Genomic DNA, 115,343 nt, shown 5'->3' with positions numbered 1-115,343 from the left:
TGACTTAAAAAACTTACCAGAAACCTATTTAATTTGCTATCTCAACAATTTTGAAAATGCCATAAACAAGCTTACAGAAGCCAAGTTTTATATAAAAAACTACGACCAAGACACTTACAGACTCTATAAAGAAACCTTGCGAATACTAAGAAAGGTACGCTATAATTAACATTTGTTAATAACTTTGAATTAATTTATTCAAATATGTGGGAAAAAACACTAATTTAGCGTCGCTATTAATCTTTTTAAGATATGACCTTGCTTCTCCCATTTGCTATTTGGACTTGAAGCGAGGTCTTTTTAATTCTAGACACTTCAATTACACCGAGATTCACAGAGGACTACGCCGCGTCGCAATGAGAAGAATATTAGACACCGATTTTACCAATTTTCACGTATAAAATTATTTCCAAAACTCGTCAGCGAGATTATCAACAAAATCATGATCTTGATGAATCGCCTCAATTTTAGCGAATTGCGCCTCCGTTGCTACTTTTTGAATTTCAGGAAATAATACACGCTCCTCAAATCGGATATGATCATTTACCGCCGTTTCTATTTCACGCAAGGTATTGGCCACATCATCTTGTTTAGAGAATAATTCGATGATATTTTTATGATCCTCTAAGGCCTTTATCTTTAAATCATGACCATCTTTAAGCAGTGAAAAAACATGTTTTTCTTCAATGTCAAAATGCGGAATCAAATGGTTCTTAAAAAACCAATCGGCATAGGTTTTTATGCGATCTGGAGCAATACCCTTACTAAAACCCGTTTTAATTTTCCAACACAAAAGCAAACCGTGATGATGTTCGCGACTTAACGGTTGTAAGGCTTGATGACGTTTTTGTGGTTTATGTTCCATTGGAATTTACTTTTAAAATGATTTGATTTCAACATAAAATTATGCCTCATAAATTTATAAATAATTTTATGAGGCATAACTAAATATACTGAATTAAAGAAAATCGAAATTAAATACTCTTGGAAATGAAAAAATTATTTACGTCGCTTCTTCTTAGACTTAAACTTCGCTTTATTCTTCCGCTGATTAAAAGGAATAGCATCATCAAAAGTATGTTTCGCCTCACCTTTAGGTTTGTTTTTACGCCATTTATCATTTTCTGGAAGCAAGACTTTTAACAAATCCTGACGCCCTAATTTATTTAAGGTGTTTTTTATCCAAGCTTTATTTTCATCCTTATACCAGAAGAAAAAACGGTGTTGCTCTTCTTTTTCTTTAGCTGAAATAGGTGTTTTTACTTTTTTAAGCGTGTACGGATGATAACCACTATAATAAATTACGGTAGCCACCGTCATAGGCGTTGGTGTAAACCCTTGAACTTGCTCCAACTGAAAGCCCATATCTTTGGTTTCAGCAGCTAAGTTTGCCATATCTTCAGCTTCACAAGCTGGATGATTCGATATGAAATAAGGAATAAGTTGAAGCTTCAACTTATTCTTAATATTTATCTTATCAAAACGTTCTTTAAACATGTGAAAATACCTGAAAGAAGGTTTACGCATCAATTTTAAAACAGGATCACTGGTATGTTCTGGCGCTACTTTTAATCGTCCGGAAATATGCTTCGTCATCACTTCTTCCGTGTAAGCATCTAACTCTTTCGGATCGGCATTTTTATTAAATTCTGGCACCAACATATCATGTCGGATACCACTACCGATAAAAGATTTTTTAATTTTTGGGTGACTATCAACCGCCTGATACAATTTCGTTAACGGCTTATGCGATGTATCTAGATTACTACAAATTACAGGCGAAATACAAGACGGCGCCACACACTTATCACATATGGATTGTACCTTACCTTGCATTTTGTACATGTTGGCACTTGGCCCGCCAATATCAGATAAATACCCTTTAAAATCAGGCATATTCGCGACTTTATCGACTTCACGAAGTACAGATTCCTGACTTCTAGAAGCAATAAACTTCCCTTGGTGTGCAGAAATCGTACAGAAACTACAGCCTCCAAAACAACCACGGTGGATGTTTATAGAAAACTTAATCATTTCAAAAGCTGGAATTGGTCCGCGCTTATTGTATTTTGGGTGTGGTAATCGTGTATAAGGCAGTTCAAAAGACGCGTCAATTTCATCTTCCGTCATGGTTGGGTACGGCGGATTAATCATCAAGGTCTTATCACCTATCTTCTGAAAAATACGGCGTGCTGCCAACTTATTACTCTCCTGTTCTATAGTTTTAAAATTGGAAGCATAAGATTTTTTATCCTTTAAACAGATTTCATGGGATTGTATTTCAACATCTTCCCAGTTGCTATTCTTCGGAATTTTTTCATCTGAATCTACCAAAACAGCCGTTTGCTTAATAGTATTGATACTACTAAAAGGCACCCCTTTTTGCATTAAACGCACCACTTCACGTAAAGGTTGTTCGCCCATTCCGTAAACCAGCATATCAGCTTTTGATGTTTCTAAAATAGAAGGCATCAACTTATCACTCCAATAATCGTAGTGGGTTACACGACGTAATGACGCTTCAATCCCGCCAATAAGCACAGGAACATCAGGCCATTTTTCCTTTAAAATTTTTGAATATACGGTAGTCGCGTAATCAGGTCTAAAACCAATATCACCATTAGGTGTATACGCATCTTTATCACGACGTTTTTTATTGGCGTTGTAGTTGCTAATCATAGGATCCATACAACCACCTGTAACAGCAAAAAATAATTTTGGCGCACCCATTTTCACAAAATCCTGAAGATTATCGTTCACATTAGGTTGTGGCACCACCGCTACTCGGAGTCCGTAACTTTCTAAAATACGACCAATAACCGCAGGACCAAACGATGGATGGTCCACGTAAGCATCTCCGCTAAACAGTATCACGTCGAGCGCATCCCAGCCGCGTATTTTCACCTCTTTGTTTGTGGTAGGTAACCAATCTGAAAGTTGTAATTCTTGCATAGCGCTGCAAATTTAGTCAAAATTCAACAGCTTACAATAATTATAAGATTTTGATTAACAGCTGTTTATTTAATATTTTCGTCTTTCAATGTAGAAAAAGACCATTAGGAAGCATAAAACTTAAAAATAGGAGGTCTACAAATCGCCCGGCAAATACTTATTTTCTAAGTCGTAATAAGCCAAATACTTCCATTTTTTTAAAACCCCAACGTAGTAATTATAAGGTTTATGTTGAAAAAACTTCGTTTCCTTTTTATACCAGGCCCCGTCTTCATGTTGAACCAGATCACTAAATTCATCTTCAGTAAAACCAGTGCTATCAACTTCTATTTTAGGGTAATCAAATTTTGGCAACTCCTTACGAGCTCCAGTTGGGAAATAATTGATGTCGGCCACAAAATCGGGCATAGCAATACTACCGAATTTAAAATCTAGAATCTTATTAATTAAAGCATTACTATTATTAATGTATTTTGTTAATCCACCTTCAAACAAGCGAATAAAAGCATCTTGGCCTAGCTTTTTAGGTTTAAACTCTCTAGTTCCTAAAAGCCAAGAGACCACCTTTTCTTTAGTCACTAACTGCTCTTCTTCATAATTAAAAGGCATATAAGGCACCGGGTCTTTAGGGTTAATAATAGAATAACTGGTTCCAGTTTTACTGTATCTCGCGTCATACTCTTCGGCAAACTCCTTATTCCCAGACATGGGCTGCGCAAAAGCATAGGTTTTATAATGGTTTTCTTCAGACAAATCACCTTTTGGTAAATTCTCCAAATAAGCACGTGTTAAAGTAGCTAAAGCACCTCCTTGACTATGACCTGTGATGATAATGTGATAAATACCATTTTCGTTAAGGGCATTAATCTGCTCTTCTAATTCTTCAGAAATTATAACTACCGTTAAGGCATAACCTGCATGAACGGCTGCCATCTCATCTTCCGCAAATTTATAGTCATAGGATTGCTCATTCAGCATCATACTTCCGCTTGCAGGAATCATGGCCGAATAACAGTTTTCAATCCAACTAACCAGTTTTGCAGTAGAACCGCGAAAATTTATAACACCAATAGAATCATTCTGATAAACTTCAAATTTGTTATCCATACTCAAGATATCTGAAGTATGACGTAGCTGAAAGCCTTCAGGAATGATGGCTTCATTGCTCTGAAACTGTTCCTGAAAATTAAAACTATTACAAAAGGCAATGGCTGTAACAGCTTCATCTGCATTAAACCCTGCGGTCATTTGCGATGAAACACTGATGCTATTCAGCAAAAAAATAAAAACGATGAAAATTCTCATAGAGCTATAACATGGGATTGTATTTATTATTGTATTGTTATATTGTTACACGGAGATTCACAGAGGTTTCACAGAGTTTCGCCGAGAATTATGATTTAATATTGATTATTACACAGAGAAATATTAACTACTAATACACCATGCTCCTGAATATTTATTTCAGACACAGATTTCACAGATTTTTTCAGATTTTTTCACGTTTTCAGCTTTGCGTCTTCGCGCCTTTGCGAGAGAACACCTTATTATATAGAAGGTTTTCAGAGCTGCACAAAGTTATATTTTTGACACGAATTTCACGAATTATCACGAATTTTTACATCCAGAATCTGTGTTAATCTGTGAAATCTGTGTCTAAAAAACGTTCTATGAGTCTCTGAGAAACCTCTGTGTATCTCGGCGTAATTTTACCAGTTAAGACTGTTTAACAACTACAAATCAATAGCCTTCAAACTCTCAATTCTATTTCTCACTAAGAAATCATCAATGGTTTCGAAATGCTCAATAACACGTTGGTCTTTAAATTCGAATACCTTATTAGATAATCCCTGTAGAAAATCTCTATCGTGCGATACTAAAACCAAAGTACCGTCAAACTCCAATAAAGCTTCCTTTAAAACATCTTTCGATTTTAAATCTAAGTGATTTGTAGGCTCATCGAGAATAAGCAAGTTTACAGGTTCTAGTAATAATTTCACCATGGCTAACCTGGTTTTTTCACCACCTGAAAGCACACCTACTTTTTTATCAATCGCATCACCTTTAAACATAAAGCGACCTAAAATATTTTTTATTTGCTTTCTAACATCGCCTTGCGCGACTTCGTCTACTGTTTGAAAAATCGTCAATTCTTCATCTAATAAAGCAGCTTGGTTTTGTGCAAAATACCCAACTTGCACATTATGCCCTAAAGCACATTCACCTTCAACATCAATTTGCCCTAAAATCGCTTTAATCATGGTTGATTTCCCTTCACCATTTCTTCCAACAAAACACACCTTTTCACCACGTGCAATAGACATACTAGCGTTTTTAAACACGACGTGTTTATCATAAGATTTAGAAACCTCTTTTACAATAACCGGATAATCACCCGAACGTTGGGTTTTAGGAAAACGGAGTTTTAATGCTGAAGTATCAACATCATCCACTTCAATAATCTCTAACTTTTCAAGCATACGCTCGCGCGAATTCACTTGATTGGTTTTCGAGTAAGTACCTTTAAAACGCTCAATAAAGGCCATATTATCGGCAATGAATTTTTGTTGTTCTTCGTAAGCCTTGATTTGGTGCGCTCTACGGTCTTCACGCAATTGTAAATAATGCGAGTAATTCGCTTTGTAATCATAAATACGCCCCATAGTAACTTCTATAGTCCTATTAGTAATATTATCGATAAAGGCTTTATCGTGTGAAATCACAACTACAGCATTCGCTTTATTCAATAAAAAATCTTCTAACCAAATTACCGACTCTATATCTATATGATTGGTAGGCTCATCTAAAAGAATTAAATCTGGCTTTTGTAATAAGATTTTAGCAAGTTCAATACGCATACGCCAGCCGCCACTAAACTCACTTGTTAATCTGGTAAAATCTTCTTGCTTAAAACCTAAACCTTTTAAAGCCTTTTCAACTTCAGCATCATAATTAACATCTTCTAAAGCATAAAAGGTTTCACCTAAATCTGATACACGCTCAATAAGTTTCATGTACGCATCAGACTCATAATCGGTACGCGTTTCTAATTGCTTATTCAGCTCGTCCATTTCATGGCGCATTTCATAAACATGACTAAAGGCTTTTGAGGCCTCATCGAACACCGTAGCGTTATCTTCAGTTAATAAATGTTGAGGCAAATAAGCAATAACAGCGTCCTTTGGAAATCGCACGTGTCCTTTAGTACCACTTTGCACACCAGCTATAATTTTCATCATAGTGGATTTACCGGCACCATTCTTTCCCATTAATGCAATTTTATCGTTAGCATTGATGGTAAATGAGACGTCGCTAAACAAAGTATGTCCACTAAATTCTACTGCTAAATTATCTACTGAAATCATATTCTAAAAATTAAAGCCGCAAAACTAATAAAAGCATCCTATTGACAACCAAATATTTATTGAATTTTGAGGCAGATTTAAGAAACAAGAAAGCGCTAACATTTTTAGTTAATAACTCAGATTAAAAATAAGTGAGCTCACTATTTGGTAATCAAATATATAATCGTAAATTTGCAAACTCTTTTTAAGAGAGGAATGTTTAATAATTAAAAAATAATTAGTGTGGACACATTAAGCTACAAAACGATTTCAGCCAACAAAGCTACTGTAAACAAACAGTGGGTTGTTGTTGACGCTGAAGGTCAGGCGCTTGGACGTTTAGCTTCTAAAGTTGCAAAACTTTTAAGAGGTAAACACAAGCCTAACTTCACACCTCACGTTGATTGCGGAGATAATGTAATCATTATCAATGCTGAGAAAATCACGTTATCTGGTAACAAATGGAACGATAAAAGTTACATTCGTCACACGGGATACCCAGGTGGACAAAGAAGTTTAACTGCTACAGAATTGTATGGAAAAGATCCTGCAAGAGTAGTAGAAAAATCAGTAAAAGGAATGTTACCTAAAAACAAATTAGGTGCCGATTTATTCCGTAACCTAACAGTTGTTGTTGGTGAAAAGCATGCACATGCTGCTCAAAAGCCAAAAACAATTAACTTAAACGAATTCAAATAATGGAAGTAATTCACAAAATTGGCCGTAGAAAGACGGCTGTTGCTCGTGCTTATGTTTCTGCGGGAAGCGGTAACATTACGATTAATAAAAAAGACTTAACTAATTACTTTACTACAGCTACTTTACAGTACAAAGTAAAGCAACCTTTAGTTTTGACTAACAATGACAGCAACTTTGATATTACTGTAAATGTATATGGAGGTGGCATCACTGGTCAAGCAGAGGCTGTTCGTTTAGCAATTTCTCGCGCTATGTGTGAGGTTGATGCTGAGAACAGATTAACTTTAAAACCAGAAGGTTTATTAACTAGAGATCCAAGAATGGTAGAGCGTAAGAAATTCGGTCAGAAGAAAGCGCGTAAGAAATTCCAATTCTCGAAACGTTAATATTATCACCCTCAACTCGATTGGGAATGGCCTCATAGCAGTCTCAATCTGGTTGAATTTTAAAAAAATTAAAAACAAGTTATTGTTGTCCTGATTGAAAAACAGGATTTAGTTTAGCATCTAAATGCAGCCAAAGGCGCAAGCCAAATGGAACATTGCTAATTCAACAGAACGTAAACTATCACAAAAATGGCAGTAGAAGTAAAAGAATTACTTGAAGCAGGTGTACACTTTGGTCACCTGACGCGTAAGTGGGATCCAAATATGGCCCCTTATGTATATATGGAGCGTAATGGTATCCATATTATAAACTTATACAAAACAGCGGCTAAAATTGAAGAAGCTGGAGCAGCACTTGCTAAAATTGCAGCTTCTGGACGTAAAATTTTATTCGTTGCAACAAAAAAGCAAGCAAAAGATATCGTTGCTGAAAAAGCTGGAGATATTAACATGCCTTACATCACAGAAAGATGGCCAGGTGGTATGTTAACTAACTTTGTTACTATTAGAAAAGCTGTTAAGAAAATGGCTTCTATTGATAGAATGAAGAAAGATGGTACTTTCATGACCTTATCTAAAAAAGAACGTTTACAAGTTGATCGTTTAAGAGCTAAGTTAGAGAAAAACTTAGGTTCTATTACTGATATGACACGTTTACCAGGTGCTTTATTTGTTGTAGATATTAAGCGTGAGCATATCGCGATTAAAGAAGCTCAAAAATTAAACATTCCAATTTTTGCAATGGTTGATACCAACTCTGATCCACGTCAAGTTGATTATGTAATTCCTGCAAATGATGACGCTTCTAAATCGATAGATAAAATTTTAACTCACGTAACATCTGCAATCGCAGAAGGTTTAGCAGAACGTAAAGCAGAAAAAGATGCTTCAGCTTCAGCTAAGGACGACGCTCCTAAAGCTAAAGCAGCACCTAAAGCAAAAGCAACTGCTGAAGAAGAAGAATAAATAACATTTACACAACACAAATAAGTCGTTTAGTTCTTTTCTTTACAGAAAATGTATTGAACGACTTTTTTAAATTATAATAACTATGAGTACTACAGTAAAAGTAACAGCGGCTGAAGTTAACAAATTAAGACAAGCAACTGGCGCAGGAATGATGGACTGCAAGAAAGCTTTAGTAGAAGCTGAAGGTGACTTTGATAAAGCGATCGAAGTTTTACGTAAAAAAGGACAAAAAGTAGCAGAAAAAAGAGCTGACAGAGATTCTTCTGAAGGTGCTGCTGTTTCTAAAATCAATGCAGACCAAACTGCTGGTGTTGCTATTGTATTAGGTTGTGAAACTGATTTCGTTGGTAAAAACGAAAACTTTTTAGCTTTAGCTAATCAATTAGCAGATATCGCTTTAACAACTTCTACAAAAGAAGCGTTTTTAGCTGCTGATTTTGGTGGAATGACTGTTGCTGAAAAATTAGTTGAGCAAACAGGTGTTGTTGGTGAGAAGTTAGAAATCAACGCTTTTGAAAAATTAGAGGCTGCTTTCGTTGGAACTTACGTGCACATTAACAAAATTGCTGCTTTAGTAGGATTAACTGCAAAAGTTGATAATGCTGAAACTTTAACTAAAGACGTTGCTATGCAAGTAGCATCTATGGGAGCAACTTCATTATCTTATAAAGATTTTGACCCTGCCTACGTAGCGTCTGAAACTGAAGCAAGAATCGCTGTTATTGAAAAAGATAATATCGAATTAGGTCGTTTAGGTAAAACACTTAAAAATGTACCTTCTTATATTTCTATGCAACAATTAACTCCTGAAGTTATCGCTAAAGCTGAAGAAGCTGCAAAAGCAGAATTACAAGCTGAAGGTAAACCAGAAAAAATCTGGGATAGAATTTTACCTGGAAAAATGGAGCGTTTCATTTCTGATAACACCACTTTAGATCAAGAACAATGTTTATTAGATCAAAAGTTTATCAAAGATGAAAAGCAAACTGTTGCTGCTTACGTATCTACTTTCGGTGATGTTGAAATCTCTGGATTCAAACGTGCTTCTGTAGGATAGTATTATTCCTGTGAATCCCGACAACTATCGGGAAGGAATCTCAAATAAATAAAAACCACCATTCTAAGTTTTAGAATGGTGGTTTTTTTATTCCTAAATTCTGAATTCATATAAATTAAAAAAAATAAAAATTTTATGTAGTTTTGCTAAACTTTAATTCCCGTGCAAACGGGCACATTCAAATTGATTAATCCATTCCATGAAATACAAAAGAATATTACTAAAACTCTCAGGTGAAGCCTTAATGGGAAATCACCAATATGGCATTGACCCAGAACGTTTAGCAGAATATGCTCAAGACATAAAAACGATTACAGATAAAGGTGTACAAGTAGCCATAGTTATTGGTGGGGGTAACATTTTTAGAGGTCTTTCTGGTGCCAGTAAAGGAATGGATCGTGTACAAGGCGACCATATGGGTATGCTGGCTACTGTAATTAATGGATTAGCCTTACAAGGGGCTTTAGAAGACGCTGATATCCCTACGCGTTTACAATCGGCTATCAAGATTAACGAGGTTGCCGAACCTTTTATTCGCAGAAAAGCCATTCGCCACCTTGAAAAAGGACGCGTTGTAATATTTGGAGGCGGTACCGGAAATCCGTACTTTACTACCGATTCTGCAGCTGTTTTACGTGCTATAGAAATTGAAGCCGATGTTATTTTAAAAGGAACCCGTGTGGATGGTATTTACAATGCCGATCCCGAAAAAGATAAAACCGCTGTTAAATTTACTAGCATTACATTTGACGATGTTTTAAGAAAGGGGCTTAAGGTCATGGACACAACAGCTTTTACTTTAAGTCAAGAAAACGAATTACCAATTATTGTATTCGATATGAACACCATTGGAAACCTTCTTAAAGTAGTTTCTGGAGAAAATATCGGAACCGTAGTTAACATATAAGACTCACCAATTTTTGCTTTAATTACAAGAATTTAAAATCATGGACGAAGACATTAAATTTATATTAGACACCACTAAGGAAGCCATGGATAATGCGATTATCCACCTTGAAAAACAATTTGTAAATATTAGAGCTGGTAAAGCTAGCCCGGCCATGCTTGGTAGCGTAATGGTAGACTATTATGGTTCTCAAACCCCATTAGGTCAAGTAGCCAACGTCAATACACCCGACGGTAGAACGATTACAGTACAACCTTGGGAGAAAAATATGCTACAAGAAATAGAACGCGGAATCGCTTATTCTAACCTTGGCTTTAATCCAATGAACAATGGTGATATTATCATTATTAATGTACCACCTTTAACAGAAGAGCGTCGTAAAGATTTAGCAAAACAAGCAAAAGCTGAAGCTGAAGATGCCAAAGTAAGTATTAGAACGGCTCGTAAAGATGCCAATAATGATATTAAAAAGAACGACGATATTTCGGAAGATTTAAAGAAAAATGCTGAAATTGATGTGCAAACTTTAACCGATAAATACGTTAAAAAAGTTGATGAAGTCTTTGACAATAAGGAAAAAGAAATCATGACTGTATAAATTAAAGAGACTGTCTAGAAAGTAAAGTTTTCGTCAACCTGAACTTAATTCAGGTTATTATAATGATTGATTATCAATATGATGCAATTCTGAAATAAATTCAGAATGACGTACTTTAATACTTTTTATACAGCCTCTTTTTTAATTCGCTGTTATTATGAGGTTGCAATAATGCTAAAACGTTCTATTTTTTTACTGCTTCTACTTTCTTCAAGTTTTGTAAGCTCGCAATCTCTGGCAGAGCATCAATTAGTAACGGCTTCAGACACACTAAAGAAGCACCTTTTCTTAAAAAGTATAGGTACAGGATACTTCCCTACTAAGTATTTCAATTTCGACTTGAGATATCTCATCAAATTTAACCAATATGAAGGTATTAGAACGGGTATTGGCGGAGTAACCAATAACGATTTCTCGGAAAAATACCGTATTAACAGTTATGTGGTTTACGGGTTTAGAGATAATCGTTTTAAATATAGTATTGGCGGCGGTATGCGCTTATCAGAAAACACCAATACTTGGTTAAACTTAGCCTATACCGATGACCTTCAAGAAACAGGGAGCACCAAATATATTACTGACGATCGCGTATTTCAATTCTTTGAACCCCGTTTACTTAACATCGATCTATTTCATAAACATGTCACCACAGCACTAACCCTAGAACACCAAATAAGTGACCACTTATTAAGTAAACTTGATTTTGCCGTAAGCGATATTGACCCCACTTATAATTATGCTTATGTGCTTAATGGTAAAAACTATTCAACCTTTAATTTAACAGCAGGTATTTTAGGTTTTCAATGGAGTCCTTTTAGTAGATTTAAAGAAACCATACTTGGTACACAAGAAGTAAAATCAGGCTTTCCTAAGTTTTCATTTCAATACACAAAAAGTTTCCATGATGTGATAAACGGTGATTTTAATTTTACCAAATTAGATTTTAGAACCATTTTTGAAATTGGTAACGAAAACAGTCATTTTGCACAAATAATTTTAGTTTCAGGAATGGCAATTGGTGATACCCCCCTAACACATCTTTACCACGCCTATCCAAATAACATCAGAAAAGAACAAATTTTACAACGCTTTTCGGTAGCCGGACTAAATAGCTTTGAAACCATGTATTTTAATGAATTCTTTTCAGATAAATTTTTCACTTTTCAGCTAAAGTATTTCATAAAACCCTTTCAAGTCACCGACAGATTTAAGCCTCAATTGGTTTTAATTACGCGTTATGCCTTGGGTGACATGGATAATCAAGACCGCCATCAGGGTATCACATTCGATACTTTAAATTATGGATATACCGAATCTGGTTTTGAACTTAACAAACTACTTTATGGTTTTGGATTAAGTTTCACCTACCGTTATGGTGCCTATTACCTCCCTGATTTTAGTGATAACATTGCATTTAAATTCACATTTAACGTCTCACTTTAGGTATTATGCTCCTTTTTCCTAACTTTGCCACACTTTAAAATAAAGCATGCTTAAACTATTTACTGAAGATTTTTGGGACGCGGTCGCTAGACTTATTTTACGAAATAAAATAATCATACTGGTTTGTATTGTCGTAGCCACCATTCTTTTAAGTTTGAATTGGAAAAACATGCGCTTCACGAATACCGAAGCCAATTTATTACCAGACGACCACGAAGTCAATCTGAATTACAATAAATTCTTAGAAACTTTTGGAGAAGAAGGAAACTTAATCATTATTGGTGTTAAAGACCCTAGCCTTTTTACTGTTGAAAAATTAAACGCTTGGAACAATCTTGCCAATTCGTTTAAATCAAGCCCCGCTGTAGAATCTGTACTTTCCATAAAAGATCTACAAAAACTTGTTAAAGATACCGAACATGAAAAGTTTATACTAGAACCTTTCATTAAAGACTCCATAACATCGGTAGCACAATTAGATAGCCTTCAAAATGATTTGTTTGAAAAATATCCGTTTTACGATGGTTTTTTATTCAACAAAGAAAGCAAAACCTTACGTACGGCTGTTTATTTAAAAAAGGACATTGTAAACACTGCTGCCAGAAAAAATTATGTGCTTGACGACTTTATTCCAAAAATAAAGGCCTTTGAGCAGACATATAATTTGGATGTACGTGCCTCGGGAATGCCATATATAAGGACATTAAATGCACAAAATATTATTGATGAGATTGGCATGTTTCTTTTTGCAGCACTCGTAGTAACATCTCTAATATTCTTTTTCTTTTTCAGGTCATTTAGAGCCACTTTCATTTCTATTGTTGTGGTTTGTATTGGTGTGATGTGGACCTTTGGAATTATTGGGTTCTTACATTATGAAATCACCGTTTTAACGGCATTAATTCCACCGTTAATTATTGTAATCGGGATTCCAAACTGTATATTCCTTATTAATAAGTACCAACATGAAGTTAAATTACATGGTAATAAGGTAAGATCATTACAGCGTGTAATTACTAAAGTGGGAAATGCCACTTTAATGACGAACGTGACAACAGCTTCTGGTTTTGCCACTTTTATACTAACAGAAAGTAAACTCTTAAAAGAATTTGGTATTGTAGCCTCAATAAGCATTCTGGCTATTTTCATGCTGTGCTTACTAATCATCCCTATTGTTTATACTTTTTTACCATACCCTAAGGATCGCCATTTAAAACACCTAAACAGAAAATGGATTGGTGGTTTTGTAAATTGGATGGAAAACATGGTGAAGCATAGACGCATTACCATTTATGTGACGTCCTTAATACTTCTTATCGCAAGTATTATTGGTGTTTATCAAATAAAAATCTCTGGAAGTCTTATCGAAGACATGCCACAAAAATCGGAATTTGTTCAAGACATTCGTTTTTTTGAGGAAGAATTTAATGGTATTATGCCCGTTGAAATAATGGTTAATACCAAACGTAAAAAAGGGGTCATGAAGCGTACCACCCTTAAAAGGATGAACGAACTTGAAGAATTAATTCTTGAAACACCCGAATTATCTAAACCCGTTTCGGTGGTTGGTCTGGTAAAATATTCCAAGCAAGCGTACTATAACGGTAATTCCAAATACTATCAGTTACCTACGGCTCAAGAGAATAGTTTCATTTTATCATACGCCAAAAATTCAACAACCGATTCTGATATCGACATGCTCAAAAATTTTGTGGATAGCACCGGTCAATATGCTCGTATCACTACATTTATGAAAGATATTGGTACCGACAAAATGGAGCGTATTGAAGAAAATCTACTCACCAAAATAGATAAAGTTTTCCCTAAAGACAGATATGATGTTACCTTAACAGGAAAAGCTTTAGTTTTTCAAAAAGGAACAAAATATTTAGTTAAAAACTTAATCGTATCCCTGTCATTAGCCATCGTATTAATTGCTTTATTTATGGCCTATATGTTTAAATCTGGGAAAATGATTATTATTTCATTAATTCCAAATTTACTACCATTAGTTATTACCGCTGGCTTAATGGGTTATTTAGGCGTACCGCTTAAACCCTCTACCATATTAGTATTTAGTATCGCTTTTGGTATTTCTGTGGATGATACCATTCACTTTTTAGCCAAATACCGACAGGAATTACAAGCCAATAAATGGCGAATTAAAGTTTCAGTTTATGGGGCACTACGAGAAACAGGAGTTAGTATGTTCTATACCTCAATTGTACTTTTCTTCGGTTTTTCGGTTTTCACAATTTCTAGCTTTGGAGGCACCGTAGCATTAGGGGCTTTGGTTTCGGCTACACTCTTATTTGCTATGTTGGCCAACTTGTTATTGCTACCTTCTTTATTATTGTCTTTGGAACGTAATATTGCTAACAAGAAAGAGTTCAAAAAACCTGCTATTAACGTTATTCCTAACGATGATAAAATTAAAAACTCAAAAAGCTAGAAATTACAGTTTAACATCATTTTTAGCTTTTAAACCGAAATTTAATATCATTTTTTAGTTTTATTATTTGAATTTAAACAATGTAAACTATTATCTTTACAGTTCAACACTTACACCTATGCAACCAAAAACTATTTCAGATCTATTAACACAAAATATTGTTATACCAGAAGTTGAAATAAAAGGTTGGGTTAGAACATTTAGAGCAAACCGTTTTATTGCTTTAAACGATGGATCTACATTGAATAACATTCAATGTGTTGTGGATTTTGAAAACTTTAACGAAGCCTTGCTTAAGCGTATTACTACGGGAGCAGCTATTCATGTAAAAGGTGAACTCGTGGAAAGTCAAGGTAAAGGTCAAAAAGTTGAAATTCAAGTCTCTAAATTAGAAATTTTAGGCGATTCAGATCCTGAAACCTATCCCATTCAACCTAAAAAACACTCTTTTGAATTTTTAAGAGAAAATGCGCATTTACGTACGAGAACAAATACTTTTAGTGCCGTAATGCGTTTGCGATCTTCGCTATCATTTGCCATTCATAAATATTTTAATGAAAGTGGTTTTTACTACATGCACTCGCCAATTATTACTGGAAGTGATGCTGAAGGTGCCGGTGAAATGTTCAAGGTAAGCACACTTGATGAGAAAAACATACCACGTACCGAAGACGGCAAAGTAGATTATTCTCAAGATTTCTTCGGAAAAGAGACGAATCTAACCGTTTCTGGGCAACTAGAAGCTGAAACTTACGCCATGTCCCTGGGTAAGGTTTATACATTCGGACCTACGTTTAGAGCTGAAAACTCAAACACCTCCCGTCATTTAGCCGAATTTTGGATGATTGAACCAGAAGTGGCGTTTATGGATTTGGCTGGAAATATGGATTTGGCTGAAGACTTTATGAAATCGGTTATTAAATACATTTTAGAACACAACCGTGAAGATTTAGAGTTTTTAGATAAACGTTTACAAGACGAAGAAAAAACAAAACCTCAAGCAGAGCGTAGCGACATGTCTTTAATTGAGAAATTAAATTTTGTGACCGATAACCATTTTAAACGTGTAAGTTATACTGAAGCCATTGATATTTTACGTAACTGCAAACCAAATAAGAAAAAGAAGTTTAAATATCTTATTAACGAATGGGGAACAGATTTACAAAGTGAACATGAGCGTTTCCTTGTTGAAAAACACTTTAAATGTCCTGTAATTTTATTTGATTACCCAGCAAATATAAAAGCCTTTTACATGCGCCTTAACGACGACGGTAAAACGGTTCGAGCCATGGATATTCTTTTCCCGGGCATTGGTGAAATTGTTGGTGGAGCACAACGTGAAGAACGCTTAGATGTTTTAAAGGAAAAAATGGCTGCCATTGATATTCCTGAAGAAGAATTATGGTGGTATTTGGATTTACGTAAATTCGGGACTGCAGTTCATTCTGGGTTTGGTTTAGGTTTCGAACGTTTAGTGATGTTTGCTACTGGAATGAGCAATATTAGAGATGTGATTCCATTCCCTAGAACGCCACAAAACGCAGAATTTTAATTCATTCTCACCAACCAGCATACAACATTACTTAATTTATCAATTACCTTAAGGCCATAAAACCTATTAGGCACGAGTTTGTACTTATAATACCATTTTAGGTCTGTAATCTGGCATATGATTTGTTTCTTTTTCACCCATATTTTAATATAAAATAAAACCGTAGCTATTGCTATGCTTGAATTTTCTATATCATCTGAACAAATAATTATTCAAATTAAAAATACGGCATTATGGGCTTAAATTGGTATAATGCAAGAAAGGCCTGTATCACATCGACTAATTAAGGTAAATTAATTATTTTTGATATATGTAAACATAAATCATGCTTAAACAACATTTACAATTTAAATTATCACAAAAACTGTCACCGCAGCAGATTCAATTAATGAAATTGATTCAGTTGCCTACACAGGCGTTTGAGCAGCGTTTAAAGCAGGAATTGGAAGAAAACCCAGCCTTAGAAGGGGGTAAAGAAGAAAGTTTAAGTGATTTAGATTCCGATTTCGATAATACCTCAGATGACTATGATGACAATGAAACCATCAATACCGATGATATTAATGTTGATGATTATTTAAGTGATGACGAAATACCGGAGTACAGAACACAAGCGAACAATTACAGTAGCGACGATGAAGAAAAAACCATGCCCTATGCCGCGGGAACGTCCTTCACACAGTATTTAATTAGTCAACTAAACACCTATCGATTAACCGATGAAGAACGTGATATCGCGGAATTTTTAGTAGGAAGTGTGGATGAAAGTGGTTATATCAGGCGCGAAATTAGCGATATCATGGATGATCTGGCCTTCACTCAAAATGTTTATACGACTGAAGAAGCCATAACAAAGGTTTTAAAAATTGTACATCAACTGGATCCTTCAGGTGTTGGAGCAAGGAGCTTACAAGAATGTTTAAGTATTCAATTACACCGAAAGGATAAAACAGCAGATACCGAGTTAGCGACAGCTATCATTGATCATGCATTTGATCAGTTCACCAAAAAGCATTACAAAAAATTAATTCAGAAATTTAATATTACTGAAGAGCAGCTTAAAGGAGCGATTTCAGAAATTGAACATTTAAATCCGAAACCAGGTGGAACCTACGCTGGAAACAACCGTATTGTAGAGCATGTGGTTCCCGATTTTGCCATTAAAATTGTTGATGGTGAGCTGGAATTAACACTTAACGGAAGAAACGCTCCAGAGCTTCATGTATCCAGTGCTTATAATAACATGCTTAAAGGGTATAAAGAATCTAAGGAGAAATCTAAATCTCAGAAAGATGCTGTGATGTTCATCAAACAAAAGCTAGATGCTGCAAAATGGTTTATAGAAGCTATTAAACAACGTCAGCAAACACTTTTTGTAACCATGAGTGCCATCATGCATTATCAAGAAGATTACTTTCTAACAGGTGATGAACGCAACTTAAAACCCATGATACTAAAAGATATTGCCGATGAAATTTCTATGGACGTTTCAACGGTATCACGCGTGGCAAACAGTAAATATGTCGATACACCTTACGGTACGAAACTGATTAAAGAATTCTTTTCAGAATCGATGAAAAATGATCAAGGTGAAGACGTTTCTACTAGAGAAATTAAAAAAATATTAGAAACCGTAATCGAAGAAGAAAACAAGAAAAAACCATTAACCGATGAAACTTTAGCATCGATTTTAAAGGAGAAAGGTTACCCAATTGCGCGAAGAACAGTTGCTAAATATAGGGAGCAATTAGATATTCCAGTGGCTCGATTACGTAAAAAAATATAATGGATAAACTGTTAAAGAGTATTTCGTATATTTTTCATCCATTACTCATGCCTGTTTTAGGTGTTGTATTTTATTTCGCAAAATCCCCAAGATTTATTCCTGTTGAAATTATAACCGCAAAATTAATTTCGCTTTTAATTCTTACGGTCGTATTACCAATACTACTATTTTTTCTTCTAAAAATTATCGGTAAAGTCCAAAGTATTCATCTTACAACTGCAAAACAACGCATACTTCCTCTTGCGCTGAATTGTATCATTCTACTCTTAGTCATTAAAAAGATATTACCACCAAACCAATCCATTGAATTGTACTACTTCTTTATTGGCATTCTAATCGCCAATATGGCCTGCATGTGTCTTGCAGTATTCGGTTTCAAAGCTAGCATTCATATGATTGGCGTTAACGGACTAATCATGTTTTTTATTGCATTAAGCATCCATTATAGTATAAATATTAATGGTACTTTGGCACTAATGGCTATTATAACAGGAGCAGTAGCAACTTCAAGACTACACTTGAAAGCTCATAACAACATAGAACTCATTACAGGCGCTTTTATCGGCTTTATTCCGCAATTAATACTTGTACCTTATTGGTTGTGAAAGAAGACCTAGAGAACATAGAATATGAGTCCGATTTTTATAATACTCATATCTATATTGGTCCCATTTAATTGCGCCTTATCTGAAAAAATAGGATTCAGTAAATAATTAACATGAAAATTCCAGGTGTTATAACCCGCACTAAGCATTAAACCATACTGAAACTTATTAAAATCGCTATTATTCGTGTATCTATACTCACCTAATTCCCCTTTATAGCTGGAAGTATCACTAAACACATAACCAAACTTAAAACCGCCGTAAATGCGCCAAAACGCGTAATCAGTTGGGGTTGAAGTACGCCATCTAAATTCTATAGGAATTTCAATAAGGTGGAAAGAAAATTTGTTTTTGGAGTAAGAGCTTCCCTCATCAAGAATTTCATACTGAAAACCACCATTGCTAGCTTCGGTGACTAACAAATTATGGTTATAGGCATCGGTGGCATAGCCTAAACCTATACCAATAGCCTTATTCCTAGCTTTATTAATAGGCATATCTTTGATATAACCAACATTCAAACCCCAAGAAAAACCATTTTGCTCTAAACCATCAGGGCGGTTACTTACAAAATTATAAGTAATTCCAGCATAAAAATGATCTTCTTTATAAAGCGAATCGACTGCTTTAATAGCCACATCTTGCGCCATACAGAAGATCGAATTAAATAGCAAAAAATAAATAATAAAGATATACTTCATTAATAGAAAATCTTTGAATACAATTAAAACAATAAAGGTATTAAAAAAATAAAAGGCGTTTTGATAAAATCAAAACGCCTTTATTATAAAATTAAGAATGTAAATTAATCTCTTCCAAACACAGTACCTTTTTTGGTAGTGTAGTTTATTTTAAGCGCATTAACTTTACGTAGTTCTTGTTTAATATCTCCAATTAGTCCCATATTCGCACCTTTGTCTACTTTTAAAGCCGTAGTTAAAAATGGGATTAATTCTTCTCTTTTCGAAGCTCTTTCCGAAGCGATAAATGCAGCAATTTCTTTTACATCTGCAAACTTATCATTTAATTGAATTTTTGCTTCTGTTCCATATTGCTTGTAATTTTCACTTGGTTTTCCTGCATATATATACATAACCAAGTCCTTTTTATCTAGCTTCTCTACTTGATCTGCAAAAGGTAAATTATTCTCAATCATTAAAGTATTTTGCCTCATTACTGTGGCAACCATAAAGAAGAATAATAACATAAATACAATATCGGGTAAAGCTGCTGTATTAACCGCAGGGATTCCTCCGTCTTTTTTCTTTTTAAATTTAGACATATAGTTTAAATGTTATTTTTAATCTATTGAACTTCTGAAAGTTTTTGAGGGTAATCAAGCTTAATTTGCTCAATCTGCTCCTTCAACTTTTCTTTATTCCCTGGCCAATTTACATCATTATAATTAGCTTCCATTTCTTTAAATGGTTTACCATATAATGATTGTGCCCTTTTATCTCTTAATTCGTTATATGCTGCCACTAATTCATTCTGTACAGCGATATAAGTTTTATAAGTAGTTTCACGTTCGTTCTTTAACGAAATGATCGCTTTATCTGGATTGTCTGATGAAGCCGCATCTTTAGACCCTTCACAGTAATCACAAGATCTATCACCACCGTTGTCTAAAAATTCCTTAGCAGCTTGTCTTAAATCTTTAAGCTCCATAAGTTCATCTTCTACTAGCAATTGATCTTTCCCGTTTAAAAGAACAGTGAAAATATTTTTTTGCTTAATAATAACATCTTGTTCACTGTCTTCCATTGGAGGAAGTTTACGGTTAATACCCGAATCTGTCTCAATTGTTGTAGTTACTAAGAAAAATATTAATAGCAAGAACGCGATGTCGGCCATAGAGCCTGCATTAACTTCTGGTGATGCTCTTTTTGCCATAATTTATTTATTAAATAATTTTTTCGCTCCACCAACAAGCATCGATCCAATGGCAATAACTGCCAAAATGTAAAATGCATTTAATCCAGCGCCAACATTTTTCGATGTTGCTTCATTAACGTCTAATCCCTTATCTGTAAAAGGTGTTAAATTTAAATCTGAACCAGAAGATAAACTATAAGAAATAACAAGTACTAGCGCAAAAGCACCCACAGTCATTATTGTCTTTTTAATATTTCCTGAAAACAGACCTTTAATTACAAATAATAATACAAGGAACAATACTATACCTAACACCGTGTAGGCTATATATAGCATGTTTCCACTCATACTTAAAGCAGTCTCATCGTCTCCTGTCATAATCATTAGTGCAAAAATGGCACCAATAATAGCAAGAGCAAAAGCCACTATTTTTAATACTTTATGTAAACCCATAATTTTAGTCTTTTAAATTTGTTACTCTTACTTTTTGTGTCTGATTAATAGATCCATTAACGTAATAGAAGCATCTTCCATGTTGTTAACGATACTATCAATCTTAGCAATAATGTAATTGTAAAAAATTTGAAGTATAATCGCTACTACTAAACCAAATACAGTTGTTAAAAGTGCTACTTTAATACCACCTGCTACAAGCGAAGGTTGCATATCACCAGCTGCCTCAATTTTATCAAAGGCTTGAATCATACCAATTACCGTACCCATGAAACCAAGCATTGGTGCAAGAGCGATAAATAAAGAAATCCAAGATACATTCTTTTCTAATTGTCCCATTTGAACACCACCATAAGCTACAACAGCTTTTTCAGCAGCATCAAGACCTTCATCTGTTCTATCTAAACCTTGATAGTAGATAGATGCAACAGGACCTTTTGTGTTTCTACAAACTTCTTTAGCAGCTTCAACACCACCTGATGCTAATGCGTCCTCAACTTCTTGAGTTAATTTTTTAGTATTTGTAGTAGAAAGGTTTAAAAAGATAATTCTCTCAATAGCAATTGCTAAACCTAGAATTAAACATAATAATACGATCCCCATAAAACCAGGACCACCTTCAATAAATCTCTTTTTTAATTGTTGGTGAAACCCTAAAGTCTCAGCAGGAGCAGCATCATCTTGTGTAATTGTTGTTGCTACTGTTGTCGTAGTAGTTGTACTTGCAATTGTAGTTGCATTAGCAGTTCCAAATACCATCATTCCTGTTATGGCAAGGATAGAAAATAATCTTTTCATGTTCTAGATCTTAATTTTATTAGTTAAAGGGTTAAAGATAAAAAAAAAATGCAATTAAATAACAAAAAATCACAGCAGAGAGAAAGGGATTCGAACCCTCGATACCCTTTTGAGGTATACACACTTTCCAGGCGTGCGCCTTCGACCACTCGGCCACCTCTCTATTTATGTTACTTTAATTACGGGGATGAAATAACAAAAAAATCTTTGAACGGTAAAATTTTGAAGGTTAATTTTAAGACAATTCTCCGCGTAATGGCGTTTCATACATGGTTTTGAACAGGTTACCCGATATTTTTTGTCCTAACAAAAACATTAATTTTCCAAGAGCCGCTTCAGTTGTGATGTCTTTTCCAGAGATCACGCCAATATTTTTTAGCGCACTACTGGTTTCGTAATGCCCGAGCATAACACTTCCTCCTACACATTGTGTAATATTTATTATATGAATGCCGTTTAAAATATTTTTTGTTAAAATATTCAAAAACCATGATTCTGTAGTGCAATTACCCGCACCATAGGTCTCAATAATTACGGCTTTTAGGTCTGGAGTATTAAAAACACTTTGAATTACGGCCTCCGTAATGCCCGGATAAACCTTTATGAGTGCAATATTATTATCTAAATTCTTATGTATCTTAAGCGTTTTCTTCTCGTCTGGCTTATATAAGTACTCAGTATTTACTTTAAGATGCACACCAGATTCGGCCAAATCATGATAATTAAAGGAGGAAAATGCTAGAAAATCTTCGGCGTTTAACTTCGTTGTTCTATTGGCCCGATACAATTTGTATTCAAAATACAAACACACCTCTTTTATAAGAGGCTTACCCTCACTTTGCAATGAAGCCACCTGAATGGAGGTTATTAAATTCTCTTTGGCATCGGTTCTTAAATCTCCAATAGGCAATTGTGAACCCGTAAAGACAACAGGTTTACCTAAGTTTTCAAGCATAAAACTAAGAGCGGAAGCTGTATAACTCATAGTATCACTTCCATGAAGCACCACAAAACCATCAAAAGCATCATAATTATCTTCTATAAGCTGCGCAATTTGCACCCAACAATCGATATTCATATTACTAGAATCAATTGGTTTTTTAAAAGAAACCGTATCGATATCACAGTCCAAAAGCATTAATTCTGGTATTTGGTCTAGTAGTGTTTTAAAATCGAAAGATTTCAAGGCTCCCGTTTTAAAATCTTTCACCATACCAATCGTTCCCCCTGTATAGATTAATAAAATATTTGCTTTGGAATTATTCATTTACTATACCTTAAAAATATCAATTGAATTCTGCGTTGTAATTTCGGCTATTTCTTCTTCTGGCACATCATATATTAGCGATAGTTTTTCTAAAACCTTCAATATATAAAGACTTTCATTTCGTTTTCCACGATATGGCACTGGTGCCAAATAAGGAGAATCGGTTTCTAATACAATATGCTTTAAGTCGATTTTATTTAAAAACTGATCGATCTTTCCGTTTTTAAAGGTCACCACACCACCAATTCCTAATTTCATATTATAGGAAATGGCCTGATGCGCTTGCTCCAAGTTTCCAGTAAAACAATGAAATATACCGAATAAATCTTCCGCCTTTTCTTGCTCTAAAACTTCAAATATATCATCAAATGCTTCCCTACAATGTATTACGATTGGTAATTTATGTTTTTTTGCTAATCGGATTTGCCGTATAAATGCTTCTTTCTGCATCGCTAATGTAGATTTATCCCAGTACAAATCGATGCCAATCTCCCCTATTGCATAAAAATGACGTTTTCCCAACATATCCTCAACATGCTGCAATTCTTCGTTAAAATTTTCTTTAACATGCGTGGGATGTAAGCCCGTCATTAGAAACATATTTTCTGGAAATCGCTTTTCCAGCTGAAACATCGACTCGGTGTAATTTGAGTCTATCGCTGGAATAAAAAATCTTGAAACCCCTTGATCGATGGCTCGTTGGATCAGTTCATCACGATCTTCATCAAAAGATTCGCTATATAAATGTGTGTGTGTGTCTGTAATAATCAATTGCAAAAGTTTAAATTGAATCTCAATACTATTTCAGCAAAAATAATCGTTTTTATAGGATTATATTTGCTTAAAACAATATGTTATGGAAACGCTTCAACAATTCCTTACCAATCAAGGCTATTCAAAAGTAAAATTACACCTTACCAAAACGAATCATTTTGAAATAAAAGCCTCCATTAATGGAAAAAAGGGGCTATTTATTTTAGACACTGGTGCGTCAAGTTCTTGCGTTGGGTTTGAAGCTATAGAAACTTTCAAATTAGAAGCTGAAGATTCTTTAATTAGAGCCGCTGGAGCAGGAGCTACGAACATGGAAACCAAACTATCGAAAAAAAATAAAGTTAAAATTGGAAAATGGTCAAATAATAAGGTTGTTCTCATATTATTCAACCTTACTCATGTCAATACAGCTTTAATTAACCACAATTCAAAACCTGTCGATGGTATAATTGGGGCAGATATTTTAAAAAAAGGCAAAGCTGTTATAGACTACGAAAAGAAATACCTATATTTAAAGTTGAGTTAATAGCATAACTAAATGAAAGCTTCAATTACAATCGCCGATGACCATCCGCTCATCTTACGTGGTTTATTAGATTTTTTAAACCAGCAAGGTTATAAAATACTTGCGAGTTCAGACGACGGCCAAACCGCGTACAACCAAATATTAAAATTTAAACCAGAAATTGCCATTTTAGACATTAGCATGCCTGTTATGACTGGCTTGGATGTCGCAGAGCTGTGCCATAAAAATAAATTATCGACCAAAATTGTGCTTCTAACTTTAAATATTGATGAATATTTTTACAACAAAGCTCTAGAATACGAAGTACAGGGTTATATACTTAAAGAATTTGCCCTTGAACAAATTGATGCTTGTATTGACGAACTATCACAGGGAAAAACATATTTTAGTAAGGAAATAGACGCACATTTGGATCCCGACCATATAGATAATCAGCCTACTGAAGAAATGCGGAGTTTGACCAAATCGGAATTAAAAATTGTTAAACTTATCTCTAAGCATAAAACGAGCCAGCAAATTGCCGATCATTTATCAATTTCTGTAAGAACTGTAGATAAACACCGTAGCAATATAGTTAATAAGTTAAATTTAAGTAACAGCCCCACTTCACTTGTAATTTGGGCTTTGGGAAATAAAAGAATCCTTTTTAAACTAAAGGAATGAAATAATTATCCCACAAGATTATACACTGCAAAAATATTTTACCCTGCTTTTAACAGTTAAAAACTAACTTTTGACTTAAAATACGTAGAAGTGCGTATTTTTTTTTTCGGCTGTCTACTGTACCTTCGTATTGCTATTAATTCTTTTGAGAGAGAATTTTTTTTATTACACTCTGCATCGGATCAAAACGATGCAGAGTTTTAAAAGACATTTAATCTCAAATACTAAACAACAACTCTCATGGAAAACAGAACATTCGACAGGTATTGTATCATAGCACTTACTGTTATTGTAGTTTTCATATTAACAGTGAATATTTACGTATTTTTTGTTTAATGCTATTATCAACTAAAAATTATGAAAACGAAAAAGGGTGTTGATCTAAATCAACACCCTTTTTTATATTACTTCTTAAATTTTATTCTATAATTCTAACGCTTTTTTAACGTCATTATTCATAAGAATTTCTGTAGGGTTTTCTAAGGCTTCTTTAACAGCAACTAAGAATCCAACACTTTCTTTTCCATCAATAATTCTATGGTCGTAAGATAAGGCTACGTACATAATTGGTCTAATTTCAACCTTACCATCAATAGCAACAGGTCTTTCAACAATATTATGCATGCCTAAAATACCACTTTGAGGCGGGTTGATAATTGGTGTAGATAACATACTTCCAAATACACCACCGTTAGTGATTGTAAATGTACCGCCTGTCATTTCATCTACAGTAATTTGCCCGTCTCTAGCACGTAGTGCTAAACGTTTCACTTCTGCTTCAACACCTCTAAAACTTAAGTTTTCAGCATTTCTAATTACAGGTACCATTAATCCTTTAGGACCAGAAACCGCAATACTAATATCACAGAAATCATAAGAAAGCATTTCTTTACCATCCATCATCGAATTTACAGCAGGATACATTTCTAAAGCTCTAACCACAGCAAGAGTAAAGAAACTCATGAACCCTAATCCAACACCATGTTTTGCTTTGAAAGCCTCTTTATGCTCTGAACGTAATGCAAAAATAGGAGACATATCAACTTCGTTAAAAGTTGTTAGCATAGCCGTTGTGTTTTTAACCTCAACTAAACGCTCTGCTACTTTTCTACGTAACATAGACATCTTGCTACGGCTTGTTCCTCTAGATCCACCTGTTGGTGTTCCCATAGAAGGTACCGCTTTGATAGCGTCCTCTTTAGTAACACGACCAGCTTTACCAGTTCCAGAAACAGCACCCGCTTCTATCCCTTTTTCAGCTAATATTTTCTTAGCTGCAGGACTAGCACTTCCTGTGGCATAAGTTTTTGATTCCGTTGCAGCCTTAGGAGCCTCAGCAGCCGGAGCCGCTTCTTTTTTCTCCTCTTTTGTAGGAGCAGCACCTTCTGGTTTTTCTGCACTTGTATCAATTAAGCAAACAACAGCACCAACCTCTACAGCATCACCTTCTTCAGCCTTTAAAGTTATTATACCGCTAACTTCAGCTGGTAATTCAAGTGTTGCTTTATCACTATCTACTTCAGCAATAGCTTGATCTTTTTCAACGTAATCGCCATCTTCAACAAGCCATGTTGCAATTTCAACTTCTGTAATAGACTCCCCCGGTGAAGGGACTTTCATTTCTAAAATCATTTTTTATAATTTTAATGGTATCTTATTTTCTTTTAATCTAACTTTTTATATCAAATACAGCGTTAATTACTTGTTGCTGTCTTCTTTTATCTCTGGTACTTGAACCTGGAGCAGGTACCGAGCTATATGCTCTAGCGCAAACCTCTAATTTCACAATTTCCAAACGCTGAGCGATGTGCATCCAAGCCCCCATGTTTTTAGGTTCTTCTTGAGCCCAAACATACTTTTCTACGTTTGGATAACGTTTCAATATTGCTTCTATTTTATCAATATGTAACGGGAATAACTGCTCGATTCTTACCAAAGCAACATCTTCTGTACCTAATTCTTCTCGTTTTGCTAACAAATCGTAGTAGAATTTACCAGTACAAAGCACTATTTTCTTAACCTTATCTGGGTTAATGGTATCGTCAATAACTTCTTGGAATCCTCCTGTAGCTAATTCGCTAATTGAAGATACCGCTTTAGGGTGGCGTAGTAAACTTTTAGGTGTAAATACAACTAAAGGTTTTCTAAAATCACGTTTCATTTGACGACGTAATAAGTGGAAAAAGTTTGCAGGTGTTGTACAATCGGCAACAATCATGTTATCATTACCACATAATTGAAGGTAACGCTCTATTCTTGCAGATGAATGCTCCGAGCCTTGCCCTTCGTAACCGTGAGGTAATAAAACAACAATACCGTTTTGCGACTTCCATTTATCTTCGGCGGCCGATAAGTATTGATCGAATATAATTTGTGCACCGTTACTAAAATCTCCAAACTGTGCTTCCCAGATGGTTAATGTATTTGGGTTTGCCATGGCATAACCATAATCGAAACCTAAAACACCATATTCAGACAAGAAAGAATTGTAAATATACATTTCTCCTTTGTTCGCTGGGTTTGTATTTAATAAGTTGATGCGTTCTTCTGAAATCTCATCGCGTAAAATGGCGTGTCTATGACTAAATGTTCCACGCTCTACATCTTGACCAGATATACGTACATTGAAACCTTCTTCTAATAAACTACCGTAGGCCAAAGTTTCGGCCATACCCCAATCTAAATTATCAGTTTCAAAAACCATTTTTGCACGACCATCAAGAATACGCTCTGCTTTACGTAAAAACTTCACACCTTCTGGAACTGTAGATACAATTTTAGAAATATCTTTTAATTTATCTTGAGCATAAGCTGTATCTGCAGGTTCTAACATCGCATCGACACCACGACGCACAAAACCTGTCCAACGCTCCATCATAAACTCACGTACCTTAGAAGAGTCGTCTTCTTTAGATTGTGTATATGCTGTTTCAAGCGTTTCTTTAAATTCGGCAACAATTTGTGCAGAATAATCTTTATCAATTGTATTCTCGGCAACTAACTTATCCGCATAAATTTTAAATGGATTAGCATGCTTTGAAATATGCTTATATAATTTAGGCTGTGTAAACCTTGGCTCATCACCTTCGTTATGCCCATATTTTCTATAGCCTAACAAATCGATATAAACATCTTTTTTGTAACGCATTCTGTATTCTAAAGCCAATTCAACTGCGTGAACTACTGCTTCAGCATCATCAGAGTTAACGTGTAATACTGGAGACAACGTTACTTTAGCCACATCTGTACAGTACGTACTTGAACGTGCATCTAAATAATTGGTTGTAAACCCAACTTGGTTATTTACTACAATATGAATAGTTCCACCTGTTTTATAACCATTAAGCTGACTCATTTGAGCCACCTCGTATACCACACCTTGACCAGCAACTGCAGCATCACCATGTACTATAATTGGTATAATTTTAGAATCATCACCACCATAATCATTATCGATTTTTGCTCTAGTAATCCCTTCCGCCACCGGCGCAACAGTTTCTAGGTGCGATGGGTTAGGCACTAAATTCATCTTGATAGTTTTACCATTTTGGTAGGTTTTATCAAGTGTTAATCCTAAGTGATATTTCACATCACCATCGATATATTCGTCTTCAAAATCTTTACCATCAAACTCACTAAAAAGCTCGTTCATTGGTTTTCTAAAAATATTTACCAAAGTACTTAAACGACCACGGTGAGCCATTCCTAATACACATTCTTTAACATCGTATTTTTTAGAAGCATAGAATAGCACGTTACTAATTGCAGGAATTAGAGACTCGCCACCTTCTAAAGAAAAACGTTTTTGACCAACATACTTTGTTTGTAAAAAATTCTCAAAAGTGACCGCTTGGTTTAACTTCGAAAGAATATACTTTTTAGTACCGGCCGAGAATGTTGGGTGATTATCATTTTTGTTTAATTGATCTTGCCACCACTTAATTACCTCTGGGTTTCTTAAGTACATGTACTCCACACCAATAGATTCGCAATAAATATTATTAAGATGCTTAACGATATCTCTTAATGTTTTTGGACCAACACCTAAAACTTCGCCTGCATTAAAAAGCGTATCTAAATCACTATCTGAAAGATCAAAATTACTTAACTCTAATGTTGGCGTATAGCTTCGTCTGTCGCGAACTGGGTTTGTTTTAGTAAACAAATGCCCGCGCATTCTATAGCCATCAATTAGTCTTAACACATTAAATTCCTTCTGTACGTGTTCAGGTATTTGAGTTGAAACGCCTTCTATAATCTCGCCATCTAAGTCATAGTTTTCAGCGCCAAAATCGTAACCTTGAAAAAAGGCTCTCCAACTAGGCTCTACGCTATCTGGGTTCTCTAAATACTGATTATATAAGTCGGAAAAATACGCTGTGTGTGCAGCGTTTAAAAAAGAATATTTATCCATTGTTAGTATTAATCTCCTGTAGTTTTTTCAAAAAAATATTTCTCAAAAATACAACTTTTAGTAAAATTAGATGATTCTTTGACTATATTTATAGCTGTTCATCATCATTTAACGAATATGATTAGAATCTTGTTAATTTATTAAAGAAATATGATTTTAAATAATACTTTATTCCGTATCTCTAAAAAGACCACTTTTATATTGGTTGTTTTTTCTTGCTGTTTTATAAATATTCATGCACAACAATCGAAAGCTGAATTTTGGAACCATGTGAACTTTGGAGGAAACTTAGGTCTTAGTTTTGGAAGCGAATTTTTTAGCGGAACTATTGCGCCTAGTGCCATTTACCAGTTTAACGAACAGTTTGCACTTGGTTTAGGACTGAATGTCACATTTAATAGTCAAAAAGACTATTACAAATCGACCATCCTTGGAGGCAGCCTAATAGGCTTATACAACGTTATTCCTCAAGTTCAAATTTCGGCAGAATTTGAACAACTCAATGTGGATAGAAATTATGATTCCAGATTTAATTTCGACGACGAAAACTATTGGGTTTCTGCATTATACTTAGGCGCAGGTTACCGCACCAGAAATATCACCTTTGGCATTCGATACGATGTTTTATACAATGATAGAGATAGTATATATTACAGCCCATGGTCGCCGTTTTTTAGAGTTTACTTTTAAGCACAAATTATTCACCTAGTATATTCAACCAAAAAATAATCTACACCATCATCTTGAACGCTTTTTAAAAACGAGCACAAGCATGATTTATATCATAAATATTTGCAAAAAATCAAGTTATTTTTGTTTGCGAAAATTCTATTTATGAAGAAGACTCTAAAAATTTCTACGCTTGCATTAATCGCTCTACTTATAAGTTGCGATGGAGGTGAAGAAAAAAAGAAACCTGGTTTTTCTTATGAAAACACGCAATCAATCGAATTAAACGCTTCCGCGGAAGCAAAAGATGTCCCGCCTTCGAAAACAATTGATTTAAACAACAAAGGCATTGGCCCAATTACCTCCTTAACTTTAGATGACACGATAGATACAAAGCTTGCAAAGCAAGGTGAAAACCTGTTTAAAAACACGTGTACGGCATGCCACAGACCCGACAAGAAATTCATCGGTCCTGCTCCAAAAGACATCTTAACCAGAAGAACACCAGAATGGGTTATGAACCTTATTTTGAATCCAAACAACATGGTTAAAAACGACCCATTAGCAAAAGCTTTGTTAGAAGAACATCACGGCTCACCTATGCCTATTCAAATAACATCGGAAGACGAGGCAAGAGCACTTTTAGAATATTTTAGAACGCTATAATTTATTTTTAAACTTTCAATTTAACTTGTTAAGACTAGCTTATAATCAATTTTGAAATCATAAATATTACAACCTTATAATTTTTACATACTACCTTTTTGCCTACAAAAAAACGCGAAGCATCTGCTTCGCGTTTTTAATATTATATTATGAACTGAAATTTAATCGGCTAAAATAATCGCCTTATTATCTTTCATTTCAAGTGTTCCAGATTTAATTTCAATCAATAACACTTTATTATCTACCATATGAGGTTTTACATCGGGATGTAACTTATCATAATCTAAATGCAGTTCAGAATGTACTCTTATTTTCACTGTTCCAGCAGTTAGTAATGACACTATTGGCGCATGATTTTTCAACATTTGAAACTCACCTTCCACTCCTGGTACGGTTACAGAATCAACTTCTGAACTAAAAAAAGTAGCTTCTGGCGACACAATTTCTAAATACATAATTTATATAGTTGTTTGTTATTGGTTGTTGGTTATGCGCTGTTAGTAAATCTAAGAACCAACAACTACAAACCATTAACTAATTTATGCCTCTGCAAGCATTTTATCTCCAGCTTCAATAGCTTCTTCAATCGTTCCTTTAAGGTTAAATGCTGCTTCTGGTAAGTGATCTAATTCACCATCCATAATCATGTTAAACCCTTTAATAGTTTCTTTAATATCCACTAATACACCTGGAATCCCGGTAAACTGTTCTGCCACGTGGAAAGGTTGAGATAAGAAACGTTGTACACGTCTTGCTCTACCTACGGCTAATTTATCTTCTTCAGATAATTCTTCCATACCAAGAATCGCGATAATATCTTGTAATTCTTTATAACGTTGTAATAACTCTTTTACACGTTGTGCACAAGCATAATGATCTTTACCTAAAATATCAGCTGTTAAAATTCTTGAAGTAGAATCTAATGGATCTACCGCTGGGTAAATACCAAGCTCAGCAATTTTACGAGATAATACGGTTGTGGCATCTAAGTGGGCGAAAGTTGTTGCTGGTGCTGGATCGGTTAAATCATCTGCAGGTACATAAACCGCTTGCACCGAAGTAATAGAACCTCTTTTAGTTGAAGTAATACGCTCTTGCATCGCACCCATCTCTGTTGCTAATGTTGGTTGGTAACCTACTGCAGAAGGCATACGTCCTAATAATGCAGATACCTCAGAACCAGCTTGAGTAAAACGGAAGATATTATCTACGAAGAATAATACATCTTTCCCTTGACCTTCACCAGCACCATCACGGAAATATTCAGCAATAGTTAAACCAGATAATGCTACACGAGCACGAGCTCCAGGAGGCTCATTCATTTGTCCGAATACGAAAGTTGCTTTCGATTCTTTCATTTTAGACTTATCTACTTTAGATAAATCCCATCCACCATCTTCCATAGAATGCATGAAATCGTCTCCATAACGGATAATTCCTGATTCTAACATCTCTCTTAAAAGGTCATTTCCTTCACGAGTTCTTTCTCCAACTCCAGCAAAAACTGAAAGTCCACCGTGACCTTTTGCTATATTGTTAATCAACTCCTGAATTAATACTGTTTTACCTACACCGGCACCACCAAATAATCCAATCTTACCACCTTTTGCATAAGGCTCGATAAGGTCAATCACTTTAATACCTGTAAATAAAACTTCTGTAGAAGTTGATAAATCTTCAAATTTAGGCGCTTGACGGTGAATTGGCAACCCAGCTTCTCCAGCTTTAGGTAAATCTCCAAGACCATCAATAGCATCTCCAATTACATTAAATAAACGTCCGTAAACATCATCACCAATTGGCATTTGAATAGGAGACCCCGTTGCAACAACTTCAGCTCCTCTACTTAAACCATCAGACGAGTCCATTGCTATAGTACGTACTGTATCTTCACCAATGTGAGACTGTACTTCTAATACTAATATAGAACCATCGGTTCTATTAATTTCTAATGAATCGTAAATTTTTGGAAGTTCTGATTCCGACGCGAATTGAACATCGATAACCGGACCTACTATTTGTGCAACTTTACCTGTAACTTTAGACATTACTTATTTGTTTAATATTATGCGACTTAATTGGTTGAAAACTCTTTTGGTTTTCGCGCTGCAAAGATATATTTTTTAATTTAAAAAGAAAGTTGTTTTTCTTGCTTTTTTGGAATGAAAATAACAGCCTTATTTTGAATACCTTATTATAGTACCATTCCATCCTAATATTTGCTAAATTAGACTTGGTTTTTTAGGCAGAAAACAAGAAACCCCGCAAATATTAATTTACAGGGTTTCTTTATATTTTAAAGGATATAACCTACGAAAGGTTAATCACACGATATTATAAACTAGCGTTAATCCAAGTCCAAGCAGAGATATCTAAAGCTACCGCATCTTTACCAGAATTAAGCGTGTACTCCGTTGATGAACCAGCTATCAATGTAGCATCTGCATCTGCTCCATTAATTTGCACGTTAGATAAAGCACCATTATCAGCCATATCTAAATCTGAAGCATACCCAGATAAATGAAGACCAGTTATAGTACCACCAGATAATTTTTTAAACTGTAAAGCTTTACCTCCAACGGTAGAAATTGCAGTAATGTTAGTAAATGTTGGGTTTCCATTATCTTTATCACCTTCAAAAACTGTAGAGAAACCAGCAACTGTATGCTTGATGTAAGCGTTAGTAACCGAGCCACTCCATCCTTCAGTCCAATCGATAGAATCATCATCATTATTTTCTAAGTATAAGTTTGAAGCAGAAACTGTTCCACCGAAAAACTCAACACCATCATCAGATCCATTGATTACAGAAATGTTTTCAATTGTTGTTCCAGAACCAACAGCATAAAGAGATAAACCATTGTATTGAGACTCCGAGTTAATTTGAGCTCCTGTACCTTTTAAAACTAAATATTTAATAGATCCTGAATTATCATCACTAATAGTTCCTCCGTATTCGAAACCACCAACTTCAGCTTCAGCGTTAACACCTGCAGAAGTTATAGATTTACCACAAATTGTTAAACCACCCCAGTCACCACCTTGGCCAGCGGAAGAAGCAATCACAACAGGGTTAAGTGCAGTACCTTGTATATCGATTTCACCACCCATTAATACAGCGATGTAAACTCCAGTACCACCATCACGAGCAGTAATTTTTGTTCCAGCAGGGATTGTTAATTTACCACCATCTTGTACGATGTAAGATGAATTAAGCACATACTTTACAGAAGCATCTAAAGTAACATCTCCTGTTACAGCGCCTTGCAAAACGCTGGTTTCAAAAGACACATCTGAATCTACCCAGTTAAAAGAATTAACATCAACAGTTGGAACAACAGAAGCATCAAGTGCATAGTAATAAGTGTCATCATTAGCTGAATTTGAAATTTCAACAGGCGTTAATCCGTCAGCGAAAATGATGTTTTTACTTGGGTCAACCCCATCGGCCATATCTAAATCTATATCGTAACCACTTAAAGATAATCCTGTAATAGTACCACCTGATTCTTTTTTAAATTGTAAAGCTTTACCTCCTACTGTAGAAATTGCAGTAATATTAGTAAATGTAGGTTTACCGTTATTTTTATCCCCTTCAAAAGCCGTAGAGAAACCTACTTTAGTATGTAAAATGTATGCGTTTGTTACATTACCACTCCACTCTTCAGTCCAGTCGATAGAATCATCGTCATTGTCTTCTAAATAAAGATTAGTTACAGAAACAGATCCTCCAAAAAACTCAACACCATCATCTGCACCATTAATTACAGCAAGGTTTTCAACGATAGTTCCAGAACCTACACCGTAGAAAGACACCCCGTTATATTGAGATTCAGAGTTAATTTGAGCTCCAGTACCAACAATTTGTAAGTAGTTAATCGCACCAGAACTATCAGAATCGTTAGTTCCACCATATTTAAAACCACCAACTTCAGCTTCAGCATCAACACCCGCAGATGTAAGCGCGTTACCACAAATAGTTAAACCACCCCAATCTCCAGGATCACCACTAATTGAAGACATTACAACAGGATTATTAACATTACCATTAATGTATATTTCTCCATCTTTTAAAACGGCGATATAGACATCTGACCCACCGTTATCAGCAAGAATTTTAGTTCCAGCAGGAATATTTAAAACTGCATCTTTATCAATAATAAACTGACCAGTTAAGCTATAAACAACTGAAGGGTCTAAAGAATAAGTTTCTTTAAGCGTTCCATTAAGTATACCACTTTCTAAGTTTACAATCACATTCTCGTCTCCTTTTACAATTGGTTCTGGATCGTCAGAACTACAACTTGTTAAGTTAACAGCAGCTACTAAGGCTACTAAACTAAATAATTTTACAGTTAATTTTTTCATTTTTAATTCTTATTATTTATTGAAATTTTTTGTTTGATTTCCTCTGCAAAGAACTACGTTTTCTGTTGTTCTAGCTTTAATAGAATATTAAACATAAGTTACCAATACCGGTAAAAAACACCGCTTTTGTTATCTAAAGGTTAACTTGTATATTACAAACCACAAGTCACTAGAATCTAATTAACTAATGCCCAATCAATAAAAAAACCCTAAGAAAAAATCTTAGGGTTTAGTACATCATTTATGTTTTTGAATACCTTAGAAAGTAAGTGCTAAACTTAAACTTAATAAACTACCATTTCTATACGAGCTTACTACTTCGTTTGTTTCAATGCCAGTAGCTAAGTTTCTCACTTTTTGAGTTTGCTCTATTTTAGGATTTAATAAGTTTCTACCAACAAACTTTAATTGTAAGTTTTCGGTAAGTTCTTTGGTCATTACTAAATCTAAAGTAAAAAAGCCTTTTTCAATAATTTCATCATTATATAGTACATCACTATTATTAAAATCTTCAGGCGCTCCTAAGGCAAATATTTTATCTGAAGAATAATTTCCCGTAACGGTAGCGATAAATTCTCTTTCAGTTAAACTATTGAAACTTAAAGAACCATTTAAGATTAAATCTGAAGCACCTTGTAAACCAGTTTCAGTAACATCTTTATATTGATAGTTTTCAAATAAATCTTGATTGAACCACATTTTAGTAATGTTCGTATTGAAATTTAGAATCGCTTCATCTTCGTCATTTTCAATTAAATTTAAACGCGTTTCAATTTCAAAACCTAAAACATCAGCTTTTTCTCCTGTGTTCGAAAATTGGAAGATCCCTGCCGAACCACGAGTTAATGCTAAATTGATTGGGTTTTTAATATTCTTATAGAATGCTGTTGCAGAAAGCACCTCTCCAGATTTTGGAAAGAACTCCCATTTTAAATCTGCATTAAAAACTTCAGATTTTTCTAAATTAGGATCACCACGTGTTACACGACCTGTAGGCGACACATACTCGAAAGGAGACAATTCTTTAAACTCTGGTAATGTTTGCGTTAAACTACTCGCAAAACGTAAAAAGTTTTTATCGCTTAACTCATATTTTAAGTTTGCACTTGGGTAAATGCTGTTGTAATCCTTTTTTACAGAACCAACACGACCCACATAGTTTGCTACATCCCATAGCACATTAATTTCATCTCTTTCATAACGTACACCAAGGTTTCCAGAAAACTTTTTATTCAATCCAAAATCCACATTAGCATATCCAGCTAACACCGTTAAATCTGCATCATATCTATCCGGATCACTATCCCTTAGCACAAGTCCGTTTTGAAAATTCGCATCAGTAAACGTTTGAGAAAAATCATCTATTGTTGGCACCTGAAAACCACGCGCTCTTACACCTACAAACTTTGAACTAAAAACACGTTCCTTTCTTCTAAAATTGGCGCCTAAATTTAATTTATACCCACGGCTGTCATCTTCATCTAATTTACCAAAAGCGATTTGATCCTTTAAATACGCATTATACTCAGTATCTTCAATTTTCTGACTTGATTTTCGCTGTTGAAAATCACCAACGTGTGCATATTGCACATAATCTGTACTCACATTATCGGTTTCAGGACTATAAATATTAGCTTCATTTCTAACTCTGTTTGGCTCTTCTGCAAGTACATAGTTATAACCTCCTGCCCATTCTAATTTATTAGTTTCACTAATTTTATGAGTACCGTGAAGTTGATTTACAAGTAAAATGGTTTGTTTAAAGTTTTGATCTCTTACAAAAGCCTGCTTTTCCTTAGGATCTTGATCGAACACATAGCCTTCTCCGTTTCTACCTTGTTCGTAAACATTATCTGAACTTTTATTAACCGCTAAACTGGTTACTTTTATACGGTGATCGTTGTTAAGTTTCAATCCAATATTTAAATATCCTGTTGAATTTGTTCTAGTCGTAAAGTTTTCAACATCATTAAAACTATTATCTAGTACATTAGATCTATATGTTTTAAAAATTCCACTTTGATATTCGTAAGCTTTTGAGTGAGAACCACCAGCAAAGAATGATAATGCTTTTCCGAAGACATTAACTTTAGTACCGCCACCCAATCTAAAACTATAATTATTAGTGTTATCTTGAACTAGAGGATCCCAACCTTGCTTTGTAATTAAATCAACTGTAGCATACTGTTTAGTATGGAAACCAAATTTAACATCGTCTGAAGCTACACTTCTTTTAAAGTTACCATCTAATCCTAATACATTCGTATTATAACTAGAACGAAAACGTGCAGATATTGTTTTTTTAGAATATTCCTTCGAATTTACATCAATATTTCCAGAAGTTTGATCGGCATAACTTGAAGTATCGTAAGTTTTACTAATCCCTACATTTTCGATAACATTTGTAGAAAACAAATCTAAGTTGATATTTTTATTATTAACATCATCAGATGGAATTGGCAGGCCATTCATAGTGGTTGATAAATAACGATCTCCTAAACCTCTAATGTAAATCTCACCAGAACCTTCACTTTGTGTAACTCCAGAGATTTTAGTTGTTGCCGCAGCAGCATCAGACACCCCAATTTTAGATAGTCGTTCTGCTCCAATACTTTCTTTAATAACAACCGCTTTCTTCTGCTCCAGCAATAAAGCCGATTCACTTTCTCGTTTTGTAGTGGTTGTAATAACAACCTCATCTAAAGATGCGGCGCTAGCATTCATTGCCACATTAATTTCTTCAGTTTTACCACTTGTAATAGTTACTTCAATTTGTTGCGTTTCGTATCCAACAAAACTATACAGTAAAGTATAGGTTCCTGGCTCCATGTTATCGAAGTAATAAAGTCCATCAAAATCTGAAGTCGTTCCTATTGTAGTGCCCTTAATTAATACGTTAGCGAATGCAAGCGGTTCGTTGTTGTATTCTTTATCGGTTAATTTGCCTTTAACCGAACCGGTGTTTTGCGCAAATGCAAATGCCGATGTCATGATTGTAAATAATACTATTAATTTTTTCATTGTTTTTGTCATAATTTCACGCTGCAAAGAAACCATAGGACTTTAATTCTAGTGTTACCACATGATTAAAGAACGGTAACAAAAGTGTTATGATACCGTTATCTCAAAATGAAAAACCAAGCATTATTGGTTACATTAATTTAACATTGAAAATAATTTGAAAAAAATAATCACAAAAAAAAAGCTGCTTTCGTTAAACCGAAAGCAGCTTTTAATATATGTCATCTAAAGAAGTTTATACTAAGTTAGATTTTTCCCTCAATCTAATTTACTTGTTGCTAACCACTGCTGTTTCATTATTATCAGCACTTGCATATACCGAAGCTAAATCATCTAATGAAATCGTGCTCGCACCTAAATACAATTCTAAAACTTCATTTTTTGAAGCTTCTACTTGCACTTCAGATGTTTTCGTTTCATAACCAATAAAACTATAAACCAATGTGTACGTTCCTTCCTTTAGGTTATCGAATTTAAAAAAACCTTGCTCATCCGATAACACCTCAGTTCCTGTTTCCTTTACTAGAACCTTAGCATATAACAAGGGAGCGTTCTCGGCTTCTAAATCTAATAAGTTACCACTTATAGAACCTGCGTTTTGAGCAATCCCAAAAGCAGTGAAAAAAAACATAAAAATATAAATATATTGTTTCATTATTTCTGTCTGATAATATTTTGCAAAGTAACGACACAACTTGAAGTTCCATGTTACCAAATGATTAATCGTTTATGATTAAAATGTTACCCTAATGTTAAGGCCTTATTTTAGTTTAAGTTTGAAGAACACATTTACAAGCTCATTTTTTTAATGAAAATAAGTATCTTGCCCTCACTTTTAACAGATATCGATGAACTGGGAACAACTACTATCCTTAAAACGCTTTGGCGACACCAATAAACGTATTAGAAAAGAACAAGACGAGAACAGGATAGGCTTTGAAGTCGATTACGATCGTATTATATTTTCTTCAGAATTTAGAAGTCTTCAAGATAAAACCCAGGTGATTCCTTTATCTAACACCGATTTTGTACACACACGCCTAACCCACAGTTTAGAAGTAAGTGTGGTGGGCCGCTCCTTGGGACGTAGCGTTGGTCACAAACTGTTAGAAAAACACCCGCATTTAAAAAACATTCACGGCTATCATCCTAATGATTTTGGAGCTATTGTCGCCGCTGCAGCCTTAGCACACGATATTGGAAATCCGCCATTTGGCCATTCCGGTGAAAAAGCCATTGGTGAATTCTTTATCAACGGTGAAGGCAAAGGCTATAAAGCCCAGTTAACACCCAAACAATATCAAGATTTATGTGATTTTGAAGGCAATGCTAACGGATTTAAAATTTTAACCGAAAGCAGAGCTGGACGCCCAGGAGGCATTCGTTTAAGTTACGCCACCCTTGGCGCATTCACTAAATACCCTAAAGAATCGCTACCAAAAAAACCAACAAAACACATTGCTGATAAAAAATATGGTGTTTTTCAATCTGAAATAGAAAACTTTGAAGATGTTGCACAAGAACTTGGTTTACTAAAACGTACCGATAAGGGCCTGAGCTACTCAAGGCACCCTCTCACCTTTTTAGTTGAAGCCGCCGATGATATTTGTTATACCATCATCGATTTTGAAGACGGCATCAATTTAGGGTTAATTCAAGAAGAATATGCACTGGAATATTTATCTAAAATTATTAGAAAAAACATCATTCCAGAACATTACTACGCACTCGAAACTCAAAAAGATCGCATTGGTTATTTACGAGCTTTAGCCATTGGCACCTTAATAAACGAGGCTGTTGATATATTCATGGCTAACGAAGAAGCCATATTAAGTGGAGATTTTGATTGTGCCCTACTGGATAAAAGTGCCTACGAGGCTCAAATTAAAGATGTTATAAAAATTAGTATTGACAAGGTATATCAGTCTACAGAAGTTATCGACAAAGAAATTGTTGGCTACGGGGTTATTAATACGCTTTTAAGTACGTATACCTCAGCAGTAAATAACAGCTATAACAATACCGCTTCAAATTATGACACCCTTATTTTAAAAGGATTGCCAGACACTTTAAAAACAAACGATAAGGACCTTTACACGCGCCTACTTAGTGTTTGTCATTATGTATCACTTTTATCGGACAGTAAAGCCATTTTGGATTATAAGAAGATTAAGGGACTGGGGTTTTAGGGGATTGATTATTGACATTGTTGAATCGTTTATTGGTTTAACCGTGTAATCGGCTAGCTATACCTCTGAAATTCATGAACCCCTCTAGGAATTGATTATTTTTTATTGACTATTGATTAATGGTGTTACGTGTGGATTTGAACTTTTAATTTTTAATTGGTGAACTGAAAAGTTTGACCGAAGTCGGATGACTCTTGACTCTTGACTCTTGACTCTTGACGATAGGGCAAATTTATCACTTTTAACTTAACCCTGCGACTTGAATTAATAAAGACACTTTCTTTCGGCAGGAACGATAACTCAACTTGAAGCTTGAAACATCCGTCACCCGTCCTAAAGCTCAAAACCTAAGTAATAAACTCGTGAGCTTTTTCATAAACAAGATGTGATTCCCAACCGCGATATAAAAAATAATCAATAAATTTCTTACGTTTCTTGTAGGTATTACCTTCTTTTATTAAATTCGCACGTTTTTCAGACAAATCGGTGAGCACCTTGATGTATTCATCATCATCAATTTCAGCTAATGCCTGAGTGATGTTGAATTTTGAAATGTCCCTCTGTTTTAATTCTGAAGTTAACCGCCGCTTACCCCAGTGCTTTATTCGGAATTTTCCCCGAACAAAGGCTTTGGCAAAACGTTCTTCATTAAGATAATTTTCATCTAAAAGATGGACTATAATGACATCGATAGCTTCGGGTATCATGAACATAGACACCAACTTTTTCCTGACTTCTTGATGGCAACGTTCTTGATACGCACAATAATGCTCCATTTTTTTTGTAGCTTCTTGTACCGTGTATGTTTTTTTAGATAGCATAGCGGCGCCAAAAATAACAAGGATTAAATTAACAATTGTATAAAAATATTTAAAAACACGTTTTAGTTTCTCTCGCAAAAGACACCAAAAACAAACCTTTGAAGAAAACCACTTTACTAAGCCTATGCCTCATTATATTTAATTTAGGCTTTTCTCAAACCACCTTAACCGAAGGCGACATTGCAATCACAGGTGTCATTTCGGTAAATCCAGATCAATTTTCATTCGTTTTATTAACCGATGTTTTAAGCGGAACAGCCATTCATTTTACCGATAAAAACTGGCTCCCCACGGGCGGCAAATTTTCTACCATTGGCGAAGGCACTGTAACATGGACAGCTACCACCGACTTACCTTGCGGCACAGCGATATCCATTGCAGATACCGGCCACATTACCACAAACACTTTTTCTGCGACGGTTGGAAACGCGATAGAATCGGAACTCGGGTTTGCTCTAAATGAAACCTCTGGCGATGAAATATCTGCTTTTCAAGGCAGCGAACAAACTCCAACTTTTTTATATGCCATACATTTTGGAAACACTTTGGGCTGGGCCGATACCGATGCTAACGTAACGGCCAATAGAAGTGGCGTACCTGCCGGATTAACCAATGGTGTTAACGCCATGAATATGGGTAATTTTGAAAACGGTTCTTACAACTGCACCACAACAAATAATAAATCCTTGATTTTAGCCGATGTGATACAAACCACCAATTGGACACGAACCAACGGAACAATAACTTTAACGGCATGTACTTACACCTGTACCACACCAACACCCTGTGTAACATCCGTTGTTTACGATCATTCAGGGTGGAGCGGAACGCCAGATTTAACCACAGAAGTTCAAATATTAGCAGATTACAACACAAGCTTAGGGAGTTTTAAAGCCTGTAAATTAACTGTTGGAGCTGGAACCTCATTTACGGTTGAAAATAACACCTTCGTAGAAATTGAAAACGATGTGATTGTAAACGGCAACATAATTGTTGAAACACAAGCGAATTTTGTTCAGAATAATAAAAATGGAACATTTATAGTTAATACTCCAGGGGTTTCTCAAGTTAATAAAGTAACGCCTATAAAAAATGAATGGTACCACTACACCTATTGGAGTTCTCCAGTAAATGCTGAAATTATAGACCACGCCTTCCCCGATGTAGATAATGACAAAACCTATTTATTTAAAGCTGAAAATTTTATTGACACCAACGGGGATGATATCGACGACGATGGAAACGATTGGCAAATTGTTTCTGGAGATCACAGCATGACACCTGGAACAGGATATGCTTGTATGTCGAGCAAAATATTAACCTACCCAAGCACACACGAAGTCACTTTTGAAGGCGCATTTAACACAGGAGATATATTAGCCAGTATTTCTAAAAATTCGAGTAATACCGGTATTCCTTGGAATTTCATAGGAAACCCCTACCCCTCGGCAATCGACTTTGTGGCCTTCCAACAAGCCAATGCCACTGTTATTGATGGCGCTGCTTATTTTTGGTCTCATACCACGGCACATCACGATTCACATGCGGGGAATGAGCAGTCCAATTTTCATCAAAATGATTATGCCACCTTTACCATAGGCTCGGGAGGAGCCGCTGGCGCAAGTGGCATCATTCCAAACAAATACATACCATCGGGTCAAGGCTTTTTTATACCAGGATTAACCAATGGCACGGTGACTTTTACAAACGCGATGCGCATGGCCGATGCATCGAGTAATGCCCAATTTTTAAAAAATTTAGAGAACAAGAAAATAGCAAATGAATTAGAAAACAAACTGTGGCTTAACCTCACCACAAACCAAGGAATTTTTAGTCAGATTTTAATAGCCTATGTTGAGGGAGCAACTTCCTACGACGACGGCTTATCTTATGATGCCACGAGAATTGTTAATCAGGATTTTAGTGCCTTTTTATATTCTTCAATAGACACAAACAATAAAAAATACGTGATTCAAGGTAAAAGCGTGAATGGTATTCATGAAAATGAAATCATTAAACTGGGGTATAGCACTAATGTTGACGCTTCTACAATTTATAAATTAGAACTAGATCATTTTCAAGGTGATTTCCTTTCTAAAAACAAGGTCTATTTAAAAGATCATTTACTAAACACGATTCATAATTTATCTGATGCCGCCTACACTTTCACTTCAGAAATTGGCGAATTTAACGAGCGTTTTGAAGTTGTTTTTGACAAAACACTTTCGGCAACACAAATCGATAGTGAAAGGACGGTACAAATTATGGCATTAGATAATAATACCATACAATTTATATCCTCACAATACGCGATTAACTCGATTGACATTTTCAATATCTTAGGACAAAACTTATACCATTTACAAGGAGGTGGTAAATCTAAAACCTACAAACTTCCCAAATTAAGCTCTATTTTTATTGCTCAAATTGAATTAGATAGCGGGGAAGTGATTACTAAAAAAGGGAAGCGGTAAAGGGTATATTCGTTTAATCCTGTAATTGTTGGCTGTGATACTCAAAATCATGACCACGACTAGGTCATTTATTATTTTTTTGACTAATGATTAATTGGTTCATGTGTGAATTTTTCACCTGTAAATATTCATTTTTCATTGTTAAATTTAGCTACCAACTTCTAACTAAAGAATAAATATTTTCTTCGTATTTTTTTATAAATCAATAACATTGATCTACAACGCCCTTGGAGTCTTCTCTATTTTTGCTATACAATCTTAAATTTACACCAAGGCCTTTAAAATAATTAACCATGAAAAACTTTACCCTCTCCCTGTTTTTTTTCTTTGCTGTTAGTCTTTGCTTTGGGCAGTCGCAACAGATTTATATTTTGGACTTTGAAACGGTCAGTCCTCTTGGTTATACGACTGACCCTATGGAACAAATTATAACAGGTAAAGACGAGAAAGACTATTTTATAAGAACCAACGGTAGTACGATTTCTTCAGACATGCAGTACAACAATCAAACAGGTTATTTTTTTGGAGCTCAAGACTTTCGTTACTTTTCTGGTTTTAACACAAACTTCTTTGCGACTATAAACATTACCGACATTGACATTGCAGGATTTAATAACCTACAATTTAAAGTAGATTTAGCAGAAGACGATAATGGCACCTCTTGGGAGGAGGATGACTATATTTTTTTTAAGTATGACATTTACAGCACAGCTGGGCCGACTCCAACTAATGCTACATCACAATTGTTAGATATTCGTTGGGATGCGACCAATTCAAGCGAAGGATATTTAGCAATCGACACAAATAGTAACGGGACAGGTGATGGAACACGAATAACACCAACGTTCTCAACTTTTACATCTAACAAAATATCTGGAACAGGCGACAAATTAATTATTACAATAGAAATTCGCACTGACAATAGCGAAGAAGACATCGCTATAGACAACATCGAAATTTGGGGTGATCCTATACCGGGTTTTTGCACCGGAGGTACAACTACATGGGATGGTGCTAATTGGAGCCATGGTATTCCGGACTTAACTAATGACGTCATAATAAACGGCGATTTCGACACCGACCCTAGCGGCAGTATTTCGGCTTGCAACTTAACTGTTTTAAGTGGCCATACATTCACAATAAGTAATGATGGTACAGTAGTTGTGGAAAATGACGTTATCGTTGAAAGTAATGCCAAATTAATCATAGAATCAGGCAGCGCTCTAGTACAACATAACGATACTGGCTTAGTAGAAAATAATGGTGAGATGATTTTGTACCGAGACACTGCCCCTATGGATGCTTGATACGAGTACACCTACTGGAGCTCCCCTGTGGAAAGTCCACAAATTTCAACTTCTATTCCACATTATAATCCTAATCGACTATACACCTTTAATGCACAAAATTTTAAAGATTCCGAAAAAGAAAGTAACAACAACAACAACCCCGTTTCAGGCCAGGATGACATTGATGATAACGGTGATGACTGGACGCTTATAGGCGATACTACAATGGAACCAGGAAAAGGCTATACAACGACTACAACACCTGGTTATTTTAGCGCGAATGGTTCGGGTAAAGGCTCAACATTTCTTGCAACCTTTAAAGGTAAATTTAATAACGGTATTTACAGCTTAAATATCTATAGAAATGATGATGAAAAATCTGATAAAAACTGGAATTTGATTGGGAACCCCTATCCTTCTGCACTTGATTCTGATGCTTTTTTTAATGGAAACCCCGAATTAGAACGCGCCATTTATTTCTGGTCTCAAAATGCAGCCCCTAACTCATCTTTAAATGGTAACCAACAGCAAAACTTTAGTACAAGCGATTATGCGATTATAAATAATACTGGCGCCACAAGTGCTGGTGGTGATGGTTCAGTTCCAGAAATGATTATCCCTGGAAGTGGTCATGCCATTCCATCTGGGCAAAGCTTTTTTGTTTCTATGGAAAATGGAGCGAGTGGATCTAGCGGTATAAATTCTGGAACAGTGACATTTAACAATGCCATGCGCACTGAATCGCCAGTTGCAAATCGTGAATTCTTTAAACAAAATAACAATTCTAAAACTGCAAACACCAAACCTAATAAAATATGGCTTAATTTAAAATCAACAGACAATACCGCGAACCAAATACTTATTGGTTATGTTAATGGGGCTACCGATGCTGATGACGGCTTGTCCTATGATGCAGATACACATCCACTAAAAGGATCCTATCTATATTCTATAATTCCAGGTGTAGATAAAAAGTTTACAATACAAGGCAGAGACCCGAACAGTTTAACCATTAATGAGGTTATTCCTTTAGGTTTTAAAACCACGTTAGCACCAAGCATTATATACACTATAGCACTAGCGAAAACCGAAGGTGATTTTTTTACAACTCATAATGTCATTTTATTAGATAAAGATAATACACCCGCCACCAGATGGGATTTAACTAGTGGTGACTATATTTTCACATCCCAACAAACAGGCGAATTTAATGATCGGTTTGAAATTGTATTCGAAGACAGTTCATTATCTGTATCTCAAGATGCATTTAACTTGAATAGGCTTACCATTATCAGTTTAGGTAAAAACCAGCTGCAATTTAATACAGCACAAAACCAAACCATAAGAAGTATTAAAATATTCGATCTTTTAGGACAACAATTGTATCAATTAGAAGGCGATAGTCATTCTGAAACTTATTACCTACCTAACTTAGGCGCTATTTACATAGCTAAGGTCGAACTTTCAAGCGGTGAGGTGATTACCAAAAAAGGCATATGCTGATAACATGTGAAATCGTTTATTGGTTTAGCGGTGGAGTCGTGGGCTATACTGCTGAAAAATCGTGAATGAGACAAGGAATTGATTATTTGAATTACGTATGAATTTTTTACTTTTAATTATTGAAATGTTTAATTGAAAAAATTAACGGAAGACCTTTGACCTTTGGAGATATCGTAAATTTTTAACTTTGCATTTTTAACAATTAATTGAAAACTTGGTTAAAAACTTGTAATGATTTAGGGCGTCTAAAACTACCCAAATGCAACTCGAAATAAAGTAACATCATGGTTAAGAAAGACTGCCGTTGGGTTGCGTTTATTTTAATATTTGGTAAAGCTTGAAAAGTTGTTTCCAAAAGCTGTTTTAGCAGCACTAAATTGGCTCCTGAAATATCATGTTTGTAAATAGGTTTTAATTCAAATTTACCTTCATTTAAATTAAAATTAGGAAAATCCATATGTGTCGTATCCGGATAAAACCCTAAATACTTAGTGAGTTTCAGCAAAAATAATAAGTGAAAATTGGCATATTCAGATTGATTATCTAACCATAATAGCGTGTTTTCTAAGTAGCTATAAAGCGCTTCATCCTGCTCTTCTTCATGTAATGTGTTTGTTAACACTTCAGATAAAAACAAAACAATAGCACTCTTTAAAACATGAGAATGCAAGCTGGAATAAATAACATTAAGCTTCGTTTCTTTTATGGATTGCAAAGAGCGGTTTGGTTTATAATCTATAACTAATTGCACTTGTGATAAGGGCTGAAAATAAGCAGCTTTATTTTGTGATTTTTTACTTTTTAAAACGCCTCTTAACAAAAAACTAACCACGCCTTTTTCTTGAGTAAAACACTTAACAATAAGATCGTTATCTTTATATTTTAATTTGGATAGAACAATGGCATTTGTGGTAATTAACATTAGCGTACAACCATTAATTTGATCACTTTGGTTTCAAAAGTTTCTAAATCGGATAACATCACCAAATACACCCCAGAGGCTACAGTGTTATTGGCTAAATTTTTTCCGTTCCAATAAGCGGTTCCGCCATCAATTTCTAAATGATAACCACTATATCTTTGGTTGGTTTTAGACTGTGCTTCGGCCACTAAATTACCTTCTATATCGGTGATTTTAATATTTATATTTTCAGAAACACCTTTAATTTTTATCTTTTTTTCAAACATATCAAACCCAGGACGAACAGGGTTAGGATAAGCAAATGCAGATTCTAAATTTTCTATTGGGCTAGACCCGCCCGACAGAAACGACACTAAGCCTTTATCTGTAGCAATATGTACAATACCTCGATCACCATCAATAGAAAGATCTAAAACCGCGTTAGATGGCAGAGGAGAATTCGTTTTAGTAAAATGGAATATCGTATTTTGTCCATCTGGAGAAAAGTAAAACAAACCAGCATCGGCAGTAGACACCCATTTATTATTAGAACCATCAACTTCGATCGCAGTAATATTTTGCTGAAATAACAGTTCCTTAGCAACACCATCTTCTTCAATAACAATCTCATCGACCTGTATATTATCCTTAAAAAAATTGGAGGTATTATACAAAACACGTAGTCCATTAGATGTCCCGATCCACAATTGATTTCTTTGATCCAATGCCAATGCTGTTACTGAATGAAAAGGCATATTTTCTTCTTCTGTGTAAACACCTTTCAATAATGGTCTATTACCATTTTCCTGAAAACCAATCACGCCATACCTAGAACTTCCTATCCATTTTGTTCCATCTGAAGCAATAAGCAATTCGGAATATCCTGAACTCCCCCCTAGAAAACCATCACCAATAACACTTGTAAAATCAAATGATCGCCATTGATTATTAGCTGGGTTATAAGATTTAAGAGGCCGATCCACTAAACCTGTTGTTGTCCATAAAAGTCCGTCATTATCAAATGCAGATGCTCCAACCCTAATATCAATGTAGCTTGGATCGTTTGGCAGAACCAAGGATTCTAAACCGCTATTAGTTTCATTAAACAAAAAAGTTGGCACTTCTTCATTTACTTCTAATAAACCACTATAAAAAGAACTCAAAAAAACCTGATTAGCATTAGATGGGTTAACCGCAATAGCATTTAAACACACAGCATCTAACACCTCAGTACTTGGTGTATTTATCCATTCATCATTTTTAAAATGACTAAAACCACGTTTATTTAATGGGTAAGGATTATAATATTCTGTATACTCTCCAAATGTCACCCAAAAACCATCACCAGTAGCTTTCACCCTAAAAGGTTTATTTATTAATGGACCGTCAGGATGAACTTCCTCAAATATGGTCGGGCTGGCAATAGGCGTTTTTAGTACTCCAAAACTTTCACTGCCAATATAGATGAAATTTTGGTCCACTGTCGCAGAGGTATAGCGTGTACTAAATTCTGGCACGATACCAACTTGTGCGACACTATTAAAATTTGAATCGTAAACAAAAACTTCATTTTGAGTTGTAACAATTAGATAATCTTCAAACGATTGCAAATTTAACGGCGTATTTACATAGGTAGCAACTTCAGATATAATGGATTGATTTACCACTTCATACATTTTTCTATTAGCATTTGTTGCGTATAATTTGGTTTCTTGATTTTCTACACCTAACCAACTACCAGTGGCAATAGTTGTCCAATTTTGATAATCAATTAAATTAGAACTTAATACATCGGCTTTTTTAAGACCATTATTATCTGAGCATGACGCATAAATGACATTCTCGAACACCGTGGTTTGCATCACTGGAATCTGCGTCCCATTTGCACCTATAAAATAAGTGTCTCCAAACTCTAAACGTTCTAGGTTGTATACCGAAATACCATAATTAGTGGCTATATATAAATTATTATTAAAGCTACTGAAATGATTTATTGTTTTTATAGTTGGTTGAATGGTTGTTTTCTCAAAAATATCTACAATAGTTAAAACCTCAGAATCATCATCAAAAACAATTTCGAGTAAGCCATTTTCATACCCTATAATCAACAACTCATAAGCTTCGCTGTAAAAAATAGTTGAGATTGTATCTCCAGACAGCCCATTTATAGTTGTTATTTCCTCCAATTGATTGGTTTGATTATCACTATAAAAAACAGCATTTTCTGACGCAGCAAAAGTTTTATTATTCCCTTGAGTAACAGCTTTAATGTTATTGTATGAAAAATGACCTTCCCAGAACCCTGAATAATCTTGAGAAAATTGTAACAGTGGGAACAAACTAAAAATAAGAAGAATTACTTTTTTCAATATGTTGTTGTTTTTTTGAAGTTCAAATATATTTATATCTAACGAATTTAACTTCAAAATAATATGCATAAATAAAAGAGGCTGCATAAAAAGTAAAGTTTTCGTCAACCTGAACTTTAATTATGACACAGTCTGTAAGTTCAGAATGACGTACTTTAATACTTTTTGTACAGCCTCTATTTTTCGTTTAATAAATATTCTAAACGACCCCTTGAGCTAACATGGCATCGGCTACTTTTACGAAACCAGCGATATTAGCACCTCGTACATAATCAACATAGCCATCATCATCCGTACCATATTCTATACAAGACTTATGAATGTCTCCCATGATATCTTTTAATTTGCTGTCCACCTCATCTCTTGTCCACTTAAATCGAAGGGAATTCTGAGTCATTTCCAATCCCGATGTTGCAACACCACCAGCATTAGACGCTTTACCTGGAGCAAATAGTATTTTTGCTTTATGGAACGCTGCAACAGCTTCTTTAGTAGATGGCATATTAGCACCTTCGGCAACACAAATACATCCATTTTTCAGGAGTGCTTCTGCATCGTTTTCATGAAGTTCATTTTGTGTAGCACAAGGCATGGCAATATCGCAGCCTATTTCCCAAGGTGTTTTCCCTTTTACAAATTTAGCATTAGGATAAGTATCTAAATAAGCATTGATTCGTGCTCGTTTCACATTTTTAAGCTCCATAACATGTGCTAATTTTTCGGCATTTATACCATCGGCGTCGTAAATATATCCTGAAGAATCAGATAAAGTCAACACCTTGCCCCCTAGCTGAAGCACTTTTTCAGCAGCATATTGGGCTACATTTCCAGAACCAGAAATAACGACAGATTTCCCTTCAAAATCCTGACCTTTTGTTTCGAGCATTTTTTGAGCAAAATAAACCGTGCCATACCCGGTAGCCTCAGGTCTAATTAACGAACCTCCCCAAGACATACCTTTTCCGGTTAATACACCAGTAAATCCATTACTTATTTTTTTATACATCCCAAAAAGGAATCCAATTTCTCGAGCACCTACACCAATATCACCAGCGGGAACATCTGTATTATGTCCAATATGTCTAAATAATTCACCCATAAAAGCATGGCAAAATCTCATGATCTCATTGTCACTCTTACCTTTAGGATCGAAATCACTACCGCCTTTACCACCACCCATTGGCAGGGTCGTTAAACTGTTCTTGAACACCTGCTCAAAGGCTAAGAATTTCAAAATACTTAAATTAACTGTAGGGTGAAATCGCAACCCACCTTTATAAGGCCCAATAGCCGAATTCATTTGAATTCTATACCCTCTATTTACTTGAATTTCACCAGCATCATCAACCCAGCAAACCCTAAACATGATAACACGCTCGGGCTCGACCATTCTAAGCAAAATATTCTTGCCATAATATATGTCGTTTTCAACAATATACGGGATTACAGTTTCTGCAACTTCCTCTACTGCCTGTAAGAATTCTGACTCATGTCCATTTCTTTCTTTTACTAAATCTAAAAAAGCTTTAACTTTACTTTTCATAGCACAATAAATATTTGAAATTATTAAATAATTAGTATTTTCAAACAAATATACATTATCTTTAAAAAGATATTGCTTTTAATTTATATTCTTCAATAGCTAAGATTGTTTAAATTATAGCAATTTTTAAATATTTGTTTTAAAAGACTGTTTTTATATCTTTGTTATAAATAACTACATCAAACCAAGCCATTTATGATTAAACCAAAAAATGTCGCCATAGCTTTTACTTTGTTTGCGATATTTCAAACAGCAAAAGCACAACAAGGTTTTTCTCATGAATTTGGTCTTGTTGCTGGATATGTTGAAATGCGTTCTGACTATGGCGTACGAGAAGATTTCTCAAATAACTTTAAAAATTCAGGATTTGCTATTGGTTTAGTACATTACATGAATTTTACTATCCAATCAGATTGCAACTGTTATACTGCCGACAAGTATTTTAATGACCATTTTAAATTACGTAATGAAGTTTCTTGGAACACCACAAATTTGCGTCATCATGGCGAATGGGTTGATCCTTCAAGAACTTCTGCAGAAGCCGATCAACTTCGAGCACACACTGGATCTGCAACCAACTTTAATATTGGCACGCAACTGGAGTTTTTCCCATTAAGTCTTCGGGACTATCAAGGTTATAGCTATAAATTTGGACCTTTTATTGGTTTAGGCGTGCAATATACCTACCATATGCCTGAAGTGCAAACGACCTATAATAACCCCGACCCTAATGCCTATGGCGATGTCACCGACCCTAGCAATTTTTATTCTGGCTGGGCTCCTGGTTCGGTAGATGCTTCACATGGTAGTAGTTGGTCGATTGTAAGTAACGTTGGGGTAAGATACAAACTATCTCGTGTCTCCGATTTAATGCTCGATTTTAGATGGCAATTCTATATGGACGATAATGTTGACGGTCTTGACCACAACCTAGAATCCAACAAACATAATGATAGTTTAATTTGGCTTAGTTTAGGTTATATTTATTTCTTCAATTAATTGGCTACTATTTTAAAGTCTAATTTCTCCGTTCCTAAACATTGTGGTGCTCATTTTTTATTGGAAAACAATAAATTATTGACATACAATCATTTTCCATATTTACATTTATGCCTAAATTAAAAGGTCAAATATGCGCTATTTAAAGAACCTCTTATTTTTATTACTATTATTAAGTTTCTCTTGTAAAAAGGCTTTTCAGATTTCTTTTTCTGAAATTCACATGTCATCAAAAAATAATGATATAGTAGAAATTAATATTCCTAAAGCAAGTGGCATGTCTTCTGTGGTCAATTTAATTAACTCTAGTATTACGAATAACGTCATTGCCTCGATACGAACCGGCGATGTGAACGAAACTCAACCCAAAACGATTAGCGAAAGCATCGACGCTTTTGTTAAAGAATACGATTCATTTAAGCTAGATTACCCTGAAAGTTCTCCAAACTGGGAAGTACAAATAGACGGAGAGGTATTGCATCAATCTGAAGAGCTTATAAGCATTGCCTTAACCGCATACACCAATACCGGTGGCGCTCATGGAAATTCAAAAATCACATTTTTAAATTTTAACACGAAGAATGGAAAACTAATACCCAATACCGCATTATTTAGTGACATAGATGGCTTTAAAACAATTGCAGAACCCTACTATCAAAAATCAATTGAAGATAAAAATATCCTTTTGAACCAAAATCAATTCAAGCTACCTTCCAATATGGCATATACAGAAGATGGTCTTATTTTTCTATATAATACATTTGAAATTGCAGCTTATTCTGAAGGTATTATAGAATTTAAAATACCTTTTGACGAAGCAAAGCCTTACCTACTTTTTAATAACTTTTAGTAGCGCCAACACATAGCCGTAATGTATACCATCATGAACAACAGAAAATTCTAGAGCGTCATTAATATGACCCAAAGTATTTCCAGTGGTAGAAACCGTGTATGCATTAAAAGTTTTAAAAACCCCATGATCAAAATCTATTTTCGTTTTTTCTATAGTTGATACTAAAAGCGATTTTATTTCATCGATTTCATCTTGACCTAAATCACCTTCTGGTTTTGTATCTTTCATGTAACGCTCAATCATTTTGGGGCTTAAGGAGACATCGATACCAGAGAGTTTATACGCCAATAACTGTTGGGTTACTACGCAATGCGCAATATTCCAAATCACATTATTATTAAATCCTTGCGGAATCTTATTTAAATCCTCCAAAGAGGTGGTTTCAATAATCTTATAAAATATTTTTCTTATATTTTTTTGTATCTCAAATGTAAAATCCATTATAATTTAATTTTTCAATAAATATACTTTTAATTTGTTTTTCAAAACAAATAGAAACATGAAAAAAGTATTTTACCTTAAAACTTGCAATACCTGCAACCGCATAATAAAGGAATTAAATTTATCTTCCGAATTTATACTACAAGACATTAAATCGGAAGCGATAACTCCAGAACAGTTAGATGAGATGAAAGTACTTTCGGGAAGTTATGAAGCCTTATTTAGTAAACGCGCAAAACTTTACAAGGACAAGGATTTAAAAAATAAAAACCTAATCGAGCGCGATTTCAAACATTACATTTTAGAACATTATACTTTTTTAAGCAGACCTGTAATTATTATAAATGATTCTATTTTTATAGGTAGCTCTAAAAAAACCATAGAAGCCACCAAATTAGCGCTCCAAAAAACCACTTAATTACCTGTTTCATAAATTTTAAAAACCAACCTTAACCCATACATAACCCACTGTTTGCTAACACATTCCGTTTATCGGTGTTTTTTGCTTTTAAGTGCATTTTAAAGGGTAAAAATTAAGCTTCATCGAAAATAATGTAAAAAAAACGAAATCAGTTGAAATACTGACTACTTTTAATCACGCTATTATTTAATCAATTAAACATTTACAAAATGAAAAACAGAACAAAATCAGTTTTCAGCTTTTTAAAGGTGTTTTCAATTATTCTTGTATTTACATTATCAACTAATTTGAACGCAGCCACTTTGAAAGCGAGTACAGCAATTTCATCAGACCTTAATGTAAGCTCTTTGAGCTTTATTTTATCCCCATTTAGCCTAACAACCATGGCTACTATTGGAGATTACCCGAACAGAGTCAAGGATCGCACGGGCTATAACAATGACAGACCTAGCAGGTCAAAGGACCATGGAACACGCAGAGGGTGTTGTAATGGAACTTGTGGTGGTGGTGATGAAGGAGATGAGCCAGAAGAAATTCCTTTAGATGGTGGTTTAAGCTTTTTAGTATTAGGAGCAGCTGCATTCGGAATTAGAAAATTACGAAAAGAAAAGAATGACAAAATTTAACGATTTTAAGAACAAAATTCCATTACCAATAAGGCTTTTCCTAGGAAAAGCCTTATTATTTTACATCATTTGGGAAGTCCTTTACGCTTTATTTATTCATGAATCTCCATTCCCTCAACAGTTTCTAACAAATCATGTTGGAAATTTTTCTGTATTAATATTAAATAATTTAGGAGATATGACAGGTTTCTCCTGTACTAACACAAGTCTTATCTCTAATTATTCTGGAGAACTGATAGAAGAATTTTATTCTGAAATATATCATTACGAAAAAAAAATACTTAAAATAGCTAATGCGTGTAACGGATTAACATTAATGGCATTATATACTGGATTTATTGTATGTATGCCCTCTCTTTTTTGGCGGAAAATAAAATACATATTAATAGGCTTGATAGTTATAGACGCTATTAATATTATTAGATGTGTTGGTTTAATTTATTTAAGTGAATACTACCACACCTACTTTGATTTTGCACACCACTATTTATTTAAAGCCGTTATCTATGCGACAACATTTTTATTATGGTACATCTTTGCCCGAAAAATCCATTTAAATCATGAAAATCTACAAAACGGATAATATTCGATTCTTCTCAGGTCTTTTAATGATTATTTTAATCTATTCTCTATACAGCATTTATTTTGCTGAAAATAAAAACACCCCCGATATTCCAAGAAAACTTAGACACGTTATTAGCTTAGGGGCTACTGTGACCATCTATCTAATAGGCACATCACATTTAGGAAAACTTCAAGATTCTTGGATGTCATTCATTTGGCACCTAGTTCATATTTCCGGTTTATGCATTTTAACCACTTTAGGACTATTCGATTGGTTAATAGCAGAAATTAGCCCTAAATTAAAGTTATTCTGTCTTACCATTCAAGAAATACTAATATCTCCAGTATTATATGTGGCTATGGGCTTGCTAAATAAAAGTTTAAATAAAAAAATTGCATAATTGCATTTAAAATCGACGATCTAGTCATATAAACTACAGATCTATTCTAAACTATTTTGGATCAATCACAAAAGTTGTGTGTGAAGATTAAAAATAGTTAGATCTTTGCGCTAAAAAAGACATTGGATCATTACATAGAACTACTCAAGCTTATTCTTCCAGAATTTTTAATTAATCATTTTGATTTAGTTAACCATACAAAAAATGGAGAGGTGATGCATCTTTATTTTGAAGAACTCAATGTGACACCCAAAGAAGAATCTGAGCGTACACTTATCGCTCATGGTTTTCATAAACAAATCACTATTCAAGACTTTCCTTTACGAGGAAACACTGTCTATTTGCATGTAAAGCGTCGAAGATGGCTAGATAAAGAAACAAAGCAAGTTGTACAAAGAGACTGGAATTTAGTCGCACAGGGAACACGAATGACCACCGAGTTCGCTGCTTTTTTAAAAGAAATTAGTAGATACTAAAACTTCAGATTGTCACACTATAGCTGGGTTTTATAATGTAGATGGTAAAAAGCTACAACGCCAGTATAAAGACTACCTCAGTGATTTTAAAAACTGGAAACAAAAGTCACATGCTAAGCAATGGCTTGTTTTTCCTGAGAATATCGGCCCTAATCTTTCTATTGATGAAACAGCGCTTTCTAAAGGAGAACTTTACACCATAATTACCAATAAAAAAGCAAAGGGGAAAGCTGGTAGTATTGTAGCCATATTTGCAGGTACAAAAGTAGAACCTATTATAGAACAGCTTCTTAAAATATCAGCTAAGAAAAGGGCTAAGGTTAAAGAAATCACTCTAGATATGGCTAATTCAATGAAAACCATAGCTAAAAAATGTTTCCCCAAAGCCATACAGGTAACAGACCGATTTCATGTACAAAAACTCGCTTTAGAGGCTTTACAGGATATTAGAATAAAACATAGGTGGAATGCTATAGATTTAGAAAATGAAGAAATAAAAAAAGCTAGGTTAACAGGTCAAACATATAATTCAAAGCTATTTAGTAATGGAGACTGCAGAATCTTTTAATGCTAAAATTAATGCCTTCAGAAGTCAATTTAGAGGTGTGAAAAACGTAGCATTCTTTCTTTTTAGAATAACTACAATTTTTGCATAAACACAACTTTTAGGAATGACCCCAAATAATACGTGAATACCACGTGAATAAAGACCTAAGTTAAGCCCATAAAAAAAGCCTCTACATTTCTGTAAAGGCTTTCTATCACTGAGCTCCTTCTCTTGGGCTCGAACCAAGGACCCTCTGATTAACAGTCAGATGCTCTAACCAACTGAGCTAAGAAGGAGTGTTAATTATATTTACTTTTAAGCTTTTCCGTAATTTCAGAATACTTTTTAAGGTTCTGAATATACGTTTTGCTTTTCATTTTTTTTATATGTGTTTCAATCTTTCTTGCTAGTACTCTATCCTCACAGGAAATTGAATAATACAAAACCCAATCGGATGTTTGCTTTGTATAAGCAGAATCATAAAAACCTGAATTATGTTGTTTAATCCTTTCTTGTATATCTAAAGTTTCACCAACATAATACTTGTCAATTGAAATAGAATACAATATGTAAACAAAATTCATTTTATTATTTTAAAGAACTTTTTCCTAATCTAACCTCCCGATAGCTATCGGGATGAGCTAAGAAGGAGTGTTGCTGTTTTGCTTAGCGAGTGCAAATATAAAAGGTTTTTTAGTTTCTGCAAACAATTTTTAAAAAAAATTAATTAAAAATCGCTTTATAGATATCATTCCCGTTTGCAAAGAGCACTAATGCTATTAAAAGGAAGAATCCAACCATTTGAGCATACTCCATAAATTTATCTCCAGGCTTTCTTCCAGATATCATTTCATATAACAAAAACATCACGTGTCCACCATCAAGGGCGGGAATAGGTAATAAGTTTAAAACCCCTAACATAATCGATAGAAAGGCTGTAATACTCCAGAAAACTTGCCAGCTCCACGTGCTTGGAAAAATGTCGTAAATCGCTTTAAAGCCCCCTACACCTTTATAAGCACCTGTGCTTGGTGAAAATATAGCGCCTAATTGATCCCAATAGGACACAATACGATCTTTAGCCTTTTTAACACCAACAGGAAAAGATTCAAAAAACCCATAATCAATGACGTCGTATTGATAATAACCTAATGCTTCTAAAGTTTTAGATGTTGAAACAGGCGCATAAACAATACCTAATTTGCCATCTTCATTTATTTTTAGTGGTAAATTAACTTCAGCATTATCTCTTTTAACTGTAGCAGTCACCTCTTGACCCTTTAAAGAATTAAGAGCCCTTGTAACTTGATCAACATATTTGGTATTGTAATCGTTCATAGCAACAATTACGTCACCTTTTTGCAAACCGCTAGCCTTATTATATGAGGTATCTGGAACCTGAACCACCACAAAAGGTTGTCTTAAACTAATAAAACCGTGTTCTTTAGCATCCATTAATTGCGACAAGAAATCTTGTGGCATATCTACAGTAGAACGCGCACCATTTCTTTCTATTTCAATTTGTTTTCCAAAAAGTACTTTCTCAGGAATGTCTGAGAATTTCTCAATCTTATCACCATCTACGGCTATAATTTTATCACCCGTGTGCAGGCCTGCTTTATTAGCTACTGTACTCTCAATATTAAGACCATCTTTTATGTTTTCATTTGGCAAAAAAGTATCGCCATAAAAATAGCTCATCCCTATGTAAATAAAAATGGCCAATAAAAAATTCACTGTTACCCCACCAAGCATAATAATTAATCGCTGCCAAGCTGGTTTAGAACGGAATTCCCAAGGCTCAGGGTCTTTAGCCATTTGCTCGGTATCCATACTTTCATCGATCATCCCCGATATTTTCACATAACCACCCAATGGCAACCATCCAATTCCGTAAACGGTTTCTCCAATTTTCTTTTTGAATAATGAAAACTTCACATCAAAAAACAAATAGAATTTTTCTACACGTGTTTTAAACAATTTTGCAGGGATAAAATGCCCTAATTCATGCAAAATAATCAGTAACGAAAGGCTTAGTAGAAACTGAGAAATCTTTATAACAAACTCCATAAAATAGCTTAACAATTTTTATAATCGTGCAAAAGTAAGGTTTTAAACCAACTTTGGGAAAACAATTAAACAAAGGCCATGGATTTAACAGTATTTTAAGCTTGAACTTCAATATAATAAGGCATTTCTTTTACCATTAAATTTTCAGACATAGTAGATTCATTGTATTTTTGCCATCATTTTAATTTTTATAAAATTCCATATGTCATCGATTTTTAAGGATTATAAAATTTTCGCTATTGTTTTCGGTGTTATTTCAATAATAATCGTGACCATTATTTACAACACGCTTAATACCTATCGGCCCCTACCTATTTATCAACCTAGTATGGTAAGCACCGAACTTGTGGATAGCACGCTTCAGTACAAAAAAAAATATCATAAAATTGCCGATTTCAGTCTCACGAATCAAAACGGACAAACCATCACCCAAAACGATTACAAAGACAAAATTTATGTGGCCGATTTCTTTTTCACCACCTGCCCTACTATTTGTCCGATTATGACTAAAAACATGGCTCGTGTTCAAAAAGAAATTTTAAACGATGATGAAGTTATGTTACTATCGCATTCAGTAACGCCAAAAACAGATACCGTAGCACAACTGAAACGCTATGCCCTAAAAAAAGGAGTTAACGACAAGAAGTGGAATTTAGTCACAGGCGACAAAAAACAGATTTACGCCCTGGCCAGAAAAAGTTATTTAGCGGTTAAAGATGACGGCGATGGCGGACCCTTTGACATGGTGCACACCGAAAACTTTATGCTTATAGATAAAAAACGTCAAATTAGGGGCTTTTATGATGGTACCAATCCAGAGGAAATCGAAAATCTTCTTAACGATATCGCCATACTAAAGGAAGAATACTTACAATAGTTTTTAGGCACAATTTTTTTAGCCTATTTATTTATCCTATTTTTGCTTCTTTAAAATCAATCTAAATAATATTGCAAGATACTTTAGCACAATTAGAACGTGGGGAAAGCGCCATTATTACCGATGTTTCCTCGATACATATTCCACTAAAACTTTTAGAAATGGGATGCCTGCCTGGCAATAGCGTAAAACTAGTTCAGTTAGCACCATTTCATGATCCAATGTATTTAAACATTAACGGATCGCATCTTGCTATTAGAAAAGAAACTGCTGCACATATATTAATTGAAAAAGTAACGCATGAGTAAACAAATTAATGTTGCTTTAATTGGTAATCCGAATACCGGAAAAACCTCTGTTTTTAATGCTTTAACAGGCTTAAACCAAAAAGTTGGAAACTACCCTGGTATTACTGTCGAAAAAAAAGAAGGTGTTTGCAAGTTACCGCGCGGTGTTAAAGCACATATTATCGATTTACCAGGAACATACAGCTTAAACGCCTCATCGCTTGATGAAAGTGTGGTTATTGAATTGCTTTTAAACCAGAACGATAAAGATTTTCCAGACATTGCCGTTGTAGTGACCGATGTTGAAAATTTGAAACGTAATTTACTGATATTTACACAAATTAAAGACTTAAAAATCCCAACACTATTAGTCATTAACATGGCAGATAGAATGACTTACAAAGGGATTTCTTTAGATATTGATTATTTAGAAGAACAGCTTCAAACAAAAATCGCTTTAACCAGTACAAGGAAAAAAATTGGTATTGATAAGCTGAAAGAACTTATTACAAATTACAAAGATGTTTCTTCTGAACCTTGCATCGATATTTCTAAAATTGATGATGCTTATTTTGGGAATTTACGTAAAGCCTTTCCTAATCAGCTTTTATACAAGCTTTGGTTGGTTATTACACAGGATGTTAACTTCGGAAAAACAGATAGAAAAGAATTCGATGCTGTTGAAGATTTTAAAACTAAAAGTAAAGCCGACTTAAAACGACTTCAGCAAAAAGAAACTATAAAACGTTATCAGTTCATCAATAATGTGCTCAAAAAAGGACAAACTATTGATGCCTCCCAAGCTAAAGATTTACGTTCTAAATTAGATCGTGTTTTAACACATAAGGTTTGGGGTTATGTTATTTTCTTCATCATATTAATTGCATTATTTCAAGCTATTTACGATTGGGCAACCGTACCAATGGATATGATTGACAGCTCTTTTGCCTTTTTAAGTGAGTGGACTAAAGATAACCTACCCTCTGGTGCTTTTACAAATTTACTTTCCGAAGGGATTATACCAGGACTTGGCGGTATCGTTATTTTTATTCCGCAAATTGCTTTTCTATTTCTATTTATCGCTATTTTAGAAGAAAGTGGGTACATGAGTCGTGTGGTCTTTTTAATGGATCGTGTGATGCGCCGTTTTGGATTAAGCGGTAAAAGTGTTGTGCCCCTTATATCAGGAACTGCCTGTGCCATTCCTGCAGTTATGGCTACTAGAAATATTGAAAGCTGGAAGGAGCGTTTAATTACTATTTTAGTGACACCTTTTACAACCTGTTCTGCCAGGCTTCCAGTATACCTCATTATTATTGCCTTGGTCATTCCCGATGGTCATTTTATAGGCTTAAGCTATCAAGCGCTAACCTTAATGCTGTTGTACTTATTAGGTTTTGGAACTGCCGTTATATCGGCTTACATCCTTAATAGAATTCTAAAAATAAAAAGCAAATCATTTTTTGTGGTTGAAATGCCCAACTACAAACTCCCATTGTTTAAAAATGTATTTTATACGGTTGTTGAAAAAACAAAAGCCTTCATTTTTGGTGCCGGAAAAATTATTTTAGCAATTTCTATTGTACTATGGTTTTTAGCATCCTATGGACCTGGAGAAAACTTTAATAGCGCTGAGGAAATTCTCACTAAAGAATATGCTTCAGAAAACCTTGCTGAAGACGATTTAGATCATAAAATAGCCCAATATAAACTAGAGCATTCTTATATAGGTATCGCAGGTCGTGCCATCGAACCCGCCATAAGACCTTTAGGTTACGATTGGAAAATAGGCATTGCTATTTTAAGTTCTTTCGCAGCACGTGAAGTGTTTGTGGGAACTTTAGCAACCATTTATAGCGTTGGTAACGACGATGAAGAAACCATTAAAAACAGAATGGCTGGCGAAGTGAACCCCATTCTTGGCGGACCCTTATTCACCTTTGCATCAGGAATTTCATTGTTATTATTTTATGCATTTGCCATGCAGTGCATGAGCACCTTAGCCATTGTTAAACGTGAAACAAACAGCTGGAAATGGCCTCTTTTACAATTGGTTATCATGTCTGTTTTTGCTTATATTGTTGCCCTACTGGCATTTCAATTTTTGAAATAAAAAGATAGAACTCAAAAGGAAACACTTATAATCCAGCCTCATTATTAACATAAAAATGAGTATATTAATGTAGTACGATTGTCAGTTCGAGCGCAGTCGAGAAGGTATCAAACACTCGGTTTCGACTCCGCTCAACCTGACTTACCGATTTAAAAATTTACACTAAAAAAAATGAATACCATCATCCAAAACATACTCGTTTTTACCGCGGTTGTATTCGCTATTGCTTTTTTAGTTAGAAAATTCATCTGGAAAAAAAAGAAATCTAAAAAATCATGTGGTGGCGATGATGGCTGTGGCTGTCATTAGTTAAAACACCTCGTTTTCCGAAATCAAAAACACTTTACGACATGGCATGTCGCCATAAAACCTCTAAACCTAACGTAAATTTGTAGTGTAATTATAACAGATTACATTTTTTCATAAAGTTAGTTTAGTTTGGTTTTTAAAAGATTAATAGAGCTGCTGTAGGTGTGGTTACCTACAGCGGTTAATCTTTTTCTAAACATCTTATGAAAATCCAAACACGCCCAAGTAGATCATTATATATAGTAAAACCCTGTGGAAATTTATTTTTCACAGGGTTTTCGGTTTTTATATGAAAAAGCCACATGTGATTTACTAAATTTTAACCATGATACTAATACCTTTTCTACTTTTAATTTATGGTAAAAAAAAACAGAAATGATATAAGATTCACTGAGTTTTTCACAAAGACTAAAAATTGAGTTCGCTAAATTTTTGGCCCTCAATTTCTGGAATTTTACCCAATTGAAATATATTGAAACCCCTTCAGGTTTAATATTCAAAACACACACAATCAATACATTTAATTTAGTATCACCATTTTTAGTCTTATCTAAATTATTATTTATATTTACATAAATTTTTTTTAATGAAATATCTAATAATATTTTTAAGCCTCACTTCAATTACCCTAAGCGCCCAGGACATTACAGGGCACGTTTTATTCGACGGTATGCCTTTAGCCTACGCCAATGTTTATATTAAAGGCTCTTCTAAAGGCACTACAACTAACGAAGACGGCAACTACACCCTAAAAAATATAACCTCTGGAAATTATAACATCATAGCATCCTACACTGGTTTTGAACCACAAACAAAAAACATCAATATTTCTAATGAAGATGTGGTTCTAAATTTCAATTTGCAAGATTCTGCTATGCTAGATGAAGTGGTTGTTACCGGTACTTTAAAAGCCGTTTCTAGACTTGAAAGCCCGGTACCTGTTGAAGTTTACACGCCCACTTTCTTAAAGAAAAATCCAACCCCGAGTATTTTTGAAGCCCTGCAAAATGTAAACGGGGTACGTCCCCAAATAAACTGCAGTGTTTGTAATACAGGTGATATTCATATTAACGGACTTGAAGGTCCGTACACCCTCGTTTTAATTGACGGTATGCCTATCGTGAGTGGTTTATCTACGGTTTATGGATTATCAGGAATCCCAAATTCCCTAATAGAACAAGTGGAAATTATTAAAGGCCCTGCTTCATCCCTTTACGGGAGTGAAGCTGTTGGTGGCCTCATTAACATCATTACCAAACTCCCTGAAAATGCCCCCATAGCTTTTGCCGACACTTTTGTTTCTGGTTGGGGCGAATGGAATTTAGATGCAGGATTTAAAGCCAGAATAGGCCATACAGCTGATGTACTTACAGGCATCAACTATTTTAATTACAGTAACCCCATTGACAACAACAACGATAATTTCACCGATTTAACCCTTCAAGATCGCGTTTCCATATTTCAAAAGTGGAATTTTAAACGAAAAGAAAACCGCGTTTTCTCTGTAGCAGGACGTTTTTTCTATGAAGACCGCTGGGGTGGCGAAATGCAATGGAACCCCGCTTACCGTGGTGGCGACGAAATTTACGGCGAAAGCATTTACACCACACGTTATGAATTACTCGGAAATTACCAATTACCTGTTGATGAAAGCATGATGCTTCAGTTTTCGTACACCGATCATAACCAAAATTCCGTTTACGGAGACACCCCATATTTAGCCACACAACGTATTGGTTTCACACAACTTACTTGGGATAAACAGATAAAAAACCATGATTTACTATTCGGTATGGCAGCCAGATATAATTATTATGATGATAGCACGCCTGCCACTTCAACGGCTGATGAAATCGTTATTCCGTCATTATTCGTTCAAGATGAAATTAAACTGAATGCTAAAAACAATGTGTTATTAGGTGCGCGTTACGATTATGACAAACGTCACGGTAATATTTTCACACCACGTATCGCTTACCGATTTAAACCTTCTGAACATAATATTTTAAGACTGAATGCAGGAACAGGCTTTCGTGTAGTAAATCTTTTTACTGAAGAACACGCCGCACTTACCGGTTCAAGAGATGTTATTATTGCTGAAGAATTACAACCAGAGCAATCCATTAATGTTAACCTCAATTATTTAACCAAACTGTACACTAAAAAAGGACACATGTTTACGCTAGATGCTTCGGCGTGGTATACCTATTTTAGTAATTTAATTGCTCCCGATTATGACACCAATCCGAATCAAATTATATATGATAATTTAAACGGAAAAGCAGTAAGTAAAGGAATAAGTTTGAACATTGACACCATGTTATCAAATGGCATTAAAATCATGGCAGGAGCCACTTTACAAGATGTTTCTCAAACAGAAGACGGTGTAAAACAGCAACAAATGCTCACTGAAAGCTTTACAGCCACTTGGGGCGTGACTTATAAAAACTACAAGTATAACACCTCGATAGATTACACTGGAAACCTCTACGGCCCAATGCGTTTACCGCTCATTAGCGATACCGACCCGAGACTTCCAGAATCGCCTGTTTGGAGTATTCAAAATATTCAATTCACTTTTTATGGTTTAAACAACTTTGAAATTTACGGAGGTATAAAAAACCTATTAAACTGGACCCCAAATAAAGGCAATCCTTTCATAATCGCTCGTGCTCACGACCCTTTTGATAAAGATGTTATTTTTGATAATGACGGAAATGCGGTGGTCACACCAGACAACCCTTATGGCTTAACCTTCGATCCGGGTTATGTTTATGGGCCAAACCAAGGGAGACGTTTATTTTTAGGATTGAGATATAACTTGAAGTAACTACGCTACTTCTAAAACATAAGTCTCCAAATTTGAGCCACTAAAAAGCACACTACAAATCCTAAAATAATTGGCATAATAGAAGCCACAGCAGTCCATTTGGCACTATTAGTTTCTTTGTAAATGGTATAAATTGTGGTACTACATGGGTTGTGTAGTAAACTAAAAAGCATCAAGTTAATCGCCGTTAGGAGTGTCCACCCTCCAGCTTTCAAAATATCACCCGTTGCATTTATAGAATCTAACTCAAACATCACACCTGCTCCTGCACCGCCACCAATACCTGTTACCATAACCGTTAACATTAAAATGGTTGGAATTACTATTTCGTTGGCTGGAATCGCTACGATATAGGCTAGTAAAATAACACCATTAAGTCCTAAAAGAAATCCGAAGCCATCCATGCTATGAATCAACCAAGCCGCAATGGTTTCATCACCGATATGAAGGTTAGAAATTAACCAAATAACAGCACCTGCTGGTGCCGCAAAAACAATGGCACGCCATAAAACGATTAAGGTTCTATCAATTAAAGAGGTGTATATGGTTTTCCAAAAACGTGGCGGTCTGTACGGCGGTAATTCTAAATTAAAGGTGGATACTTCACCTTTTAGAACCGTTTTAGACAAGGCCCACGATACGCCAAACATAAAGGCCATACCTAAAACAGCAATACCAATTACGGCCAATAAAGAGGCAAAACTAGACATCGATTCTGGAACTACAGCACCAATAAAAATAGTGGCTATTAAAATTTGTGTAGGCCAGCGCCCGTTGCACAAAGAAAAGTTATTAGTTATAATCGCAATTAATCGCTCTCTAGGGCTATCAATAATACGTGTAGCTACAACACCTGCTGCATTGCAACCAAAACCCATACTCATGGTTAAAGCCTGCTTACCATGCGCTCCAGATTTATTAAATAAGGCATCTAAATTAAAAGCCACACGTGGTAGATAACCAAAATCTTCTAAAAGCGTAAACAGGGGGAAAAATATAGCCATTGGCGGCAACATCACGGCAATTACCCATGCCACAGCAAGGTAAACACCATCAATTAGAAAACCTGCAAGCCACCAAGGCATATTAATGTTTTCGGCGCCACTTTGTAATAAAGGGTGAATGGTATCTAGAAATAAGGTAGCCAACATGGAAGACGGGTAATTAGCACCAATAATGGTTAGCCAAAGCACCGTCCCTAGTATCAAAAACATGATGGGAAACCCAAAATATTTACTCGTTACAATTTTATCGATTTTGGTATCTAATCGAAATCGTTTATCAGAATCACTTGTTTTAACGGTGTCTTTAACAATATCGGCGGCGTCTGCATAGATACCTTCGGTAAGGTTATCATGAAATTCGTCGCCAATTTGCCAACGTAATTCGTTTGATAACTCTATTATATTTTCAATGTTATTCTCTTTCATAAGCTTGCGGCATTAAACAAATTCTCCCGATTTTAAAGCTTTAATAATTTCTTTATCGCCTTCTAACAAGCGAAAAGCAATCCAGCGGCTGTTTGGAATGTTTGGGAATTCCTTTTCAATTTCGGCAGTTAAGGTTTTAACGGCTTTTTCAATGTTTTCCGGCACATTCTTAATTCGATGCGGCTTGCACACTATTTGTCCGCTTGCAATTTCACTCACCGTTTGAATCAACTCTGGAATCCCTTGGTTGAATCGCGCACTGGCAGGCACGACAGGAATTCCTAAATCTTTGGAAAGCGTACGCACATCAATTTCAACTTTATTTCGTTTGGCTTCGTCCATTAAGTTTAAACACAGAACGGCTTTATCGGTAATTTCTAAAATTTGAAGCACGAGATTTAAGTTACGCTCCAATCTATTAGCATCAACCACTATAATGGTCACATCAGGTTTTCCGAAGAGAATAAAATCACGTGCTGTCGCTTCATCTTCTGAAGTTGATAGCAGTGAATACGTTCCCGGAAGATCGACCAACTTGTACTTTTGGGTATTGTATTCAAATCCACCTTCAGCGCGCATCACGGTTTTCCCTGGCCAGTTTCCAGTATGTTGTCTTAAACCAGTTAAAGCATTGAAAACAGTACTTTTTCCTGTATTGGGATTTCCTGCCAAAGCCACAACAAAATCAAAGTTGTCGGTTTGAATCCCTAATTTCTTTAAACCCTCTTTATTAAAATGAGAACAGGTTTCGCAAGCTGTATTTACTTTCGTTTCCATAGTTTAATCTTTTTTAATTAGGATTTTTGCGGCTTGATCATTCCGTAAAGCAATAGAAGTCCCTTTAATTAAGTAAGCGTTTGGCTGCCCCAGCGGGTTCACCAAATCGATACCAACGGTAGACCCTTTCACGAAACCAAGATCCAACAGCCTTCTTCTACTTTCGCCTCTACTTTCTCTTGAAATTCCAATAATTTTAGCGGTTTCATGTTCTGCTAAACTCGATAATCTAGCAATATTATCTTCTACAATAACTTCTTTTTCAATTCGAGCTACTGTTAAATTAGCCGCTACAATAGGCGCCAACTTAAACTCCTCACCTTCCGACCTAAAAACAATTCTAGTGGAATTATTTTCAATGACTTTTAGCATGGATCCCATATGAATGTTTTCGGCTAAAATTTGCTTATAAATAATATCAGGTTCATCTTCAATATGTGTAATTCTACCCACAGCACCAACAGGTAATTTTGGCAATTCTACACCGTTAACTTGTGCCATTTTCCCAGTTCTTGTTGGAATCGGGTCGCCATGGGGATCAAACTTAGGGTTACCCAATTGTACAGATAGTGCCTCGGCATCATCGTGGGATAACTTATGCTCCATAGATTCCGCTCGATCGTGCCATTCTAATTTATTGAAGCCTGTTTTATCAGCTAAATAACGCTCCCAAAGACGGTGCACACGAACAATGCGTAGTGCGTAATCTCTACCTTTTTCGGTAAGTTTTAAAATATCAGATTCAAAGTAAATTAAATCGTTGATGGTCATTTTTTTAATGGCTTCAACAATACGGCCATTATTAAAATCGAGCACCTGAACCAATGTTTTCATATCCACTTTATTATCTGAATTCTCAAAATGATAAAGCTGTTTCAGAACATCTTCAATAATCACTTTCTCGTTACTTCTAAAATTCTTTTTCAGCAACCAAAACCAGCCTTTAACTGGTCTAAAAAAAACATAAAGTAAACCCACAATAATAAAGAAAATGACTAGTGCCGATATGGGATTATAGTGATTCATATTATAAGCTTATGTATAAGTTTTTAGCAACATCGCTAGAAATAATCATTTTTTGCGATGCGATTTCTATGGTTAGAGAATTATCAAAAGGTTCAAAATCTACAACCTTAATTGTATCTCCCAAAGCTAAATTATTCTTGTTTAAGTATCTTAAAAACACATCCGACGAATCTTTAACCTGCGCTAAAACACCTTCATTTCCAGGTTTTACCTCTAAAATATTCACGCTTTTCACTGGCGAATAATTCCCATCTTTATCAGGAATGGGATCACCATGCGGGTCATGAGTTGGAAAACCTAATAAGGCATCCAATTCATTTACTAATTTAAGAGATTTTATGTGCTCCAACTGTTCGGCCACATCGTGAACCTCATCCCAAGAGAAGTTTAATTTTTCAACTAAAAACACTTCCCATAAACGGTGTTTTCTAATAACTAGAGCCGCAGCTAATTGCCCAGATTCTGTTAATGTTACGCCTTGATATTTTATGTAATTAGCCAAGTGTTTCTCGGCCAATTTCTTAATCATATCGGTAACCGAGGATGCTTTAGAATCGATTTTTTCAGCAATGGCATTCGTACTAACAGCCACAGTACCTTGTTTCCCTAAATGGTAAATTGCCTTTAAATAATTTTCTTCTGAAAGTGTAACCATAACATTAAAATTCAGTCAAATATACGAAATTTCAATAGGTGTTAAAAATATTTTTAGATAAGACTAAAAACCGAAATCAATAGTACTTACTCCCTCCCCCCAATCAAATAACCCTCTGAAGATTTATTTAGAATAATTTTCCTACATTTATAACATGGCAGAACATAATAAACTTGGAGAGAAAGGCGAACAACTTGCTGTCGATTACCTCTTAAAAAACAACTATGAGATTATTGAACGCAATTACCGCTTTGGTAAATCTGAAATTGATATTATCGCCAAAATAAAAGATACGCTGGCTGTCGTGGAAGTTAAAACACGCTCTACAGTCGAATTTGGAAACCCTCAAGATTTTGTAAAGCCGAAACAAATTCAGCGCATGGTTTACGCCATTAATCATTATGTGACCAAAAACGATTTAGATGTTGACGTTCGATTTGATATCATTGCCATTGTGAGAACAGGTAAAACCTTCCAAATTGAGCATTTAGAAGATGCCTTTTATCATTTTTGAAAGATTTTGAGTTTCAGGTTTTAGGTTTAAAATTTCAAGTTGTCATGCCGAAATTTTACTTAATAATGTAAAGTGAAAAATTGACATTATTAGAAGTTAAAAACCTGTAGTATAAGCAAATATTAAAGTTCCATTAGGTATCGGTTAAATACTTCAACGCGAAAGCATCATTCAAAAAACGCCACTAAATCCTCAATATGATCTGGCTTATCAACAATCACTTTATTTTTATCTAAAATAAAATAAGTTGGTGTGCTAACAACACCATAGGCATTTCCTATTTTGTTCTCCCATTTTCCTTTTCCGTAAACATGAATAAAATTTGGGTAATCCTTAATCACATTTTTCCAATTTTCTATTTCGGCTTCGTCTTCTAAACCAATGGCGATCACTTTTACAGCGCCTTTTTCTAGTTGATTAGTAAAAGACTTTAACTGCGGAATTTCATCTAAGCAATGCGAACACGAACTGCTCCAGAATACAATAACATAATTTTCGGCACCGGATAATTCACTTAATTTTGTGCTGATTTTTTTATCTTTTTCACCATTAGTTATCGTGAAATTTGGTGCTTTATTTCCGTTGGAAATGTTTCTGTATAATTTTAAAGCTTTAATTAATTCTTCATCTTTCAGAACCGTTGCTATCGCTACTAAATACGTTTCAGAAATATAATTGGCTACAGCCTCTTGTTTTAAATCGACCATTTCCTGCCACAAATCGAATAAAAGCAAGCGCTTAATTTCATTAGGTGCATCAAGCATCGCCTCACATAAAACATCAATATTTGCTTTGTAGTTTTCAACCTCATCTAAATCCTTAGAAGTAATTCCAAAAACATAACTCAACATTTTCTCTTCCAGAAAACTAGAACTCTGTAATATTGGGTTTTTAAAATCTACATAATCAAAATAATGTGCTTTTAGTTTAGCAATATAATTTGTTGCTGTTAGTGCCTTAGTGGGCACAATTGGCTTATTAGCTTTTATGAAATGCAGCGCTATGGTGTTTTTAGCAGCCTTTTCAAAACTCAATTGGGTCTCTTTTTGCGTTTTAAAAATGGCATTTAACGCCGTGGTATCCTTAGATTTACTGGTGTAAAAATTTGTAATACTTTGGATAACCATAGCCATACTATTATGGTAGGAAGCAAGTAATTTATTTTCGTTAGATTTCAGGAATTTCACACCCGTTTCCGAATTAAATTTAAGTTCAATATCTTCTTTATTATTGTAAATGATATCGAAATTAAAATCCTCTTGAGGTACTGCATACACCAAACGATACATCCCTTTGGTAGCAGTAGAATCTAACTGAAACGTGAAACTTCCATCTTTTTGAATTTCTTGGCTAGTTACATATTCAGAAATCGATGGTTTTACCTTATATAATAAGGCGATATTATAATCGGCTGCTGGAGCAAAAACACCTTTTATGGTATGCTGACCTAGAAGTATCGATGGAATTAAGAGGGCTAATAAAAGTAATGATTTCAAAGTGATAGTCTTTTTATTTTGGTTTCTCCTTTTTTATGGGAGTAATATTTTTTGATCTTCAACAATTCATTTACGTCTTTAAACCAGCAAACGGACGACTAACACAATAAATCTATTAATGCATAATAGGTTTTAATGCTTCTAAGGCCTGTTTTACCGTTTTAATTTTATCGAAAGTTATCATTAATCTCAAACCATTTCGGGTTTGTTTTTCCTTCATTTTACAAGCATTCGGATGTGTTTGCACGAACATGAGAACTTTAGTAAAACTCGAACTCTGATAAAATCGACTTTGTTGATCGTTGATAAAATAACCGATTAGCTTCCCTTGTTTCATAATGACTTTTTCAAAGCCAATTTTAGTCGCCAACCATTTTATTTTAACACTGTTTAATAGATCGACAACCTGCGTTGGTAACTCACCAAATCGATCAATTAAATCCTTCTCAAAGATATGCAATTCATCCTCTGATTTTAAATTATTTAGCTGCGTGTATAAATTTAATCTTTCAGCAATATTATTCACATAATCATCTGGAAAAAGTAGCGAAAAATCGGTATCGATCGTGACATCTTTTACATAAATTTTATCTGCTTCCGGCTCATCATATAAATCCTTAAATTCATTTTCTTTAAGTTCTTCGATGGCTTCATTTAGAATTTTCTGATAGGTATCGAAACCAATATCATTCATAAACCCACTTTGCTCGCCACCCAACAAATCACCAGCACCACGAATTTCAAGATCCTTCATAGCAATATTAAAGCCGCTACCCAATTCTGTAAATTGCTCTAAGGCTGTGATACGTTTACGAGCGTCATCGGTCATTGCCGAATATTCTGGAGTTATAAAATAACAAAAGGCTTTTTTATTACTACGCCCTACACGACCACGCATTTGGTGTAAATCACTTAGCCCAAAATTATTGGCATTGTTTATAAAAATGGTATTGGCATTAGGCACATCCAATCCACTTTCAATAATAGTAGTACTTACCAAAACATCGAAAGCACCATCCATAAAGGCTAACATGAGTGACTCTAATTTTTTACCATCCATTTGGCCATGACCCACAGCAATTTTCGCATCGGGCACCAAACGCTGAATCATACCAGCGACTTCTTTAATATTTTCAATACGATTATGAATGAAGAATATTTGTCCGCCACGCTCTATTTCATAACTCACGGCATCTCTAATGGTTTCTTCGGCAAAACGAATTACGTGACTTTCTATGGGGTATCTATTTGGTGGTGGTGTGGTTATAACCGACAAATCTCGTGCGGCCATAAGACTAAACTGAAGCGTTCTAGGTATAGGAGTTGCCGTTAGTGTTAACACATCAACGTTATCTTTTAGGGTTTTTAATTTCTCTTTTACAGCAACGCCAAACTTCTGCTCTTCATCAACAATAAGCAATCCTAAATCTTTAAACTTTACATTTTTGTTTACCAATTGATGGGTTCCAATAATGATATCGACTTTTCCTTTCTCAAGGTTTTCAAGGGTTTCACGCTTTTCTTTAGCCGTTCTAAATCGGTTCACATAATCGACTGTAACAGGAAAATCCCGTAAACGTTGTTTAAACGTTCGTGAATGTTGATAAGCCAAAATGGTTGTTGGCACTAGCACAGCCACTTGTTTGCCATTATCTACCGCTTTAAAGGCTGCACGAATGGCCACTTCGGTTTTACCAAACCCCACATCGCCACAAACTAAGCGATCCATAGGACGTTCGCTTTCCATGTCCAATTTAATATCGGCCGTTGCTGTACTTTGGTCTGGCGTATCCTCATAAATAAAAGAAGCTTCCAGCTCGTGCTGCATGGAACTATCAGGTTTATATTGATAGCCTTTTTCGGTTTTACGTTTGGCGTAAAGTTTTATTAAGTTAAAAGCAACATGTTTTACACGGGCTTTAGTTTTCTGTTTTAAGGTCTTCCAAGCGGTACTTCCTAATTTATAAATCTTAGGCGCTTTACCATCTTTTCCGTTAAATTTTGTGATTTTATGTAAAGAATGAATGCTTAAATATAGTACATCGCGCTCGCCATAAACCAACTTAATCGCTTCCTGTTTTTTGCCTTCAACATCTATTTTTTGAAGTCCGCCAAAACGCCCAATACCATGATCGATATGCGTGACATAATCACCAATATCAAGATTAGTGAGCTCTTTTAAAGTAATCGCCTGCTTTTTAGCATAGCCGTTTTTAAGCTGAAATTTATGATAACGTTCAAAAATTTGATGATCGGTATAACAAACTATTTTGTTATCATGATCAATAAACCCTTGGTGCAAGGACAATACAGTAGTTTGATAGGCTACTTCCTCTTCAGCGTCATCAAAAATATCATGAAAACGTCTGGCTTGTTGTTCGCTTACACAAGCAATATAATTGGTGTAACCTTTATCATGTTTGCTATTTAAATCTTCAATCAACAAATTGAATTGTTTATTAAAAGATGGTTGAGGCGTCGTTTCAAAATCGATGGTCGTATACGGCTTCGAATTGCTTGACATGACAAAGGAATTACCAAATTCAATAATAGAAAAATCTAAAAGTTGACGTTTTAGTAATTTCGAGTCGCAAAATAAGGCTTCTGGTTTGGCGTGTTTTATATCTTCGGAAAGGGTCTTGAAGGCCTCTTCAGCTTTTCCATAAAAATCATCTATCCTAGAAAATAATAAATCGGCATTTTTTATACCTACCACGGTTTTTTGAGCCATATATTTCAAGAAACTTTGTCTGCTTTCTTGCATTAACTTATTCGCGACATTCGGAATAATATTAATTTTTTTAATCTGCTCTATGGAAAGTTGAGTTTCTACATCGAAAGTTCTGATACTATCAACCTCATCGCCAAAAAATTCGATACGGTAGGGTTCATCATGGGAAAATGAAAAGACATCCACAATACCACCTCGTACCGAAAACTCCCCAGGTTCGGTTACAAAATCGACACGTTTAAACTTATACTCGAACAAAACCTCATTAACAAAATCGATTGATAAATTATCATTAACTCCAACTTTTAAGGTGTTTCGTTCCAGTTCCTTGCGTGTCACTACCTGCTCAAAAAGCGCATCGGGATAGGTGACAATGATGGCAGGTTTTTTTTGTGAGTTTATACGATTTAGCACCTCTGCTCGTAAAAGCACATTGGCATTATCGGTTTCTTCAATATCGTAGGGTCTTCTGTAGCTTCCTGGATAAAATAACACGTCTTTGTCTCCACAAAGTTGCTCCAGGTCGTTTAAATAATGTGCGGCTTCTTCCTTATCATTGAATATTAATAAAAAAGGCTTTTTAGCATCCTTAAAAACACTTGATATAACAAAAGATAAAGCAGAACCAACAAGGCCTTTTAAATGTGTCTTACTTATAGATTGGGCAATAGCATTTTGCAGATTTTGAGTTTGCAAAGCCTGGGCATAAGATTTAGAGAGGGTAGATTTACTCACTTAAAATATTTTCATTTTGAATTATACCAATAATATCTTATAAAACGATTAAAATTGGTACTGCAAATATAAGTAGCATATTGTTATTCTGAAATTTAGAAAACCTAAGTTATTAATTATTTAATATAAATTTTATGCTTTTTATCGAGTAAAAATTTAACCTTAATAGCTTTTTTAATCAATTTGGTCGATTAAATCAAAAAAAATGCTTACCCTTCCCAACATTATGTTAAAAGTTTAAAAAAAAGGTATTATCCTTGTATAACAATTAATCCCTCTAATGAAATCTGTAACATCAACATTACTAATAGACGACGATAAATTCACAAGTTTTTACAATGAAAAGATTGTAAAAAAGCACAATAAATTTGGCGAAATCATCTCGTTAAATAGTGCCAAATCAGCTTTAGAATATTTAGAAGAAGCCATTGCTGGAAAAGCATTAAAGCCCGACGTAATTTTTCTAGACATTAATATGCCCGCGATGAATGGTTGGGAGTTTATTGAAGCTTATAAAGAATTGGATACCAAATTTACAGATGACATTAAAATTATCATGTTAACAACCTCCTCTAATCCAAAGGATAAAGAACGATCGCAAACCCTAAATGAAATAACAGATTACATTAACAAACCACTTTCCCTCGCCATATTAGATAACATTATTGAAGATTTAATACCCTGTAAAACCTCATAAAAAAGATTCACTACCCTAGTTATTACCTCTTGAAGATTTTTATGTTGTTCTACAGGACAAACTAAACTACCGCATGCGCATAAAAATTTGTCTATACTTAATAACCTTACTAAGTTTACTATCGGGGCAAATTTTAAGTGCTCAAGACCGAGCTACTTTATCTGGAAATGTATCCGATGAATTTGGCAAACTTCCTGGAGCACTTATAACCATTGAAGGCACAACCATACAAACTACCACTAATATTCAAGGCAATTACACTTTAAATCTAGAAGAAGGCCATTATGTGGTTACTGCATCCTTTATCATGTACCAATCTAAAAGTGTCGCAATTGAAGTCAATGTAGGGGATGCCCTGGTTACAAATTTTATTCTAGAAACGGGATTTTCGGCCGATGAACCTGTTTCTTTAGGAACACGTTCCAGGCCACAATCGGCTTTAGAAACCACAGTACCCATAGAAATCATAACACCTGAAGAAATTAGCGGCTCTTCCCATTTCGAATTAACAGAAATACTACACTATTTATCTCCGTCTTTTCATTCTACAAACCAAACCATTTCAGATGGTACAGATCACATCGATCCTGCTACATTACGAGGCTTAGGTCCTGATCAGGTTTTGGTTTTAATTAACGGAAAACGGCGCCACACCAGTTCCATGTTAAATGTTAATGGAACAATTGGACGAGGGACTGTAGGTACCGATTTTAATGCCATTCCGGTATCGTCCATCGATCATATAGAAATTTTAAGAGATGGTGCAACCTCACAATATGGTTCTGATGCTATTGCGGGCGTAATTAATATTGTGCTTAAAAAACAAACAGACATTATTAATATCGATTCTAGAATAAAATCTAATGTTGAAGGAGACGGTGTAACGAGCTATTTTGGTGCTAATTTCGGATTCAAAATTGGCAATACTGGCTATATCAATATCACAGGTGAATTTAGAGATCGCAAAGCCACAAATAGAGCAGGTAACTACACAGGAAATGTTTACGATTCTGATGATGCTATAGACGAACAATTAATAGAACAAAATAATTTCTTCGGAAAAACAGGCTATAACGATAGGCAGGTCATGGAAATAGGAAGTGCTGCAGTACGAAATTCGGCAGTTTCTTTCAATGGTGAACTTTCTATTTTCAAAAAAGCAAACCTTTATTTCTTTGGTGGTCGAAACTCCAGAGAAGGAACCTCGGGAGGGTTTTATCGATTTCCAAACGAACCGGATCGAGTGATCGAAGAACTTTTTCCTGATGGATTTTCTCCAAGAATTATCACGAACATTCAAGATAATGCGCTTACTATAGGTCTTAAAGGTGAAAAAAATGCGTGGAATTTGGATTTTAGTCATTCAATAGGAAACAATAATATTGATTTTACAGTAAGCCATTCAAACAATGCCTCCTTAGGGGTGCGCTCCCCTAAAGTTTTTAAATCGGGAGGGTATTTCTACAAACTCAATACTACGAACATAGATATCGATAAAGAGTTCGATTACCTAAAAGGCTTAAGTGTAGCGTTTGGAGGTGAAATTCGAGTAGAAGGTTATGAAATTATTAGCGGTGAAGAGGATTCTTATATTGATGGTGGCGATACGTTTTTTGATGAAAACGACATTGAAAGACCAAGACTCATTGGCGCTCAAGTTTTTCCTGGCATTCAACCTTCCGACGAGTTGATTCGTATAAGATCTAATGCCTCGGTCTATGCCGATTTAGAATTAAAACCTTTTGAGCCCCTTTTATTAAAAGCAGCATATCGATTTGAATCTAATAACGATTTTGGAGAAAATTCAGTTTGGAAACTTTCAGGACGTTATTTACTAAACAAAAATATCTCTTTCCGTTCGAGTTATTCAACAGGTTTCAGGGCACCATCATTACACCAAGTTTATTTTCAAAAAATAAGCACGCAATATTTTGATGGAGACATTAGTCAAGTGGGCACATTTAATCATGAAAGTTCATTAATTACCGATGTCTTTAAGGTTAACCAATTAACCCCAGAATTGTCTAAACATTTTAGTTTAGGTTGGAGTTCTAAGTTTAATAACAAATTCACCTTTACCGCAGACTACTACAACATTAGTATTAAAGACCGTATTATTTTATCTGGAGGTTTTGGTGCAGGATACCTATCAAAACTAGCACCATACAATGTTACTACTGCCCAGTTTTTTGTAAACGCTATCGATTCCAAAACTTATGGTTTTGAAACCTCATTTTCATATCAAGATAAATTAGGAAGTGGATTATTTAACGGAAATATTTCTGCCAACCTGATGAAAACCAAGGTGACCTATGTAAATAAAAATAGTGTTGAAAACGGGGATTTAGAGACCTTGTTTAACCGAGAGGAACGCTCTAGAATTGAATCGGCACAGCCTAATTTTAAAATAAACTCATACTTTCAATATGAAATAAAAAGTTTTAAATTTAATCTGGTAGGCACCTGTTTTGGAAGTGTAGACTACCTTCACCCAGACGATGGCGACCCAATTAATTGGCAAAGCAATATGTATACAGGAAATATTGAGACTAGAGATCAAACTTTTAGTCCGAAATTTGTCACCGATTTATATATCGCTTACCGAGTGGCAGATTTTTTAGAAGCCACCGTAGGTTGTAATAATATTTTTAACGTGTACCCAGATAAACACACGCATTCGAGTAACACCAATGAGGGAAGTTTCACTTACAGCCGCCGCGTTCAACAATTCGGAGTGAATGGCGCTAACTATTTTTTAAAACTCTTATTACGTTTATAAATTAATGAGGATTCATACATTAAAATATTTTTTTATTTTATTCTTCCTTTCTTGGGTGCATCAAGCAACTTCTCAATCCACTTTAAACGTACAAATAAAACGGGTTAAGCGCGCGCTTTTTATTTTCAATATATCTGAACAAATTCAATTTAACGATACAAACACAAGCCCCGATTTCATTATTGGTGTTCTTGGAAAGGACCGCACCAGTATTGATTTGAAAGGATTGGCTCAAAAACGCCAAATTAAAAATAAATCCGTTAGAATTATAAACTTTGCGAGCATTAAGGATATCACCGATGTTGATGTGGTTTATGTAAATTCTAATAAAAACTTCGGTATAGATTATATACTTCATAAAATCTCAGGCAACAATACCTTACTCATCACAGAAGATTTTCCTTTTAATTCGTCGATGGTTAACATTGTAAATATTGGTGAAGATTTTCAGTATGAAATCAATGAAGACCTCCTGGCAAAAAACAACCTAACCCCTTTACTCTCTTTAAAGCAAAATGCCATTTCTACTATTGAAAAATGGAAACAACTCTTTCAAGACACCGAAGAAAAACTAGAAGAAACCCAAGAAGCTCTAGAAATTGCCAAAGATGACATTAAACATAAGGATGAAGATATTACCGTCCAGAAGAAAACGATAAACACCATTAACTCTCAAATAAATAAGCAAAAGAACGTTTTAAACAACCAAAAATCTGAGATTAATGAATTACTATCCTTATCGGAATTTCAAAAAAAGAAATACTCTGAAAAATTAACCATCGAAAAAGAGTTAGAAGCTCGTATTTTAAAACAAATCGATTCTTTAAAAGAAAAACAAGCCTTTATAGATCTTACCAATAATACCATTGCTTCACAAGCGAAAATTTTAAAAAACCAAAAACAAGAAATAGATTCTAAAGCAGAAAAAATTAACAATATAAACACCAATTTAAACACCCAAAAAACAGTTAATTACTTGCTTCTTGCGCTACTAATTCTATTCCTTATAGCAGCCATTTTACTCTATAGAAATTATGCTTCGATTAAATTTCTAAACAAAGATTTACAGGAAAAAAACAACGATATTTTTAATAAGTCATTAGAAATTGCTTCAAAAAATAAAGAACTCGAGGAGTTTGCATACATCACAAGTCACGATCTTAAAGAACCATTAACAACCATTTCTGGACTAATAGATTTGCTTCAGGACGATTATAAAGACAAACTTGATGAAGATGCTATTATTAGCATGAACTTTATAAGCAAGTCAAGTAATCGAATGAGGAACCTTATTGACGCCTTATTGAATTATTCTAGGCTTGGAAAAGCTAAGGAAAAATCGGAAATAAACTGCAACACGTTAGTTGCTGATATTATTAGTGATTTGGATAACGCCATCCACCGCAATAAAGCCACTATTCAATATCAAGATTTACCAACGTTAAGAGCCAGTCAAATAGAACTGGTTGTACTGTTTCAAAATTTAATAAACAACGCCATCAAATTTAAAAAAGCAGACGTTGATCCTATTATAAATATCTCATGTAAAACCACGATTCCCGAACTTCAAACACAGGTATTTTGGCAGTTTGAAATCACCGATAACGGCATTGGAATTAAAAACAAGCACAAGGATAAAATATTTGCAATTTTTCAGCGGCTTCATTCCAGAGAAACCTATGAAGGTACAGGGATTGGATTGGCTTTTTGTAAAAAAATTGTGGAGACCCTTGGTGGGCAAATTTGGTTTGAATCTACTATAAATCAAGGCACTACTTTTTTCTTCACGATTCCGAAATAAGAAATTTAATTGCGTTATAAATTTACTTTCTATTAACAAAAAAAGCAGCGAACTTTAATTATATTTGTTTTTAAACTAAACTGATAAAAAATGTCAATTTCAAAATTATTTGATAGTGGTTTCAAACAGCGCAATGAGAACCATTTTGCTTCTATAGTTCGTGTAGCCATGGACGACGGTATAATTACAGCAGAAGAACAAGCTTTTTTAGACCGCTTAGCGCACAATTTAAATATTCACAAGGAAAAATATATTACGATTTTAAAAGACTATAAATCGCACCCTATAAACCCACCAACATCTTACGAAAAACGTTTAGAGCGTTTATACGATTTGGCGCGTATGGTACATGTCGATCAAATTAAAGGCGACCCCGAACACCGTATTTTACATAAAATAGGTGTTGGTCTTGGCTTTCATGCTGTAAACGTGAAATACATTGTAGATAAGGCCTTAACCTTGGTTCAAAATGGTGTCGATTTAGAAACTTTTATCGATCAAATAAAAAATATGAATCAATAAGATTCTTTTTATTTGGTTAACCCGAAAAAAGTATGAAAGAAGCATCTTTCTGTGATTTGTGAGATTCCTAAATTCCTCAGAATGACAAAAAACTCATGAGCTATAATTACAGATATGCAAATATCATTTCTAGCTTAAATTTAAAAAAATGGCTGTCTATAATTTGATTTCGACAGCCATTTTTTATTTATGTAATTTTAATTGAATACGCTTTCGCGGAACATCAACCTCAAGCACTTTTACAATAATTTGCTGATGTAAACTCACGTGTTCATTAACATCTTTCACGAAACTATCTGCTAAATTAGACACGTGAATCAAACCGCTTTCTTTTATACCAACATCTACAAAACAACCAAAATTGGTAATATTATTTACAATACCCGGCAATAATTGTCCTTCGCGTAAATCGTTAATCGTTTTTATATTCTGATTGAAGGTAAACACTTTAGCCTGTTCACGAATATCCAACCCAGGTTTTTCCAGCTCTTTAATAATATCTTCTAAGGTCAATAAACCAACCGTTTCTGTACAATACTGTTTTATATTGATTTTTTTAAGTGCCACAGCATTCCCGATCAAATCTTGAACCGACTGCCCTAAATCCCGCGCCATTTTAGTTACAATGGTATAACTCTCGGGGTGCACTGCCGAGTCATCCAACGGGTTTTTAGCATCTTTAATTCTTAAGAAGGCGGCACCTTGCTCAAAAGCTTTTCCGCCTAAGCGTGGTACTTTTTTAATTTCATTTCTTGAGGTGAACACCCCGTTTTCTTGTCGGTAATTAAAAATATTTTCTGCTAATTTAGAACCAATGCCCGATACGTAGCTCAGTAGTGATTTACTGGCCGTATTGATATTTACGCCAACCGCATTCACGCAGTTTTCTACAACGACATCCAGTTCTTTTTGAAGCTTGGTTTGATCCACATCATGCTGATACTGCCCGACACCAATAGATTTAGCATCAATCTTTACCAATTCGGCTAAAGGGTCTTGCAAACGCCTACCTATGGACACCGAACCACGTACGGTCACATCGTAATTAGGGAATTCTTCTCGCGCTATTTTTGAGGCTGAATAAATACTCGCTCCCGCTTCACTAACCACAAATACCTGTACATCATTTTTAAAATGTACCTTACGAATTAAAGCTTCTGTTTCCCGTGAAGCCGTTCCGTTTCCAATAGCAATAGCTTCAATTTTATAAGCATCGGCTAATGAACTTATCTTCTTCATGGCCCCCATACTATCACTTTTAGGCGGGTGCGGATAAATGGTTTCGTTATATTTTAACTGGCCTTGCGCATCTAAACATACCACTTTACATCCCGATCGAAATCCTGGATCGATACCCATAACACGTTTTTCTCCCAAAGGCGACCCTAGCAACAATTGCTTTAAGTTTTTAGCAAATACAGAAATGGCAGATGCATCGGCTTTATCTTTCGCTGTTTGAAGCGCTTCATTAACAAGCGACGGTAACAATAATCGTTTATAAGCATCTTTAATGGCCAGTACTATTTGTTCCGCGCAAGCGTTATGAGACCTTACGATACGCTGCTCTATTTTATCCAAGGCACGATCATCATCAATAGTTACTTTAACACGAATAAAACCTTCTTTTTCAGCTCTAGAAATCGCTAAGAAACGATGTGATGGCATCCGACTTAGATTTTCTTCCCAATCGAAATAATCTCTAAATTTCTGCGCATTTTCATCATCGACCTTAGTTTTTATCACTTTCGTGGAAATCATAGCGAAACGCTCCAGCTGGTAACGTATATTATTCCGAATATCACTACGCTCATTAACCCACTCAGAAATAATATGCCGCGCCCCTTCTAAAGCGGTTTCAGCAGAATCAATATCACCTTTCACATACTTGTAGGCAATCGATTCAATATCATTAGCATTCTGACTCATGATGATTTTAGCTAAAGGCTCTAATCCGTTTTGTCTGGCTTTTTCAGCTTTGGTTTTTCGGCTCTTTTTAAAAGGCAGGTATAAATCTTCAAGGGTGGTTAAATCGTTGGTCGCTGCAATTTTCAGCTTCAACTCTTGAGTTAAAACCTCCTGTTCTTCTAAGGCTTTTAAAATGGCCTTTTTTCGTTTTTCTAGGGCTTCAAATTGTTCTTTGTATTTAACGATGTCACCAATTTGAACCTCATCTAAATTACCCGTAACTTCTTTACGATAGCGGGAAATAAACGGAATGGTGCAATCTTGATTTAAAAGATCTACCGTATTTTCAACCGATGATTCCTGAATTTGAGTGTGTTGAACTATATATTTTATCATGAATATTAACGAACTAATTGAAGGCTAAACTAAAGAATTTTAATTTTAAATCGCAATGAAATATCTCCAACTGAGATTTAAAACGCTTACCCAATTTATTTACAAACCAATTAACGTTCGATCGTTCGAAATGTAAGGTTTATTCGTGGTGTTTTTACTTTTTTAGTAGGCGGTAATCGGTGTAACCAATGGGTTTGAGTTTTACCTTTCATTTCTAGCAAACTCCCTCTTTCTAAAACCAAATCAACCTTTTGGTTTGTGGTTTTATGTTTAAAGGAAAATTTGCGTTCTGCCCCAAAGCTTAACGACCCAATAGATCCGAGTTTTTTCAAGTCTTTTTCAGCATCGCTGTGCCAAGCCATACCTTCATCGCCGCTATGATATAAGTTTAGTAAACAAGAATTATAGGTTTCTCCAGTTTTATGTTCAACCAGCCTTTTAAGTTCTAAAAGGACTTTATTCCACGGTAAGGCACGTTTGGTTGTTTTTGAGTAGGTGTATTCAAAGGGTTCATCGCCATACCAAGCCACTTTCCTTTTGGTGATGATTAGTTTTCCAAAAATGATAGCTTCGTCGTGGTTCCATGAAATTTCTTTTAGCAATTGGTTATAATAATTAGAAATATTTTTTTCTGCGATAACCTTACCATAATAATTCACCACACCATCATAGGGTAAAATATTCGATACAAGATCATTATTAAACAAGTCCATTTATTGAATTTTGAAGCTGAAAACTAGATATGTAAAGATATAAAGTCTGTCGTTAATTATAATATGAGCTCTTGAATCGTTAAAATGGGTGAGATTCCAGCTTAGTTTTGATTAGCAGCAAAGTAAAGCTCTAGTATTTTTTTATACTATCGCTTAACTTAATGGCCACCAGTTGCAAACTGGCGGTAACGGAGTATAAACTTGCTGTAGCGGAGCAAGTCGTGCTAACCATCTCCGAATCACAAACTTGAATTAGCTTAAAAAAACTTTCATTAAACAGGCCACCTCGCTGCCCGCTGCCGCTACGTCTGTGACTAGTGGCTTCAAAATTTTTAATCTAGCATATTTAAAACAGCAACATTCCAGTTTAGATTAGCAACAAAGTAAAGCTCTAGTTTTTTTTGCTATCGCTTAACTTAATGGCCAACAGTTGCAAACTGGCGGTAACGGTGGTTTTAAAAACCTGAAGAGGCTTTCTTTTATACCTTAAAACATAAAACCTGTTAGCAGTTTTAACCGCTAACAGGTTTTTAATTTACACGGTATAAATAAGCAAAGCTATTTACGCCCCGCTGCCGCTACGTCTGTGACTAGTGGCTTCAAAATTTTTAATCTAGCATATTTAAAACGGCAACATTCCAGCTTAGTTTAGATTAGCAACAAAGTAAAACTCTAGGTTTTTTTGCTATCGCTTAACTTAATGGCCAACAGTTGCAAACTGGCGGTAGCGGTGGTTTTAAAAACCTGAAGAGGCTTTCTTTTATACCTTAAAACATAAAACCTGTTAGCAGTTTTAACCGCTAACAGGTCTTTAATTTACACGGTATAAATAAGCAAAGCTATTTACGCCACTTTCTTTATTAAATCGAAACAAGGGCATTTTTTACAACGCTTGTTTTCGCCTTTTTTAAATTTTTTACAACAGCTACTTTTTACTTTTTCAGGAAGTTCAACTCCTAATTTGCGTAATTTTTTTTCTGCTTTTTTTTGCTTTTTCTTACCCACAATACTGTAACACGGTTCGTTATCGCGGACAAATATATGTTATTTTAATTAAATCTAAATAAGGTTAAATGTTAAAATTTAAATTTGAGGCCCAGAAGCAGCCGCAGTTGTTACCGTTAGGTTTTCAATATCTCTATCGAATAAGTATAAACCACCTTTATCATCGCCAATCATATTAATTTTATCTAGGATGGTACGCGCAACAGCTTCTTCTTCTATTTGTTCGGCTACATACCATTGTAAGAAGTTATGGGTAGCATAATCTTTTTCTTGTAAACTAATATGCACCAATTCGTTGATGCTTTCGGATACAAAAACTTCATGTTCGAATAATTTTTCGAACATTTCCTTAATAGACGCGAAGGTAACATTAGGTGCATTTAATTCTGAGATTTTTGCATGCCCCCCACGCTCGTTCACAAACTTTACAAGCTTGAGCATATGCTCACGCTCTTCATCAGATTGTGCATACATAAAATTGGAAATACCTTCAAGACCTTTAACTTCGGCCCAACATGCCATAGCTAAATATATTTGAGATGACTCTGCTTCTATTCGTATTTGTGAGTTTAATGCGTTTTCTATCTTTTTTGATAACATAATGGTTCGTTTTTATGTAAAGTTAAAAATTTCTTCATTTAATATGGAATGAGAAATTACTTAATTAATAAATTATAATAAGTCTTAATTAAAGTTGTTGCAAAAAGAAATCCACTAAAAAATACATTTTAGTGGACTTCCTTAATTTTTTTATAAAGTCTGGTTTTCTTAATTTCCAGCTTCTTGCTTAGCATCTTTAATCATGTCATCATTTGGCAAAATAACAATGTTCACACGTCTGTTTTCTGCACGACCTTCAGCTGTATTGTTATCTGCAATTGGTTGCTCTTCACCAAACCAGTGTGTTGTTAATCTGTTTGAACTCACACCATTTTGTTTTAAAAATCCAGTTACCGCATTGGCTCTATTTTTTGATAAAGTCATATTGTAATTCGCGTCCCCTTGACTATCGGTATGTCCTACAACCAATAAGTTAGTATCTGGGTGATCTTGAAAGATTCCTACTAATTTATTTAATGTTTCTTGAGATTCTGAATTGATATTGTATTTATTAGTAGCAAAATACACACCACTTCCATCCTCGAAAGTCACAACAATACCTTGCTCAACACGCTCTACTTGTGCGCCTGGGACTTCTTGCTCAATTTGTTGGGCTTGTTTGTCCATTTTGTTTCCAATAATAACACCAGCACCACCACCAATGGCCGCACCGATGGCTGCTCCTAATTCACTGTTACCATGACCTACATTGTTTCCAATAATAGCTCCTAATAAAGCTCCACCTACAGCACCAATGGCCGCAGCTTTTTGTTTGTTATTTGCATTATCTACTGCTTTACAGTTCACAAATGATACTAGCGTTAGTACTGCTAACAATACAATGGATGTTTTTTGAATATATTTTTTCATATTATTTTTTGTTGAAAGATTAATTAGATTAAAATGTATAACATGTTATTTAATGTGATCAATTATCTTGAAAATTGCCAAGTAATTGTAAGTGAATTTTCCTCTTCTTCGACATTAACAGTTTGTGCTAGGGTCAATGAAGTTTCTGACATAGATACTAAGTTAAAACGAAAACCGCTATTGGTTAAAGATTTTCCACGAGCATCAGTAGGCTTTAATAAGAAATTTTGCCCATCTACCGTGAAAATAAAATTACGAATTCCATTATGACACTCTGCATCTCCTTCAATAGAATAGCTTCCGGTATTGTTGTTAGGAATAAAATTCCAAGCACTACCTTCAAAACATTCCTTAGTGGCTTCATTTAAAAGGGTCACATTAAATTCAGCATCCTCACTATAGGTAATAGTGTTAAGGGTCCAATTACCTTTAATTACTTTTTTCTTAGCTGGACTTGGACTAGCAGCTGTTTGAGTTGAATTACAAGCCACAAGAAGGCTTAAAGTCATTAATACGAGTACTATTTTTTTCATGGATTAAGATTTTATAAGTTATAGAAAACACCATTAATGAAGCATTCTCAATTTAAACTTATTTGTTTACAACATATAAATATACTATAATTTACGGTAATTTAAATACAGAGCCGTACCAAAAAGCAATAGCGTTAAAATTAAAATTTAACGAGCTTATAATGACCTTCTTTCATGTTCAAATACCCATAAAGCAAATTCTCGTTATGATAAAATACATCTTCATTAGTGCAGTATTTTTTCAATTTGCCGTAAGCTTTTATTTTTTCAAAAATATTGTTACCACTGGCCTCTGCCACATGTTCATAATTAGCATCTAAACTTGTTCTAAAATAAGTAGATTTTGAACTAGAATATGCCGTGTAACTGGCACCAACTGGATTTAGAGTTATTGCAACACTACCAAGAGTACCTACAACCATAGGGACTCCGCCCACACCACCAACTCCACCTACACTACCAACTCCACCTACCATCATGGGCATACTTTGGCTAATTTCTTTAGAGCCTCCAACGGTTAAATGAAACAAGCCACCAATCTTATAAGCACTGACTCCTACATTCGCAGAAGATATTTTACGCAAAAACTTAGAAGTTTCATCGAAAGTTCTAGTGGTTACCCAAGGTACAGCTGTTAATCCTTCTTGGGTAATTATAGAGTTTCTAATGGCGATAGGGTGGTTTTTATGGTATCGAAACGTTTGTAGCACACTATCGTTCATTGATTTTATTGTCAAGCACATTTCTAGATTGGAACTGGCTATTTGAAACAATGTACCATCAACATAATACGAATTCTTTCTTTTGAAATTACTAACCTTGCCCTTAGGGTAAGCAAAGGCTTTTTCTTGGATGCTAAAATCAGTCAAATTAATAACCAACATACCAGTCGCTTCGCTTTTCCTAGAATCAAAAGTAAAGAATAACTGATCGTCTTCACGATAAACCTTTGTTCTTTCAGAGGCCAATTCAATACTATTTGGAACCGTATTGGCAATTTCTGTAATAAAATTTTCTCCTTTACTGGCCCAATCATCCAAGCCAAATTTATCTAAATCATTAATCTGTTGCCCTTTTTGTAAATCTAAAGCATGCCTTTTTATCAACTTTAATTCGTCATTATCGGTCAACTCACGAATAATAAGTTCATCATCTGAATTAGAAGATAAAAAGTAAATTTTATTCTGATAATTAATTGTTTTAATAGGGGCTTCTTTAGGCAAGTCAACCTTAAACTCGCGCACAAGCTGGGTTTTTGTTGCAAAATCAACAGTGAAAACACAAAATTTATTACGATTAGCAGTAGAAAACACCAAACTATATTGATCGCCTGAAATCTTGGTACCTACGGCTTCGTTGTACTTCTTTCTTTTTTCAGAATCAAAGCTAAAATGGACTTTCTGCTTAAAATTGGTATCAAACAAATAAGCTTGAATGGCTTTCTTTTCCTTTATAAAAAGCGCCCAATCTTTAGTGACTTGATTAGAAATAGAAAACACCTCTTTAGTTAACATTTTTGATTTTTGCGCAAATTCAAAATCTAAAACAACTTCTTGGCTAGACACTTGAAAAACACAAAACAAAAAGCAGGTAAAAACTCCGATAAACGCTTTCATAAAATGGTCTTAACTTATTTGTAAACCATTTGGAATATTAGCTTCATCTGGGTTTACAAACACCAATTTACCTTCGGCGTTTTCGGTCATTAAAATCATACCTTCACTTTCAACGCCACGTAAAGCTCTTGGTGCTAAGTTGACTAAAACCGTTACTTGTTTTCCAACGATTTCTTCTGGTTTAAAGCTTTCAGCAATACCAGAAACGATCGTGCGCACGTCAATGCCTGTATCGACCTTTAGCACTAGTAATTTTTTAGCCTTTGGCATTTTTTCAGCTTCAATAATCGTCCCAACACGTAAATCTAATTTCGTAAAATCATCGAACGTGATGGTATCCTTTTGAGGCTCTACCACTTTATTGGCAGCTTCGTTGGCTTTTTTGCTCGCTTCTAACTTATCTAGTTGTTTCTGAATGGTTTCATCTTCAATTTTAGAGAATAACAATTCAGCTTTACCAATTTTATGACTTGCGGAAAGCAGCACCTCCTTAGTTGTAACTTCATTCCATTGAGAAGCTTCCTCAAGATTCAATATGCCTTTTAATTTTTCTGAAGTAAATGGTAAAAATGGCTCACTTAAAGTCGCTAAAGCTGAAGCTATTTGGAGCGCGACATACATGATAGTTCTCGTACGCTCTTCATCCACTTTAATAACTTTCCACGGTTCAGCGTCAGCTAAATATTTATTTCCTAAACGGGCTAAATTCATAAGTTCTTGACCGGCTTCTCTAAAACGGTAGCGCTCAATTGAACTTGAAATCACAGCTGGATAAGCTTTTACAGCAGCTAAAGTTTCTTCATCTACCGCCTCAAAATTGGCTGGTGCTGGCACTTCACCTTCGTAATATTTATTAGTTAAAACCACCACTCTATTGATAAAGTTACCAAAAATGGCTACTAATTCGTTGTTGTTTCTGGCTTGAAAATCTTTCCAGGTGAAATCATTATCCTTGGTTTCAGGAGCATTTGCTGTTAACACATAACGTAACACATCTTGCTGCCCAGGAAACTCTTCTAAATATTCTGGTAACCAAACGGCCCAGTTTTTAGACGTTGATAATTTATTACCCTCTAAGTTTAAAAACTCGTTGGCTGGTACGTTATCTGGCATAATATAGCTGCCTTCGGCTTTTAACATCGCTGGGAAAATAATGCAGTGAAATACAATATTATCTTTCCCTATAAAATGCACCAATTTGGTGTCTTTGTCTTTCCAGTAAGGCTCCCAGTCTTTTCCTTCGCGAGCGGCCCACTCCTTGGTAGATGAAATATAACCTATAGGCGCATCAAACCACACGTAAAGCACCTTGCCTTCGCCACCTTCAACAGGCACTGGAATTCCCCAATCTAAATCTCTGGTTACCGCTCTAGGGCGTAAACCATCATCAATCCATGATTTTACTTGGCCGTAAACATTAGGCTTCCAATCTTTTTTATGACCTTCTAAAATCCATTCTTTTAAAAAGGCTTCGTGCTTATCTAAAGGTAAAAACCAGTGTTTTGTTTGTTTTAAAGTAGGCACATTACCGGTTAATGCTGATTTAGGATTAATTAAATCGGTTGCATTATGGCTGGTACCACAATTTTCACATTGATCGCCATAACTTTCTTCGTTACCACATTTTGGGCAAGTACCAACCACAAAGCGATCGGCTAAAAACTGATTGGCTTGCTCGTCGTACAACTGCTCGGTGGTTTCTTCAATAAACTCCCCTTTATCGTATAATGTTTTGAAAAACTCTGAAGCCGTTTCATGATGAATTGGCGCAGAAGTACGTGAATAATTATCGTAAGTAATTCCGAAATCTTCAAAGGATTTTTTAATAATCGCATGGTATTTATCGACGATATCTTGAGGTGATACCCCTTCATTTTTCGCCTTAATTGTAATAGGCACACCATGCTCATCACTACCACCAATAAAAGCAACATCGTTACCTGTTAAGCGCAAATAACGCACATAAATATCGGCAGGAACGTAAACGCCTGCTAGATGCCCGATATGAATTGGGCCGTTTGTATAAGGTAAAGCTGTGGTAACGGTATATCGTTTTGGTGTATTCATCTAATGTAAAATATATTATTAGGTCATTTTTAAAGCAATGACAGGGTCTTAATAAAGCCACAAAAGTAAGCATTTAAGAAGCCATTTAGAAAAAAAATGTACTTTTACATTATGGCAAAAAACCTATTAACAATAAGTCTATTTTGTGCTGTTTTTTTCTTCGGAATGCAAACTATAGTAGCGCAATCTTCAACTTATAAAACACCACAAAGCAGCTTGATACAACCACCATATTTAAAAGCAGGAGATACGGTTGCTATTGTAGCACCTTCAGGAATTTTAAAAAACCGTGTTGGGGAGATTAGAAAAGCCCAGGCCTTATTAGAAAGTTGGGGACTACATTCGGTAGTTGGAAAAGCGGTTTTTAACCAAAATAACCACTTCGCCGGAACCGATAACGAACGTTGTGAAGATTTTCAAAAAGCTTTAGACAACCCAAATATTAAAGCCATTTGGTGTGCGCGTGGCGGTTATGGCGCGGTGCGTATTTTAGATAAATTGAATTGGACGAAGTTTAAAGAAAGTCCGAAATGGGTTATCGGCTATTCCGATATAACAGCCCTACATAGCGATGTACATAATTTAGGGTACCAGTCTTTACACGCCATGATGTGTACGAGTTTACAAGATGCTCCCGAAACCATAAAAGAAACCATTTCTACTTTTAAAGATGCGCTTTTTGGAAGTCCACTTACTTATACTCTAAAAGGATCAACTTATAATAAACCAGGATTGGTTTCAGGGGAATTAGCCGGTGGAAACCTTAGCATTTTACAAACTATGTTAGGTTCTAAATCGAGCTTAGACACCAAAGGTAAAATTCTATTTATTGAAGAAATTGGGGAATACAAGTACCATATTGATCGTTTACTTCAAAGCTTGAAACGTGCTGGTTATTTTGATGATTGTGCTGGGGTTATTATTGGTGATATGACCAAAATCAAGAAAAACACCACACCTTGGGGCAGCTCGATAGAACAACTTATTTTAGATGTTTTGGCCGATTATGATTTTCCTGTAGCCTTTAACATGCATGCGGGACACGCGAAAGATAATCGCGCTTTGATTTTTGGAGATCACATTACTCTAAAAGTGACCAAAGATTCCTCATCTATTGTATTTGAATAATTCGGAAAAAAGCACTTAAAAACCGCGTTCCTTCTGAATTTGCTCGTAAGCAGCTTGCACTTGTCGAAACTTTTCTTCGGCACCTTTTTGATGCGCTGGCCCTAAATGAATTACCTTATCGGGGTGGTATTTTTTAGCCATTTTTCGGTACGCTTTTTTAATAGTATCTACCGAGGCACTTTTGTCAATTTCTAAAACTTTATAGGCCGCATCACCATCATTATAAAACATCGCTTTAATACTTTCGTAATCTCGAGAAGAAATACCAAGGTAAGAAGCTATCTTATGTATTTGATTAACTTCGTTTTCGGTTACATGTCCATCGGCCTTAGCGATTCCGAATAAAAAATGCATGAGTTGCAAACGTGAAGCATGTTCCATCATTTGACGAATTTGTAAACACACCGGACGAATAGACACTTCTTGCTTATTAATATTTTTAAACAGCTTAAAGGCATGATTCGCGCGCTCTTTTCCGTACATACCAACAAATTGCTGACGCACAAAGTCCAATTCGCGCTGATCCAATTTTCCATCAGCCTTAATAACAGATGAGGCTAGAATTAGTAAACTCACTTCAAAATCGCCAGATTGGGTGCGTTGATACGGCGTGCTTCCTTGATTATAAGTCTCTCTTTCAGCAGAAAACGGCCCGCCATCACTTTGAGACATCGAATCTATTAAACTTCCAATGGCTATGCCAATTATAGCACCTATAGGACCTCCCAACGACCAACCAATCGCGCCACCAATCCATTTTGAATAACTCATGTAAGTATCTATTTTGTTAAACGTCAAACTACTATAAATACAGGCCTTATTATTTTGAAGCTCCGTATTTTATAAAGTTCACGCTCTTGTTTTATTAAAAAATAATTTAAGAACGTAAATATAATATTTGTTAGTGGATTGCTTTACGGAATTGTTACACAATTGGTATCTTTGCAGTCAAAATTGTTAATTATTAAAATTTAAAAATATGTATCCAGCAGAATTAGTAAAACCAATGCGTGAAGATTTAACGAAAGTTGGTTTTGAAGAATTACATACAGCCCAAGAGGTTGATGCTGCTTTAGCGAAAGAAGGCACTACTCTAGTGGTTGTAAATTCAGTTTGTGGTTGTGCAGCGGCTAATGCGCGTCCAGGAGCAAGAATGAGTTTAGACAATGCTAAAAAACCAAGCAACATCGTTACTGTTTTTGCAGGTGTCGATAAAGAAGCTGTTGATGCAGCTCGTGGTTATATGGTACCGTTCCCTCCAAGTTCTCCTAGTATGGCATTATTTAAAGATGGTGAATTGGTTCACGTTTTAGAACGCCACCATATTGAAGGACGTCCTGCTGAATTAATTGCAGAAAACTTAAAAGATGCTTATAACGAGCATTGCTAGAAAATTTTTTTTCATTGTTTGACATAGGCTTCTAAAGGGATAGCCTTTCAATTGAAAAAAAGCACAATAAGAACCACGATACTTCAAACGATCGTGGTTTTTTTGTTTCTTTCCTATAAATTAAAAGCCATTCACTTCATTAAAAAGAAAAAACATAATGCTTCATTTAAACAGAGCTAAGATTTACTTATTTTTGAACCATGCAAAAAATTCTATCATATCCGCTAAGCGTCATTTATGTTATAGTATTCTTTCTTACACTATGCGTATTTCACGTATTACAGTGGTTAAGCTTTAATATTTTTGGTTACAACGTGCACAAAAAAGTGGTTGATGGGCTACAGTTTTCATTAATCTGTTGCGCAAAACTTTTGGGCACACGTTTTACCTTTAGCAATCCTTATAATATAGACAGCAATCAACCCCTAATCATTGTATCAAACCACCAAAGTTTACACGACATCTACCCCATTACCTGGTACATGCGTAAACACCACCCTAAGTTTATAAGCAAAATAGAACTAGGTCATGGCATACCAAGCGTATCTTACAATTTACGTCATGGTGGAGGCGCTTTAATCGATCGTAAAAACCCTAGACAATCGCTTCCGGCATTAATGAAATTTGGCGAATATATAGAAAACACCAAACGAGCAGCGGTTATATTTCCAGAAGGTACACGGAGTAAAAACGGGGAGCCAAAACCATTTCAAACGAGAGGTTTAGAGATTTTATTTAAAAAAATACCATCGGCCACGGTTGTACCTATTACTATAAATAATTCATGGAAAATGTTAAAATACGGCAATTTCCCAATGGGTTTAGGTACACATATCACTTTTACTGTGCATAAGCCTTTAAAAGTTAGTACCTTTGTAAACAAACAAGACCTTATTGATCGTATAGAACAAACGATCACAAATAGTATCGAACCATAACATTACAACACATGTCATTGAAAAATAAAAGATTAGAAGTCATGAAGTTTTTGGAAAAAGACGTTGACGCCCTAATGGAAAAGTATTTAATTCCTATAGATTCCATTTGGCAACCAACAGATTTTTTACCGAATTCTGAAACGACAGATGAGAAATTTTTCGAAGAAGTTAAAGAAATTAGAGAGCTTGCTAAAGAATTACCATATGACTTTTGGGTTGTTTTAGTAGGTGATATGATTACTGAAGAAGCTTTACCTACCTACGAATCTTGGTTAATGGATGTTGAAGGTGTAGACCAAATGGACGGTAAGGAAAACGGTTGGGGTAAATGGGTACGCCAATGGACTGCCGAAGAAAACCGCCATGGCGATGTGCTTAACAAATACCTTTACCTTTCTGGTAGGGTAAATATGAAGCAAATTGAAATTACAACACAGCATTTAATTGCCGATGGTTTTGATATCGGGACCGATAGAGATCCTTATAAAAACTTTGTTTACACCAGTTTTCAAGAATTAGCAACCTACATTTCTCATAATCGTGTGGCTAAAATAGCTAAAGACATGGGTAATAAGCGTTTGTCTAAAATGTGTAAAATCATTTCTGGCGATGAAATGCGCCACCACCATGCCTATTCAGATTTTGTAGATCGTATTTTTAAAGTAGATCCAAGCCAAATGATGATGGCTTTTCATTATATGATGAAACAAAAAATTACCATGCCTGCTCACTTTTTAAGAGAATCGGGTGGTAAAATTAGTTCTGCTTTCGAAGAGTTTTCAAATACAGCACAACGTATTGGCGTTTATACTGCTACCGATTATGTAGATATCCTTCAGAAATTAATTGACCGTTGGGAAATTGATAAAATCACAGGATTAAATGATGAAGCTGAAAAAGCCAGAGATTATTTAATGAAATTACCTTCTAGAATGTATCGTTTATCAGACCGTATGAAGGTTCCTGAAAACTCATTCCAATTTAAATGGGTAGAGCCGGCTATTATTAAGTAAATTTTTAAAATGTTGAATCGTAGATTTGTTTAATCGTTTATTTGAATATTTTTCAATTAAATTTCACAAGTCAAATTAAGTAAAAACGTGCGTCAACCTGAACTTGATTCAGGTTCTCATCATGAATAATAACAGTTTTGTCATTCCGAGGAATCGAGAAATCTCAACAATTATTAAAAGATTCTTCAGTCGTACCTCCTTCTGAATGACAAAATCAATAAAAAATATCAATTAATTCCTTCCAGTTTATTCTGAAAGGAATTTTTTATTTCAGCTTATGTATACTTCCGAAGCCATTATTAAAAAAACCATCACTTTTGTAAAAAATACTTTAGCTGACGCTGAAGGCGGTCACGACTGGTTTCATATAGAACGTGTTTACAAAAACGCCTTACTTATTGCTAAAACCGAGAAAACCGATGGTTTTATTATTGCCTTAGGTGCTTTACTTCATGATATTGCCGATAGTAAGTTCCATAATGGTGATGAAACCGTAGGTCCTAAAAAAGCAGCAGCTTTCTTAACCCAACTTCATATTGAAACTTCGGTTATCGAACATGTTTGTAACATTATTAAGCACATTTCTTTTAAAGGAGGTAATGAGGAGCAGAAATTTAAATCGGTTGAATTAGATATTGTACAGGACGCCGACCGTTTAGATGCTATTGGAGCTATAGGTATTGCTAGGTGTTTTAATTATGGTGGTTTTAAAAATAGAGCCCTTTATAATCCTGAGATTAAACCTAATCTTAATATGACTAAGGAAGCCTACAAAAACTCAACTGCGCCTACCATAAATCATTTTTATGAAAAGCTTCTTCTACTAAAAGATCGCATGAACACAGAAACAGGCAAAAAAATTGCCCTAGAACGCCATAACTATATGTTAGGCTTTCTAGAGCAGTTTTATAATGAATGGGAAGGCAACAAATAAACGCCTAACCTATAATCTTCTTGATCTCTTTACGGAATTTAGAAGCACTCTTACCGGTAATATCATTAAAGGTTTTATTAAAATGCGAGAAGTTATTAAATCCGCATTCAAAACAAACATCAGCGATACTCATTTCTAATTCCTCAGATAATAATTTCGTAGCATGTACTACACGGTATTCATTTACAATTTGAGTAAATGTTTTACCCGTTGCTTTCTTAAAATATCTACAAAATGCAGGAACCGTCATACTCACTTTATCTGCAATTTCATCTAAGGCAATATGGTGTGTAAAGTTTTTATTCACATACTTAAAAATCACACCAATTTTAGCACTGTCTTGCGCTTCGGCTTCAAAAGCCAAACCATCGGCGTTTAATAAATTGTAATCATCTGTTTTAGACAAATAATGTAAAATCTCTAAAAACTTGATAACCCGCTTTAAACCTTTATATTCAAATAATTTTTCAATTTTCGGTCCTAACTTCTTTTTTGTTTCAACTTTAAAACGAATGCCTTTTTTAGCTCTATCAAAAAGCGCTGCAATATTAGCGGTTTCAGGCACGGTTAGAAAATCGTCTCCTAAAAAGTTAGCTTTGAATTGTATAGTTGTTTCCGTTCCATTAGCAGTTAAACGATCTGTAAAACCATTGTGTGGTAAGTTAGAACCTATTAAAATTAACTGACTATTGTTAAAATAGGACAAATGACTACCAATGTGTGTTTTTCCTTGTCCTTTATTTATATATATAAGTTCCAACTCTGGGTGAAAATGCCAGAAGGCTTCGTTTCTATCTACCTGTTCTACATGCTGTTTAACCAAGATAGAGCTACCAAAACTTGGGCTCAGCTTCTTTAATGTGGGTTTCTTAGCAATCATAATTGAGTGGTTTTAGTAGCAAAATTAATACTTATTATGCACACATTGTATATTTATTTACCTCAAATATATGTTAAATTAACATCACAATCTATTAACAAATACTTAACAGATAAAATAGCATATAAATAAGCCAAAATTGATGTTTTGCACCTTCTACATCTCACATATCTTTGTACCGTTGAACGTTATAAACGACTCATTATGAAAAACGTACTTACATTAACAAAAAAAGGAATCTTGATGGTAGCTATGCTAGCAACGGTTTTAGGTTTCGCTAATGCAGATGATAAGGTAATCGTAAAGAGAGACGCTAAAAAAACGTCTATAACATTAGAAGATGTAAAGCAGGGCGATTTAGTCTCGATTAAAGATAACCAAGGCATCATCATTTTTAAAGAATCGGTTGAAGCTACTGGAACTTATAAAAAAGGATTTGATTTAACAGGTCTAGAAAACGGAGATTATGTTTTTGAAATTAGTAAAGATTTAGAAGTTAACACGATACCTTTTACTGTAAATACTACTAACATAGAATTTGATGAAGCTGAAGAATCAACATATTATAAACCACATACTAAGCACGAAGCTGGTTTACTATATGTAACGAAACTTTGTTCTGAAAATGAAGCTGCCATCATTAATATTTTTACAGAGGTTGCAGCGGGCGAATACGAAATGATCCACTCTGAATTAATAGAGGATGCGTTAGTAATCGAAAAGGTTTACAAATTGAATACAGGAAATTATAAAATTACAATACACTCTAATAATAAGGAGTACACGAAATTCATTAATAATTAGTTTAATGTCTTATTTAGTTTAGTTTAGTTGGTAAAGTGGGCTGTGGTGGCCCACTTTTTTTTTGCCTTATATTTTCTTTATCTACACCAATACAATACCCCTTGACCGCAATTCAAATAAAAGACGTGAACACCATCTGCTCATATTACAAAACCTAAGTAGATTAGTATACGAATCACCACATAAAACACTTGATTAAATTAAATGTAAAACCTATGTTATATTAATTTAAAGAATAACAGCCAGGGATATAGCGTTGTTAATATACCATACAATTACACCAATTTAGTTGTTTTCACTAGTGCGCTTCTAAACTAAATTTACAACTTAAATCCTTCATTTTGAAAAACATAGCTAGTCTCTCACAAACTATCTTCTTAGCAGGCGTTTTACTTTACAGTATATCTGGGTTCGCAAAGAAAGCTTCCTATTACAATGTTACTAATGCCGTAAAAAAATCGATAGTCACATTAAATGACATTCCTAGAGGTAGCATTATCTACATAAAAGACACCGAAGGTCATACTGTATATGAAAAAGCAGGATGCCATTCAAAAGGAATAGATTTATCATTTTTAGATAATGGCTCATATTATTTTGAAATAGAAAACACAAAAATATCAAGACTACCCTTTAGAATAGCTTCAGATATGGTTTTTTTCAAAAAAATAAAATCAGCATTTGCCAAAAACCCAGAGCATAATATTTGTCATATAAAAAACATATACCCAACTAAAAGCCGTACGGTTTTGTTTCATGAGGAAAGAAAATTTAAGCATAACCTCTTACGCAAATTCTAAGCGCTTCCATTTACAACATATAAAAACGGCACACTTAAATAAGTGTGCCGTTTTGCTTCCTATAAATTGATTTATAACATAGACAGAATCAATTTAACACCACTCAAACGCCATAAAACATACTCAATTACCTCATTGTTATACTATATTAACTTAACCTTTATTTCATCTAAAAATAACAGGTAATCTAACATATAAATCCATCAATTTCAATGTTTTGCAAGACCTATTACTCCCATACCTTTGTAGTATAAAACGAGAAAATTTATATATTATGAATAACATATTTACAAACACAAAAAAAGGATTCTTAATAGTAACATTATTAGTTACTATGATAAGTTTCGCAAACGAAAACGCATTTTATAACATTAATGTAGAAGCCAACAAAACCACTTTAACTTTAAATTACGCTAAAGAAGGTAGTGCTTTATCTATTAAAGATTTAAATGGATCTGTACTTTACTCTGAAACTATTAAAGCTACCGGAAGGTATAAAAGAGAATTTGATTTATCTTTTTTACCAAACGGAGACTATAAGTTTGAAGTTGATAAAGATCTTGAAATTAAAGAAATTCCTTTTTCATTAAAATCTGGCGTTGCTGTATTTAACAAGAACAAAGAAAAAGTAGTTTACAAGCCTTTTATTAGAGTATCTGGTGATTTAGTTTACATTAGCAAACTAAGTCTAGACGATGAACCTTTAGATGTAAAAATCTATTTTACTAAAAATAACAGCTTTGATTCTCAACTTATTGTTTCTGAAAAGATTCAAAATAAGGAAAAAATTGAAAAGATTTACAAATTAGAAAGTATTGCAAAGGGTAAATTTCATATTGTATTGAATTCAGCTGGCAGAACATTTGAAAAAAATATCTAAATTTTAATTTAGTACAATTAAAAAAGGTGACCCTAAAACGGTCACCTTTTTTGATTTTATAAATACCGCTTCCAAAAAAATTAATGTGTAATTCCCATATTTTTTAAAATTAGAATAACGCCTCTATACCGAATTCGTATCACAATTAACTCTATTATATACTAAATTACCTTAACAAAAATACAACATATATATAACAGATAATCTAGCATACAAACCTGCCAATCCCCATGTTTTGTACTACCTAGAAGCCTTATACCTTTGTAGTATCAAATAAGAAAAACTCTATATTATGAAAAACATATTCACAAACACAAAAAAAGGATTCTTGATGGTAACTTTATTTGCTACCATGTTAAGTTTCGCAAACGAAAACGCATTTTTTAGTATTAATGTTGAAGCAAACAAAACCACTCTAACTTTAGCCCATGCTAAAGAAGGTAGTTTATTATCTCTTAAAAATGCAGCTGGTAAAGTTATTTGTTCTGAAACAATCAAAACAACAGGTAAATACACGAGAGAATTTAATTTGGCTTTCTTAACTAACGGAAACTATATGTTTGAAGTTGATAAAGATTTAGAAATTAAAGAAATTCCTTTCTCTATAAAATCTGGTGTTGCTAGTTTTAACAAGTATAAAGAAAGAACAGTTTACAAACCTTTTATTAGAGTTTCTAACGACATGCTTTACATTAGCAAATTAGCTTTAGATGGTGAGCCATTAGATATAGAAATTCTTTACACAAGAAAAAACAGTTTCAACTCTTACGTTGTTGTTTCAGAAAAATTAACTGATGCAGAAAAAATCGAAAAAGTTTATCAATTAAGTGGACTTAAAGAAGGAAACTATCAAGTTATAGTTTACACTGCTCACAGAAAATTTGAAAAAAACATCTAAGATCTTAGTTTAGTTTAGTTAGAAAAAAGGTGTTCTTAAAAAAAGAACATCTTTTTTTTTGCGTAAAACTTTTTGAAGTATTCATAAGTGCATGCATCAATAAACTTAAATAGAATTGTTATTGCAAGAGCATCCTCTTTTGAATAAACCACTAAATTACCTCAGTTATATACTCTATTATCTTAACCTAATATATCGCTAATCTGACAGGTAAAATAACACATAAAATAGTCAATACCAATGTTTTACATGAACTACATCCACCATATCTTTGTACTGTCAAAAGATAAAATAAAAGATTATGAATAACATATTTACACACTCAAAAAAAGGATTCTTATTAGTAACTTTATTTGTTACTATGCTAAGTTTCGCAAACGAAAATCCATTTTATACTGTTGAAGTAGCAGCTGTAAAAACAACCTTAACTTTAAATAGCGTTAAAGAAGGAAGCGCTTTATCTATTAAAGATAACCGCGGTACTGTGCTTTACTCTGAAATAATTAAAGTCACAGGAAAATATTCAAGAGCATTCGATTTATCATTCTTACCAAACGGAAAATACACATTTGAAGTTGATAAAGATCTTGCAATCCAAGAAATTCCTTTCAGAATAAACGCTGGAAATGCTTTTATAAACAAAGACAAAGAAAAAATAGTATACAAGCCCTTTATTAGAGCTGTTGGAGATTACGTTTACATTAACAAATTGGCTATTGACGGCGAACCATTAGAAATTAACATCTATTTCATTAACAAAGAAAATAAATACGAAGAATTAATTCTTTCTGAAGTCGCTAGTGACGCCTCTAAAATTGAAAGAACTTACAAACTAAAAGGCCTAAACTTAGGAAACTACAAAGTGGTCCTTTATTCTGCCAATAGAACATACGAAAAAACAATCTAGATAAAATTGAACTAATATCTAATTTAGTTTGTACTAAAAAAGGTGAGCTTTTAAAAAAGCTCACCTTTTTTTTATAATGTTATGTCATAACAATTTCTTAAAAACAGTCCTGTTTATTCATTTTAACCTAACCCAGTGGCAACACAAAAATAACAGATAAAATACCACATAAAGCAGTCAATATCAGTGTTTTATGAATTGTTATTATATACTACATTTGATATGTTGAACGTTAAAAACACATTATTATGAAAAACGTACTTAAACATTCAAGAAAAGGAATCTTAATGGTAATCATGATGACTACCCTGTTAAGTTTCGCAAATGAAGTTTCAATTTTCAATATTGAAAATGAAACAAACAGAACCTCTCTGCCTTTCAACTATGTAAGCCCAGGGAATCTATTATCAATTAAGGATAGTAATGGAGTCATCCTGCATAAGGAAGTTATACAGACAACAGATGTTTTTTCTACCGGTTTCGATCTTACCATGTTACCTAATGGTGCTTATATGTTTGAAGTAGACAAAGGCCTTGAAATTAGTGTGATCCCATTTTCGGTTAAATCTGGATTAGTTTTATTTAACAAAGAAAAAGAAGCAATTTTTTATAAACCGCACACTCGTGTTGAAGGCAGTGTGGTTTACATTAACAAACTGGCTTTAGATGGCGAACCTCTTAAAATACATATCTACTCGACCACACCAGGCAGTGAGGGGTTGTTATTTTCTGAAACTATTGAAAACACAACAAGCATTCAAAGAGTTTACAGATTAAAAGGTTTATCAAGTGGAAGTCATAAAATAGTTTTTCACTCGGAAGGCCGTGAATACGTAAAGCACATTTAAAATACTCAAGAACCACTTTTTCAACCAAAAGAGGCTGTACAAAAAGTTTTAAAGAACGTCTTTCTGAAATAAACTCAGGTTGACGAAAACTTTACTTTTTAGACTGCCTCTTTTAATTTATGTACTGAATTTAAATTTATTATTTACCAGGAAAATTTGCTTTACGTTTTTCAAGAAATGCTGTTGTACCCTCCTTAAAATCTTCGGTACCAAAACTAGCCCCAAAACCTTCAATTTCAACTTCAAAGCCATTTACGCCACTTTTATAGTTTGCGTTTACTGCCTTTATGGCCATACCTATAGCAACGGTAGAATTATTTGAAATTTTTGAAGCCATACCTGTACAGAAAGTTATTAAGGCCTCTTGAGCGACTACGTGATTTACCAAACCATAATTTAGTGCTTGATTAGCATCAATCATCCCAGCGGTCATAATCATCTCTAAGGCACGCCCCTTGCCTACTAATTGCGGCAATCGTTGTGTACCGCCATAACCAGGAATAACACCAAGAGAAACCTCTGGAAGCCCTAATTTAGCATTATTACTTGCTACTCTAAAATGACAAGCCATAGCAAGCTCTAAACCTCCCCCTAAGGCAAAACCATTTACAGCTGCAATAACGGGTGTCGATAAATTTTCAACAAAATCAAATAACTGTTCATGCCCACTAGCAGCTAAGGCCTTTCCTTCGGAAGCACTAAAATCTGAAAACTCGCTAATATCGGCACCAGCAACAAACGCTTTTTCACCACTTCCGGTAACGATAATAACTTTTGTTTCCTTATCCGCATCAGCCACCTTAAATGCGTCATGCAATTCGGCAATAGTTTCTTGATTAAGGGCATTTAATTTTTTGGGACGATTTATAGTAATCGTGCTTAAAGCTCCTGTTCTACTTAATATAATTGTATTATAACTCATAATTAAATGGTGTTTTTTTTTGTTAAGCGCACTTTAAAACCAGCTTATTAGACGCCATATGGTTCTATTTTAACCACTTAAATTTACTAAATTTTATTCAGCATAAAAGTTAAGAGCATAGACAATCCTGAAACAAAGTTAAACAGCCTGTTTCAGGGAAATTAAAAATGGGCTTTTGGGAAAGTTACAGTGAAAGTCGTCCCTTTGTCTTTTTCTGAAACAAACGCAATGCTACCGTTATAAGTTTCAACTATATTTTTAACCATGGCTAACCCCAATCCCATACCACTAGTTTTAGTTGTAAATTTTGGCTCAAACACCTTTTCTTTACTTGATTCTGAGATACCCGAACCATTATCTGAAACTGAAATAACCACGTTAGTATCACCATTGGAAACACTTACAAGAATCTTCGGATCATGATTTTCTGACATGGCTTGGATCGCATTTTTAACCAAGTTAGTTACCACTCTAATGAGTTGGGTTCTGTCTAGTTTTGCAATAATATTCTCCCCTTCTGAAGTAAACCTAATGTAGTTTTCATTAAAAATATCTAAAGCTAATTTTACAATTTCAACGACATTTAAATTTTCATTTTGTTGCGCAGGCATTTTGGCAAAGTTTGAAAATGCCGATGCTATAGAGCTCATGGTATCTATTTGCTGAATTAAAGTTTTGGTATATTCGTCAACTTTAGAGTAAATATTAGCATCTTCAGGATTAAACTTACGCTGAAAGTCTTGAACCGTTAATCGCATAGGGGTTAACGGGTTTTTAATCTCATGAGCCACCTGTTTTGCCATTTCCCGCCAGGCTTGTTCTCGTTCGCTCTTGGCCAGCTGTACGGCACTCTCTTCAAGTTCATCAATCATACTGTTGTACGAATTCACTAAAGTGGTGATCTCTTCGCTGGTATCATCGATTTCAATCTTTTCATTAAGCCTTTCAAGTCGTGTGGCATTAATTTTATCACTAATCGTTTTTAAAGATTTAGTAATAAACTTAGACAGTAAAAACGCCAAACCAATAGCCATAAAAAGCACAAAAGAAAAGGCATACGCCATTCGGGTTAAAAACGCTTCCAATTCGTTTGTTAAAAAATCATCATTCTCTAAATATGGTAAATTTAAAATCACCAACTCTCTAGATTTCTGATCGGTAAGATAGGTGTATGATGACAGGAAGGTTTCACCATTTTCCATATGCTTATCAACATAACGATGTATCGCCGTATTAGAAATAGCATTTAACACTTCAGTATCAATACATTTATCGGCTACATTATTTCTAAACCCAGCCTTAGATGAAATTAATAAAGTGCCATCTAAATCGTATAAATTAATTTGAAGTTTATGAATATCGGCAATGTTGTAGATTTCCTCTTTAAATATAACCGCGATATTTTCGGTTTTAACCTCCCAGGTGTTGCTCCTGCCGTTAAGAACACGTTTTAAGTGCGTGCTTATACTCCGCTCCTTTGCTTCTAAGCGGTCATTATGATAGTCTTCACTTTGTTGTTTATATTGCTTAATTGCAACAACTGTAATTAGAACCGAACCTAATAAAACCAAAAGGATCATGGCAAGAAAAATACGAGTTCGCAACGATGGTTTTTTTATTTTAAAAGACACTTCATCTTATATTGATTGGCTTAAATATAGCAATTATCAAACCAAAGCTGTTTAGGAAAGTTTAAAAGCAAGCTTCAATACGCTTCATCCAATTTTTAAGCGTCGGGGTTTTTAGTTCTAATATTCTTGTAAATTTTGAATCCTACCATAATTAAAATTCCTAAAACCACAATACCCACAACACCCCAAATCCAATTAATAGCATTTTTCAAAACCACCAAGAACACCACAGCAAACAGTATAAAGGTTGCGCCTTCGTTCCACATACGCATGTAACTAGAAGATTTTTTAACCAGATCAATTTGCAGTTGCTTATAATAAACATGAGTTATATAATGGTAAATAAAAAGCAACAAAACAAAGGCTAGTTTGACGTGCATCCATGGTTGCTCCAACCAATAAGGCTGCAAAATAAGCAACCAAATAGCGAAAATGGTCGCCAATATTGCCGATGGCCAAGTGATAATAAACCAAAGGCGTTTCGCCATTAATTTTAACTGCTTTCCTAGAATTTCCTTGTCTGGTGATGGCTTATGAAAAGCTTCAATTTGGTACACAAATAACCGCGGAATATAAAACAACCCCGCAAACCAGGTGATTACAAAAATGAGGTGAAACGATTTTATATAATTATAATATTCCATAATTAAAGTATTGAACGGCCTTCAGAGTTTTTAATTATTAATTTTATGTGTTTGAAGTCACCCATGTATTAATCCAGTTCGATAATAAATCTACGAAAGGCGCATCATCATTTAAACATGGAATGGTAGTAAATTCATGACCACCCATTTCATGGAAAATCTCTTGACCTTCCATGGCAATTTCTTCAAGCGTTTCTAAACAGTCACTAACAAATGCGGGTGTTACAATGGCCATATTTTTAACACCATTTTTCCCTAAACGCTCAATAGTTCGGTCTGTATAAGGTAATAACCAAGGATCAAACCCTAAACGTGATTGAAAGGATGTAGAGTACGAACCTGTTTTAAGTTTAAGTTTTTCGGCAACTAATTTAGTTACCTCTAAACATTGGTGTCTGTAGCAAAACTCATGCGCATTACTTGGCGTTGCGCAACAACTACCATCAATTTTACAATGTGATTTAGTAACGTCGCTTTTCCTTATATGACGTTCTGGAACCCCATGGTAAGAAAATAACAAATGATCAATTTGCTTACCTTCTAAATGCCGTTTTACAGAATTTGAAAGCACCTCAATATAATCTGGTTTATTATAAAAAGCAGGCACCGATTCTATTTTTATATTCGGAAAAAACGCTTGACGCAATTCTTCGGCTAAAACCGTAATGGTCTCGGTAGTGGCCATTGCAAATTGTGGGTATAGTGGAAATAACAAAACCTCTTCAACACCTTTATCCACTAATTCTTGAAGTCCTTTTTTAATGGTCATACTCCCATAACGCATAGCCAAAGCTACAGGAACTTCAACTTTATTTTGAATACCTCGCTGTAATCTTTCAGAAATTACAATTAAAGGAGAACCTTCATCCCACCATATTTTTTTATATGCTGCGGCTGATGCTTTCGGACGTGTTTTTAAAATAATACCTTTAACAAGGGCAGCTCTTGCCACAAGCGGAATATCTATAACACGCTCATCCATTAAAAACTCACCTAAATATTTCTTTACATCTTTGGGTTCTGGGCTTTCAGGAGAACCCAAATTCACAAGTAGTATACCTTTTTTCATCGATCTTCTTAGTTGCTACAAAAATACAATACATAAATTTAATAGCGCTTAAAATAAGTAAAGTGGACAACTAGAAAGCAAAAAAAAGCTCCACTTATATAAAATGGAGCTCTTTTGGTTGGTTAGTTTTGGTTTGGAATATAAAATTTTTTACATATTACTTACTTGAGATTTGTTATAAACCCATTTTGGTAATGATGCACTATCAAAATTAGGTTTACCTTGTGTATTAACGCTTTCAACACATACCGAATTTACCAGCTTTTTTACGTTTAATACTTCAAACACTTTTTCATGTTGTGCTTTACTAAAGGCTCCTAATACCTCATCAATATCTACCGCCTTATACACACCATCTTCCAGTAAATAAGCAAACATATTTTTTACACTAGGCTCATAAAACTCAGTATTTTTATCAAAATCTTCTTCTTTTAAAATGTAGTTTTTACCAGCTACTAAAAGATATTGCTTGTCAGACTTTAGGTTTTTCACACTTACAGTACCTCTAAATAATAAATGGTAATCATCATGATAAATTCCCGGCTTTCCTTTTACACTTTTTTTATTTACTTCATAAAATGAATCGAATGGCGCACGTCCTTCTTTATTGATCCTTGCAGTTGGAATGTATTTTAAATACTCATCTTTTGTTGCGAAATGAGAAGGCAAGTTTTCTGCACAATACCCATCATACCAAACAGGTTTAAAATCCTTGTTTAATAAGTTATGATTTCCTTTTTCAAAAATCACCGGATGCTCATAAACCCTAGGGTTATAAAACTTATAATGACCTATTTGAAATAAATCACAATCACTTGCTACTTTTGTTTCCGATCCGTTTGTTTTACATGATACAATCACGCAAAAAATTAATAATGTTTTTAGTAAAGTTTTCATCATGGTTAAGTTATTCAGCAAACTTAAAGGTGTTGATAGCCCTCCAAATTTACTCGGTTAGTATAATTATTTAGGTTTATTAAAATACTTTTTTTTACCTAGCGGATGAGGGAGCGAATGATTCATTTATTAAAACATTCCTTACTAAGTTGGATAGCATATTGTACCCTACCAATATATGTAAAAACTTATATAAGTGGTGTTTATATACATAAATAATCGATGAAGTGTAAGTTTTAGAAAGATTTTTCTTTCGATATTGTAAAATATTAGCTTTATAACCCGTTTATTATGAATTATTTATCACTATTTTTCGTTAGTATGTTTGCGCTCCAAATATTCCTTATAAACGTCTTGGTCTTTATTATCATAGTCACATTCTTGAAAAATACCACAAGACGTGCCAGCACGAACTAAAGATTTTTTACTCATATTCTCGTAAAAAGCCGCAATTTCGGGAGTTAAATATTTCATATTAAGAAGATTTATATTGACAAACAGTTAGTTATACACTCATAAAATAAATTTTTAACAGAAAGTCAAATCGAGCGCACCCAATTCAACTTAAAGACATAATATATTTTTTAGGCGTGGTACCATATTTCTTTTTAAAGGCTGAAATAAAATGACTCGAAGTACTATAACCTACTTTCAACCCTACTTCGTTTACATTGTTCTCACCAGACTCTAACAATTTTCTAGCTACTTCCATTTTATAATCAAATAAAAAACTAAAAACAGAATCGCCATAAATTTGTTTAAAGCCTTCTTTTAATTTTTTAAGACTTAAGCCAATTTCATCTGCAAGTTCTTGCAAACTTGGTGGTTCTGCCATACGCGCAACAATAATATCTTTAGCTTTTCTTATTTTTATGACATTGGTTTCGTCTACCAAAAACGGACATTGCTCAACATCGGCATCTTCACTTCTATTAAAATATAAGCTTAGTAACTCATAAGCTTTACCTTTAAAATAAAGGGCTTTAATGGAAGCATTTAAATTATAATTAATAATTTGATTTAATACAATCGCCATAGATGGTGAAATAACGCCATCTTTATAATATTTTTTATCCTTATTATCTTCACTTAAAAAAGTAATGTAATCGGCCTCGTGAGAAAAAAAGCCATGAAATTTTTTAATTGAAATTAAAACTGAAACCATCCAAGAATGCGGATTAATCTCTAAATGAATAGGTAAATCGCGCTGCGGATTATACAACAACAACGAATTCTCTTCAAGAATACTTAACTTATAACGTCCTTCATTAAAAAGAAACTGACTGGAACCTTTAACACAAAAATGAAACTGGATAAAATCACTATCTATATCTTTTACAGCCGATTGCATTTCACTACTCTCATTTTTAAAAGTAAGTACCGTAACACCATCTTCAACCGTTGTTTCATTAAAAGTACTTTTAGCGATACTTTTATCGGTATGTAAATCTTCCTTCATTGTCTTTTTATTTAGATTCGTTCTAAATTAATAGCGCAAAATCGCCCTGTTTTCATACGAAAATAGCATATTTCCATGATAATCATGAAAAACAACGCTAAAAAACCACTAGCGACACTAATAGTTCTTTAAGCGTTATTTTTTAAGAAGCCTGCGCTATACATTTGTCATCTTATATTGAGCCACCAGCATGCACAACCAAATTATTTCACGTAGTTCTTACTTTTACGCCATAGGCTTAAGTTATAAAAAAGCCGATGCCGAAATTAGAGGCCACTTTAGCTTAGACGAAGATGCTAAACGCACATTACTTAGTCAAGCAAAAGAAAACGGTATAGAAAGTCTCGTGGTAACTTCAACTTGTAATAGAACCGAAATTTACGGTTTCGCTGAACACCCATTTCAACTCATCCAATTGCTTTGCGATAACACAAGAGGTACGCTTGAAGAATTTCAAAAAGTAGCCTACGTTTATAAAAACAACGAAGCCGTTTCGCATATGTTTCGTGTGGGCTCTGGTTTAGACAGTCAGATTCTTGGAGATTTCGAGATTATAAGTCAGTTAAAAATTAGCACTAAACTTTCAAGAAAACACGGCTTACTAAACAATTATACAGAACGTTTAGTAAATGCGGTAATTCAAGCCAGTAAACGCATAAAAACAGAAACCGATATTTCTTCGGGTGCAACTTCTGTATCTTTTGCTTCTGTACAATACATATTAAACACCATAGAAAACGTTTCAGATAAAAACATTCTTTTATTCGGAACCGGTAAAATAGGAAGAAACACTTGTGAAAACTTAGTAAAACACACTAAAAACGAACACATTACCCTTATTAACCGTACAAAAACACGCGCCGAACAAATAGCTGGTAAGTTTAACTTGGTGGTTAAAGATTATGCGAATTTACAGGAAGAAATAAACCAAACCGACATCCTTATTGTGGCTACTGGGGCGCAACGTCCAACCATAGACAAGCACATTATTCAGTCTAAAAAACCACTTTTAATTTTAGATTTATCGATTCCTAAAAACGTCAATTCTGATGTTGAAGAATTGGACCATGTGTCCTTGGTACATTTAGATCATTTATCGCAAATTACAGATCAAACCCTGGAGGCTCGCAAAGCGCATATCCCTTCCGCGGAAGCGATTATAGAAGCTATTCAAGCCGAATTTAATAGTTGGTTAGAAACTAGAAAGTTTGCCCCAACCATTAAGGCTTTAAAACACAAATTATCCGATTTCGCTGCTGCGGAATTAGATACACAACGCAAGAAAAATGCTGATTTCAATGAAGCACAAGCCGAATTAATTAGCAACAATATCATACAAAAAATAACAAATCACTTTGCGCATCACCTTAAAGATGATAATATCTCTACAAACGATAGTTTAGAGCTTATTAAAAAAGTGTTTCAGTTAGAACCCACAGCAAAAAATGTCTAAAATCATAAGAATTGGTACACGTGATAGTGAATTAGCACTATACCAAGCCAACATTGTAAAAACGCAACTTGAAGCTTTAGGGCATAAAACCACACTCGTTCCTGTAAAATCTACAGGCGATTTAGTTTTAGATAAACCCCTTTACGAACTCGGTATTACAGGAATTTTTACAAGAACCCTAGATATCGCCATGTTAAATGACGATATCGATATTGCCGTACATTCTTTAAAAGATGTGCCTACCGTTTTACCAAAAGGCATTGTACAAGCGGCTGTATTAAAACGTGGTAATGTAAACGATACTTTGGTTTTTAAAAACAATGAAGAGTTTTTAGGGTCGAAAAACGCAGTAATCGCAACCGGTAGTTTAAGACGTCGTGCGCAATGGTTAAACCGTTTTCCAACGCATACTATTGTAGATTTACGTGGCAATGTAAATTCGCGTCTTCAAAAATTAGAAGACAACGATTGGAACGGCGCAATTTTCGCTGCTGCTGGTATAGGAAGAATTGGTATTCGCCCAGAAGAATCATTTAATTTAGATTGGATGATTCCAGCTCCGGCACAAGGCGCTATCATGATTACTGCTTTAGAAGCTGATGAATTTACAAGAACAGCTTGCGCAGAATTAAACCACGAAGAAACAGAAATTTGCACAACTATTGAACGTGAATTTCTTAATAAATTAGAAGGCGGATGTACCGCACCTATTGGCGCTTTAGCTTATATAAAAGACGAAGAAATCAACTTTAAAGGGGTCTTATTAAGTGAAGATGGCTCTAAACGTATTGATGTTACCCGTGTTAAAAAACTAGGTGAACATAGTGATATGGCTCAATTTTGTGCCGATTTTGTAATCGAACGCGGCGGGAAACGCTTAATGGACAAAATAAAGTCTAACAAGCAAACCAATGTGTTTTCAACCAAATCATTTACTGAAGATCAGCGTTTGTTGTTTCATGAAAAAGCGGTTGCAGAAAGCTCAGATTTTATAAAAATTAGCTTAAATCGTATCCACCCACGATTCTTGAAAAACGAGATTCAAAACGTCATCATTACGAGTAAAAACGCCGTTGAATCGTTAACAACCAACTATTCTGCTATAGAACTACAATTTAAAAACATCTATTGTGTTGGTCGTCGTACCAAACGTTTAGTTGAAAAGAAAATTGGCAAAGTAACCCACACTGAAAACAATGCTAAAAAATTAGCTGAGTATTTAGTAGAGTATATAGATGGCACAGAAGTCACCTATTTCTGTAGTGATTTAAGATTAGACGATTTACCAAATATTCTTGAAGAAAATAACATTAAGGTAACCGAAGTTGAAGCCTATCAAACTAAATTTGATGGTTTCAAAGTTGCCGATACTATCGAAAGCGCTATGTTTTATAGTCCTTCAACAGTTGAAAGTTTTGTTCAGAAAAATAAAACAGAGGTGATTGCTTTCTGTATTGGAGAAACCACAGCAAACGAAGCAAGAAAACATTTTAGCGATGTTCGCATTGCAAAAGTCCCTACTGTTGAAAGCGTTATTGAATTAGTCAATACACATTACGCCCAATAATTTTGAAAATTTATAAACTATAGAAACGGAAAAAGCTTTGAAAAATTAAATCAGATTAAATAAATCTATTTTTTTTAGTTCAAAGTAGAAAATTATGATAAATATCATTTTGGAGCAATCATTTATCAATTAGATTTACACGCTTTTTAGTTTCAAATAAAAAGATTCCCGCTTTCGCGGAAAAAAATATGAGTATTAAAAACGATTTATTTTTAAGAGCATTAAAAGGAGAAACTGTTGAACGTCCGCCAGTATGGATGATGCGTCAAGCTGGACGCTATTTACCAGAATTTATGGCCATTCGTGAAAAATATGATTTTTTTACACGTTGCCAGACTCCAGAATTAGCTAGTGAAATTACCGTACAACCTATTAGGCGTTACGGTATGGACGCAGCTATTTTGTTTAGTGACATATTGGTAATTCCTCAAGCAATGAATATTGAGGTGCAAATGAAGCCTAATTTCGGCCCTTATTTACCAAATCCTATTCGTACTCAAAAAGATGTAGACAACGTAATCGTTCCCGATGTTAAGGACGCCTTAAACTATGTTTACGAAGGTATTAAAGCCACAAAAGAGTTACTTAATAATGATATTCCGTTAATTGGTTTTGCGGGATCACCTTGGACTATTTTGTGCTACTGTGTACAAGGCCAAGGCAGCAAAAATTTCGATAAAGCCAAAGAATTTTGCTTTACAAACCCAATTGCAGCACATCAATTATTACAAAAAATTACAGACACCACAATTGCTTACTTAAAAGAGAAAGTAAAAGCTGGTGTTAACGCCGTTCAAGTTTTCGATTCTTGGGGAGGCATGTTATCGCCAACCGATTATCAAGAATTTTCATGGCAATACATCAACCAAATTATTGAAGCATTAAAAGACGATGCGCCTGTAATAGCCTTTGGTAAAGGCTGCTGGTTTGCCCTTGGTGAAATGGCAAAAAGTAACGCTTCGGCACTAGGAGTTGATTGGACTTGTTCGCCACAAAATGCACGTTACTTAACTGGTGGAAACATCACACTACAAGGAAATTTTGACCCTGTACGTTTGCTATCGCCTCCAGCAGAAATTAAAAAAATGGTACACCAAATGATTAATGAGTTTGGTAAAGATAAATATATTGTTAACCTAGGTCATGGTATTCTACCACATATTCCATTAGACCACGCCAAAGCGTTTATAGACGCCGTAAAAGAATACAACGCTTAAGTTTGTGAAAGCCTGAAGTTCTGTGTAATTTTCAGAATTAAATTAATGCTTTCCTAACTATAGTCGTAAACAAAACTATGTTAAAAAGCATAACATCAGGAATTAAAGCATACTTAGGAGCTTTTAGTTTATTATCAAAACTAAAGCTTTGGAAGTTTTTTGCAATCCCAATGCTTATAAGTGTTGTTACAGCAAGCCTTATAAGCTTTGCTGCATATAGCTTATCTGATAACCTAGGCGCTTACATCGCAGAAGTTTGGATATGGGACTGGGGCAAAACAGCCTTTACAGCACTTGGAACCATTCTGGGGCTTCTTATGATTATAGCCATAGGCTTGATTCTATTTAAACATATAATCATGGCTTTATCGGCACCGTTTATGAGTCCTGTTTCAGAAATAATTGAAACACATTTAACAGGACATACCGGAAGCCCAAATTATTTGCATAGAAACAGCTCATTTACATCACAATTATGGCGCGGTATTCGTATTAACATTCGAAATTTAATTCGAGAGTTATTATTTACAATTCCTATCTTAGTATTAAAATTTATTCCGATTGTAAATATATTTTCTACGATAACCCTATTTTTTCTACAATCGTATTATGCAGGATTTGGAAACATGGACTATACCTTAGAACGTCATTACAACTATAAAAACAGTATAAATTTTGTTCGTGAAAATCGTGGATTAGCCATTGGAAACGGCATTGTATTTATGCTTTGTCTCTTCATTCCAATCGTTGGAGTGCTATTGGTTTTACCCCTTTCGGTAACAGCCGCGACAACCGAAACCGTTAAGGTTTTAAATAAGAAAAATTAAAAAAGTTTAGTTATATGGAACCGAAAAATAATATTTTATCACCAATTCAAAAATTCATCAAGATTGAGAGTTTTAGTGGTATACTGCTGCTTTTCGCAGCTATTTTAGCCTTGGCTTGGGCAAATTCTCCGTATTCGGCGGGTTATACAGCACTTTGGGAGTACCACTTGGGGTATAAATCGGAAAGATTTGAACTATACAAGCCCTTAATCCTATGGATAAACGATGGGTTTATGGCTGTTTTCTTTTTCCTTATTGGATTAGAGATCAAGCGTGAATTTTTAATTGGCGAATTAAACACCCCGAAGAAACTCGCCTTTCCACTTGTTGGAGCTATTGGGGGTATGGTTATTCCTGTGGTGTTTTTCGTGATTATAAATCAGTTTATGAGCACCCACCCAGATGATACCTTACACGGTTGGGGGATTCCAATGGCCACAGATATTGCCTTCTCTTTAGCCATATTGAAAGTACTCGGTGATAAAGTTCCTATTAGTCTTAAAATATTTTTAACCGCATTCGCCATTGTAGATGATTTAGGTGCCGTAATCGTTATTGCCCTGTTCTATACCGGAACCATTAAAATGCTACTTTTAGGTGCGGCTCTAGTGTTAATTGCTATTTTATATCTCTTATCTTATAGAGGCTATTTCTCAAAATTTGTAATGACTATTTTTGGTATAGCCATTTGGATATTATTCCTTAAGTCTGGTGTACACCCTACCTTAGCGGGGATTTTATTAGCTTTCTCTGTGCCTATTAGACAAAAAGTAGATACGTCTCAGTTTTTATCAAGATTAGAAGAAATCACAACTAAAATTAAAGGATCTTCAGAATTAAAAGAACCAATTCTTTCAGCTGAACAAATTCAGGAAATTGATGAACTACAGCATTGGACCAATAAATACCAATCCCCTTTGCAACATTTAGAACATCATTTACATGATTGGGTAGCTTACTTTATCATTCCTATATTTGCACTTGCTAATTCAGGTGTTATATTAAGTAGTAGTGAAGGCCTAGACTTTGTACTAGTATTAAATATTGCAGTTTGTTTATTATTAGGTAAAAGTATAGGAGTTTCCATATTTGTGTTACTTGCAGAAAAATTAAAAATTATAAGCATTCCACCCGATATTACAAAAACGCAAGTTATTGGGGTTTCCTTCTTAGCAGGTATTGGTTTTACAATGGCTATATTTATTGCCAGCCTTGCCTTTACAGAACATCACATTTATGTGGATTCCGCTAAAATTGGAATTTTAATAGGTTCAACTATTTCTGGTATTATAGGATACGTTATCCTTAATAAACAAGGCAAAAAAATGCTGACTCAATCAGAACCAGAAAAAGTTCAAATTACCGATTAGTTTAGAGAAAAAATTAATTTTAAAATAATAAGATTTCATTTATAAATGAAGGATAAATTTTATCAATACATCCAAGATTTACAAGATCAAATAACTTCTAAATTAGAATCTATTGATGGCAAAGCCAAATTTCAAGAAGATCTTTGGAAACGACCTGAAGGCGGTGGCGGCAGAACCCGTGTTATTGAAAACGGCAACGTTTTTGAAAAAGGAGGTGTAAACATCTCTGGGGTTCATGGTAAATTACCAAAATCAATGCAAGCCTATTTTAAGGTTGGTGATGTTGATTTTTTTGCCTGCGGATTGAGCCTCGTACTGCATCCTAAAAACCCAATGGTTCCAACAGTACACGCCAATTGGCGCTATTTTGAAATGTATGATAAAACCGGTAATATTATTGACAGCTGGTTTGGTGGCGGACAAGATTTAACGCCTTATTACTTGTTTGATGAAGATGCCGTGCATTTTCATCAAACTTGTAAAACGGCCTGTGATAAACACAATCCTGAGTTTTATCCAACGTATAAAGAGCGTTGTGACGCATACTTTTACAATGCACATCGCAATGAAGGTCGCGGTATTGGCGGACTGTTTTTTGATTACTGCAAGGCAACCGATGACATGACCATGCAAAACTGGTATGACTTTGTGACCGAAGTTGGTGACAGTTTCTTAGAAGCCTACGTGCCTATTGTTGAACGCAGAAAAGATTTACCATACACACAAGCGCAACGCAACTGGCAAGAAATTCGTCGCGGTCGCTATGTGGAATTTAATTTAGTGCATGATAAAGGCACACTTTTCGGCTTAAAAACTAACGGCCGAATTGAAAGTATTTTAATGAGTTTACCC

General features: G+C 34.7%; 100 protein-coding genes, 2 tRNA genes and 1 pseudogene (2 of these 103 only partly in view). 55 read left to right on the top strand and 48 right to left on the bottom strand.

The features are described 5' to 3' along the window. Positions 1–169: the end of an ATP-binding protein gene (locus KO493_RS04085; protein ID WP_216066668.1), read on the top strand. Its footprint begins 965 nt before the window's first position; only the last 169 of its 1,134 coding nucleotides appear in the window; its start codon lies beyond the left edge, outside the window; it ends in the stop codon at positions 167–169. A 234-nt stretch (positions 170–403) separates the two neighbouring features. Here the strand turns inward: KO493_RS04085 and KO493_RS04080 are convergent, their stop codons facing one another. The 4 genes from KO493_RS04080 to KO493_RS04065 form a co-directional block, all read right to left on the bottom strand. Continuing rightward, on the bottom strand, positions 404–865 hold the full coding sequence (locus KO493_RS04080) for a hemerythrin domain-containing protein (protein ID WP_216066667.1): 462 nt from the start codon (positions 863–865) through the stop codon (positions 404–406). 134 nt (positions 866–999) lie between these two features. Next, positions 1,000–2,952 carry a YgiQ family radical SAM protein gene (locus tag KO493_RS04075; protein ID WP_216066666.1) on the bottom strand — a complete coding sequence of 651 codons (1,953 nt, stop codon included), beginning with the start codon at positions 2,950–2,952 and terminating at the stop codon, positions 1,000–1,002. Positions 2,953–3,087: 135 nt separating this feature from the next. Next, positions 3,088–4,257, bottom strand: a complete 1,170-nt coding sequence (locus KO493_RS04070) for a lipase family protein (protein ID WP_216066665.1) — start codon at positions 4,255–4,257, stop codon at positions 3,088–3,090. A gap of 428 nt (positions 4,258–4,685) precedes the next feature. Further along, complete coding sequence (locus KO493_RS04065; RefSeq protein ID WP_216066664.1) at positions 4,686–6,317, bottom strand: ABC-F family ATP-binding cassette domain-containing protein; 1,632 nt, start codon at positions 6,315–6,317, stop codon at positions 4,686–4,688. Positions 6,318–6,539: 222 nt separating this feature from the next. On the opposite strand from KO493_RS04065, the gene rplM reads away from it, so the two are divergent. From rplM to KO493_RS04010, 11 genes are all read left to right on the top strand, one after another. Further along, complete coding sequence (gene rplM / locus KO493_RS04060; protein ID WP_216066663.1) at positions 6,540–6,995, top strand: 50S ribosomal protein L13; 456 nt, start codon at positions 6,540–6,542, stop codon at positions 6,993–6,995. Then, entirely contained in the window at positions 6,995–7,381 is a 387-nt protein-coding gene (gene rpsI, locus KO493_RS04055) for a 30S ribosomal protein S9 (protein WP_067145102.1), read from the top strand. The genes rplM and rpsI overlap by 1 nt, the downstream gene beginning before the upstream one ends. A 189-nt stretch (positions 7,382–7,570) precedes the next feature. Further along, on the top strand, positions 7,571–8,347 hold the full coding sequence (gene rpsB, locus KO493_RS04050) for a 30S ribosomal protein S2 (protein ID WP_216066662.1): 777 nt from the start codon (positions 7,571–7,573) through the stop codon (positions 8,345–8,347). Positions 8,348–8,432: 85 nt separating this feature from the next. Then, positions 8,433–9,407 carry a translation elongation factor Ts gene (gene tsf / locus KO493_RS04045; RefSeq protein WP_216066661.1) on the top strand — a complete coding sequence of 325 codons (975 nt, stop codon included), beginning with the start codon at positions 8,433–8,435 and terminating at the stop codon, positions 9,405–9,407. 199 nt (positions 9,408–9,606) lie between these two features. Continuing rightward, the gene (gene pyrH, locus KO493_RS04040) at positions 9,607–10,314 is read left to right on the top strand and encodes a UMP kinase (protein WP_216066660.1); all 708 of its coding nucleotides are present in this window, start codon (positions 9,607–9,609) and stop codon (positions 10,312–10,314) included. A 40-nt stretch (positions 10,315–10,354) separates the two neighbouring features. Beyond that, complete coding sequence (gene frr / locus KO493_RS04035; RefSeq protein WP_216066659.1) at positions 10,355–10,912, top strand: ribosome recycling factor; 558 nt, start codon at positions 10,355–10,357, stop codon at positions 10,910–10,912. 105 nt (positions 10,913–11,017) lie between these two features. Next, positions 11,018–12,355 carry a hypothetical protein gene (locus tag KO493_RS04030; RefSeq protein WP_252723150.1) on the top strand — a complete coding sequence of 446 codons (1,338 nt, stop codon included), beginning with the start codon at positions 11,018–11,020 and terminating at the stop codon, positions 12,353–12,355. A gap of 46 nt (positions 12,356–12,401) precedes the next feature. Beyond that, positions 12,402–14,807 carry an efflux RND transporter permease subunit gene (locus KO493_RS04025; protein WP_216066658.1) on the top strand — a complete coding sequence of 802 codons (2,406 nt, stop codon included), beginning with the start codon at positions 12,402–12,404 and terminating at the stop codon, positions 14,805–14,807. 118 nt (positions 14,808–14,925) lie between these two features. Then, a complete protein-coding gene (gene asnS, locus KO493_RS04020; protein ID WP_216066657.1) occupies positions 14,926–16,359 on the top strand; it encodes an asparagine--tRNA ligase in 1,434 nt (477 codons plus the stop codon). A 325-nt stretch (positions 16,360–16,684) separates the two neighbouring features. Further along, positions 16,685–18,145, top strand: coding sequence for an RNA polymerase factor sigma-54 (gene rpoN / locus KO493_RS04015; RefSeq protein ID WP_216066656.1), 1,461 nt, complete (start codon positions 16,685–16,687; stop codon positions 18,143–18,145). Next, the gene (locus KO493_RS04010) at positions 18,145–18,750 is read left to right on the top strand and encodes a hypothetical protein (RefSeq protein WP_216066655.1); all 606 of its coding nucleotides are present in this window, start codon (positions 18,145–18,147) and stop codon (positions 18,748–18,750) included. The genes rpoN and KO493_RS04010 overlap by 1 nt, the downstream gene beginning before the upstream one ends. 8 nt (positions 18,751–18,758) lie before the next feature. Here the strand turns inward: KO493_RS04010 and KO493_RS04005 are convergent, their stop codons facing one another. From KO493_RS04005 to KO493_RS03970, 8 genes are all read right to left on the bottom strand, one after another. Further along, a complete protein-coding gene (locus KO493_RS04005) occupies positions 18,759–19,451 on the bottom strand; it encodes a porin family protein (RefSeq protein ID WP_216066654.1) in 693 nt (230 codons plus the stop codon). Between the two features lie 104 nt (positions 19,452–19,555). Further along, entirely contained in the window at positions 19,556–20,032 is a 477-nt protein-coding gene (locus KO493_RS04000) for an ExbD/TolR family protein (protein ID WP_216066653.1), read from the bottom strand. A gap of 23 nt (positions 20,033–20,055) precedes the next feature. Further along, entirely contained in the window at positions 20,056–20,643 is a 588-nt protein-coding gene (locus tag KO493_RS03995; RefSeq protein WP_216066652.1) for an ExbD/TolR family protein, read from the bottom strand. A gap of 3 nt (positions 20,644–20,646) precedes the next feature. After that, positions 20,647–21,078 (bottom strand): hypothetical protein, encoded by a 432-nt coding sequence (locus tag KO493_RS03990; protein ID WP_216066651.1) that lies wholly within the window; start codon positions 21,076–21,078, stop codon positions 20,647–20,649. Between the two features lie 27 nt (positions 21,079–21,105). Continuing rightward, complete coding sequence (locus tag KO493_RS03985) at positions 21,106–21,876, bottom strand: MotA/TolQ/ExbB proton channel family protein (protein ID WP_216066650.1); 771 nt, start codon at positions 21,874–21,876, stop codon at positions 21,106–21,108. A gap of 75 nt (positions 21,877–21,951) precedes the next feature. Next, positions 21,952–22,039 (bottom strand) — tRNA-Ser (locus KO493_RS03980). Between the two features lie 72 nt (positions 22,040–22,111). After that, complete coding sequence (locus KO493_RS03975) at positions 22,112–23,143, bottom strand: asparaginase (protein ID WP_216066649.1); 1,032 nt, start codon at positions 23,141–23,143, stop codon at positions 22,112–22,114. Positions 23,144–23,146: 3 nt separating this feature from the next. Next, a complete protein-coding gene (locus tag KO493_RS03970; protein ID WP_216066648.1) occupies positions 23,147–23,914 on the bottom strand; it encodes a TatD family hydrolase in 768 nt (255 codons plus the stop codon). 85 nt (positions 23,915–23,999) lie between these two features. On the opposite strand from KO493_RS03970, the gene KO493_RS03965 reads away from it, so the two are divergent. Further along, a complete protein-coding gene (locus KO493_RS03965; RefSeq protein ID WP_216066647.1) occupies positions 24,000–24,443 on the top strand; it encodes a retropepsin-like aspartic protease family protein in 444 nt (147 codons plus the stop codon). Positions 24,444–24,455: 12 nt separating this feature from the next. Further along, positions 24,456–25,106, top strand: coding sequence for a response regulator (locus tag KO493_RS03960; RefSeq protein WP_216066646.1), 651 nt, complete (start codon positions 24,456–24,458; stop codon positions 25,104–25,106). A 423-nt stretch (positions 25,107–25,529) separates the two neighbouring features. Here the strand turns inward: KO493_RS03960 and odhB are convergent, their stop codons facing one another. Further along, on the bottom strand, positions 25,530–26,738 hold the full coding sequence (gene odhB, locus KO493_RS03955; protein ID WP_216066645.1) for a 2-oxoglutarate dehydrogenase complex dihydrolipoyllysine-residue succinyltransferase: 1,209 nt from the start codon (positions 26,736–26,738) through the stop codon (positions 25,530–25,532). A 37-nt stretch (positions 26,739–26,775) separates the two neighbouring features. Next, positions 26,776–29,520, bottom strand: coding sequence for a 2-oxoglutarate dehydrogenase E1 component (locus KO493_RS03950; RefSeq protein ID WP_216066644.1), 2,745 nt, complete (start codon positions 29,518–29,520; stop codon positions 26,776–26,778). A 150-nt stretch (positions 29,521–29,670) separates the two neighbouring features. Between KO493_RS03950 and KO493_RS03945 the strand changes: the two genes are divergently transcribed. Both KO493_RS03945 and KO493_RS03940 read left to right on the top strand, forming a co-directional pair. Continuing rightward, positions 29,671–30,210: an alpha-ketoglutarate decarboxylase gene (locus KO493_RS03945; protein ID WP_252723149.1), complete on the top strand. Its 540-nt coding sequence runs from the start codon at positions 29,671–29,673 to the stop codon at positions 30,208–30,210. A gap of 144 nt (positions 30,211–30,354) precedes the next feature. Further along, positions 30,355–30,855, top strand: a complete 501-nt coding sequence (locus KO493_RS03940; protein ID WP_216066643.1) for a c-type cytochrome — start codon at positions 30,355–30,357, stop codon at positions 30,853–30,855. A gap of 161 nt (positions 30,856–31,016) precedes the next feature. On the opposite strand, the gene KO493_RS03935 is transcribed toward KO493_RS03940, so the two are convergent. The 5 genes from KO493_RS03935 to KO493_RS03915 all read right to left on the bottom strand — a co-directional run bounded on the left by KO493_RS03935 (position 31,017) and on the right by KO493_RS03915 (position 38,899). Then, positions 31,017–31,310 (bottom strand): FoF1 ATP synthase subunit delta/epsilon, encoded by a 294-nt coding sequence (locus tag KO493_RS03935; RefSeq protein WP_216066642.1) that lies wholly within the window; start codon positions 31,308–31,310, stop codon positions 31,017–31,019. Between the two features lie 84 nt (positions 31,311–31,394). Next, on the bottom strand, positions 31,395–32,903 hold the full coding sequence (gene atpD, locus KO493_RS03930) for a F0F1 ATP synthase subunit beta (RefSeq protein WP_216066641.1): 1,509 nt from the start codon (positions 32,901–32,903) through the stop codon (positions 31,395–31,397). Between the two features lie 286 nt (positions 32,904–33,189). Beyond that, entirely contained in the window at positions 33,190–35,223 is a 2,034-nt protein-coding gene (locus KO493_RS03925) for a hypothetical protein (RefSeq protein WP_216066640.1), read from the bottom strand. Positions 35,224–35,481: 258 nt separating this feature from the next. Next, the gene (locus KO493_RS03920) at positions 35,482–38,244 is read right to left on the bottom strand and encodes a TonB-dependent receptor (protein ID WP_216066639.1); all 2,763 of its coding nucleotides are present in this window, start codon (positions 38,242–38,244) and stop codon (positions 35,482–35,484) included. A gap of 268 nt (positions 38,245–38,512) precedes the next feature. Continuing rightward, positions 38,513–38,899 carry a carboxypeptidase-like regulatory domain-containing protein gene (locus KO493_RS03915; protein WP_216066638.1) on the bottom strand — a complete coding sequence of 129 codons (387 nt, stop codon included), beginning with the start codon at positions 38,897–38,899 and terminating at the stop codon, positions 38,513–38,515. A gap of 193 nt (positions 38,900–39,092) precedes the next feature. Here KO493_RS03915 and dgt point away from each other — a divergent pair, with 193 nt between their 5' ends. Continuing rightward, positions 39,093–40,433: a dGTP triphosphohydrolase gene (gene dgt, locus KO493_RS03910; protein WP_216066637.1), complete on the top strand. Its 1,341-nt coding sequence runs from the start codon at positions 39,093–39,095 to the stop codon at positions 40,431–40,433. 347 nt (positions 40,434–40,780) lie between these two features. Here the strand turns inward: dgt and KO493_RS03905 are convergent, their stop codons facing one another. Continuing rightward, on the bottom strand, positions 40,781–41,254 hold the full coding sequence (locus KO493_RS03905) for a regulatory protein RecX (protein ID WP_216066636.1): 474 nt from the start codon (positions 41,252–41,254) through the stop codon (positions 40,781–40,783). Between the two features lie 98 nt (positions 41,255–41,352). Here KO493_RS03905 and KO493_RS03900 point away from each other — a divergent pair, with 98 nt between their 5' ends. The 3 genes from KO493_RS03900 (at position 41,353) to KO493_RS03890 (ending at position 46,520) form a co-directional block, all read left to right on the top strand. After that, on the top strand, positions 41,353–43,728 hold the full coding sequence (locus KO493_RS03900) for a hypothetical protein (RefSeq protein WP_216066635.1): 2,376 nt from the start codon (positions 41,353–41,355) through the stop codon (positions 43,726–43,728). A gap of 416 nt (positions 43,729–44,144) precedes the next feature. Continuing rightward, positions 44,145–45,035, top strand: a complete 891-nt coding sequence (locus KO493_RS03895; RefSeq protein WP_216066634.1) for a hypothetical protein — start codon at positions 44,145–44,147, stop codon at positions 45,033–45,035. 27 nt (positions 45,036–45,062) lie between these two features. After that, positions 45,063–46,520: a hypothetical protein gene (locus KO493_RS03890; RefSeq protein WP_216066633.1), complete on the top strand. Its 1,458-nt coding sequence runs from the start codon at positions 45,063–45,065 to the stop codon at positions 46,518–46,520. Between the two features lie 202 nt (positions 46,521–46,722). Here the strand turns inward: KO493_RS03890 and recO are convergent, their stop codons facing one another. From recO to gdhA, 3 genes are all read right to left on the bottom strand, one after another. Beyond that, entirely contained in the window at positions 46,723–47,442 is a 720-nt protein-coding gene (gene recO, locus KO493_RS03885; RefSeq protein WP_216066632.1) for a DNA repair protein RecO, read from the bottom strand. Further along, positions 47,442–49,790 (bottom strand): two-component regulator propeller domain-containing protein, encoded by a 2,349-nt coding sequence (locus KO493_RS03880; protein ID WP_252723148.1) that lies wholly within the window; start codon positions 49,788–49,790, stop codon positions 47,442–47,444. Before KO493_RS03880 ends, recO begins: the two co-directional genes overlap by 1 nt. Before the next feature lie 199 nt (positions 49,791–49,989). Next, positions 49,990–51,333, bottom strand: coding sequence for an NADP-specific glutamate dehydrogenase (gene gdhA, locus KO493_RS03875; protein WP_216066631.1), 1,344 nt, complete (start codon positions 51,331–51,333; stop codon positions 49,990–49,992). A gap of 195 nt (positions 51,334–51,528) precedes the next feature. On the opposite strand from gdhA, the gene KO493_RS03870 reads away from it, so the two are divergent. Both KO493_RS03870 and KO493_RS03865 read left to right on the top strand, forming a co-directional pair. Further along, the gene (locus KO493_RS03870; protein ID WP_216066630.1) at positions 51,529–52,332 is read left to right on the top strand and encodes a THC0290_0291 family protein; all 804 of its coding nucleotides are present in this window, start codon (positions 51,529–51,531) and stop codon (positions 52,330–52,332) included. A 133-nt stretch (positions 52,333–52,465) separates the two neighbouring features. Beyond that, positions 52,466–53,182 carry a DUF3298 and DUF4163 domain-containing protein gene (locus KO493_RS03865; RefSeq protein ID WP_216066629.1) on the top strand — a complete coding sequence of 239 codons (717 nt, stop codon included), beginning with the start codon at positions 52,466–52,468 and terminating at the stop codon, positions 53,180–53,182. On the opposite strand, the gene KO493_RS03860 is transcribed toward KO493_RS03865, so the two are convergent. Beyond that, complete coding sequence (locus KO493_RS03860; protein WP_216066628.1) at positions 53,162–53,626, bottom strand: DinB family protein; 465 nt, start codon at positions 53,624–53,626, stop codon at positions 53,162–53,164. The two genes, KO493_RS03865 and KO493_RS03860, sit on opposite strands and share 21 nt — an antisense overlap. A 58-nt stretch (positions 53,627–53,684) precedes the next feature. Here KO493_RS03860 and KO493_RS03855 point away from each other — a divergent pair, with 58 nt between their 5' ends. From KO493_RS03855 to KO493_RS03830, 6 genes are all read left to right on the top strand, one after another. After that, positions 53,685–54,044 (top strand): arsenate reductase family protein, encoded by a 360-nt coding sequence (locus KO493_RS03855; protein WP_216066627.1) that lies wholly within the window; start codon positions 53,685–53,687, stop codon positions 54,042–54,044. Between the two features lie 212 nt (positions 54,045–54,256). After that, positions 54,257–54,673 carry a PID-CTERM protein-sorting domain-containing protein gene (locus KO493_RS03850; RefSeq protein ID WP_216066626.1) on the top strand — a complete coding sequence of 139 codons (417 nt, stop codon included), beginning with the start codon at positions 54,257–54,259 and terminating at the stop codon, positions 54,671–54,673. Continuing rightward, complete coding sequence (locus KO493_RS03845; RefSeq protein ID WP_216066625.1) at positions 54,660–55,256, top strand: archaeosortase/exosortase family protein; 597 nt, start codon at positions 54,660–54,662, stop codon at positions 55,254–55,256. Before KO493_RS03850 ends, KO493_RS03845 begins: the two co-directional genes overlap by 14 nt. Continuing rightward, the gene (locus tag KO493_RS03840; RefSeq protein ID WP_216066624.1) at positions 55,234–55,638 is read left to right on the top strand and encodes a hypothetical protein; all 405 of its coding nucleotides are present in this window, start codon (positions 55,234–55,236) and stop codon (positions 55,636–55,638) included. The genes KO493_RS03845 and KO493_RS03840 overlap by 23 nt, the downstream gene beginning before the upstream one ends. Positions 55,639–55,760: 122 nt before the next feature. After that, positions 55,761–56,114: an ISAon1 family transposase N-terminal region protein gene (locus tag KO493_RS03835; protein WP_216066623.1), complete on the top strand. Its 354-nt coding sequence runs from the start codon at positions 55,761–55,763 to the stop codon at positions 56,112–56,114. Positions 56,115–56,133: 19 nt separating this feature from the next. Next, a complete protein-coding gene (locus tag KO493_RS03830) occupies positions 56,134–56,682 on the top strand; it encodes an ISAon1 family transposase (RefSeq protein ID WP_436839521.1) in 549 nt (182 codons plus the stop codon). Positions 56,683–56,883: 201 nt separating this feature from the next. Here KO493_RS03830 and KO493_RS03825 read toward each other — a convergent pair. From KO493_RS03825 to rseP, 3 genes are all read right to left on the bottom strand, one after another. After that, positions 56,884–56,957, bottom strand: a tRNA-Asn gene (locus KO493_RS03825). A gap of 3 nt (positions 56,958–56,960) precedes the next feature. Beyond that, positions 56,961–57,245 carry a GIY-YIG nuclease family protein gene (locus tag KO493_RS03820; RefSeq protein ID WP_216066622.1) on the bottom strand — a complete coding sequence of 95 codons (285 nt, stop codon included), beginning with the start codon at positions 57,243–57,245 and terminating at the stop codon, positions 56,961–56,963. A gap of 139 nt (positions 57,246–57,384) precedes the next feature. Next, positions 57,385–58,731, bottom strand: coding sequence for an RIP metalloprotease RseP (rseP, locus tag KO493_RS03815; protein WP_216066621.1), 1,347 nt, complete (start codon positions 58,729–58,731; stop codon positions 57,385–57,387). 202 nt (positions 58,732–58,933) lie between these two features. On the opposite strand from rseP, the gene KO493_RS03810 reads away from it, so the two are divergent. The 5 genes from KO493_RS03810 to KO493_RS03790 all read left to right on the top strand — a co-directional run bounded on the left by KO493_RS03810 (position 58,934) and on the right by KO493_RS03790 (position 65,147). Then, entirely contained in the window at positions 58,934–59,608 is a 675-nt protein-coding gene (locus tag KO493_RS03810) for an SCO family protein (protein WP_216066620.1), read from the top strand. Between the two features lie 71 nt (positions 59,609–59,679). Then, on the top strand, positions 59,680–59,916 hold the full coding sequence (locus KO493_RS03805) for a FeoA family protein (protein ID WP_150940797.1): 237 nt from the start codon (positions 59,680–59,682) through the stop codon (positions 59,914–59,916). Further along, a complete protein-coding gene (gene feoB, locus KO493_RS03800; RefSeq protein ID WP_216066619.1) occupies positions 59,909–62,008 on the top strand; it encodes a ferrous iron transport protein B in 2,100 nt (699 codons plus the stop codon). The genes KO493_RS03805 and feoB (KO493_RS03800) overlap by 8 nt, the downstream gene beginning before the upstream one ends. Positions 62,009–62,179: 171 nt before the next feature. Beyond that, complete coding sequence (locus tag KO493_RS03795) at positions 62,180–62,317, top strand: FeoB-associated Cys-rich membrane protein (RefSeq protein WP_216066618.1); 138 nt, start codon at positions 62,180–62,182, stop codon at positions 62,315–62,317. 586 nt (positions 62,318–62,903) lie between these two features. Continuing rightward, on the top strand, positions 62,904–65,147 hold the full coding sequence (locus KO493_RS03790; RefSeq protein ID WP_216066617.1) for a TonB-dependent receptor: 2,244 nt from the start codon (positions 62,904–62,906) through the stop codon (positions 65,145–65,147). Positions 65,148–65,158: 11 nt separating this feature from the next. On the opposite strand, the pseudogene feoB (KO493_RS03785) reads toward KO493_RS03790, so the two are convergent. From feoB (KO493_RS03785) to KO493_RS03775, 3 genes and pseudogenes are all read right to left on the bottom strand, one after another. After that, positions 65,159–67,354 (bottom strand): annotated as a pseudogene (feoB, locus tag KO493_RS03785) (ferrous iron transport protein B). Between the two features lie 3 nt (positions 67,355–67,357). Continuing rightward, positions 67,358–68,380, bottom strand: coding sequence for a metal-dependent transcriptional regulator (locus tag KO493_RS03780; protein ID WP_216066616.1), 1,023 nt, complete (start codon positions 68,378–68,380; stop codon positions 67,358–67,360). 1 nt (position 68,381) lies between these two features. Beyond that, positions 68,382–69,035, bottom strand: coding sequence for a metal-dependent transcriptional regulator (locus KO493_RS03775; protein WP_216066615.1), 654 nt, complete (start codon positions 69,033–69,035; stop codon positions 68,382–68,384). A 154-nt stretch (positions 69,036–69,189) separates the two neighbouring features. On the opposite strand from KO493_RS03775, the gene KO493_RS03770 reads away from it, so the two are divergent. Continuing rightward, positions 69,190–69,549 carry a YraN family protein gene (locus tag KO493_RS03770; RefSeq protein ID WP_216066614.1) on the top strand — a complete coding sequence of 120 codons (360 nt, stop codon included), beginning with the start codon at positions 69,190–69,192 and terminating at the stop codon, positions 69,547–69,549. A gap of 167 nt (positions 69,550–69,716) precedes the next feature. On the opposite strand, the gene KO493_RS03765 is transcribed toward KO493_RS03770, so the two are convergent. Beyond that, the gene (locus KO493_RS03765) at positions 69,717–71,045 is read right to left on the bottom strand and encodes a peroxiredoxin family protein (protein ID WP_216066613.1); all 1,329 of its coding nucleotides are present in this window, start codon (positions 71,043–71,045) and stop codon (positions 69,717–69,719) included. Between the two features lie 115 nt (positions 71,046–71,160). Then, a complete protein-coding gene (gene mfd / locus KO493_RS03760) occupies positions 71,161–74,511 on the bottom strand; it encodes a transcription-repair coupling factor (protein WP_216066612.1) in 3,351 nt (1,116 codons plus the stop codon). Positions 74,512–74,791: 280 nt separating this feature from the next. On the opposite strand from mfd, the gene KO493_RS03755 reads away from it, so the two are divergent. The 4 genes from KO493_RS03755 (at position 74,792) to KO493_RS03740 (ending at position 80,310) form a co-directional block, all read left to right on the top strand. Then, positions 74,792–75,208 carry a response regulator gene (locus KO493_RS03755; protein ID WP_216066611.1) on the top strand — a complete coding sequence of 139 codons (417 nt, stop codon included), beginning with the start codon at positions 74,792–74,794 and terminating at the stop codon, positions 75,206–75,208. Positions 75,209–75,281: 73 nt separating this feature from the next. Continuing rightward, a complete protein-coding gene (locus KO493_RS03750) occupies positions 75,282–77,987 on the top strand; it encodes a TonB-dependent receptor (protein WP_216066610.1) in 2,706 nt (901 codons plus the stop codon). Between the two features lie 4 nt (positions 77,988–77,991). After that, a complete protein-coding gene (locus KO493_RS03745; protein ID WP_216066609.1) occupies positions 77,992–79,788 on the top strand; it encodes a YfiR/HmsC family protein in 1,797 nt (598 codons plus the stop codon). Between the two features lie 90 nt (positions 79,789–79,878). Next, complete coding sequence (locus tag KO493_RS03740; RefSeq protein ID WP_216066608.1) at positions 79,879–80,310, top strand: TerB family tellurite resistance protein; 432 nt, start codon at positions 79,879–79,881, stop codon at positions 80,308–80,310. Between the two features lie 183 nt (positions 80,311–80,493). Here KO493_RS03740 and KO493_RS03735 read toward each other — a convergent pair whose 3' ends face one another. The 7 genes from KO493_RS03735 to metG all read right to left on the bottom strand — a co-directional run bounded on the left by KO493_RS03735 (position 80,494) and on the right by metG (position 90,015). Next, positions 80,494–82,611: a Tex family protein gene (locus KO493_RS03735; protein ID WP_216066607.1), complete on the bottom strand. Its 2,118-nt coding sequence runs from the start codon at positions 82,609–82,611 to the stop codon at positions 80,494–80,496. A 110-nt stretch (positions 82,612–82,721) separates the two neighbouring features. Then, positions 82,722–83,324 (bottom strand): alpha-ketoglutarate-dependent dioxygenase AlkB family protein, encoded by a 603-nt coding sequence (locus KO493_RS03730; protein ID WP_216066606.1) that lies wholly within the window; start codon positions 83,322–83,324, stop codon positions 82,722–82,724. Positions 83,325–84,407: 1,083 nt separating this feature from the next. Beyond that, a complete protein-coding gene (locus KO493_RS03725) occupies positions 84,408–84,929 on the bottom strand; it encodes a ferritin (RefSeq protein ID WP_216066605.1) in 522 nt (173 codons plus the stop codon). Positions 84,930–85,097: 168 nt separating this feature from the next. Continuing rightward, positions 85,098–85,799: an OmpA family protein gene (locus KO493_RS03720; RefSeq protein ID WP_216066604.1), complete on the bottom strand. Its 702-nt coding sequence runs from the start codon at positions 85,797–85,799 to the stop codon at positions 85,098–85,100. 62 nt (positions 85,800–85,861) lie between these two features. After that, on the bottom strand, positions 85,862–86,332 hold the full coding sequence (locus KO493_RS03715) for a lipocalin family protein (protein ID WP_216066603.1): 471 nt from the start codon (positions 86,330–86,332) through the stop codon (positions 85,862–85,864). 140 nt (positions 86,333–86,472) lie between these two features. Next, complete coding sequence (locus KO493_RS03710; RefSeq protein ID WP_216066602.1) at positions 86,473–87,948, bottom strand: hypothetical protein; 1,476 nt, start codon at positions 87,946–87,948, stop codon at positions 86,473–86,475. A 9-nt stretch (positions 87,949–87,957) separates the two neighbouring features. Further along, positions 87,958–90,015: a methionine--tRNA ligase gene (gene metG, locus KO493_RS03705; protein ID WP_216066601.1), complete on the bottom strand. Its 2,058-nt coding sequence runs from the start codon at positions 90,013–90,015 to the stop codon at positions 87,958–87,960. 111 nt (positions 90,016–90,126) lie between these two features. Between metG and KO493_RS03700 the strand changes: the two genes are divergently transcribed. Further along, positions 90,127–91,143, top strand: coding sequence for a S66 peptidase family protein (locus KO493_RS03700; protein WP_216066600.1), 1,017 nt, complete (start codon positions 90,127–90,129; stop codon positions 91,141–91,143). Positions 91,144–91,158: 15 nt separating this feature from the next. Here KO493_RS03700 and KO493_RS03695 read toward each other — a convergent pair whose 3' ends face one another. Continuing rightward, positions 91,159–91,914, bottom strand: a complete 756-nt coding sequence (locus tag KO493_RS03695) for a TerB family tellurite resistance protein (protein WP_216066599.1) — start codon at positions 91,912–91,914, stop codon at positions 91,159–91,161. Positions 91,915–92,122: 208 nt separating this feature from the next. Here KO493_RS03695 and KO493_RS03690 point away from each other — a divergent pair, with 208 nt between their 5' ends. From KO493_RS03690 to KO493_RS03675, 4 genes are all read left to right on the top strand, one after another. After that, positions 92,123–92,533, top strand: coding sequence for a BrxA/BrxB family bacilliredoxin (locus tag KO493_RS03690; RefSeq protein ID WP_216066598.1), 411 nt, complete (start codon positions 92,123–92,125; stop codon positions 92,531–92,533). A gap of 200 nt (positions 92,534–92,733) precedes the next feature. Continuing rightward, the gene (locus tag KO493_RS03685; protein WP_216066597.1) at positions 92,734–93,471 is read left to right on the top strand and encodes a lysophospholipid acyltransferase family protein; all 738 of its coding nucleotides are present in this window, start codon (positions 92,734–92,736) and stop codon (positions 93,469–93,471) included. 11 nt (positions 93,472–93,482) lie between these two features. Further along, positions 93,483–94,484 carry an acyl-ACP desaturase gene (locus tag KO493_RS03680; protein WP_216066596.1) on the top strand — a complete coding sequence of 334 codons (1,002 nt, stop codon included), beginning with the start codon at positions 93,483–93,485 and terminating at the stop codon, positions 94,482–94,484. Positions 94,485–94,761: 277 nt separating this feature from the next. After that, on the top strand, positions 94,762–95,418 hold the full coding sequence (locus KO493_RS03675; RefSeq protein ID WP_216066595.1) for an HD domain-containing protein: 657 nt from the start codon (positions 94,762–94,764) through the stop codon (positions 95,416–95,418). Between the two features lie 4 nt (positions 95,419–95,422). Here the strand turns inward: KO493_RS03675 and KO493_RS03670 are convergent, their stop codons facing one another. After that, a complete protein-coding gene (locus KO493_RS03670) occupies positions 95,423–96,298 on the bottom strand; it encodes an AraC family transcriptional regulator (RefSeq protein ID WP_216066594.1) in 876 nt (291 codons plus the stop codon). A 204-nt stretch (positions 96,299–96,502) separates the two neighbouring features. Here KO493_RS03670 and KO493_RS03665 point away from each other — a divergent pair, with 204 nt between their 5' ends. The 6 genes from KO493_RS03665 to KO493_RS03640 all read left to right on the top strand — a co-directional run bounded on the left by KO493_RS03665 (position 96,503) and on the right by KO493_RS03640 (position 101,435). Continuing rightward, positions 96,503–97,102, top strand: coding sequence for a hypothetical protein (locus KO493_RS03665; protein ID WP_216066593.1), 600 nt, complete (start codon positions 96,503–96,505; stop codon positions 97,100–97,102). A 341-nt stretch (positions 97,103–97,443) separates the two neighbouring features. Beyond that, entirely contained in the window at positions 97,444–97,902 is a 459-nt protein-coding gene (locus KO493_RS03660; protein WP_216066592.1) for a hypothetical protein, read from the top strand. Positions 97,903–98,176: 274 nt separating this feature from the next. Continuing rightward, positions 98,177–98,782, top strand: a complete 606-nt coding sequence (locus tag KO493_RS03655; protein ID WP_216066591.1) for a hypothetical protein — start codon at positions 98,177–98,179, stop codon at positions 98,780–98,782. 292 nt (positions 98,783–99,074) lie between these two features. After that, on the top strand, positions 99,075–99,680 hold the full coding sequence (locus KO493_RS03650; protein WP_216066590.1) for a hypothetical protein: 606 nt from the start codon (positions 99,075–99,077) through the stop codon (positions 99,678–99,680). Between the two features lie 301 nt (positions 99,681–99,981). Next, a complete protein-coding gene (locus tag KO493_RS03645; protein WP_216066589.1) occupies positions 99,982–100,587 on the top strand; it encodes a hypothetical protein in 606 nt (201 codons plus the stop codon). Between the two features lie 248 nt (positions 100,588–100,835). Next, on the top strand, positions 100,836–101,435 hold the full coding sequence (locus tag KO493_RS03640) for a hypothetical protein (RefSeq protein ID WP_216066588.1): 600 nt from the start codon (positions 100,836–100,838) through the stop codon (positions 101,433–101,435). Positions 101,436–101,574: 139 nt separating this feature from the next. Here KO493_RS03640 and KO493_RS03635 read toward each other — a convergent pair whose 3' ends face one another. From KO493_RS03635 to KO493_RS03605, 7 genes are all read right to left on the bottom strand, one after another. Beyond that, a complete protein-coding gene (locus tag KO493_RS03635; RefSeq protein ID WP_216066587.1) occupies positions 101,575–102,357 on the bottom strand; it encodes an enoyl-CoA hydratase/isomerase family protein in 783 nt (260 codons plus the stop codon). A 161-nt stretch (positions 102,358–102,518) separates the two neighbouring features. Further along, positions 102,519–103,937 (bottom strand): sensor histidine kinase, encoded by a 1,419-nt coding sequence (locus KO493_RS03630; protein ID WP_216066805.1) that lies wholly within the window; start codon positions 103,935–103,937, stop codon positions 102,519–102,521. 146 nt (positions 103,938–104,083) lie between these two features. Continuing rightward, the gene (locus KO493_RS03625; RefSeq protein WP_216066586.1) at positions 104,084–104,632 is read right to left on the bottom strand and encodes a CopD family protein; all 549 of its coding nucleotides are present in this window, start codon (positions 104,630–104,632) and stop codon (positions 104,084–104,086) included. Between the two features lie 43 nt (positions 104,633–104,675). Further along, a complete protein-coding gene (gene hemH, locus KO493_RS03620) occupies positions 104,676–105,701 on the bottom strand; it encodes a ferrochelatase (protein WP_216066585.1) in 1,026 nt (341 codons plus the stop codon). 150 nt (positions 105,702–105,851) lie between these two features. Continuing rightward, positions 105,852–106,601, bottom strand: coding sequence for a hypothetical protein (locus tag KO493_RS03615; RefSeq protein ID WP_216066584.1), 750 nt, complete (start codon positions 106,599–106,601; stop codon positions 105,852–105,854). 303 nt (positions 106,602–106,904) lie between these two features. Next, on the bottom strand, positions 106,905–107,072 hold the full coding sequence (locus KO493_RS03610; RefSeq protein WP_216066583.1) for a hypothetical protein: 168 nt from the start codon (positions 107,070–107,072) through the stop codon (positions 106,905–106,907). An 85-nt stretch (positions 107,073–107,157) separates the two neighbouring features. Further along, complete coding sequence (locus KO493_RS03605) at positions 107,158–108,057, bottom strand: helix-turn-helix transcriptional regulator (protein ID WP_216066582.1); 900 nt, start codon at positions 108,055–108,057, stop codon at positions 107,158–107,160. Between the two features lie 190 nt (positions 108,058–108,247). On the opposite strand from KO493_RS03605, the gene hemA reads away from it, so the two are divergent. The 6 genes from hemA to hemF form a co-directional block, all read left to right on the top strand. Then, a complete protein-coding gene (gene hemA / locus KO493_RS03600; RefSeq protein ID WP_216066581.1) occupies positions 108,248–109,510 on the top strand; it encodes a glutamyl-tRNA reductase in 1,263 nt (420 codons plus the stop codon). Further along, complete coding sequence (gene hemC / locus KO493_RS03595) at positions 109,503–111,077, top strand: hydroxymethylbilane synthase (protein WP_216066580.1); 1,575 nt, start codon at positions 109,503–109,505, stop codon at positions 111,075–111,077. Before hemA ends, hemC begins: the two co-directional genes overlap by 8 nt. A gap of 188 nt (positions 111,078–111,265) precedes the next feature. Next, the gene (gene hemE, locus KO493_RS03590) at positions 111,266–112,294 is read left to right on the top strand and encodes a uroporphyrinogen decarboxylase (RefSeq protein WP_216066579.1); all 1,029 of its coding nucleotides are present in this window, start codon (positions 111,266–111,268) and stop codon (positions 112,292–112,294) included. 77 nt (positions 112,295–112,371) lie between these two features. Then, positions 112,372–113,121: an EI24 domain-containing protein gene (locus KO493_RS03585; RefSeq protein ID WP_216066578.1), complete on the top strand. Its 750-nt coding sequence runs from the start codon at positions 112,372–112,374 to the stop codon at positions 113,119–113,121. A 14-nt stretch (positions 113,122–113,135) separates the two neighbouring features. Beyond that, positions 113,136–114,491 (top strand): Na+/H+ antiporter NhaA, encoded by a 1,356-nt coding sequence (gene nhaA, locus KO493_RS03580; protein ID WP_216066577.1) that lies wholly within the window; start codon positions 113,136–113,138, stop codon positions 114,489–114,491. 45 nt (positions 114,492–114,536) lie between these two features. Next, positions 114,537–115,343, top strand: partial view of an oxygen-dependent coproporphyrinogen oxidase gene (gene hemF / locus KO493_RS03575; RefSeq protein WP_216066576.1) — the 5' portion only. 102 nt of this gene lie beyond the right edge of the window; only the first 807 of its 909 coding nucleotides appear in the window; its start codon is at positions 114,537–114,539; its stop codon lies beyond the right edge, outside the window.

The sequence above is a fragment of the Pseudotamlana agarivorans genome, from assembly GCF_018860245.1.
Taxonomy (GTDB): Bacteria; Bacteroidota; Bacteroidia; order Flavobacteriales; family Flavobacteriaceae; genus Pseudotamlana; species Pseudotamlana agarivorans_A.
This window is presented reverse-complemented; position numbering and strand designations above follow the sequence as displayed.

Coding starts and splice junctions, on each gene's coding strand:
- frr (WP_216066659.1), top strand. CDS start 10,355: ATGGACGAAGACATTAAATTTATATTAGACACCACTAAGGAAGCCATG.
- recO (WP_216066632.1), bottom strand. CDS start 47,442: ATGTTAATTACCACAAATGCCATTGTTCTATCCAAATTAAAATATAAA.
- nhaA (WP_216066577.1), top strand. CDS start 113,136: ATGGAACCGAAAAATAATATTTTATCACCAATTCAAAAATTCATCAAG.
- KO493_RS03650 (WP_216066590.1), top strand. CDS start 99,075: ATGAAAAACATATTCACAAACACAAAAAAAGGATTCTTGATGGTAACT.
- KO493_RS03925 (WP_216066640.1), bottom strand. CDS start 35,223: ATGAAAAAATTAACTGTAAAATTATTTAGTTTAGTAGCCTTAGTAGCT.
- KO493_RS03920 (WP_216066639.1), bottom strand. CDS start 38,244: ATGAAAAAATTAATAGTATTATTTACAATCATGACATCGGCATTTGCA.
- KO493_RS03985 (WP_216066650.1), bottom strand. CDS start 21,876: ATGAAAAGATTATTTTCTATCCTTGCCATAACAGGAATGATGGTATTT.
- KO493_RS03990 (WP_216066651.1), bottom strand. CDS start 21,078: ATGGGTTTACATAAAGTATTAAAAATAGTGGCTTTTGCTCTTGCTATT.
- KO493_RS03615 (WP_216066584.1), bottom strand. CDS start 106,601: ATGATGAAAACTTTACTAAAAACATTATTAATTTTTTGCGTGATTGTA.
- KO493_RS03995 (WP_216066652.1), bottom strand. CDS start 20,643: ATGGCAAAAAGAGCATCACCAGAAGTTAATGCAGGCTCTATGGCCGAC.
- KO493_RS04010 (WP_216066655.1), top strand. CDS start 18,145: ATGGATAAACTGTTAAAGAGTATTTCGTATATTTTTCATCCATTACTC.
- hemE (WP_216066579.1), top strand. CDS start 111,266: ATGAGTATTAAAAACGATTTATTTTTAAGAGCATTAAAAGGAGAAACT.
- KO493_RS03605 (WP_216066582.1), bottom strand. CDS start 108,057: ATGAAGGAAGATTTACATACCGATAAAAGTATCGCTAAAAGTACTTTT.
- KO493_RS03865 (WP_216066629.1), top strand. CDS start 52,466: ATGCGCTATTTAAAGAACCTCTTATTTTTATTACTATTATTAAGTTTC.
- KO493_RS03850 (WP_216066626.1), top strand. CDS start 54,257: ATGAAAAACAGAACAAAATCAGTTTTCAGCTTTTTAAAGGTGTTTTCA.
- feoB (WP_216066619.1), top strand. CDS start 59,909: ATGAGTAAACAAATTAATGTTGCTTTAATTGGTAATCCGAATACCGGA.
- KO493_RS03860 (WP_216066628.1), bottom strand. CDS start 53,626: ATGGATTTTACATTTGAGATACAAAAAAATATAAGAAAAATATTTTAT.
- KO493_RS03810 (WP_216066620.1), top strand. CDS start 58,934: ATGTCATCGATTTTTAAGGATTATAAAATTTTCGCTATTGTTTTCGGT.
- gdhA (WP_216066631.1), bottom strand. CDS start 51,333: ATGAAAAGTAAAGTTAAAGCTTTTTTAGATTTAGTAAAAGAAAGAAAT.
- KO493_RS03680 (WP_216066596.1), top strand. CDS start 93,483: ATGTCATTGAAAAATAAAAGATTAGAAGTCATGAAGTTTTTGGAAAAA.
- KO493_RS03795 (WP_216066618.1), top strand. CDS start 62,180: ATGAATACCATCATCCAAAACATACTCGTTTTTACCGCGGTTGTATTC.
- hemA (WP_216066581.1), top strand. CDS start 108,248: ATGCACAACCAAATTATTTCACGTAGTTCTTACTTTTACGCCATAGGC.
- KO493_RS03770 (WP_216066614.1), top strand. CDS start 69,190: ATGGCAGAACATAATAAACTTGGAGAGAAAGGCGAACAACTTGCTGTC.
- odhB (WP_216066645.1), bottom strand. CDS start 26,738: ATGATTTTAGAAATGAAAGTCCCTTCACCGGGGGAGTCTATTACAGAA.
- KO493_RS04000 (WP_216066653.1), bottom strand. CDS start 20,032: ATGTCTAAATTTAAAAAGAAAAAAGACGGAGGAATCCCTGCGGTTAAT.
- KO493_RS03745 (WP_216066609.1), top strand. CDS start 77,992: ATGAGGATTCATACATTAAAATATTTTTTTATTTTATTCTTCCTTTCT.
- KO493_RS03710 (WP_216066602.1), bottom strand. CDS start 87,948: ATGAAAGCGTTTATCGGAGTTTTTACCTGCTTTTTGTTTTGTGTTTTT.
- pyrH (WP_216066660.1), top strand. CDS start 9,607: ATGAAATACAAAAGAATATTACTAAAACTCTCAGGTGAAGCCTTAATG.
- KO493_RS03750 (WP_216066610.1), top strand. CDS start 75,282: ATGCGCATAAAAATTTGTCTATACTTAATAACCTTACTAAGTTTACTA.
- atpD (WP_216066641.1), bottom strand. CDS start 32,903: ATGTCTAAAGTTACAGGTAAAGTTGCACAAATAGTAGGTCCGGTTATC.
- dgt (WP_216066637.1), top strand. CDS start 39,093: ATGAACTGGGAACAACTACTATCCTTAAAACGCTTTGGCGACACCAAT.
- KO493_RS04080 (WP_216066667.1), bottom strand. CDS start 865: ATGGAACATAAACCACAAAAACGTCATCAAGCCTTACAACCGTTAAGT.
- KO493_RS04070 (WP_216066665.1), bottom strand. CDS start 4,257: ATGAGAATTTTCATCGTTTTTATTTTTTTGCTGAATAGCATCAGTGTT.
- KO493_RS03740 (WP_216066608.1), top strand. CDS start 79,879: ATGTCAATTTCAAAATTATTTGATAGTGGTTTCAAACAGCGCAATGAG.
- KO493_RS03775 (WP_216066615.1), bottom strand. CDS start 69,035: ATGGTTACACTTTCAGAAGAAAATTATTTAAAGGCAATTTACCATTTA.
- KO493_RS03755 (WP_216066611.1), top strand. CDS start 74,792: ATGAAATCTGTAACATCAACATTACTAATAGACGACGATAAATTCACA.
- KO493_RS03950 (WP_216066644.1), bottom strand. CDS start 29,520: ATGGATAAATATTCTTTTTTAAACGCTGCACACACAGCGTATTTTTCC.
- KO493_RS03715 (WP_216066603.1), bottom strand. CDS start 86,332: ATGAAAAAAATAGTACTCGTATTAATGACTTTAAGCCTTCTTGTGGCT.
- rseP (WP_216066621.1), bottom strand. CDS start 58,731: ATGGAGTTTGTTATAAAGATTTCTCAGTTTCTACTAAGCCTTTCGTTA.
- KO493_RS03905 (WP_216066636.1), bottom strand. CDS start 41,254: ATGCTATCTAAAAAAACATACACGGTACAAGAAGCTACAAAAAAAATG.
- tsf (WP_216066661.1), top strand. CDS start 8,433: ATGAGTACTACAGTAAAAGTAACAGCGGCTGAAGTTAACAAATTAAGA.
- KO493_RS03870 (WP_216066630.1), top strand. CDS start 51,529: ATGATTAAACCAAAAAATGTCGCCATAGCTTTTACTTTGTTTGCGATA.
- KO493_RS03670 (WP_216066594.1), bottom strand. CDS start 96,298: ATGATTGCTAAGAAACCCACATTAAAGAAGCTGAGCCCAAGTTTTGGT.
- KO493_RS03965 (WP_216066647.1), top strand. CDS start 24,000: ATGGAAACGCTTCAACAATTCCTTACCAATCAAGGCTATTCAAAAGTA.
- KO493_RS04030 (WP_252723150.1), top strand. CDS start 11,018: ATGACGTACTTTAATACTTTTTATACAGCCTCTTTTTTAATTCGCTGT.
- KO493_RS04005 (WP_216066654.1), bottom strand. CDS start 19,451: ATGAAGTATATCTTTATTATTTATTTTTTGCTATTTAATTCGATCTTC.
- KO493_RS04075 (WP_216066666.1), bottom strand. CDS start 2,952: ATGCAAGAATTACAACTTTCAGATTGGTTACCTACCACAAACAAAGAG.
- KO493_RS03820 (WP_216066622.1), bottom strand. CDS start 57,245: ATGAATTTTGTTTACATATTGTATTCTATTTCAATTGACAAGTATTAT.
- KO493_RS03940 (WP_216066643.1), top strand. CDS start 30,355: ATGAAGAAGACTCTAAAAATTTCTACGCTTGCATTAATCGCTCTACTT.
- KO493_RS03735 (WP_216066607.1), bottom strand. CDS start 82,611: ATGATAAAATATATAGTTCAACACACTCAAATTCAGGAATCATCGGTT.
- KO493_RS03655 (WP_216066591.1), top strand. CDS start 98,177: ATGAATAACATATTTACAAACACAAAAAAAGGATTCTTAATAGTAACA.
- KO493_RS04065 (WP_216066664.1), bottom strand. CDS start 6,317: ATGATTTCAGTAGATAATTTAGCAGTAGAATTTAGTGGACATACTTTG.
- rpoN (WP_216066656.1), top strand. CDS start 16,685: ATGCTTAAACAACATTTACAATTTAAATTATCACAAAAACTGTCACCG.
- KO493_RS03675 (WP_216066595.1), top strand. CDS start 94,762: ATGTATACTTCCGAAGCCATTATTAAAAAAACCATCACTTTTGTAAAA.
- KO493_RS03685 (WP_216066597.1), top strand. CDS start 92,734: ATGCAAAAAATTCTATCATATCCGCTAAGCGTCATTTATGTTATAGTA.
- rpsI (WP_067145102.1), top strand. CDS start 6,995: ATGGAAGTAATTCACAAAATTGGCCGTAGAAAGACGGCTGTTGCTCGT.
- KO493_RS03725 (WP_216066605.1), bottom strand. CDS start 84,929: ATGTTATCAAAAAAGATAGAAAACGCATTAAACTCACAAATACGAATA.
- KO493_RS03915 (WP_216066638.1), bottom strand. CDS start 38,899: ATGAAACAATATATTTATATTTTTATGTTTTTTTTCACTGCTTTTGGG.
- asnS (WP_216066657.1), top strand. CDS start 14,926: ATGCAACCAAAAACTATTTCAGATCTATTAACACAAAATATTGTTATA.
- KO493_RS03635 (WP_216066587.1), bottom strand. CDS start 102,357: ATGAGTTATAATACAATTATATTAAGTAGAACAGGAGCTTTAAGCACG.
- KO493_RS03720 (WP_216066604.1), bottom strand. CDS start 85,799: ATGAAAAAATATATTCAAAAAACATCCATTGTATTGTTAGCAGTACTA.
- KO493_RS03790 (WP_216066617.1), top strand. CDS start 62,904: ATGAAATATCTAATAATATTTTTAAGCCTCACTTCAATTACCCTAAGC.
- KO493_RS03690 (WP_216066598.1), top strand. CDS start 92,123: ATGTATCCAGCAGAATTAGTAAAACCAATGCGTGAAGATTTAACGAAA.
- KO493_RS03895 (WP_216066634.1), top strand. CDS start 44,145: ATGGAACAAATTATAACAGGTAAAGACGAGAAAGACTATTTTATAAGA.
- KO493_RS03975 (WP_216066649.1), bottom strand. CDS start 23,143: ATGAATAATTCCAAAGCAAATATTTTATTAATCTATACAGGGGGAACG.
- KO493_RS03695 (WP_216066599.1), bottom strand. CDS start 91,914: ATGAGTTATTCAAAATGGATTGGTGGCGCGATTGGTTGGTCGTTGGGA.
- KO493_RS03960 (WP_216066646.1), top strand. CDS start 24,456: ATGAAAGCTTCAATTACAATCGCCGATGACCATCCGCTCATCTTACGT.
- KO493_RS03845 (WP_216066625.1), top strand. CDS start 54,660: ATGACAAAATTTAACGATTTTAAGAACAAAATTCCATTACCAATAAGG.
- hemH (WP_216066585.1), bottom strand. CDS start 105,701: ATGAAAAAAGGTATACTACTTGTGAATTTGGGTTCTCCTGAAAGCCCA.
- KO493_RS03700 (WP_216066600.1), top strand. CDS start 90,127: ATGGCAAAAAACCTATTAACAATAAGTCTATTTTGTGCTGTTTTTTTC.
- rpsB (WP_216066662.1), top strand. CDS start 7,571: ATGGCAGTAGAAGTAAAAGAATTACTTGAAGCAGGTGTACACTTTGGT.
- KO493_RS03665 (WP_216066593.1), top strand. CDS start 96,503: ATGAAAAACGTACTTACATTAACAAAAAAAGGAATCTTGATGGTAGCT.
- KO493_RS03645 (WP_216066589.1), top strand. CDS start 99,982: ATGAATAACATATTTACACACTCAAAAAAAGGATTCTTATTAGTAACT.
- KO493_RS03945 (WP_252723149.1), top strand. CDS start 29,671: ATGATTTTAAATAATACTTTATTCCGTATCTCTAAAAAGACCACTTTT.
- KO493_RS03610 (WP_216066583.1), bottom strand. CDS start 107,072: ATGAAATATTTAACTCCCGAAATTGCGGCTTTTTACGAGAATATGAGT.
- KO493_RS03730 (WP_216066606.1), bottom strand. CDS start 83,324: ATGGACTTGTTTAATAATGATCTTGTATCGAATATTTTACCCTATGAT.
- KO493_RS03640 (WP_216066588.1), top strand. CDS start 100,836: ATGAAAAACGTACTTAAACATTCAAGAAAAGGAATCTTAATGGTAATC.
- KO493_RS03630 (WP_216066805.1), bottom strand. CDS start 103,937: ATGATCCTTTTGGTTTTATTAGGTTCGGTTCTAATTACAGTTGTTGCA.
- KO493_RS03840 (WP_216066624.1), top strand. CDS start 55,234: ATGAAAATCTACAAAACGGATAATATTCGATTCTTCTCAGGTCTTTTA.
- KO493_RS03780 (WP_216066616.1), bottom strand. CDS start 68,380: ATGAATCACTATAATCCCATATCGGCACTAGTCATTTTCTTTATTATT.
- KO493_RS03625 (WP_216066586.1), bottom strand. CDS start 104,632: ATGGAATATTATAATTATATAAAATCGTTTCACCTCATTTTTGTAATC.
- KO493_RS04025 (WP_216066658.1), top strand. CDS start 12,402: ATGCTTAAACTATTTACTGAAGATTTTTGGGACGCGGTCGCTAGACTT.
- hemC (WP_216066580.1), top strand. CDS start 109,503: ATGTCTAAAATCATAAGAATTGGTACACGTGATAGTGAATTAGCACTA.
- metG (WP_216066601.1), bottom strand. CDS start 90,015: ATGAATACACCAAAACGATATACCGTTACCACAGCTTTACCTTATACA.
- KO493_RS03935 (WP_216066642.1), bottom strand. CDS start 31,310: ATGTATTTAGAAATTGTGTCGCCAGAAGCTACTTTTTTTAGTTCAGAA.
- KO493_RS03855 (WP_216066627.1), top strand. CDS start 53,685: ATGAAAAAAGTATTTTACCTTAAAACTTGCAATACCTGCAACCGCATA.
- KO493_RS03585 (WP_216066578.1), top strand. CDS start 112,372: ATGTTAAAAAGCATAACATCAGGAATTAAAGCATACTTAGGAGCTTTT.